Source organism: Acidovorax sp. Leaf191 (assembly GCF_001424425.1).
Lineage (GTDB): Bacteria > Pseudomonadota > Gammaproteobacteria > Burkholderiales > Burkholderiaceae_C > Acidovorax.
Window position 1 is genome coordinate 452,516 of sequence record NZ_LMPT01000018.1, and the last position, 85,947, is coordinate 538,462.

79 protein-coding genes and 1 tRNA gene (1 of these 80 running past the window's edge) are annotated in these 85,947 nt (G+C 66.7%); 50 read left to right on the forward strand and 30 right to left on the reverse strand.

Annotated features, from left to right (window positions below; genetic code table 11):
- From ASG27_RS13705 to ASG27_RS13720, 4 genes are all read left to right on the forward strand, one after another.
- Positions 1-280, forward strand: the 3' portion of a protein-coding gene (locus ASG27_RS13705) for a hypothetical protein (protein WP_056418061.1). The gene continues 113 nt to the left of window position 1, outside the view; only the last 280 of its 393 coding nucleotides appear in the window; its start codon lies beyond the left edge, outside the window; it ends in the stop codon at positions 278-280.
- A gap of 217 nt (positions 281-497) precedes the next feature.
- Positions 498-815, forward strand: a complete 318-nt coding sequence (locus ASG27_RS13710) for a BON domain-containing protein (RefSeq protein WP_056161625.1) — start codon at positions 498-500, stop codon at positions 813-815.
- A gap of 173 nt (positions 816-988) precedes the next feature.
- Entirely contained in the window at positions 989-2,122 is a 1,134-nt protein-coding gene (locus tag ASG27_RS13715; protein WP_056418062.1) for a zinc-binding metallopeptidase family protein, read from the forward strand.
- 75 nt (positions 2,123-2,197) lie between these two features.
- A complete protein-coding gene (locus ASG27_RS13720; RefSeq protein WP_056418064.1) occupies positions 2,198-2,944 on the forward strand; it encodes an alpha/beta fold hydrolase in 747 nt (248 codons plus the stop codon).
- A 65-nt stretch (positions 2,945-3,009) separates the two neighbouring features.
- Here ASG27_RS13720 and panC read toward each other — a convergent pair whose 3' ends face one another.
- On the reverse strand, positions 3,010-3,864 hold the full coding sequence (gene panC / locus ASG27_RS13725) for a pantoate--beta-alanine ligase (RefSeq protein ID WP_056418065.1): 855 nt from the start codon (positions 3,862-3,864) through the stop codon (positions 3,010-3,012).
- Positions 3,865-3,979: 115 nt separating this feature from the next.
- Positions 3,980-4,861, reverse strand: coding sequence for a 3-methyl-2-oxobutanoate hydroxymethyltransferase (gene panB, locus ASG27_RS13730; protein WP_056418070.1), 882 nt, complete (start codon positions 4,859-4,861; stop codon positions 3,980-3,982).
- A gap of 200 nt (positions 4,862-5,061) precedes the next feature.
- On the opposite strand from panB, the gene ASG27_RS13735 reads away from it, so the two are divergent.
- The 5 genes from ASG27_RS13735 to ASG27_RS13755 all read left to right on the forward strand — a co-directional run bounded on the left by ASG27_RS13735 (position 5,062) and on the right by ASG27_RS13755 (position 11,817).
- Positions 5,062-6,120, forward strand: a complete 1,059-nt coding sequence (locus tag ASG27_RS13735; protein ID WP_056418073.1) for a hypothetical protein — start codon at positions 5,062-5,064, stop codon at positions 6,118-6,120.
- Positions 6,121-6,126: 6 nt separating this feature from the next.
- Positions 6,127-7,521 (forward strand): ankyrin repeat domain-containing protein, encoded by a 1,395-nt coding sequence (locus ASG27_RS13740; protein WP_156388142.1) that lies wholly within the window; start codon positions 6,127-6,129, stop codon positions 7,519-7,521.
- A gap of 222 nt (positions 7,522-7,743) precedes the next feature.
- A complete protein-coding gene (gene nadC, locus ASG27_RS13745; protein ID WP_056418374.1) occupies positions 7,744-8,622 on the forward strand; it encodes a carboxylating nicotinate-nucleotide diphosphorylase in 879 nt (292 codons plus the stop codon).
- 126 nt (positions 8,623-8,748) lie between these two features.
- Positions 8,749-9,873 (forward strand): quinolinate synthase NadA, encoded by a 1,125-nt coding sequence (nadA, locus tag ASG27_RS13750; protein ID WP_056418079.1) that lies wholly within the window; start codon positions 8,749-8,751, stop codon positions 9,871-9,873.
- Positions 9,874-9,945: 72 nt separating this feature from the next.
- Positions 9,946-11,817, forward strand: a complete 1,872-nt coding sequence (locus tag ASG27_RS13755; RefSeq protein WP_056418081.1) for a chorismate-binding protein — start codon at positions 9,946-9,948, stop codon at positions 11,815-11,817.
- 46 nt (positions 11,818-11,863) lie between these two features.
- On the opposite strand, the gene ASG27_RS13760 is transcribed toward ASG27_RS13755, so the two are convergent.
- On the reverse strand, positions 11,864-12,223 hold the full coding sequence (locus tag ASG27_RS13760) for a 5-carboxymethyl-2-hydroxymuconate Delta-isomerase (RefSeq protein ID WP_056418377.1): 360 nt from the start codon (positions 12,221-12,223) through the stop codon (positions 11,864-11,866).
- 380 nt (positions 12,224-12,603) lie between these two features.
- Here ASG27_RS13760 and ASG27_RS13765 point away from each other — a divergent pair, with 380 nt between their 5' ends.
- Positions 12,604-13,362: a carbonic anhydrase gene (locus ASG27_RS13765; RefSeq protein WP_056418084.1), complete on the forward strand. Its 759-nt coding sequence runs from the start codon at positions 12,604-12,606 to the stop codon at positions 13,360-13,362.
- Positions 13,363-13,405: 43 nt separating this feature from the next.
- Here ASG27_RS13765 and bioF read toward each other — a convergent pair whose 3' ends face one another.
- The 9 genes from bioF to ASG27_RS13810 form a co-directional block, all read right to left on the reverse strand.
- Positions 13,406-14,638: an 8-amino-7-oxononanoate synthase gene (bioF, locus tag ASG27_RS13770; RefSeq protein ID WP_056418086.1), complete on the reverse strand. Its 1,233-nt coding sequence runs from the start codon at positions 14,636-14,638 to the stop codon at positions 13,406-13,408.
- Entirely contained in the window at positions 14,629-15,300 is a 672-nt protein-coding gene (bioD, locus tag ASG27_RS13775) for a dethiobiotin synthase (RefSeq protein WP_056161642.1), read from the reverse strand. The genes bioF and bioD overlap by 10 nt, the downstream gene beginning before the upstream one ends.
- A complete protein-coding gene (gene bioA, locus ASG27_RS13780; protein WP_056418089.1) occupies positions 15,301-16,638 on the reverse strand; it encodes an adenosylmethionine--8-amino-7-oxononanoate transaminase in 1,338 nt (445 codons plus the stop codon).
- A gap of 120 nt (positions 16,639-16,758) precedes the next feature.
- Complete coding sequence (panD, locus tag ASG27_RS13785) at positions 16,759-17,139, reverse strand: aspartate 1-decarboxylase (protein WP_056161647.1); 381 nt, start codon at positions 17,137-17,139, stop codon at positions 16,759-16,761.
- 51 nt (positions 17,140-17,190) lie between these two features.
- Complete coding sequence (locus tag ASG27_RS13790) at positions 17,191-17,565, reverse strand: 6-carboxytetrahydropterin synthase (protein ID WP_056418092.1); 375 nt, start codon at positions 17,563-17,565, stop codon at positions 17,191-17,193.
- Positions 17,566-17,587: 22 nt separating this feature from the next.
- The gene (gene queE, locus ASG27_RS13795) at positions 17,588-18,223 is read right to left on the reverse strand and encodes a 7-carboxy-7-deazaguanine synthase (RefSeq protein ID WP_056418095.1); all 636 of its coding nucleotides are present in this window, start codon (positions 18,221-18,223) and stop codon (positions 17,588-17,590) included.
- A complete protein-coding gene (nadB, locus tag ASG27_RS13800) occupies positions 18,220-19,830 on the reverse strand; it encodes an L-aspartate oxidase (RefSeq protein ID WP_056418099.1) in 1,611 nt (536 codons plus the stop codon). The genes queE and nadB overlap by 4 nt, the downstream gene beginning before the upstream one ends.
- Before the next feature lie 137 nt (positions 19,831-19,967).
- Positions 19,968-20,810, reverse strand: a complete 843-nt coding sequence (locus ASG27_RS13805) for a segregation and condensation protein A (RefSeq protein WP_056418102.1) — start codon at positions 20,808-20,810, stop codon at positions 19,968-19,970.
- An 86-nt stretch (positions 20,811-20,896) separates the two neighbouring features.
- Positions 20,897-21,103, reverse strand: coding sequence for a DUF3460 family protein (locus tag ASG27_RS13810; RefSeq protein WP_056418107.1), 207 nt, complete (start codon positions 21,101-21,103; stop codon positions 20,897-20,899).
- A gap of 92 nt (positions 21,104-21,195) precedes the next feature.
- Between ASG27_RS13810 and ASG27_RS13815 the strand changes: the two genes are divergently transcribed.
- Both ASG27_RS13815 and ASG27_RS13820 read left to right on the forward strand, forming a co-directional pair.
- On the forward strand, positions 21,196-21,708 hold the full coding sequence (locus ASG27_RS13815) for a hypothetical protein (protein ID WP_056418110.1): 513 nt from the start codon (positions 21,196-21,198) through the stop codon (positions 21,706-21,708).
- A gap of 112 nt (positions 21,709-21,820) precedes the next feature.
- On the forward strand, positions 21,821-22,486 hold the full coding sequence (locus tag ASG27_RS13820) for a YitT family protein (RefSeq protein WP_056418113.1): 666 nt from the start codon (positions 21,821-21,823) through the stop codon (positions 22,484-22,486).
- A 48-nt stretch (positions 22,487-22,534) separates the two neighbouring features.
- On the opposite strand, the gene ASG27_RS26780 is transcribed toward ASG27_RS13820, so the two are convergent.
- Together ASG27_RS26780 and metG are read right to left on the reverse strand one after the other, a co-directional pair.
- Positions 22,535-22,960 (reverse strand): hypothetical protein, encoded by a 426-nt coding sequence (locus tag ASG27_RS26780; RefSeq protein WP_156370756.1) that lies wholly within the window; start codon positions 22,958-22,960, stop codon positions 22,535-22,537.
- 104 nt (positions 22,961-23,064) lie between these two features.
- Entirely contained in the window at positions 23,065-25,158 is a 2,094-nt protein-coding gene (metG, locus tag ASG27_RS13830) for a methionine--tRNA ligase (RefSeq protein ID WP_056418119.1), read from the reverse strand.
- 121 nt (positions 25,159-25,279) lie between these two features.
- Here metG and ASG27_RS13835 point away from each other — a divergent pair, with 121 nt between their 5' ends.
- The gene (locus ASG27_RS13835) at positions 25,280-26,449 is read left to right on the forward strand and encodes an SMP-30/gluconolactonase/LRE family protein (RefSeq protein WP_056418122.1); all 1,170 of its coding nucleotides are present in this window, start codon (positions 25,280-25,282) and stop codon (positions 26,447-26,449) included.
- Between the two features lie 139 nt (positions 26,450-26,588).
- On the opposite strand, the gene ASG27_RS13840 is transcribed toward ASG27_RS13835, so the two are convergent.
- Positions 26,589-27,860, reverse strand: coding sequence for a patatin-like phospholipase family protein (locus tag ASG27_RS13840; protein WP_056418124.1), 1,272 nt, complete (start codon positions 27,858-27,860; stop codon positions 26,589-26,591).
- Between the two features lie 164 nt (positions 27,861-28,024).
- On the reverse strand, positions 28,025-28,591 hold the full coding sequence (locus ASG27_RS13845; protein ID WP_056418380.1) for a restriction endonuclease: 567 nt from the start codon (positions 28,589-28,591) through the stop codon (positions 28,025-28,027).
- Between the two features lie 137 nt (positions 28,592-28,728).
- On the opposite strand from ASG27_RS13845, the gene apbC reads away from it, so the two are divergent.
- The 26 genes from apbC (at position 28,729) to ASG27_RS13975 (ending at position 58,821) form a co-directional block, all read left to right on the forward strand.
- A complete protein-coding gene (gene apbC / locus ASG27_RS13850; protein WP_056418128.1) occupies positions 28,729-29,820 on the forward strand; it encodes an iron-sulfur cluster carrier protein ApbC in 1,092 nt (363 codons plus the stop codon).
- 86 nt (positions 29,821-29,906) lie between these two features.
- Positions 29,907-30,965: a PDDEXK nuclease domain-containing protein gene (locus ASG27_RS13855; protein ID WP_056418131.1), complete on the forward strand. Its 1,059-nt coding sequence runs from the start codon at positions 29,907-29,909 to the stop codon at positions 30,963-30,965.
- 76 nt (positions 30,966-31,041) lie between these two features.
- Positions 31,042-31,992: a LysR family transcriptional regulator gene (locus ASG27_RS13860; RefSeq protein WP_056418134.1), complete on the forward strand. Its 951-nt coding sequence runs from the start codon at positions 31,042-31,044 to the stop codon at positions 31,990-31,992.
- Positions 31,993-32,298: 306 nt separating this feature from the next.
- Positions 32,299-33,975, forward strand: coding sequence for an OFA family MFS transporter (locus ASG27_RS13865; RefSeq protein WP_056418137.1), 1,677 nt, complete (start codon positions 32,299-32,301; stop codon positions 33,973-33,975).
- 142 nt (positions 33,976-34,117) lie between these two features.
- Positions 34,118-36,454 carry an FdhF/YdeP family oxidoreductase gene (locus tag ASG27_RS13870; RefSeq protein ID WP_056418382.1) on the forward strand — a complete coding sequence of 779 codons (2,337 nt, stop codon included), beginning with the start codon at positions 34,118-34,120 and terminating at the stop codon, positions 36,452-36,454.
- Between the two features lie 16 nt (positions 36,455-36,470).
- Positions 36,471-36,767: a hypothetical protein gene (locus ASG27_RS13875; protein WP_056418140.1), complete on the forward strand. Its 297-nt coding sequence runs from the start codon at positions 36,471-36,473 to the stop codon at positions 36,765-36,767.
- An 11-nt stretch (positions 36,768-36,778) separates the two neighbouring features.
- Positions 36,779-37,708: a formate dehydrogenase accessory sulfurtransferase FdhD gene (fdhD, locus tag ASG27_RS13880; RefSeq protein WP_056418142.1), complete on the forward strand. Its 930-nt coding sequence runs from the start codon at positions 36,779-36,781 to the stop codon at positions 37,706-37,708.
- Between the two features lie 51 nt (positions 37,709-37,759).
- The gene (locus tag ASG27_RS13885) at positions 37,760-38,308 is read left to right on the forward strand and encodes a DUF3305 domain-containing protein (RefSeq protein WP_056418146.1); all 549 of its coding nucleotides are present in this window, start codon (positions 37,760-37,762) and stop codon (positions 38,306-38,308) included.
- On the forward strand, positions 38,301-39,005 hold the full coding sequence (locus tag ASG27_RS13890) for a DUF3306 domain-containing protein (RefSeq protein ID WP_056418386.1): 705 nt from the start codon (positions 38,301-38,303) through the stop codon (positions 39,003-39,005). Before ASG27_RS13885 ends, ASG27_RS13890 begins: the two co-directional genes overlap by 8 nt.
- A complete protein-coding gene (locus ASG27_RS13895) occupies positions 38,965-41,040 on the forward strand; it encodes a 4Fe-4S binding protein (protein ID WP_056418149.1) in 2,076 nt (691 codons plus the stop codon). The genes ASG27_RS13890 and ASG27_RS13895 overlap by 41 nt, the downstream gene beginning before the upstream one ends.
- Before the next feature lie 14 nt (positions 41,041-41,054).
- Positions 41,055-41,669, forward strand: coding sequence for a TorD/DmsD family molecular chaperone (locus ASG27_RS13900; RefSeq protein WP_056418152.1), 615 nt, complete (start codon positions 41,055-41,057; stop codon positions 41,667-41,669).
- Positions 41,670-41,817: 148 nt separating this feature from the next.
- Complete coding sequence (locus ASG27_RS13905) at positions 41,818-42,030, forward strand: formate dehydrogenase (RefSeq protein ID WP_056418155.1); 213 nt, start codon at positions 41,818-41,820, stop codon at positions 42,028-42,030.
- Positions 42,031-42,042: 12 nt separating this feature from the next.
- The gene (locus tag ASG27_RS13910) at positions 42,043-45,009 is read left to right on the forward strand and encodes a formate dehydrogenase subunit alpha (protein WP_056418158.1); all 2,967 of its coding nucleotides are present in this window, start codon (positions 42,043-42,045) and stop codon (positions 45,007-45,009) included.
- 25 nt (positions 45,010-45,034) lie between these two features.
- Positions 45,035-45,652, forward strand: a complete 618-nt coding sequence (gene fdh3B, locus ASG27_RS13915) for a formate dehydrogenase FDH3 subunit beta (protein WP_056161698.1) — start codon at positions 45,035-45,037, stop codon at positions 45,650-45,652.
- Positions 45,649-45,894, forward strand: coding sequence for a hypothetical protein (locus tag ASG27_RS13920; protein WP_056418161.1), 246 nt, complete (start codon positions 45,649-45,651; stop codon positions 45,892-45,894). Before fdh3B ends, ASG27_RS13920 begins: the two co-directional genes overlap by 4 nt.
- Before the next feature lie 8 nt (positions 45,895-45,902).
- Positions 45,903-47,096, forward strand: a complete 1,194-nt coding sequence (locus ASG27_RS13925) for a formate dehydrogenase subunit gamma (RefSeq protein ID WP_056418165.1) — start codon at positions 45,903-45,905, stop codon at positions 47,094-47,096.
- 20 nt (positions 47,097-47,116) lie between these two features.
- Positions 47,117-47,509, forward strand: a complete 393-nt coding sequence (locus ASG27_RS13930) for a hypothetical protein (RefSeq protein WP_156370758.1) — start codon at positions 47,117-47,119, stop codon at positions 47,507-47,509.
- Positions 47,510-47,678: 169 nt separating this feature from the next.
- Positions 47,679-48,635, forward strand: a complete 957-nt coding sequence (locus ASG27_RS13935; RefSeq protein WP_056418167.1) for a formate dehydrogenase accessory sulfurtransferase FdhD — start codon at positions 47,679-47,681, stop codon at positions 48,633-48,635.
- A gap of 126 nt (positions 48,636-48,761) precedes the next feature.
- Positions 48,762-50,366, forward strand: a complete 1,605-nt coding sequence (locus ASG27_RS13940; protein ID WP_056418170.1) for a C13 family peptidase — start codon at positions 48,762-48,764, stop codon at positions 50,364-50,366.
- Between the two features lie 96 nt (positions 50,367-50,462).
- Entirely contained in the window at positions 50,463-52,982 is a 2,520-nt protein-coding gene (locus ASG27_RS13945; RefSeq protein ID WP_056418172.1) for an ABC transporter permease, read from the forward strand.
- Positions 52,983-53,091: 109 nt separating this feature from the next.
- The gene (locus ASG27_RS13950) at positions 53,092-53,553 is read left to right on the forward strand and encodes a group II truncated hemoglobin (RefSeq protein WP_235504048.1); all 462 of its coding nucleotides are present in this window, start codon (positions 53,092-53,094) and stop codon (positions 53,551-53,553) included.
- Between the two features lie 337 nt (positions 53,554-53,890).
- Complete coding sequence (locus ASG27_RS13955; protein WP_056418174.1) at positions 53,891-54,487, forward strand: LemA family protein; 597 nt, start codon at positions 53,891-53,893, stop codon at positions 54,485-54,487.
- A gap of 166 nt (positions 54,488-54,653) precedes the next feature.
- Positions 54,654-55,745 (forward strand): M48 family metalloprotease, encoded by a 1,092-nt coding sequence (locus ASG27_RS13960; RefSeq protein ID WP_056418177.1) that lies wholly within the window; start codon positions 54,654-54,656, stop codon positions 55,743-55,745.
- 176 nt (positions 55,746-55,921) lie between these two features.
- Entirely contained in the window at positions 55,922-56,410 is a 489-nt protein-coding gene (locus tag ASG27_RS13965; protein ID WP_056418180.1) for a RidA family protein, read from the forward strand.
- Positions 56,411-56,423: 13 nt separating this feature from the next.
- Positions 56,424-56,651, forward strand: a complete 228-nt coding sequence (locus ASG27_RS13970) for a DUF7661 family protein (RefSeq protein ID WP_056418182.1) — start codon at positions 56,424-56,426, stop codon at positions 56,649-56,651.
- Positions 56,652-56,745: 94 nt separating this feature from the next.
- Positions 56,746-58,821, forward strand: coding sequence for a bifunctional 2',3'-cyclic-nucleotide 2'-phosphodiesterase/3'-nucleotidase (locus ASG27_RS13975; protein ID WP_056418395.1), 2,076 nt, complete (start codon positions 56,746-56,748; stop codon positions 58,819-58,821).
- Between the two features lie 165 nt (positions 58,822-58,986).
- Here the strand turns inward: ASG27_RS13975 and ASG27_RS13980 are convergent, their stop codons facing one another.
- The gene (locus ASG27_RS13980) at positions 58,987-59,634 is read right to left on the reverse strand and encodes a PepSY domain-containing protein (protein WP_056418186.1); all 648 of its coding nucleotides are present in this window, start codon (positions 59,632-59,634) and stop codon (positions 58,987-58,989) included.
- Between the two features lie 123 nt (positions 59,635-59,757).
- Between ASG27_RS13980 and ASG27_RS13985 the strand changes: the two genes are divergently transcribed.
- Genes ASG27_RS13985 through ASG27_RS13995 form a run of 3 tightly spaced genes read left to right on the forward strand, consistent with a single transcriptional unit; the run spans position 59,758 to position 62,704 of the window.
- A complete protein-coding gene (locus ASG27_RS13985; RefSeq protein WP_056418188.1) occupies positions 59,758-60,492 on the forward strand; it encodes a PepSY domain-containing protein in 735 nt (244 codons plus the stop codon).
- The gene (locus ASG27_RS13990) at positions 60,492-61,166 is read left to right on the forward strand and encodes a response regulator transcription factor (RefSeq protein ID WP_056161715.1); all 675 of its coding nucleotides are present in this window, start codon (positions 60,492-60,494) and stop codon (positions 61,164-61,166) included. Before ASG27_RS13985 ends, ASG27_RS13990 begins: the two co-directional genes overlap by 1 nt.
- Positions 61,166-62,704 (forward strand): sensor histidine kinase, encoded by a 1,539-nt coding sequence (locus ASG27_RS13995; protein ID WP_235504049.1) that lies wholly within the window; start codon positions 61,166-61,168, stop codon positions 62,702-62,704. Before ASG27_RS13990 ends, ASG27_RS13995 begins: the two co-directional genes overlap by 1 nt.
- Before the next feature lie 52 nt (positions 62,705-62,756).
- On the opposite strand, the gene ASG27_RS14000 is transcribed toward ASG27_RS13995, so the two are convergent.
- Together ASG27_RS14000 and radC are read right to left on the reverse strand one after the other, a co-directional pair.
- Positions 62,757-63,401, reverse strand: a complete 645-nt coding sequence (locus ASG27_RS14000) for a Smr/MutS family protein (RefSeq protein ID WP_056418401.1) — start codon at positions 63,399-63,401, stop codon at positions 62,757-62,759.
- 338 nt (positions 63,402-63,739) lie between these two features.
- Positions 63,740-64,453 (reverse strand): RadC family protein, encoded by a 714-nt coding sequence (gene radC, locus ASG27_RS14005; RefSeq protein ID WP_056418191.1) that lies wholly within the window; start codon positions 64,451-64,453, stop codon positions 63,740-63,742.
- Positions 64,454-64,542: 89 nt separating this feature from the next.
- On the opposite strand from radC, the gene ASG27_RS14010 reads away from it, so the two are divergent.
- Positions 64,543-65,007: an FKBP-type peptidyl-prolyl cis-trans isomerase gene (locus ASG27_RS14010; RefSeq protein ID WP_056418195.1), complete on the forward strand. Its 465-nt coding sequence runs from the start codon at positions 64,543-64,545 to the stop codon at positions 65,005-65,007.
- Complete coding sequence (gene ispH, locus ASG27_RS14015) at positions 65,007-66,002, forward strand: 4-hydroxy-3-methylbut-2-enyl diphosphate reductase (protein WP_056161721.1); 996 nt, start codon at positions 65,007-65,009, stop codon at positions 66,000-66,002. Before ASG27_RS14010 ends, ispH begins: the two co-directional genes overlap by 1 nt.
- Positions 66,003-66,285: 283 nt before the next feature.
- Here ispH and ASG27_RS14020 read toward each other — a convergent pair whose 3' ends face one another.
- Positions 66,286-66,981 carry a CBS domain-containing protein gene (locus tag ASG27_RS14020; protein WP_056418197.1) on the reverse strand — a complete coding sequence of 232 codons (696 nt, stop codon included), beginning with the start codon at positions 66,979-66,981 and terminating at the stop codon, positions 66,286-66,288.
- 207 nt (positions 66,982-67,188) lie between these two features.
- Between ASG27_RS14020 and ASG27_RS14025 the strand changes: the two genes are divergently transcribed.
- Both ASG27_RS14025 and serS read left to right on the forward strand, forming a co-directional pair.
- A complete protein-coding gene (locus ASG27_RS14025; protein WP_056418200.1) occupies positions 67,189-68,133 on the forward strand; it encodes a threonine/serine dehydratase in 945 nt (314 codons plus the stop codon).
- Between the two features lie 147 nt (positions 68,134-68,280).
- Positions 68,281-69,603, forward strand: a complete 1,323-nt coding sequence (serS, locus tag ASG27_RS14030; protein WP_056161727.1) for a serine--tRNA ligase — start codon at positions 68,281-68,283, stop codon at positions 69,601-69,603.
- A 198-nt stretch (positions 69,604-69,801) separates the two neighbouring features.
- Here the strand turns inward: serS and azu are convergent, their stop codons facing one another.
- Positions 69,802-70,251: an azurin gene (azu, locus tag ASG27_RS14035; RefSeq protein ID WP_056418203.1), complete on the reverse strand. Its 450-nt coding sequence runs from the start codon at positions 70,249-70,251 to the stop codon at positions 69,802-69,804.
- Between the two features lie 257 nt (positions 70,252-70,508).
- On the opposite strand from azu, the gene ASG27_RS14040 reads away from it, so the two are divergent.
- Positions 70,509-70,598: transfer RNA gene (locus tag ASG27_RS14040), tRNA-Ser, on the forward strand.
- Positions 70,599-70,674: 76 nt separating this feature from the next.
- On the opposite strand, the gene ASG27_RS26785 is transcribed toward ASG27_RS14040, so the two are convergent.
- Positions 70,675-71,103, reverse strand: a complete 429-nt coding sequence (locus tag ASG27_RS26785) for a hypothetical protein (RefSeq protein ID WP_156370760.1) — start codon at positions 71,101-71,103, stop codon at positions 70,675-70,677.
- A gap of 30 nt (positions 71,104-71,133) precedes the next feature.
- Entirely contained in the window at positions 71,134-71,733 is a 600-nt protein-coding gene (locus ASG27_RS14050) for a tetratricopeptide repeat protein (protein ID WP_056418208.1), read from the reverse strand.
- A gap of 377 nt (positions 71,734-72,110) precedes the next feature.
- Between ASG27_RS14050 and ASG27_RS14055 the strand changes: the two genes are divergently transcribed.
- Positions 72,111-72,560, forward strand: coding sequence for an integrase core domain-containing protein (locus ASG27_RS14055; RefSeq protein ID WP_082485991.1), 450 nt, complete (start codon positions 72,111-72,113; stop codon positions 72,558-72,560).
- Positions 72,561-72,609: 49 nt separating this feature from the next.
- Here the strand turns inward: ASG27_RS14055 and ASG27_RS26790 are convergent, their stop codons facing one another.
- From ASG27_RS26790 to ASG27_RS14075, 7 genes are all read right to left on the reverse strand, one after another.
- Positions 72,610-73,095: a hypothetical protein gene (locus tag ASG27_RS26790; RefSeq protein ID WP_156370762.1), complete on the reverse strand. Its 486-nt coding sequence runs from the start codon at positions 73,093-73,095 to the stop codon at positions 72,610-72,612.
- Between the two features lie 193 nt (positions 73,096-73,288).
- Complete coding sequence (locus ASG27_RS27600) at positions 73,289-73,600, reverse strand: hypothetical protein (protein ID WP_156370764.1); 312 nt, start codon at positions 73,598-73,600, stop codon at positions 73,289-73,291.
- 21 nt (positions 73,601-73,621) lie between these two features.
- Complete coding sequence (locus ASG27_RS14060; protein WP_056418214.1) at positions 73,622-74,089, reverse strand: hypothetical protein; 468 nt, start codon at positions 74,087-74,089, stop codon at positions 73,622-73,624.
- Positions 74,090-74,105: 16 nt separating this feature from the next.
- Complete coding sequence (locus ASG27_RS14065) at positions 74,106-74,594, reverse strand: hypothetical protein (RefSeq protein ID WP_056418218.1); 489 nt, start codon at positions 74,592-74,594, stop codon at positions 74,106-74,108.
- A 398-nt stretch (positions 74,595-74,992) separates the two neighbouring features.
- Complete coding sequence (locus tag ASG27_RS14070; RefSeq protein ID WP_056418222.1) at positions 74,993-75,964, reverse strand: IS481 family transposase; 972 nt, start codon at positions 75,962-75,964, stop codon at positions 74,993-74,995.
- A 128-nt stretch (positions 75,965-76,092) separates the two neighbouring features.
- Positions 76,093-76,488 carry a hypothetical protein gene (locus ASG27_RS26805; protein ID WP_156370562.1) on the reverse strand — a complete coding sequence of 132 codons (396 nt, stop codon included), beginning with the start codon at positions 76,486-76,488 and terminating at the stop codon, positions 76,093-76,095.
- A gap of 14 nt (positions 76,489-76,502) precedes the next feature.
- Entirely contained in the window at positions 76,503-83,333 is a 6,831-nt protein-coding gene (locus tag ASG27_RS14075) for an RHS repeat protein (protein ID WP_082493203.1), read from the reverse strand.
- A 221-nt stretch (positions 83,334-83,554) separates the two neighbouring features.
- Between ASG27_RS14075 and istA the strand changes: the two genes are divergently transcribed.
- Both istA and istB read left to right on the forward strand, forming a co-directional pair.
- Positions 83,555-85,081: an IS21 family transposase gene (gene istA / locus ASG27_RS14080; RefSeq protein WP_056418229.1), complete on the forward strand. Its 1,527-nt coding sequence runs from the start codon at positions 83,555-83,557 to the stop codon at positions 85,079-85,081.
- Entirely contained in the window at positions 85,071-85,874 is an 804-nt protein-coding gene (istB, locus tag ASG27_RS14085) for an IS21-like element ISThsp10 family helper ATPase IstB (RefSeq protein WP_056418232.1), read from the forward strand. The genes istA and istB overlap by 11 nt, the downstream gene beginning before the upstream one ends.
- The last annotated feature ends 73 nt before the right edge of the window (positions 85,875-85,947 follow it).

Sequence of the window (85,947 nt, forward strand, 5' to 3'; positions counted from 1 at the left end):
GTCGCTTGAAAAAGCCGAAGAAGGGGTGCGTAGCCTGCGCGAGCAGACCGACCCCGTCATCGACGACCTGGCAGCCCGTGCCCAGGAGCTGGCCAGCCGCGGTATCGACTACTGCGCAGAAACCAGTGCCCGTGCCCGCCGCCAGATGCAGCAAGCTGCTGAGGCCACCACGCGCTACGTGGCCGAAGAGCCCGCCAAGTCGCTGGTGATTGCCGCCGCATCGGGCGCCGCTTTGGCCACCCTGCTGCTGTGGGCCTCGCGCCGCCGCCCAGCGTACTAACTCAAAATCAAATCGTGCGAGTTGCTCCACGCAGCCTGACCCGCAGGTCCTCTGGCTCACCAAGACGCTGAAGGACACGCAACCCAGGTGACAGGGCAACCCCCAGACACTTCATCGATCCCCCACAGTCCGCTGGCCGCGGAGGGTGCAACAGGCCGGCAGACTGAGATAACTCCAGCACCCGCGTTCCCAACCATTTTTCAACAAGGACAACATCATGAAATACGCACGTGCCCTCGCTTTCGCCGCAGTAGCTGGCATCACCATCGTCACGGCCACGGGCTGCTCGGTGGCTCGCGACCAGCAAACTATGGGTTCCTACGTTGATGATGCAGGCATCACCACGGCTGTGAAGGCCAAGATGGCTGAAGACAAGAGCGTGTCCGCTACCTCCATCAGCGTGGAAACGCTGAACGGTACGGTGCAGTTGTCGGGCTTTGCCAAGTCGCAAACCGAAAAGAACCAGGCTGAAGCCATTGCCCGCAACACCAAGCATGTGCGCGAAGTGCGCAACAGCATCGTTGTCCGTCCCTGAGCGGAACGCTTGACCCCAGGGTGACGGCCATTCAGGCCGTCGCCCGCCGGGACGAGAACTGAGCAGGCTCCAGGGTCCCCTGGAGCCTGCTCTTTTTCATTGACATACGTTGTTTTCCTCTTTGACACGCACACCGTGTGCCGAAGAGCGCACCAGGGTTTAAGCTCACCACCATGCGCGTATTCAATTGCGACCATTGCGGTCACCTGGTTTTCTTCGATAGCGTGCAGTGCCTGAACTGCGGGAGCACGCTGGCGTTTCTGCCCGACCAGATGACATTGGCTGCGCTGACGCCCGCTCCGCAGGACGGTGATGGGCTGTGGCGGCGCAGAAGCCAGGAGGGCAGCACGCAGCACACCGGGCGCCTGTACCGCATGTGCCGCAACCATACCGAATACCAGGCGTGCAATTTCGCCATCCCGGCCAATGACTTTGCCGACCTGTGCGCGTCGTGCCGGCAAACCCGGTTTCTGCCCGACCTGTCGGCTTACGCCAACATGCGGCGCTGGAAGCAGATCGAAGGCGCCAAGCGCCAGCTGTTCTACACGCTGGCGCGGCTGGGGCTGGAGCCCGTGCCGGGCCGGGCAGGGCCGGTGTTCGAGTTCCTGGCAGACATGCCGGGCGGGCCGCCCATCCTCACCGGGCACCTGGGCGGCATCATCACACTCAACATCGCAGAGGCCGACGATGATGAGCGGGCGCGCCGGCGCATCGCGCTGGGCGAGCCGTACCGCACGCTGATCGGGCACCTGCGCCACGAATCCGGCCACTTCTACTGGGACCAGCTGGTGCGCGACGGCGGCCTGCTGGAGTCGTTCCGTGACCTTTTCGGCGACGAGCGCCAGGATTACTCCGCCGCGCTCGATGCCCACTACGCCAAGCAGGGCGAGTTGGGCGACTGGGCCACGCGCCACGTCAGCGCCTACGCGGCCTCGCACCCGTGGGAAGACTGGGCCGAAACCTGGGCGCACTACCTGCACATGATCGACCTGCTGGAGACCGCCGCCAGTTACTCGGCCGGCGTCACCGTGCCCGACCCGCGCGGCAGTGTGCGCCACCATGTCACCGACCCGTTTGCGATGCCGCGCCCCGGGTTCCAGGACATGGTGCGCCAGTGGGTGCCGCTCACGCTCATGCTCAACAGCCTGAGCCGCAGCCTGGGCCAGCACGACGCCTATCCGTTTGCGCTGTCGGCGGGCGCCATGCGCAAGCTGCGGTTCGTGCACGACCTGGTGCGGGCGCAGACCCAGGCGGGCGGCCGGCCGGATGCAGGCGTGCCAGACCCCGGCGTGCCCACAGCCCTCTGAGATCGCCCCCGGCCGGCGGACGGCCTCCCGCGCCGCGGCCAGCAGCCCGGCGCGATCCTTGCGACACTGGCGGACATGACGACATCTTCATCCCACGCCACCGCGCTCCCCCGATTGGTCTTCATCCCGGGCCTCGCGGCCGATGCCGCCATGTGGCAGGCCCAACTGGCCGCCATGCCTGCCGACCTGCACCCGGTGGTGACCACCGCCCATGCCCAGCCTTCAGCGCTGCGCATCGAGGACATGGCTGCGCAGGTGCTGGCGTTCCATGGCGGCCCCTTGCTGCTGTGCGGCGCCTCGATGGGCGGCATGGTGGCGATGGAAGCCGCGCGCCAGGCGCCCGGGCGCGTGGCTGGCCTGGCCTTGCTGGGCACTTCGGCCCGGCCTGAAGCCCCCGAGATGCGCGCCCTGCGCGAGGCCGCGATGGAGCTGTTTGCGCAGGGCCGGGTGCGCGAGGTGATCGAGCCCAATGTCGCGTTCGCCTTCCACCCCGCCAGCGCCGCCAAGCCCCACCTGGTGCAGGCCTACCTCGATTTCGTCCTGCGCGCCGGCGCCGAGCAGCTGGTGCGACAAAACCGCGCCGTCATCCACCGGCCCGACGCCCGGCTGCACCTGCCCCGCATCGCCTGCCCCACGCTGGTGGTGTGCGGCGATGCGGACCAGCTCACGCCGCCCGAATGCTCGGCCGAGATCGCAGCGCTGATCCCGGGCGCTGACTACCAGGTGCTGGCCGAGTGTGGTCACATGCTGACCATGGAGCAGCCCGACGCCGTCAACCGCGCGCTGCTGGGGTGGCTGGCGCGGGGCGGGTGGGCTCGGTAGACATTGAATCAAAACAGCCTCTGCCGCTCATCTGGCAAGCGCTAGCTGCTATCAATAGCAGAGCATCAGAACTCCAGGTTGTCGATGAGCCGCGTGGTGCCCAGGCGCGCCGCACCCAGCGCCACCAGCGTGCCCGGCGCGTCCTCGGCCGTGGGTGCCAGCAGATCCACCCGGCGGCGCACCGTCAGGTAGTCGGGCTGCCAGCCGCGTGCGCGCAGGGCGTCCAGGGCCTGCTGCTCCCACGCTGCGGCGTGCTGCGGGTCAGGGGCCGGAGCGCCGCGCCAGCGCTGTGCCAGTTGCTGCAGCGCCTGCGACAGAGCCACGGCTTCCTGGCGCTCCTGCAGTCCCAGGTAGCCATTGCGCGAGCTCAGGGCCAGCCCGTCGGCGGCGCGGAAGGTCTCGCCCGCCACGACCTCGATGGGCAGCGCGAACTGCCGCACCATGTGGCGGATGACCATGAGCTGCTGGTAGTCCTTCTTGCCGAACACGGCCGTGCCGCCCGTGGCGCCCAGCACGCAGGCAAACAGCTTCATCACCACCGTGCTCACGCCCACGAAGAAGCCGGGTCGAAAGTGCCCCTCCAGCATGTCGGCCAGCAGTGGGTCGGGATGCACCTTGAAGGTCTGGGGCTCGGGGTACAGGTCGGCCTCGCGCGGTGCAAACAGCACATCGCAGCCGGCGGCCTGCAGTTGCGCGCAGTCGGCCTCCCAGGTGCGCGGGTAGCTGTCGAAATCCTCGTGCGGCAAGAATTGCAGGCGGTTCACGAAGATGCTGGCCACCGTCATGTCGCCCAGGGGCTTGGCCTGGTGCACCAGGGCGATGTGCCCGTCGTGCAGATTGCCCATGGTGGGCACGAAGGCGGGGCGACGGTACGGGGCCAGGGCCTGGCGCAGGTCGGCAACGGAGCGGGCGATGAGCATGGTGAAGAGGCCGTGCGGCGATGAAGAAAAAAGGCAGGGATTGGCGAACGCGCTTGCGTGCGTGGGCAACGGGGGCAATCGGCAATCGGCGCTGGGTATGGATCGACGCCTGGCGCTACCACGCGTGCAGTGCGTTGTCCGGAAACCGCCCCTGCTTGACGGCCTGCACGTACGCCTCCATGGCGCCGCGCACGCTGCCTGCGTCCTGCATGAAGTCGTGCACGAACCGGGGCATCTTTCCCAGGTTCATGCCCAGCATGTCGTGCAGCACCAGCACCTGGCCCGCGGTGCCGTTGCCCGCACCGATGCCGATGGTGTGGCAGTGCGGCAGCTCCGCCGTGATGTCGGCCGCCAGCGCGGCGGGCACCATCTCCAGCACCAGCATGGCCGCACCGGCGTCCTCCAGTTCGTGCGCTTCCTGGCGCAGCGTGCGCGCCGCACCGTCCGTCCTGCCCTGCACGCGGTAGCCGCCCAGGGCGTGCACGGTCTGCGGCGTCAGGCCCAGGTGTGCGCACACGGGGATGCCGCGCTGCACCAGAAACTCCACCGTGGGTGCGGTCCAGCCACCGCCTTCCAGCTTGACCATGTGCGCGCCGGCCTGCATCAGCGCGCAGGCGCTGCGCAGGGCTTGCTCGCGGCTTTCGGCGTAGGTGCCGTAGGGCAGGTCGGCAATCAGCCAGGCCGTGGCCTGCACGCGGTGCAGCCCCCGCGCCACGCTGGCCGTGTGGTAGGCCATGGTGTCCAGCGCCACGCCCACGGTGCTGGGCAGCCCCTGGCAGACCATGCCCAGCGAGTCGCCCACCAGGATGCACTCCACGCCCGCCGCATCGGCCACGGCGGCGAACGTGGCGTCGTAGGCCGTCAGCATCGTGATCTTCTCGCCAGCGTCCCGCATCTGCGCCAGTCGCGGCAGGCTTACGGGCCTGCGCTGAGGCAGGGGCGACGCAGGCGGCAGGGTGCCGTAGGGCGTGGCAGACGCGGTGCTGGTGGCAGTCATGGGGCTCGCAGTGGCAAAAATTGCCGCGAGTCTATGCGATACCCCTGTCCCTACCGCCCTCGGAGGGCGCCCGCAGGACGTTGTAGCGGACCGCAGTGCACTGAAAGGCAACACCGGACAATTTGTCCAGTGCACCACGCCATCCACTGGCTATCATCCACCGCCATTGGCCGCTGCGTGGGGGTCCTGTGAAGAAAGACATGGAGGGGTCGATGGACTACTGGGATGGATTCGATACCAGCCACTGGAAAACCAGTGACAAGGCCTGGATGGCAGAGCGCAAGCAGCAGTGGCTGGAGGTCGAGAAGCTGCTGTACGTGCTGGACAAGAACAAGAAGGCCCGGAGCATCATCAAGCAATACTTCTTGAAGGGCCAGCTCCCCGAGTGGAAGAAGCTCCATGACTGGAGCCAAAGCTCCACCACGCGCCACCTGGACCTGCTGCTCTTTCTGTACCTGCACCCTAGCCGTGACGATGCGGTGTTGCGACCCCTGCGCGACCAGTTCATGAACAACCCCCATGCCCGTTGGAACGACCGGTTGATCGGGTTCAACGGGTTGTGGCAGATCGGTCTGAGCGAGCCTGCGTCGGGCAGCCTGCGGATGTTTCGCATGGCCGATCTGGAAAAAGAACTGCCCGCAGTGGCCGCCAGCCTGCCGCCTGCGCCCGAGCCCTTTGCGGACTGCCGACGGATCGAAGTGCATACCGAGGGCCAGACCGAACGCCTCTTCAATCTGATGTGGCCCGACGTCAAGCTGCAGACCGTGCGCCTTCCGGTGACGATCAACACCTACTACAGTCGCGCACCCCGGTACACCCTGGACTACGAAGATTTTCCAATGATGCAGCACGGCTTCACGCTGGATACGCTGTGGACCATGAGTCAATGGCTGGTGCGGCCTGAACCCCTGAACCGCGGCAGCAGCGACATGATCTTCCAGTACGAACGGCCGATGGACCTGTGGTACCACCACTGCGCGCAATCGGACGTGCCGCAGAACGCGGCGTGGCGCGAGCTGGTCATGCTGGCGGTGTACCGCATCTTTCACTTCGACGTGGACCAGGAAGGCCCTGACAGCCCGCGCACCCGCTTCGTGCACAGGGCGCGGGCTTTGCTCACGCAGCGCGAGTTTTCCGCTTCGTTCCAAGCCCTGATCGCCGCAGCCCGCAGCGGCGAGGTCGTGGTGAGCGATGCATGGGGCCAAGAAGCCAAGGTTCTGGCACCGGCCCTCTACACCAACACACGCTGCACCGGCTGAGGCCAGGTGCCCATTTCAAACCCAACCAACCAACCAAGACGAGAGTGTGGACCCATGGAAACCAGCGTATTTGTCAGTGAACCTGGAGCTTTCCGGATCCGTGTGGCCGACCATGCCGCCGCATTGAAGAACCTGCAGCGCGGGTGCCCCAAACACATGGTGATCGCGGACTACCTGCAGAACCCCGAAGAGTTCGCCAGCACGCACTACCTTGCCCGGGCGTTTGAGCTGCTGGGCACGCAATGCGATGTGGATGGTGGCGATCTGGTGCTGGTGCCTTTCGCAAGCAGCGAGAGCGTGGACCTCTCGGCCTACTACTGGGACTTCATTGAAACGTTGGCGCACGAGGAGAACCCGGGTTCCCTGTCCGAGGGGGGCAAGCTGGCGATGATCGAAGCCGGTGAGGATGTGGACGACGAGCAGGACGCCCGCCACCACGCCAGCGAAGCGGCCGATGACTTCATCAGCGCGATGGGAGATCGCAAGATCACCTTGGCTGAACTCGATGCCGTGATCGCCAGCGAAGGCAGCGTGGACTTTTGCAACTACAACGGCGACACGCCGTTGCTCGCGGCGAGTACGAGTTACCGCTGGGCCATTTCGGCGCGTGCAGATGCGCAGATGGACGGCGACACCGACACCGACACCGATAGCGACGACGAAGAAGACCCGGAAGAAACAGCCTGTGCGGCGCGGGAGTGGGAAAGGAACGTGCACAACCTGCACACCGTGCTGCAACGCCGCCCCGACATGGCCCTGCGCAACAGGGATGGCTCGGACGCCCTGGGCCTGGCGGCAGAGTCCGGCAGCGTGGAGTTCGTTGATCTGCTCATGGCACACGGCGCAACAGTCAACGCGGGCGCACTGCAGGGCGCAGTCCGCAGCTTTTCGCTGGACATGGTGCGCAAGCTCGCCCAGCACCACGCGCACCTGGCGGGGCCTGATCTGCTGCTCGTCGCTTGCTCTGCCCATAGCATCATGCCCGGCAAGCTGGAGATGGTGCGTTATCTGGTGGAGGAACTGGGCTGCGACGTGAATGCCCGCGGGACAAAGGTCGCCTGCGCGTTCAAGGGGCCGGTGGGCCGCCTTGGCACGGCCTTGATGGCGGCAGCGCTGGCGGACGATTTGGCGGTGATCCAGTACCTGCTGTCCGCCGGGGCCGACCTGCACGCGGTGGACGCGTATGGCAACACAGCGCTGCATTACTGCAGCGGCCAAACGTGGGTGAACGAGCCGGGCGGGGGGACGCTCTGGTTCGCGCTGGATGACAACCCGAAGGTCATCGACCTGCTGCGCCGGCACGGAGCGGACGACAGTGCCATCAATGTGGCAGGTAGAACGCCCGCCGATCTGTTGGCCAGCCGCCGGTCGCACGACATGTCTGACGACGGCGCGGATTGACGCCCGTGCCCGCAGCGCGGTCGGTTATCTGGGTCGGCACAGGCTTGCGGCTGCCGGTGCGAGGCGTCGCACGCCGGCCGGTCACTGGCTGTCCGCCACGGGCACTGCCGCGCATCCCGTACCACAAAGGCTGCTGCGCGACCCCTTGCGGACGATGAACACCTTGTCCGGCGCCCGTCAAAATTTCGGCGCGTCTGTGCGATGCCGCTATGCTTGCCCACCATGAAAAATCGAGACGATGAAACCGACGCGGCCGTGGCCGCGCTGGCACAGCAGGATGTGGCCCGCGCCCTGGCCGAAGACGTGGGCACCGGCGACCTCACGGCCGGGCTCATCGACCCCAGCCGCCGCGCCCGTGCCCGCATCCTGGCGCGTGAGCCCGCCGTGATCTGCGGGGCCCCCTGGGCCGAGGCCGCGCTGCGCGCGCTGGACCCCGGCGTGCAGCTCACCTGGCGCGTGCAGGAAGGCCAGCGCTGCGTGGCCGACCAGATCGTGCTGGAGATCGAAGGCCAGGCCCGCGCGCTGCTCAGCGCCGAGCGCACCGCGCTCAACTTCCTGCAACTGCTCTCGGCCGTGGCCACCAAGACGCGGCATTACGTGGACGTGGTGGCCGGCACCCGCGCGCAGATCGTCGACACCCGCAAGACCCTGCCGGGCCTGCGCCTGGCGCAGAAGTACGCCGTGCGCGTGGGCGGCGGCACCAACCACCGCATCGGCCTGCACGACGCGGTGCTGATCAAGGAAAACCACATCGCCGCGGCCGGCGGCGTGACGGCCGTGCTGCGGGCTGCGCAGGCGGTGGCGGGCCAGGCCCGATTCATCGAGATCGAGGTGGAAACGCTGGACCAGCTGGCCGAGGCCCTGCAGGCCGGCGCGAAGATGGTCCTGCTCGACAACATGCCCCTGCCCACGCTGCAGGAGGCCGTGCGCATCAACGCCGCGCACCCTGGCGGCGGTGCCATCCTCGAGATCTCGGGCGGCGTCACGCTCGAAGGGCTGCGCGCGCTGGCCGACACCGGCGTGGACCGCATTTCCATCGGCACGCTGACCAAGGACGTGCAGGCCACCGACTTTTCGATGCGCCTGCAGGACCTGGCCTGAGCCCCTGGCCGCACCCGCCCTGCGCTGGCAACCCTGCGCTGCGCAGGGTTGCCAGCGCAGGGCGGGCCGGGCCGATATGCTTACCCCTCCACGAAACCAGCCCCAGCCGCTGGTAGCAAGTACCCCATGACCACCATTGCCATCAAGGACGTCGAGTACGAGCAGCCCGCCCCGGGCGCGGACGGCGACGTCTGTTCCACCAAGCACGCCTGGGCGCGCGTGCCGCCCGAGCCCGCGCCGGCCGAGCGCGCGGCGCTCAAGGACCGCATCCGCCGCCTGCTGAAGGAAAAGAACGCGGTCATGGTGTCGCACTATTACGTGCACCCCGACCTGCAGGACCTGGCCGAAGAAACCGGCGGCCTCGTGAGCGACTCGCTGGAGATGGCGCGCTTTGGCCGCGACCACGCGGCGCAGACGCTGGTGGTGAGCGGCGTGCGCTTCATGGGCGAGACGGCCAAGATCCTGAGCCCCGAAAAAACCATCCTGATGCCTGATCTGGACGCGACCTGCTCGCTGGACCTGGGCTGCCCGATCGACGAGTTCAGCGCCTTCTGCGACGCGCACCCCGACCGCACCGTGGTGGTCTACGCCAATACCAGCGCCGCGGTGAAGGCACGCGCCGACTGGCTTGTCACCTCCAGCTGCGCCCTCGACATCGTGGGCGCCCTGAAGGCCGCGGGGCAAAAGATCCTGTGGGCACCCGACCGGCATCTTGGGGCCTACATCCAGCGCGAGACCGGCGCCGACATGGTGTTCTGGAACGGCGCCTGCATCGTGCACGACGAGTTCAAGGCCTTCGAGCTGGAAGCCCTCAAAAAGGAACACCCCCGCGCCAAGGTGCTGGTGCACCCCGAGAGCCCCGCCGACGTGGTGGCGCTGGCCGACGCCGTGGGCTCCACCAGCGCCATCCTCAAGGCTGCGCGGGATCTGGATGCCACCGAGTTCATCGTGGCCACCGACAACGGCATGATGCACAAGCTGCGCACCCTCAACCCCGGCAAGACCTTCTACGAAGCCCCCACGGCCGGCAACAGCGCCACCTGCAAGAGCTGCGCGCACTGCCCCTGGATGGCGATGAACGGCCTGGCCGACGTGGCCCGCGTGCTGGAGACCGGCGCCAACGCCATCACGGTGGACCCGGCCCTCATCCCGCGCGCCCGCCAGCCCATCGATCGCATGCTGGCTTTCACTGCGGCGCTCAAGAACGGGCAGCCCACCCCAGCGCTGGTGCCGCACCTGGGCGCTGCCTGAGGGCGTGGTGGCAATGATGCGCTATTTATTTGATAGCTGCTTGCGCTCATCCATCAAGCGGTAGGGGCGGTTTTGACTGGTATTTCGCGCATCGACTTCACCCAGCCGCAGGATGCCGACAGGCCGCGCCTGCGCCACGCGTTCGGTGTGCCGCGCGAGGTGCTGGTGGCGCGCGACCTGGCCGGTGTGCGCGGTGTGCTCGACGCCGTGCATGCGGCGGCCGCGGCAGGGCGTTGGTGCGTGGGGTATGTGCGCTACGAGGCTGCTGCCGCGTTCGATGCTGCGCTGCAGACCCATGCGGCCGATGGCCCGCTGGCGTGGTTTGCGGTGCACGACGCACCCCTGCCGTGGCCCGCCGACGCGGCGGGTGCAGCCCCCCAAGACCCTGCCGAAGTGGCCTGGACCGGCGCCCCGGGCCGCGCCGCCTTCGATGACGCCATGGCGCGCATCCAGCATGCCATCGGCGCGGGCGAGCTGTACCAGGTCAACCACACGGCGCCGCTGACGGGTACGCTGCAGGGCAGCCCCGCCGGGCTGTTTGCAGCGCTGCTGCGGGCGCAGCCTGGCGGCTACGCCGCGCACATCGACGCGGGCGGCGAGCAGGTGCTGTCGGTGTCGCCCGAACTCTTCTTCGACTGGCAGGACGCGCCCGAGGGCGGCAGCATCCTGGCGCGCCCCATGAAGGGCACCGCCCCGCGCGGCGCCACGCCTGAGCAGGATGCGGCCCGTGCCGACCACCTGCGCACGGCGCCCAAGGAGCGTGCCGAGAACGTGATGATCGTGGACCTGCTGCGCAACGACCTTTCGCGCATCGCGCTGCCGCACAGCGTGCAGGTGCCCGCACTGTTCGCCACCCAGTCCTTGCCCACCGTGTGGCAGATGACGTCCGACGTGGTGGCGCGCACGCGGCCCGGCACCACGCTCACCGACGTGTTCGCGGCGCTGTTCCCGTGTGGCTCCGTCACCGGCGCGCCCAAGGTGCGGGCCATGCAGATGATCCATGCGCTCGAAGGCCAGCCCCGGGGCGTGTACTGCGGCGCCGTGGGCGTGGTGCGGCCCGCGGGGCGAATGAGAAAGGCGGGGCCGGGCGGCGCCACCCACGCCGTGTCCGCCACCTTCAATGTGCCGATCCGCACCGTGGTGCTCCACGGGGGGCGCGGACCGGAAGATGGGTGGAGCGCCACCTGCGGCATCGGCAGCGGCATCACCTCGGGCGCCGAAGCTGCCGCAGAATGGCAGGAGTGGCGCCACAAGCGCGCATTCGTGGAGCGCGCGAGCATGCCTTTCGAGATCCTGGAAACACTGGCCCTGAACGACGGCAAGTTCCGCCATGCCGACCTGCACGTGGCGCGCATGGGCCAGGCGGCGGTGCACTTCGGCTATCCGTGGAACGCCCATGCCGTGCGGCAAGAGCTGCAGATCGCGGCGCTGCAGAACTTCAACGGCGCCTGGCGCGTGCGGCTGCTGCTGGCCGCCGACGGCAGTGCGCGCGCCGAAGCCTTTGCCCTGCAGCCCACCGCGGAGCCCGTGCGCCTGCAGTTGGCCGCCACCGCCTTCGAAGCGGCCCACGGCGAGTTCGTGCGGCACAAGACCACCCGCCGCGCGCACTACGCGGCGTATGCGCCCACCACGCCGGGCGTGTTCGACACCGTGCTGTGGAACGACGCGGGCGAGATCACCGAGAGCACCTTCGGCAACATCGCCGTGCTGCTGGACGGCCAGTGGGTCACCCCGCCCCTGGCCTGCGGCCTGCTGCCTGGCGTGGGGCGGGCCGTGGCGCTGCGCGAAGGGCAGGTGGCCGAAGCCGTGGTGCACCTGGCCGACTTGCCGCGCGTGCAGGGCTGGGCCTTCATCAACAGCCTGCGCGGCTGGCTGCAGGCGCAGATGGACGCGCCCGGCGTACTGCCGCAGGTGGCCGGACCCGCGGACCGCGAAGCCCGCTGAACGCGGGGCCCGCTGCTGCCGCTGGCATGCGGCGGCTATCGGAGGGTCAGAGCCGTTCCTTGGCGTAGGAGCCGCGGTCCATGTCCACCACCTCCACGCTCAATTGCACCAGCACGCCGGCAGGCCGGGGCGAGAGCTCGCGCAGCACCGCGGCCACGCGGCCGGAGAGGTCCTTCTTGGCCTCGGGCGAGCGGCCAGCCAGCAGGCGCAGTTGTGCATGCACAAAGGCGCGGTTGGCTGGTGCAGTGCCGATCTCGAAACTGTCGGCCACCACGAAGCGGGTCTTCAGGTCGGCTTCGTCCTGGATTTCGGGGTGGGCGCACAGCTGGGCGTTCAGGGCCTTGAGCGCCTCGGCTTCGGGGAAGTGCGGCAGGTTGCTGGTGTATTCGACGACGAGATGGGGCATGGTGAAGGGTCCGTTCAGGGGCATGTGCCGCATCGGCAGGCACACAGGGCACAAAGGTTGCGCACCCGGCGCCAGTTTAAGGGGCTGGATGGTGCCGGCGGGGCGGCGTGCCCTCGTGGGGGTGTGGCCCAAGCGCAGCCAGCGCGCCACAAACCACAGATTTCTTATCGCTTCCTTAAGCTCGCCCAGTTCGGGCGCTGTCGTGGCCCGGTACCGACGGTGGCGGCCATTCGTATCATTTGTGTTGCAACTCAGCAGGCAGGTGCGCAGAATATGGCGCGTTCGGCCGCAGAGCAGGCCCTGGCCGGGCGTCGTGTGTTCGGCAAGGGATTGAACGCGCGCAGATCGATGATTGCCTGTTCACCATCCCCCTCCATGCCATGACCCACCCTGCATTCGTCCGACACATCGCCCTGGCCGCCATCGCACTGTGCACCGCTGCCGCTGCCAACGCACAAGGCGCCAACCCGCACTGGGAATACAAAGGCAAACACGGCGCCACCCACTGGGGCGAGCTGGAAGCAGGCTTCGAAGCCTGCGCGCGCGGCGCGGCGCAAAGCCCGGTGAACATCCGCAAGACGGTGAAGGAAGCGCTGCCCGCGCTCGACTTTCAGTACACGCCCGCCGCCCCCACGCTGCTCAACAACGGCCACACGGTGCAGGTCAACATGCCCGCCGGCAGCAAGCTGGTGGTGGACGGCAAGCCGATGGAGCTGCTGCAGTTCCACTTCCACACGCCCAGCGAAGAAGCCATTGGCGGCAAACGCGCGGCCATGGTGGCGCACTTCGTGCACAAGGCCGAAGACGGCACGCTGGGCGTGGTGGCCGTGCTGATCCAGCCCGGCAAGGCCAATGCCGCCTGGGCCCCGATCTTTGCCCACCTGCCCCGTGCGGGCGAGCAGGTCACGGTGAACGGACTCTCCCTCGACGCCAGCAGCCTGCTGCCTGCCAGCAAGGGCTACTACAGCTTTGCCGGGTCGCTGACCACGCCGCCATGCTCCGAAGGCGTGCAGTGGATGGTGCTCAAGGAGCCCGTCAAGCTCAGCCCGCAGCAGATCAATGCGTTCCGCCACATGTACAGCGCCAACGCACGGCCGCTGCAGCCCATCAACAGCCGGGTGATCAAGGAAAGCATCTGAGGACTGCCGAAGGACCGGGGACCCACCCCGATCCTTCGAGCGGCTAGCCCAGACGCTCTGCCGCATGCTGGCGCAACGCGGCCAGCAGGTCTTTCACATCGGCCTCGGTGTGCGCGGCAGACAGTGCGATGCGCAGCCGTGCCGTACCCGCCGGCACCGTGGGTGGCCGAATGGCCGGCACCCACAGGCCCTGCGCGCGCAGGCTGTCCATGGCGGCCAGCGCGGCTTCGTTGCTGCCCACCACCAGTGCCTGCACAGGCGTGTGCGACGGCAGCAGGTGCCAGGCCATTGGTGCGGGCAGCGCCGCCAGGCCACCGCGCAACTGGGTGATGCGGGCCTGCAGGTGCGCGCGGCGGTCGTCGGCCGCGGCGATCAGCACCAGGCTTTCGCGCAGCGCGCTGGCCAGCAGCGCCGGGGCCGCGGTGGCAAAGATGTAGGTGCGCGTTTTCTGCAGCAGCCATTCGATGAGTGCGGCATCACCCGCCACGAAGGCGCCGGCCACGCCCGCGGCCTTGCCCAGCGTGGCCATGTAGAGCACGCGGCGCGCGGCATTCGCACCCGTCAAACCCGCCTGCGCCAGGCTGCCGCGCCCCTGGGGCCCCAGCACGCCGAAGCCGTGCGCGTCGTCCAGCAGCAGCAAGGCGTCGTAGCGCTCGCACAGCGCCAGCAGGGCAGGGATGTCGATCAGGTCGCCGTCCATGCTGAACACCGCATCGCTGATCACCAGCTTGCGCCGGGCGGGGCTGGCGGCCAGGGCGGCCTCCAGCGCGGGCAGGTCGGCGTGCGGGTACCGGTGGATGGTGGCGCGCGACAGGCGGGCGCCGTCGATCAGGCAGGCGTGGTTGAGCGCATCGGAGAACACCGCATCGCCATCGCCCACCAGCGCCGGGATGATGCCCGCGTTGGTGGCGTAGCCCGCGTAGAAGTACAGCGCACGGGGCAGTTGCACGAAGGCGGCCAGGTCGTGCTCCAGCGCGGCGTTGGCGGCGCTGTGGCCGCTGACCAGGGGCGAACCGCCCGAGCCCACGCCGAAGGTGTGCGTGGCCTCGCGCGCGGCCTGCGCCAGCGCGGGATGGCTGGCCAGGCCCAGGTAGTCGTTGCTGCAGAACGCCAGCATGGGCTGGCCGTCCACCAGCAGGCGTGCGCCGCCTGCCGGCTCCACCACGCGGCGGCGGCGCAGCAGGTGTGCGCGCTCGATGTCGGCCAGGCGGCCCGGGATCTCATCGAGCCACGATGTTGCGGTCGAGCCCGCAGCGGACGTGCCGGTCACAGCCATGCCGGCGGCAGCTCCAGCTGCATGCTGCGTGCCTCGGGCAGGTCCTGGTAGGGCACCTCGGCCAGCAGCGGGGCGCCCAGGCGGGCGCGCAGGAAGGCAATGTTGTCGCCGGCCGCTTCCATGCCGGGGTCCATGCGGTTGGCCACCCAGCCGATGAGCGTGAGGCCGCGCGCGCGGATGGCCTCGGCCGTCAGCAGCGCGTGGTTCAGGCAGCCCAGGCGCAGGCCCACCACCAGCACCACGGGCAGTGCCAGGGCCTGGGCCAGGTCGGCGCCGGTGAGCGTGTCGGACAGCGGCACCAGAAAGCCGCCTGCGCCTTCCACCACCACGGCGTCCGCCTGCGCCGCCAGCGCCTGGTAGCTGCGCACGATGGCCGCGATGTCGATCTCCACGCCGGCCCGCGCCGCCGCGATGTGGGGCGAGAGCGGGTCGGGCAGCAGCACGGGGTTGTCCAGCTCGGGCGCCACGGCCAGGGTGGAGGCCGAGCGCAGTGCGATGGCATCCTCGCTGGCCCAGTCCTCGCCCCAGGGCACCAGGCCCGCGGCCACGGGCTTCATGCCCACCACGTGGCGGTGGTGCGGCGCCAGCGCGTGCAGCAGGCCGGCGGACACCAGCGTCTTGCCGACGCCGGTGTCGGTGCCGGTCACAAAACATCCAATCATTTAAATTTCCTCTTGCAGGGTGGCGTCGAGCGCGTCGAGCGCGCCGCGGGCCAGGCATTGCACGGCCTCGTTGTCGAGCAGATAGGGCGGCATGGCGTACAGGGTCTTGCCGATGGGACGCAGCACCAGCCCGCGCGCCATGGCGTGCTGGTGGTAGCGGCGGGCAAAGTCGGGCAGAGAAGTGTCCACGTCCCACGCCCAGATCATCCCCTGGCGCCGCGCATGGTGCACGCGTGGGTGGTGGGTGATGGGTGCGCATGCCGCGTCGATGCGCAGGGCCAGCGCGGCATTGGCATTCAAGGCATCGAGCTCATCGAACAGTTCCAGCGTGGCCAGCGCCGCGCGGCAGGCCAGCGGGTTGCCGGTGTACGAGTGCGAATGCAAAAAGCCGCGCGCCACGTCGTCGTCGTAGAACGCGGCGTACACCGCATCGGTGGTCAGCACGGCCGACAGCGGCAGCGTGCCGCCGGTGAGGCCCTTGGACAGGCAGATGAAGTCCGGCCTAATGCCCGCCTGCTGGTGCGCGAACATCGTGCCCGTGCGGCCAAAGCCCACGGCGATTTCGTCCACCAACAGGTGCACCTCATAGCGGTCGCACAGCTCGCGCGCCCGGCGCAGGTAGTCGGGGCTGTGCATCGCCATGCCGGCGGCGCACTGCACCAGCGGCTCGACGATGAAGGCCGCGGTGGTTGCGTGGTGTTCTGCCAGCCAGCCTTCCAGGCCCGCTGCGGCGCGCTGCGCCACATCGTCAGCGGTCTCGCCAGCGGCGGCGCCGCGCGCATCGGGGCTGGGCACGGTGTCGGCCAGGCGCACCAGCGGCGCGTACGCCTCGCGGAAGATCGCGATGTCCGTCACGGCCAGCGCGCCCACGGTTTCGCCGTGGTAGCCGCCGGCCAGGCCCACGAAACGGCTCTTGGCGGGGCGGCCGGTGTTGCGCCAGTAGTGCGCGCTCATCTTCAGCGCGATCTCGGTGGCGGCTGCGCCGTCGCTGCCGTAGAACGCGTGGCCCAGGCCGGTGAGCGCAGCCAGGCGCTCGGACAGCTCCACCACTGGCTCGTGTGTGAAGCCTGCCAGCATCACGTGGTCGAGCTTGCCCAGTTGGTCCACCAGCGCGGCCTTTATGTGCGGGTGGCTGTGGCCGAACAGGTTGACCCACCAGGAGCTGATGCCGTCCAGGTACCGCTGGCCGTCGGTGCCGTACAGCCAGGGGCCCTGCGCGCGGGCGATGGCCACGGGCGGCTGGGCCTCGTGCCGCTTCATCTGCGTGCAGGGGTGCCAGACGCTGGCAAGGCTGCGCGCGGCCAGGGTGTCGGGTGGAGGTTGTGGGGTCGCACTCATGCGGATTTGCGCCGGTTCATTGCCTTCACAGCCGTTCGGGCTGAGCTTGTCGAAGCCTCGCGCGGCGCTTGGACAGGCTCAGCGTGAACGGGGTCGGGTAAGTTTGCAGACAAAGTGAAATCACAGCGCCTGGGTGGGCACCGCGTGGCGCAGTTCCGTCTGGCGGTTGTTCTCGTCCACGAACACCAGCTGTGGCTGGTGCGTGGCCACCTGGTCCTCATGCACCTGGGCGAAGGCCGCGATGATGATCAGGTCGCCCACCGACGCGCGGCGTGCGGCCGAGCCGTTGACCGAAATCATTCCGCTGCCGCGCTGGCCCTTGATGGCATAGGTGATGAAGCGCTCGCCGTTGTTGATGTTCCAGAGGTGCACCTGCTCGTTCTCGGCGATGTCGGCCGCATCGAGCAGGTCTTCGTCGATGGCGCAGGAGCCCTCGTAGTGCAGCTCGCACTGGGTCACGGCCACGCGGTGGATCTTGGATTTGAGCAGGGTGCGGAACATCGGGCGTCCTGGGTTGGCGTCTGAAAATTGTGGCGGTGCGGGCGGTCTGCGTCAGGCCACGGGCAGGTCCAGCGTGCAGCTGTCGCCCAGCGCGTCGCGCCAGACGCGCACCCGGCTCACGCGTGGCTGCAGGTCGGCGGGCAGGGCCGCTGCGATGAACACGCACAGGTTCTCCAGCGTGGGGGTGCCCAGGCCGGGCACGTCGTCCAGCAGGTGGTGGTCCAGCTGCTCGCGCACCACGGCCAGGCCCTGGCGCAGCAGGCCCAGGTCCAGCACCATGCCGGTGGCGGGGTCGCGCGGGCCGCTCAGCGAAACCTCGGCATGGTAGGTGTGGCCGTGCACGCGGCGGCTGCCTTCGGCCTCGATCTCGCGGCGCAGGGTGTGGGCGGCGTCGAAGAAAAAGCGCTGGGAAATGGTGAACAACATAGGACTGACGGAGAGATTCGGTTCACCGGATGCCGGTGAGCTTGTGGGTTTGCAGGCTCAGGCGCCACGCGGGGTTGGCCATGCAGGCGTCGATGCAGGCGGCAATGTTCTGGCGCTGCAGCAGGCCATCCATGGGCTGCAAGAAGCGATGGCTGAACTGGGTGTCACGCTCCAGCGCCTGCAGGTCGAACCCGGGCTGGGGCCACACGAGCTTGAGCTCCTGCCCGCTGCGCTGCACGAAGGGCGCGCCCGCCTTGGGGCTGATGCACAGCCAGTCGATGCCGTCCGGCGCCTTCACCGTGCCGTTGCTCTCCACGGCAATGCGGAACTGCTGCGCATGCAGCGCGTCGATGAGGGCGGCGTCCACCTGCAGCAGGGGCTCGCCGCCGGTCAGCACCACCAGGCGGTGGCCCGCGCCCGCAGGCCACTGCGCGGCGATGGTCTCGGCCAGCCGCTCGGCGGTGTCGAACTTGCCGCCCAGCGTGCCGTCGGTGCCCACGAAGTCGGTGTCGCAGAACTGGCAGACGGCCTGCGCGCGGTCCTGCTCGCGGCCGGTCCAGAGGTTGCAGCCCGCAAAGCGGCAGAACACGGCCGGCGTGCCCGCCTGGCCGCCTTCGCCCTGCAGGGTGTAGAAGATTTCCTTGACGCTGTAGGTCATGGCCGCAGGCTCGGTTTTTCGGCGGTGCGTTTGACCACGGGGGGAACGAGAATGGTGGGCGCAGCGGGAGCGGCCAGCTCGGGGTAGTCGCGGCTGAAGTGCAGGCCCCGGCTTTCGCGGCGCATCTGCGCGCTCTGCACGATGAGGTCGGCCACCTGCACCAGGTTGCGCAGCTCCAGCAGGTCGCGCGTGACGTGGAAGTTCGCGTAGAACTCGTTGATCTCGCCCTGCAGCGTGGCGATGCGGTGCGCGGCGCGCTCCAGGCGCTTGTTGGTGCGCACGATGCCCACGTAGTCCCACATGAAGCGGCGCAGCTCGTCCCAGTTGTGCGAGATGACCACGCACTCGTCGGCGTCGGTCACGCGGCTGTCGTCCCAGGCGGGCAGGGCGGGCAGGTCTGCCGCGGGCGCTGCGGCAATGGCCTGGGCAGCGGCGCGCGCGAACACCATGCATTCGAGCAGCGAGTTGCTGGCCAGCCGGTTGGCGCCGTGCAGGCCGGTGCAGGCCACCTCGCCCACCGCAAAGAGGCCCGGCAGGTCGGTGCGGCCCGCCAGGTCGGTCAGCACGCCGCCGCAGGTGAAGTGCGCGGTGGGCACCACGGGAATGGGCTCCTTGGTGATGTCGATGCCCAGCGCCGCGCAGTGCGCGAGGATGTTCGGAAAGTGCTCCTGCAAAAACGCCGGGCTCTGGTGCGAGATATCGAGGTGCACGCAGTCCAGGCCGTGTTTCTTCATCTCGAAGTCGATGGCGCGGGCCACCACGTCGCGCGGGGCCAGCTCGGCGCGCGGGTCGTGGTCGGGCATGAAGCGGGTGCCATCGGGGAGTTTGAGCTGGCCGCCCTCGCCGCGCACGGCCTCGCTGATGAGGAAGGACTTTTCGTGCGGGTGGTACAGCCCCGTGGGGTGGAACTGGATGAACTCCATGTTGGCCACGCGGCAGCCCGCGCGCCACGCGGCGGCAATGCCGTCGCCCGTGGCGGTGTCGGGGTTGGTGGTGTACAGGTACACCTTGCCCGCGCCGCCCGTGGCCAGGATGGTCTGCGGCGCGCGGAAGGTCACGACGGAGTCGGTGGCGTCGTCCAGCGCATACAGGCCCAGGCACCGGTGGCTGGGCAATCCCAGCTTGTGTGTGGTGATCAGGTCCACCAGCGTGTGGTGCTCGAACACGGTGATACCGGGCGTGGCGCGCACCACGTCCATCAGCGTGCGCTGCACGGCCGCGCCGGTGGCGTCGGTCACGTGGGCGATGCGCCGGGCGCTGTGGCCGCCTTCGCGGGTCAGGTGCAGCTGGTCGCCTTCGAGCGTGAAGGGCACGCCCAGCTCGCGCAGCCAGGCGATCGATGCGGGCGCGTTCTCCACCACGAAGCGCGTGGTGGCCAGGTCGCACAGGCCAGCGCCTGCGACCAGCGTGTCCTCGATGTGCGCCGCAAAGCTGTCGTCATCGGCCAGCACGGCGGCAATGCCGCCCTGCGCCCAGCCGCTGGAGCCATCCTGCAGCGCGCGCTTGGTGATCACCGCCACGCGGTGCGTGGGGGCGAGGTGCAGCGCGGCCGAAAGGCCGGCCAGGCCGCTGCCTACGATGAGGACGTCGAAGTCGTGGGATGCCATATGGGGTCCGTAGTTGCCGTTGGAACCGGCGCTGCTTCAGGCCAGTGCCACCGTGGAACTGGCTTCGCCAGGCCGCCGGTGGCGTCCCCCTCCCGCGCAGCGAGAAAGGGGGAAGCGGCGCAGCCGCTCAGGGGGTGTCATGCCGGTACATAAGCCAGGCGCACGTAGATCGGCGCGAAGGCTTCGGCCTGCGTGATCTCGATCAGCGTCTCCTTGGCCAGCTCCAGCAGCGCGATGAAGGTCACGACCAGCACGGTGCTGCCGTTCTCGGGCTCGAAGAGTTCTTCGAACTCGACGAACCGGCGGCCCTGCAGGGTCTTGAGCACCATGCTCATGTACTCGCGCACCGACAGCTCCTCGCGCGTGATCTTGTGGTGCTGCACGAGCTTGGCGCGCTTCAAGATGTCGCGCCACGCGTCCTGCAGCTCCACCACGTGCACGTCCGGAAAGCGCGGCTGCAGGCTTTGTTCGATGTAGACCTGCGCCTTCAGGAAGTCGCGGCCGTACTGCGGCAGCTGCCCCAGGCGGGCGGCGGCCATTTTCATCTGCTCGTACTCGAGCAGGCGGCGCACCAGCTCGGCGCGCGGGTCCTCGGGCTCCTCGCTGCCTTCCTGCTTCTTGGGCGGCAGCAGCATGCGCGACTTGATCTCGATCAGCATCGCCGCCATCAGCAGGTATTCGGCCGCCAGCTCCAGGTTGCGGCTGCGGATCTCGTCCACATACGCCAGGTACTGCTTGGTGACCCCCACCATGGGGATGTCGAGGATGTTGAAGTTCTGCTTTCTGATCAGGTACAGCAACAGGTCCAGCGGGCCTTCGAAGGCCTCGAGGAAGACCTCCAGCGCGTCGGGCGGGATGTACAGGTCGGTGGGCAGCGCGAACAGCGGCTCGCCGTACAGGCGCGCGAGCGCTACCTGGTCGACCACGTCGGGCATGCTGCCCACGCCGCCTGCGGCATCGGCTTCGCGCGATGGGGTCATGGATTGCTATTGAAAATATAGCTGCCAGCGCTTGTGCACAAAGCGGTGGAGGCTATCTGGAGGCCCGATGGGAGCGCCAATGCGGGTCAGTCCGCGTTGGTCTGGTACACGTAGGGCTTCTGGGCGACCTGGCCGTCACGGTATTCCACCCAGATCTTGCGGTCTACCTGCTTGTCCCACAGGAGGGCGCGGCCCGCCTGTTGCTGCTGGTCCAGCGCCGGATGGCTGGTCTTGAGCTGGTTGATGAACTGGGTAGCGTCGGACTGGTAGTCGGGGCGGCGGAAAATGGACATGGACTGTTAACCTCTTTCAGTGGGCGTGTTCTGCACTGCCGTGAGCACGCAGGAGTGCATCGCAAGCCCGCTGATTTTACCGGGACCGACTTATGCCTTTGATATATCGCGCGGCCACGCTGGCCATCGCCGCTTTTTCGCTGCTGGCGCTCACCGCCTGCGACCCCCAGCGCATCAGTGAACTGAAGGAGGGCGTGTCGACCGAAGCCGACGTGCGCGACCGCTTCGGCGCCCCCGACAACGTGTGGGACGAGCCCGGCGGCGCCCGCACCTTCGAGTACAACCGCCAGCCCGCGGGCCAGGTCAACTACATGATCACCCTGGGCCCCGATGGCCGCATGACGGCCCTGCGCCAGGTGCTCACGCCCGAGAACTTCGCCCGCGTGCAACCCGGCCAGCGCATGGACGAAGTCCGCCGCCTGCTGGGCAAGCCCGCCAAGGTCACGCCCTACGCGCTGAAAAATGAAACCCACGTCGATTGGCGCTACCTGGAGGGCTCCAACCAGGCCAAGGTGTTCACGGTGGTGCACGGGCCCGACCACGTCGTGCTGCGCACGCAGACGGGCCCCGACCTGGACGCCCCCGAGTTCAAGGGCGGCAAGTAAGTGAGCGGCGCGGCTGTCATGGCGGGGCCACGGCTGGCATGGATGATGCTGGCTGGGTGCTGTCGCTGCCAATGCTGCCGCTGCGACCACAGCCCACCCCTTTGAAGCCCCCATGAACGACGCTCCCCCGCCACCCCACACCGCGCCCGAGGCCGCAGCGCGCGCCGTACCGCAGCCGCTGCCCTCCCTGCGCCACGGCGCCTTCGAAGACGCCCAGGCCCTGTTCGCCGGCACGCTGTTCGTGGCCATGGCGCTCATGCTGTTCAACCAGGCGGGGCTGCTGGTGGGCGGCACGGCGGGGGCGGCGTTCTTGCTGCACTACGTCACCGGCATCTCGTTCGGCAAGCTGTTCTTCGCGGTCAACCTGCCGTTCTACTGGTTTGCCTGGACCCGCATGGGGCGCGAGTTCACCCTCAAGACCTTTGTCTGCGTGGCCCTGCTGTCGCTGCTGACCGAACTGTTCCCGCATGTGATGCGCGTGGACTACCTGAACCCCCTGTTCGCATCGCTGCTGGGCGGGCTGCTGCTGGGCACGGGCTGCCTGTTCCTCGCACGCCACCGCTCCAGCCTGGGCGGCGCCACCGTGGTGTCGCTGTACCTGCAAAGCCGCTACGGCATGCGCGCCGGCAAGGTGCAGATGATGATCGACGGGACGGTGGTGCTGCTGGCGCTGTTCGTGGTGCCCGCAGACCGGGTGGCGTACTCGGTGCTGGCAGTGCTCGTGATGAGCGGGTTCTTGTGGATCAGCCACCGGCCGGGGCGGTACGCGGGGAGTTGATCGCGGCCGTGTTTGGCGACGCCACGGCGCTTGCCGCAGGCCTTGGCGCTAGCGGGTCTTGGTCATCGGGCACGACAGTACTTGCCTGTCGGGCAGCGGGGAGTTGCTCCAGTCCGGCAGCTCTTTTTTCTGGAACCCTTCCAAGGACTGGTAGCCCGTCACATTCCAGCCGTAGTCGCTGGTACGCGCCGCTTCTATCACCGGGTAGCGGCATTGGCTGCTGCGTTTCTTCAGCCGAAAAACGATTCGTTCCATGGAGCCATGGGCGCTTCTTTCCAGAACTTCGTAATGCGCTGGCGTGCAGGTGCTGAAACTTGAACGCCATTCGAGGGTTTTCGTCCGCACACGCAGTTCGCCTGAGCATGCTCGGCCCGTGCCTTCGAAGTCTCCGGTAAAGGCCTTCTCAGACGCTCCTGTTGAGTCAGAAAAAATTCCGAGGACTGCGGAGAAACCGAGAACAACGAGGGTGCGCATGGAGCGGCTTCGGCTCTGCATCTTGGTGCTGCGTTCAGCCGCCGAGCGCAAGCGCGGGGCGGCGTCGCATCAGATCCGATCGGAGGTCATCGAGCGAATACCGCTCACCGCACCCGCATGCCCGGCGCAGCACCCGGCCAGGGGTTGAGCACGTAGATACCCGGATTCGCCTTCTCATCCCCATGGCTGGCAGCCAGCACCATGCCTTCGGAGATGCCGAACTTCATCTTGCGCGGTGCCAGGTTGGCCACCATCACCGTGTGCTTGCCTACCAGGTCTTCGGGCTTGTAGGCGCTGGCGATGCCGCTGAAGACGTTGCGGGTCTTGCCTTCGCCCACGTCCAGCGTCAGGCGCAGCAGCTTGGTGGAGCCCTCCACCGGCTCGCAGTTCACGATCAGCGCGATGCGCAGGTCGATCTTGGTGAAGTCGTCGATGCCGATGGTGGGGGCCGGTTCCTCGCCGCCGGGGGCTGCTACGGTTTCAGTAGCGGCTGGCGCTGGTGTGGCGGGCGCTGGGGGCTCGAACAGGGCTTCCAGCTGCTCGGGCACGACGCGTTGCATCAGGTGCTGGTACTGGCCGATGGTGTGGCCGGCGCCCAGCAGCTGCCCGGCGTCGGCAAACTGCAGCGCCTGCACGTTCAGGAAGGCCTCCACCTGGGCGGCCACGGCGGGCAGCATGGGTTTGAGGTAGATGGTGAGCAGGCGGAAGGCTTCGATGCAGGTGGTGCACACGTCCTGCAGGCGTGCGTCCATGCCGTCCTGCTTGGCCAGCTCCCAGGGCTTGTTGGCGTCGACGTAGCTGTTCACCCGGTCGCACAGCAGCATGATGTCGCGTGCGGCACGGGCGCTGTCGCGGTTTTCGTAGGCGGCCACGATGCCGGCCCGGGCGTCGCGCAGCTGCGCCAGCAGGGCTTGTCCGTCGTCGCTCACGGGGCCCAGCTGGCCGCCAAAGCGCTTGAAGATGAAGCCGGCCGCGCGGCTGGCGATGTTCACGTACTTGCCGATCAGGTCGGAGTTGACGCGGGCCATGAAGTCTTCGGGGTTGAAGTCGATGTCTTCGTTCTTGCCGTTGAGCTTGGCGCCCAGGTAGTAGCGCAGCCACTCGGGGTTCATCTTGAGTGCCAGGTACTTGAGCGGGTCCAGGCCCGTGCCGCGGCTCTTGCTCATCTTCTCGCCGTCGTTCACGGTCATGAAGCCGTGCACGCAGATTTTGGTGGGCGTCTTGCGGCCGCTGAACTTCAGCATGGCCGGCCAGAACAGCGTGTGGAAGGTGATGATGTCCTTGCCGATGAAGTGGTACTGCTCGACGGCCGGGTCGGCCATGTAGGCGTCGAAGTCCTCGCCGCGCCGCTCCAGCAGCTCCTTCAGTGAGGCCAGGTAGCCCACGGGCGCGTCCAGCCACACGTAGAAGTACTTGCCCGGCGCATCCGGGATCTCGATGCCGAAGTAGGGCGCATCGCGCGAGATGTCCCAGTCGTCCAGGCCCTCGCTGGTGCTGCCGTCGGGGTTGGTGCGCACGCCGAACCATTCCTTGATCTTGGCGGCCACCTCGGGCTGCACATGCACGCCGTCCTGCGTCCAGGTGGTCAGGAACTCCACCGCGCGCGGGTCGGACAGCTTGAAGAAGAAATGCTCCGACGTCTTGAGCACCGGCTTGGCGCCCGACAGGGCCGAGAAGGGGTTGATCAGGTCGGTGGGCGCATAAACGGAACTGCACACCTCGCAGTTGTCGCCATACTGGTCCTTGGCGTGGCAGCGCGGGCATTCGCCCTTGATGAAGCGGTCCGGCAGGAACATGTTCTTCTCGGGGTCGAAGAACTGCTCGATGGTGCGGGTCTCGATGAACCCGGCCTTCTTGAGGTCCAGGTAGATCTGCTTCGATAGCGCGTGGTTGGCGGGGCTGTCGGTGTTGCTCCAGTTGTCGAAGGCGATGTGAAAGCCGTCGAGGTACTGCTTGCGGCCGGCGGCGATGTCGGCCACGAACTGCTGGGGCGTCTTGCCGGCCTTTTCGGCCGCGATCATGATGGGCGCGCCGTGGGCGTCGTCCGCGCCCACGAAGTTGACCGCGTTGCCCTGCATCCGCTGCGCACGCACCCAGGTGTCGGCCTGGATGTATTCCATGATGTGGCCGATGTGGAAGTTGCCGTTGGCATACGGCAGGGCGGTGGTAACGAAGAGTTTGCGTGCGGATGACGTCATGAAAAGCGGCTTTCTCAGGCGGAACCGGTGATTTTAGGCGCTCGCAGACCCTTCGCTCCGCGGCGGGGCCGGCCCGGCGCTGGATCACAATGCGCGGCATCGACAACCACAGGACAAATCGATGGCGAAGAGGACCTTGGCAAAGACTCTGGGGTGGGGTGTGGGCGGCATCTTGCTGGCGGGTGCGGCCTACCTGGCGTGGTGGCCCGTGCCCATCCGGCCGGTGGCGTGGACGGCCCCGGCCGCGCCGGGCTACCAGGGCGTGCACGCGCCCAACCAGCGCCTGGCGGGGCTGCAGATGATCGACCTGAAAGGCGAAGTCGGCCCCGAGCACATCGCGCTGGGCAAGGACGGCAAGCTCTACACCACGGTACTGAGCGGCAACATCCTGCGCATGAACCCCGACGGATCGGGCCAGGAGGTGTTTGCCAACACCGGCGGGCGGGTGCTGGGTTTTGACTTCGACGCAGCGGGAAACCTGATTGCGGCCGACGCGGTCAAGGGGCTGTTGTCGATCGCGCCCGACGGCAAGGTCACCGTGCTGGCCGACAAGGTCGGCAACGACCCCATCCGCTACGCCGACGGCGTGGTGGTGGCCCGAAGCGGCAAGATGTACCTGAGCGACGCCTCCACCCGCTTTGCGCCCAAGGACTGGGGCGGCACCTTCGAGGCCAGCGTGCTCGACATTCTGGAGCAGGCCAGCACCGGCCGCGTGCTCGAATACGACCCCGCCACCCGCGCCACGCGCGTGGTGGCGCGCGGCATCAGCTTTGCCAACGGCGTGGCGCTCAGCCAGGATGGGCAAAGCCTGTTCGTCAACGAGACCGGCAAGTACCGGGTGTGGAAGATCGCAGTGGACGCGAACGACCTGGACATCAGCGAGGCCGATGCCAAGGTGAAGGCCCCCGCCGGCAGCCAGCCGGCGCCCCAGGCCCGCGTGCTGCTGGACAACCTGCCCGGCTACCCCGACAACCTCATGCGCGGCATGGACGGCCGCATCTGGCTGGGCTTTGCCAAGCCGCGCGGCGCCGCCATCGACAACATGGCCGGCAAGCCCTGGCTGCGCAGCCTGACGCTGCGACTGCCGCGCGCGCTGTGGCCCATCCCCAAGCCCTACGGCCATGTGATCGCGTTCACCGACGACGGCAAGGTGGTGGCCGACCTGCAGGACCCGACGGGCGCCTACCCCGAGACCACGGCCATCACCGAGACGGCCGACCGGCTGTATGTGCAAAGCCTGCACGCGCATGGCCTGGGCTGGTTGCCCAAGGACGTGCTGCAGCCGAAGTAGCGTGCGGCCGCGCCTCGTGCGGGCTCTCGCTCGATCATGCAACACCCCCAACCTTTCGGGCTGAGCCAGTCGAAGCCTTACGCAGCACTTCGACAAGCCCGGCGTGAACGGTGTTGCTTTTCTTGAGGGCAGTGGGGTGTCAGGCGTGGTGCTTGGTCTGCACTTCGGCGCCGGTGTCCGTCCAGCCGAAGAACCGGCACACCTCGGCGCGCATCGCCAGCGTGTCGGCGCGGCCCAGGGCCATCAGCTCCTGCGTGTAGCCGGACTCGAACAGCAGGTAGCTGGCCAGCGCCGCGCCGCGCACATCCGCCATGTTGGACGTGACACCCAGCGCCGCCAGCATGGTGCGCACCGGGCCGGGCAGCTCGCCCACATGGCGCGCGGCCACGGCGTCCAGCCGCTGCGACGGCGCGATGACCAAGAGCTCGATGGGGCGCAGCGCGCTTTTGTTGCGCACGTCTTCGGGGATGAGCGACAGCGTCTGGTTCACGCGCTGCACGCGCTCCACGTCCACCGCCAGGGCATCGAGAAAGATGTTGGACAGCGCATGCCCCGCGATCTGCGCAAGCGAGGGGTAGTTGGCCGTGGGGTTGGCGGCGGTGTCGCCCTTGGGCTCGTGCATGCGGCCCGCGCCGATCACGAGGATGCGCTCGGCCCCCAGGTGGATGGCCGGGGCGATGGGGGCCGACTGCCGCATGGAGCCGTCGCCGAAGAACTCGGTGTGGTCGCCGATGGTGATGCCCTTGGCCGGAAAGATGAACGGAATGGCCGAGGACGCGAGCAGGTGCTCGTGCGTGATGCGGTCGCGCGCCGCCTTGCGCTGCGAGCGCACCCAGGGCTGCACCGGCGCGTTGGATTCGAAGAAGGTCACGTGCTCGCCCGAGCTGTAGCTCGATGCCGTCACCGCCAGCGCCGTGAGGTGGCCCTTGCGGATGAGCCGGGGCAGGCGCACCAGCGGCACCATCTTGACCAGCAGTTTTTCCAGCGGCGAGTTGTCGAGCAGCGACCGGGGCCGCATGCGCCGCCAGCGCGCCAGGGCCCAGCCCATGGACAGCAGCGTGAGCCAGCGCGCCCCGCTGCGCATCACCGACAGCGAATCGGCCCCATACACCTGGCTGGCGTGGAACTGCCTCCACACCCTCGCAATGCGGCGCACCGCGCGGTCGAAGTGGTCCGCCCCGCAGGCCAGCGCGGCGGCATTGATGGCACCGGCCGAGGTGCCGGTGATGATCGGAAACGGGTTGGGCTCGTCGCCAGCGCCGCAGGCGTTGCGGATGTCGGCAATGGCTTCGAGCACGCCCACCTGGTAGGCCGCGCGGGCGCCGCCGCCGGTCAAGAGCAGGCCCGTGGGGCGGACGGGCGGGGTGTGCGCGGCGGCGCCGGGCGCGGTGTGAGGGCGGGTCGATGGCATCTGCGATGGGGCGAGGGTGTGCCCCGAGTGTGGGGTGCTCTACCGCTGGCCCCATCTGGGAAAACCCGCATGGCGGGCCGTGTGCGGTGCGGCGGTTGGCCGGCGGGTTACGGTTGTTGCTGTGCCTGCCTGCTTGCCTGCCTGCCTGAGAAGTCGGCTGCAGGTCAGCGCTGGCTCAGCAGCAGCACCGCCACGGCATCGCCCTGCAGCACGGCAATGCCGTGGTCGCGCGCAAACAGGCGTGCGTTGTCGCTCAACTGCCCGTGCGTGGCCACGTAGATGCCGCCCGACGACCCCCGGGCCTGAATCGCGGCGTGCAGCTCGCGCAGCGGCTCCACGCCGTGGGTGGCGGCCTTCCAGCGGCGGGCGCTGACCAGCGTCGTGCGCCCGTCCTGGGTCAGGCACAGGTCGGCCGCGCTGGTGGCGGGCAGGCGCTCGACCGCGTAGCCCGCGCGCGTCCAGGCGGCGGCCAGCGTGTCGGCAAAGCTGCGCCAGGGCATGCTGGCCACGGCGTCCAGCATCTCGGCCACCCGGGCGGGGTTGGGGGCGCGCAACTGCTTCCAGGCCGCGATGCAGCCCACCACCAGGATGGGAAAGCCAGCCAGCGCACCGACCACGAAGTATTCCTTGGGCAGCAGCGCGCCCGTCGCCATCACGATGAGGCCGACCACCAGGAAGCTGACCCACCAGGGTGAGCGCAGCAGCATGGCAAACAGGGACTTTTCGGCCATCTTGAATTTCACGGGGAAACCTTCTCTTCTTCTCGGTGGGTTCGGATGCGCCAGGGACGCGACAGGCGCGCATTGTCCTTCAGCCGAAGGGGCACCGTCCTTCGGAATAGACTAGCGGACCCACAGGAGTTAATTGAATGGCAGTCACCGAACAGGGCCTCTTGGCCGCTCTTTCTAGCGTTCTGGACCCCCACACGGGCAAGGATTTCGTCAGCTCCCGCGCCGTGCGCAACGTGCAGATCACCGGTGGCGACATCGCGTTCGACGTGGAACTGGGCTACCCCGCCAAGAGCCTGGTGCCCGAGCTGCGCCGCAGCCTGGTGGCCGCCGCCAAGGGCGTGGCGGGCGTGGACAACGTCTCGGTCAACATCACCACCAAGGTCATCGCCCATGCCGTGCAGCGCGGCGTGCAACTGCTGCCCCAGGTCAAGAACATCATCGCGGTGGCGTCGGGCAAGGGCGGCGTGGGCAAGAGCACCACCGCCGCCAACCTGGCCCTGGCCCTGGCCGCCGAGGGCGCCAGCGTGGGCGTGCTGGACGCCGACATCTACGGCCCCAGCCAGCCCATGATGCTGGGCATCAACCGCCGCCCCGAAAGCGACGATGGCAAGACCATGGAGCCGCTGGAGAACTACGGCGTGCAGGTCATGTCCATCGGCTTCCTGGTGGACCAGGACGAAGCCATGATCTGGCGCGGCCCCATGGCCACGCAGGCGCTGGAGCAGCTCTTGCGCCAGACCAACTGGAAGGACCTCGATTACCTCATCATCGACATGCCGCCGGGCACCGGCGACATCCAGCTCACGCTGTCCCAGCGCGTACCCATGACCGGCGCGGTGATCGTCACCACCCCGCAGGACATCGCCCTGCTGGACGCCAAGAAGGGCATCAAGATGTTCGAGAAGGTGGGCGTGCCCATCCTGGGCATCGTCGAGAACATGGCCGCCCACGTGTGCAGCAACTGCGGCCATGTGGAGCACATTTTCGGCGCCGACGGCGGCAAGAAGATGGCGGCCGACTACCACATGGACTACCTGGGTGCGCTGCCCCTGGACATGAGCATCCGCCTGCAGGCCGACAGCGGCAAGCCCACGGTGGTGGCCGACCCCGATGGCGAGATCGCCCAGATCTACAAGAAGGTGGCGCGCGACGTGGCGGTGAAGATCGCGCAGCAGGCCAAGGACTTCTCGAACAAGTTTCCGACGATTTCGATCAGCAAGAACACCTGAGGTCGGGTTTGCTATTGAATGGATAGCTGTTGGCGCTTGATGGACAAGCGGTAGCGCACCAAAAGGCTGCGCAGAGGACTAACCCCATGAGCGAAAAGCCCGTCGGCCTGATCGACCCGCCCGCAGGCTACGCCGATTGGCTGGCCGAGTTGAAGGGGCGCATCCACGGCTCCCAGCAGCGCGCCACGCTCGCTGTGAACCGTGAGTTGGTCCTGCTGTACGGGCAGATCGGCCGGGACATCCTGCAGCGCCAGGCGGCGCAGGGTTGGGGCTCGAAGGTGATCGATCGGCTGGCGCAGGACTTGCGCGCAGCCTTTCCTGAGATGAAGGGCTTTTCTCGGGCTAACCTCATGTACATGCGCGCGTTTGCGCAGGCGTGGCCTGATGCGGCAATTGTCCAACAGGCTGTTGGACAATTGCCTTGGGGCCACAACCTGGTGCTTCTGTCGCAGTTGAAAGATCCCGCGCAACGGCTGGCCTATGCACAAAGTGCCATTGCGCATGGATGGTCGCGCAATATCCTGAACATCCATATCGAAACACGTCGCCTGGAACGCAGCGGCCAGGCGGTGACGAATTTCGAGGGCTGCTTGCCCAACCCGCAGTCGGACTTGGCCCGAGAATCTCTGAAAGACCCCTACCGTTTTGACTTCCTGGGCTTGTCCGACGAGGCTCAAGAGCGCGAAATCGAAGGTGCCCTGGTCAAGCATGTGACTGAATTCCTGCTGGAACTCGGCGCAGGGTTTGCCTTCGTGGGCAGGCAGGTGCTGCTGGATGTGGGTGGCGACGAGTTTTTCATCGACCTGTTGTTCTATCACCTCAAACTGCGCTGCTATGTGGTGATCGAATTGAAGGCGGGCAAATTCAAACCCGAGCATCTCGGCCAATTGGGCTTCTACCTCACGGCAGTGGACCGCCAGGTCAAGGGCGAGTACGACAACCCCACGATTGGACTGCTGCTGTGCAAAACCAAGAACAAGGTGGTGGCTGAGTACGCTCTCGGAGACAAGTCGCAACCGATGGGCATTGCCGAGTACAAGTTGCTGGAGTCCCTGCCCGCAGAATTGCAGACCAGCCTTCCCAGCATCGAGCAGATCGAGCGTGAACTGGCGGACAGCCCGATGCCCGATGCCGGAGATACTTGATTGCTCCTGAAATGTGAGCTTCTAGCGCTTTCTACATAAGCGCTACAGCCAAAAAAATGCCTGCAAACCACCGCCCATGAACCTGCTCGCCTCCCTGCGCTACCTGGTTGCCCTGCACGAGCACCGGCACTTCGGCCGGGCGGCGCAGGCCTGCCACATCACGCAACCGGCGCTGTCGAACGCGCTGCGCTCGCTGGAGGAGGAGTTCGGGGTCGTCATCGTGCAGCGCGCGCGCACCTATGTGGGCCTGACCCACGAGGGCGAGGCCGTGCTGGCCACGGCGCAGCGCATGCTGCGCGACAACGAGGTGCTGCGCCAGGAACTGCGCAGCACGGAGGCCGAGCCGCAGGGCCGCCTGCGCATGGCGTCCACGCCCACGGCGGTGCCCATCCTCTCGCGCTTTGCGGCCATGCTGCAGGCGCGGCACCCGGGCATACTGCCCGTGGTGTTGTCGATGAGTTCGCAGGAGCTCGAACAGCGGCTCGAAGACCTGTCGCTGGACCTGGCCGTGGGCTACAGCGAGCGCATGCAGGCCAAGCGCGTGAACCTGCGCTCGTGGCCGCAGTGCAACGAACACTACTACCTGCTGCGCCGTGCCCGCACGCCCGGCCCGGACCGCCTGTGCATCGGCGCGCCCATGCGCTGGAAGGACGCGGCGCGGCTGCCGCTGTGCCTGCTCACCCCCGACATGCACAACCGCTTCATCATCGACGAGGCGTTCCGCGAGGCGGGCGAACCCGTGCCGCCCGCCATCGAGACCAACTCGGTGCTGACGCTGGTGCTGTCCGTGCTGTCGGGCGAGGTCTGCAGCGTGCTGCCGGGCGCCATGGTGGCCGCCGCGCGCAGCGAACGCGGCCTGGAGGCCCTGCCCCTGGTCGCGCCCGATGTGCGCACGCCCATCGACTTCATGACCCAGCGCGGGCCCCGCGTTTCCCGGGCCCTCGAAGCCGCGCTCGAGCTGCTGGACCAGCCTGCCTGGCGGGACCATGTGGCGCTGCACTGCGGAGAGCTGAGGGACTCCCCCTGAGTCGCCTTCGGCGCCTTCCCCCAAGGGGGACGCACCCCGTGGCCTGGCAAAGCCAGTTCCACGGGTGCACTGGCTTGGCAGCGCGCCAGTTTCGTCGGCTTTAGCGTGACTGACTTTGGCTGATTGCAAGCCATCTGCAATCAATTTCCATTCGCGTCATTCAATTGTTGAATCGCAGCATGTGCCTATTCAATTTGACGCCATGGCGCTCCTGTCCGGACACTCCGCCCCGCGCAATTGACTTGCGTCAAGAAAAACTGGTGCACGCCCTGCAGCGCCTGCACGACATCACAGGAGAGAGAACCTATGAACGCATCCACAGCGGGCTCGGCCGCCTTGCCCGGGGCCCACGCGTCTCCCGGCTTCCTGGACAAGGAGCGCATCATCGCCGCGCCCGGCTTCAACCGGTGGCTGGTGCCGCCGGCAGCGCTTGCGATCCACCTGTGCATCGGCATGGCCTATGGCTTCTCGGTATTCTGGCTGCCGCTGTCCAAGGCCCTCTCCACGGCCGGCACGGGCGCGGCCTGCGCCAAGGACATGAGCTTCTTCGCCGAGCTGTTCGCATCGGGCTGCGACTGGCGCGTGGCCACGCTGGGGTGGATGTACACCCTGTTCTTCGTCTTCCTGGGCTGCTCTGCCGCCATCTGGGGCGGATGGCTGGAACGTGCCGGCCCGCGCAAGGCCGGCGTGGTCTCGGCCGTGTGCTGGTGCGGCGGCATGCTGCTGTCGGCGCTGGGCATTCACCTGCACCAGTTCTGGCTCATGATCCTGGGCTCGGGCGTGATCGGGGGTATCGGGCTGGGGCTTGGCTACATCTCCCCCGTGTCCACCCTGATCAAGTGGTTCCCTGACCGGCGCGGCATGGCCACCGGCATGGCCATCATGGGCTTTGGCGGCGGCGCGATGATCGGCTCGCCCCTGGCCGTGGACCTGATGAAGCACTTCTCGAGCCCCACCGACGTGGGCGTGATGCAGACCTTCGTGGTCATGGCGCTGGTGTACTTCGTGTTCATGATGGCCGGTGCCCTGGGCTACCGCGTGCCGCCCACGGGCTGGAAGCCCGCCGGCTGGACCCCGCCACCCCCCTCGGCCAACGCCATGATCACCCAGCGCCACGTGCACGTGAAGCGCGTCTGGGGCATCCCGCAGTTCTGGCTCATCTGGGTCGTGCTGTGCATGAACGTGAGCGCCGGCATCGGCGTGATCGGCATGGCCTCGCCCATGCTGCAGGAAGTCTTCGGCGGCGGCCTGATCGGTGTGCAGCAGAAGTTCGGCGAACTCGACAAGGCCCAGCTGGCCGCCATCGCGGCCGTGGCCGGCGGCTTCACCGCCTTGCTGTCGCTGTTCAACATCGGCGGCCGCTTCTTCTGGGCCAGCCTGTCCGACAAGTTCGGCCGCAAGATGACCTACGTGATCTTCTTCGTGCTCGGCGGCCTGATGTACGCGAGCATCCCCAGCTCTGCGGGCGCGGGCAGCAAGCTCCTGTTCGTGGGCGCCTTCTGCGTGATCCTGTCGATGTACGGCGGCGGCTTCGCCACGGTGCCGGCGTACCTGGCCGACCTGTTCGGCACGCAGTTCGTGGGCGCCATCCACGGTCGCCTGCTCACCGCCTGGGCCACGGCCGGCATCCTCGGCCCCGTGGTGGTCAACTACATGCGCGAATACCAACTGGGCCTGGGCCTGCCGCGCGAACAGGTGTACAACCAGACCATGTACATCCTCGTGGGCATGCTGGTGATCGGCCTCATCGCCAACCTGATGGTGCGTCCGCTGGCCGACAAGTGGTTCATGAGCGACGAGGAACTGGCGCACGAGAAGAAGCTGGCCCACGAAAAGAGCGTGGCGGCCGAAGTGGGCGGCGGCCCCGGCAGCGGCGGCACGACCAGTCCTGCGCTGGTGGCCTTCGCGTGGCTGGCAGTGGGTGTGCCGCTCGTCTGGGGCATCTACAAGACGCTGGTGAGCGCTGCCAAGTTCTTCCAGTGACGAAGGCGCAGGCCGCCGCCATGGCGCCTTCGCTGATGCACGGGGCCGCAGCCGCCCTGTGCGCGCCCCTTGCGGGGCAGGGGCCGGGAACGCCGCGGGCGTGGCACAGTCCAAGCCGTGGCGCACCGTCCAGGAGACCATGATGAAGCAAGAAAAAATCGAGTTCTACAAAGGCCCCGCCGGCGGATGGGGCGCGCTCAACAGCGTCAAGAACGCGCTGCTGCGCCAGGACATTCCCTTGAAGGGCGCCAAGACGCTGCTCTCGGCCAACCAGCCCGACGGCTTCGACTGCCCGGGCTGCGCCTGGCCCGACCGCAACCATGCGTCCACCTTCGAGTTCTGCGAGAACGGCGTCAAGGCCGTCGCGGCCGAGGCCACCGCCCGCCGCGCCGGACCCGGCCTGTTCGCCCAGTACACCGTGGCCGAGCTGGCCGAGCAGAGCGATTTCTGGCTCGAAGACCAGGGCCGGCTCACGCAGCCCATGGCCTACCACGCGCCCAGCGACCAGTACCGCCCCATCGCGTGGGACGATGCCTTCGCGCTGATCGCGCGCCACCTGAACGCGCTGCCCGACCCCAACCAGGCCATCTTCTATACCTCGGGCCGGGCCAGCAACGAGGCCGCCTTCCTGTACCAGCTGTTCGTGCGCCAGTTCGGCACCAACAACTTTCCCGACTGCTCGAACATGTGCCACGAGCCCAGCGGCAGCGGCATGCGCCCGCAGATCGGCGTGGGCAAGGGCACGGTGACCCTGCACGACTTCGAGTGCGCCGACGCGATCTTCATCTTCGGCCAGAACCCCGGCACCAACCACCCGCGCATGCTCGGCGAGCTGCGCGAGGCGCACAAGCGCGGCGCGCGCATCGTGAGCTTCAACCCCCTGCGCGAGCGCGGGCTGGAGCGCTTTGCCGACCCTCAGGACAAGCTGGAGATGGCCACGATGGGCTCCACGCCCATCAGCACCCACTACTTCCAGCTGCGCGTGGGCGGCGACCTGCCGGCGGTCAAGGGCATGATGAAGCATGTGCTGGAGCAGGAGGACGCACGCGGCGGCGTGCTCGACCACGCCTTCATCGCCGAGCACACCACCGGCTTTGCAGCCATGGCGGACGACCTGCGCACCGAATCCTGGGAACTGCTGGAGCAGGAGTCGGGCCTGACCGAGGCGCAGATGCGCTCCGCGGCCGACATCTACATCGGCGCCAAGAGCGTGATCGCCTGCTGGGGCATGGGCATCACGCAGCACAAGTACGCGGTGGCCACCATCCAGGCCATCGTCAGCCTGCTCATGATGCGCGGCAACATCGGCCGCGAGGGCGCGGGCCCGTGCCCGGTGCGCGGCCACAGCAACGTGCAGGGCGACCGCACCATGGGCATCTGGGAAAAGCCCCCGGCCGCCTTGCTCGACAAGCTGCGCGACGTGTTCGGCTTCGAGCCGCCACGCGAAAACGGCGTGGACACGGTGGAGGCCATCCGCCACATGCTGGACGGCAAGGGCAAGGTGTTCTTCGCCCTGGGCGGCAACTTCGCATCCGCCACGCCGGACACCTACGAGACCTGGAAGGCCCTGCAGCGCTGCGACCTCACGGTGCACGTGACCACCAAGCTCAACCGCAGCCACATCGTGCATGGCAAGGAGGCGCTGATCCTGCCCTGCCTGGGCCGCACCGAGATCGACATGCAGGCCACCGGCCCGCAGGGCGTGACGGTGGAAGACTCGATGAGCATGGTGCACATCTCGGTGGGCATCAACCCGCCCGCGTCCGAGCACCTGCTGTCAGAGCCGGCCATCGTCGCGCGGCTTGCCGCCGCCACGCTGGGCGCGCGCAGCAACGTGCCCTGGCTGTGGCTGGTGGAGGACTATGCACGCATCCGCGACCAGATCGAGAAGGTGTTCCCCGACTTCAAGGACTTCAACCAGCGCGTGGCCGTGCCCGGCGGGTTCCGCCTGCGCAACACGGCCAGCGAGCGCGTGTGGGCCACGGCCTCGGGCAAGGCCAGCTTCCATGCCCATGCCGTGCCGCGCGATACGCCCACGCACATCGCGCGCGAACGCTACAAGGATGCGGTGGTCTTCACGCTGCTGACCACGCGCTCGCACGACCAGTACAACACCACCATCTACGGCATGGACGACCGCTACCGCGGCGTCTACGGCCAGCGCCGCGTGGTGTTCATCAACGACAAGGACATCCGCGCGCTGGGCATGCAGGACGGCGACTGGGTCGACATCCAGACCGTGTGGAGCGACGGGCAGGAGCGCCGGGCCGACCGCTTCAAGCTGGTGGCCTACGACATCCCGCGCGGCAACCTCGCGGCCTACTACCCCGAGACCAACCCCCTGGTCCCGCTGTCCGCAGTGGCGGACGCGGCGGGCACGCCCACCTCCAAGTCCATCCCCGTGCTGCTGGTGCCGCACAAGCCCGCCGGTGGTGCCGTGGCGGTGGACGAGGCCGGTGCGCAGGCCGTTGCCCCATGAGCGCGCCGGCCCTGCCATGACGGCCGCACACGATACCCTGGCAGCCTCCATCCTGCGGGCGCTGCAGGAGGATTCGCACGGCGGTGCCGACGCACCCTCGGGCATGTCGCTGCCCCGCCTGGGCAAGCGCCTGGGCCAGGGCGCGAGCGTGCTGCTGCGCGAGCTGAGCCTCATGAGCGATGCGCCCGTGGGCGGGCAGCGCGGCCCCGGGTGGGTGCGCGTGGACCGGGTCGGCGAGCGCTGGGTGGCCTTCCTGACCGACGAGGGCCGGGCCGTGGCCCGTGAGCTGGCGGCGGCTGGAGATGCGCCATGAACGGACAGGCGATGCAGGGGCTTGCGGTGCACGGCGAGAACAACGAAGAGGACGCCGACGAGGAGGCCCTGGCCCGGGGCCTGCATGCCCTGGCCTCGCGCCCGGTGCGGGTGTATGGCGAGGCGGGTGCGCCCGGCGAAGGCACGCTGCGTCTGGACACGCTGGCCGAGGAGATTCCGGTGGCGCTGGTGTTCAACGGCGTATCGCACGCGGTCATGATGGCCACGCCCGAGCAGCTCGACGACTTCGCACTGGGCTTTGCGCTCAGCGAAGGCATCCTCGACCACGCGCACGACGGCCGCAGCACCGCGCTGCGCCTGGCCGACCAGAGCGCCGCGCACCTGCCGGCGGGCGTGCCAGGGGTCGAGGTGCACATGGAGATATCTGCGCGCAGTTTCGAGCGCCTCAAGCAGCGGCGCCGCAGCATGGCAGGGCGCACGGGCTGCGGCGTCTGCGGCGTGGAAAGCTTTGCCGCCCTGGACCTGGAGCCCGCGCGGCTGCCCGCCCGCGACTGGGTGGAGCGCGTGGATCTGCACACGGTACTCACGGCCTTTGCCGGGTTGAAGGCGCAGCAGCCGCACAACGCGCATTCAGGCTCGCTGCATGCTGCCGGCTGGGCCACGCTGGACGGGCAGCTGGCCCGTGTCTGCGAAGACGTGGGCCGGCACAATGCGCTGGACAAGCTCATCGGCTGGATGGCGCGCAGCGGGCGGCTTGCGGAGCCGGGCTTCGTGGTGCTCAGCAGCCGGGGCAGCCACGAACTGGTGCGCAAGTGCGCGCGCGTGGGACTGGCGGCGCTGGCCACCATCTCGGCCCCCACCGCGACCGGCGTGCAGGTGGCCGAGCTGGCCGGGCTGCGCCTGTGGGGGCTGTGCCGCGCGCCGCGCGCGGTGCTGTATGCACCGGGAGCGCAGGCCGCGCACGCCTCCCCCGGGGGCTGAAACGCAGGGGCATTGCTCGCCGTGTCTGCGGGCTGGCAGTACAGTCGGGCCATGTCTTTGCGCCTCACCCTCGAAGTCGCCGTCATCATGCGCCGTGAGCGCCTGGACAACCGCTGGCAGCCCTGGCGCTGGACGCTGGACGACGTGGTGCCCGGCGAAGCGGCCTTTGGCGATGTGCCGCGCCTGCTGCGCGAGGATGCCGGCGAAACCCGCTGGCTGTTCCCGGGCTTTGCCGTCGAACTTTTCAAGGACGACGGCGAGGGCTACCACCTGAACCTTACCAGCCCGGCACCGTGCTGGTTCGTGCTGTGGCGCATGGACGAAAGCGGCGCCGAGGAAGGCCGGCTGGCACGCCCGGTGGCGGTGAGCCTGAGCTACCACGACGCCGGCCGCTGGCTCGATGCGCAGGAGGCGGTCGAGCAGGTGCCCGCACCGCCCGCCGTGCTGCAGGCGCTGCAGGCCTTCGTGGACGAGCACTACGTGCCCGAGCCCAAGCGCCGACGCAGGCCCGACAGCTTCCAGCCGCTGACCGACCGCTTCGGCAACCCTGCCTCCGTGTCCACCGACAAGCGCCGGGGCGGTGGGGGTCACGGTGGCTGACGGCTTCCTCACGCGCTGGTCGCGCCGCAAGCAGGATGTGGCGGCGGGCAAGCCCGTGGAGGAGCCCGCACCGCAGGCGCCGCCGCCGGCTGCGGCGCAGGCCGAGCCTGGCGCGAAGGCACCGGCTGGCGTACCCCAGGCACCGACCGAACCAGCGACCCCGCAGCAGCCCCCCGCGCCCACGCTGGCCGATGCGCAGGCGCTCACGCCCGAGTCCGACTTCAAGCCCTTCGTGCAGCGCGCGGTCTCGCCCGAGGTGCGCAACCTGGCGATGAAGAAGCTGTTTGCCGACCCGCACTTCAACGTGATGGACGGCCTCGACATCTACGTCGGCGACTACACGCAGCCCGACCCCTTGCCCGAGGGCATGCTGCGCCAGATGGCCAGCGCCCATGCCATGGGCTTCTTCGACCATGAAACACAGGCCGCGGACGGGGAGGGCGTGGCGGCAAAGCCCCCGGGTCCCGCTCAGCATCGGGATGATGCGGAGGCGCAAGAGGCTGCGGGCGTGGCACAGTCGGGGGTATGCACCGCTGTTCCTAGCGAGTCCTCCAGCGAGCCCGGCGCGCCCGCGCTGTCCCCCACCGGGGCAGCCGACGCGCCAGCCAGCCAACCCGACCATGACCACGACGCTCATCTGCGACTGCAACCAGACGATGCCCCTCGACGCGAAAGCGTTGGGCGCGGCACTGCATGACGACCAGGGCCTGACCCTTCACTCCACGCTGTGCCGGCGCGAAGCCGGGGCATTCCAGCAGGCCATCAAGACCGGCCAGGACGTGGTGGTGGCCTGCACGCAAGAGCAGCGCCTGTTCGCCGAACTGGGCCAGCAGACCGAGGGCGCCATCTCGCCCATCCGCTTCGTCAACATCCGCGAGACCGGCGGCTGGAGCCGCGATGCCGGCCGCGCCACCCCCAAGATTGCGGCGCTGCTGGCGGCGGCGCAGTTGCCCGAGCCCGCACCGGTGCCCACGGTCACCTTCAAGAGCACCGGTCGCCTCTTGATCATCGGGCCGCTGGATGCGGCCGAGCGTGCGGCGGCCATGGTGTCCGACGTGCTGGATGTCACGGTGTTCACCCAGGGCCCAGGCACCGCAGGTGGCGCGCAGGCCCGGCGTTTTCCGGTACTGGGCGGGCGCATCACGGGTCTCACGGGCTGGCTGGGCGCGTTCGATCTGCAATGGGCGGCCGACAACCCCATCGACCTGGACCTGTGCACCCGCTGCAATGCCTGCGTGGCCGCATGCCCCGAAGATGCCATCGGCCTCGACTACCAAGTCGACCTGACCGCCTGCCAGTCGCACCGCGCCTGCGTGAAGGTCTGCCAGGTGGCGGGCGCCATCGACTTCAGCCGCGAGGCGGCCCCGCACACCGAGCGCTTCGACATGGTGCTCGACCTGCGCGCCGCCACGGCCACGCCCACCTTTGTGCAGCACGCGCCGCCGCAGGGGTACTTTCGCTGGGACGGCCGCGACATCGCCACGCTGCTGCGCCTGCGCGAGTTGGTGGGTGAGTTCGAGAAGCCCAAGTTCTTTGCCTACAAACAAAAGCTGTGCGCCCACAGCCGCAATGAAACCGTGGGCTGCAATGCCTGCGTGGACATCTGCTCGGCCGAGGCCATTGCCAGCGACAAGAGCCGCCAGCAAATCAAGGTGAACCCCCATCTGTGCGTGGGCTGCGGTGCCTGCACCACGGTGTGCCCCACGGGCGCGCTGACCTATGCCTACCCCAGCGCCACGGACCAGGGCCTGAAGCTCAAGACGCTGCTGTCCACCTATGCCGCAGCCGGTGGCAAGGACGCCGTGCTGCTGCTGCACAGCCAGGAGCGCGGGCAGGCGCTGGTGGAGGAATTGGGCCGCGCGGCGCAACTCAAGGTGGCGCACGGCGTGCCGGCGCGGGTGATTCCCGTGGCGGTGTGGCACACGGCCAGCCTGGGCGTGGACCTGTGGCTGAGCGCCGTGGCTTACGGCGCATCGCAGGTGGCGGTGCTGGTGACCGATGAAGAGGCCCCGCAGTACCTGGAAGGCCTGCAGGCGCAGATGGACGTGGCGCAGGCCATCCTGCGCGGGCTGGGCTACACGGGCAGCCACCTGCAACTGGTGCGGGCCACGCACCCCACGGCGCTCGATGCCGCGCTGCAGGCGCTGGGGCAGACCCGCCAGGCCACGCCCGCCGTGCCCGCACGGTTTGCGGTGGCGCAGGAAAAGCGCAGCACGCTGGAAATGGCGCTGGACCATCTCATCGAATACGCGCCAGCCCCGGCCGCGGTGCGGCCCGACGCCATTGCGTTGCCGGCCGCGGGCTCGCCGCTGGGCAGCATCAACGTGGACAAGGACCGCTGCACGCTGTGCCTGAGCTGCGTGAGCGCTTGCCCCGCCAGCGCCCTGCAGGACAACCCGCAGATGCCGCAACTGCGCTTCATCGAGAAGAACTGCGTGCAGTGCGGCCTGTGCGCCACCACCTGCCCCGAAGACGCGATCACGCTGCAGCCGCGCCTTCTGCTCACGCCCGAGCGTGCGCAGCTGCGCGTGCTCAACGAGGCCAAGCCCTGGGCCTGTGTGCGCTGCAGCAAGCCGTTTGGCACGGTCAAGGCCATCGAGGCCATGCTGGGCAAGCTCTCGGGCCACCCCATGTTCCAGGGCGAGGCGCTGGAGCGCCTGAAGATGTGCAGCGACTGCCGCGTGATCGACCTGTATTCCTCCCAAAGCGAAGCGAAAGTGACGGACCTGTGAGCGCCCAACCTTCAATGACCCCTGCCGGCAGCTCAGCGCTGGACGAAGAAACCGCGCGCGCCGAGCTGTATGGCCTGCTGTCGCAGCTGTACTACGCGGCGCCCGGCCCAGAGCTGCTGTCGGCATTGCGCGTGGCGGTGACCGAGGCACCGGCCGCGGGTGGTTTTTTGCAAGAGCCCTGGCAGCAACTGGTGGGCGCGGCGCGTGCGCTGGACGATGCGGCCATTGCGCTGGAGTTCGACCGCCTGTTCGGCGGTGTGGGCAAGCCCGAGGTCTACCTGTACGCATCGCACTACGTGAGCGGCTTCTTGAACGAGAAGCCCCTGGCCCGCCTGCGCACCGACCTGGCCCGCCTGGGCCTGGCGCGTGACGAGGCGGCCATGCCCGAGACCGAAGACCACATCGCCTACCTGTGCGAGGTCATGCGCTACCTGATCGCCGGCGACGACGTCGCGGTGTGCAACCTGGCGTCGCAGCGCGACTTTTTTGCCACGCACCTGCAGCCCTGGGTGGGGGCGCTGTGCGATGCGCTGGCGGCGCATCCGCAAGCACGGTTCTATGCTGCAACAGCACATTTCACCCGCGCCTTCGTCAGCGTGGAGGCGCAGGGCTTCGACATGCTCGATTGAACCGGCGCCGCCGCTGACACCATCTGCGCGGGGCGCTATAAAAGATGAGTAAGTTGGTGGGTGGTATTCACCGCGATTGCGGTGTTGCACCTGGTGACATAGACTGTATGAACAGCATTTCATAGCTGCAGCCATTCTGGAGACAAGCATGCAGAACAGCCAAACCCCACCTTCGCGCCGCAGCTTCTTTGCCGGCGCCGCCACCGTCGGCGCCGCAGCGGCTGCCGTGGCGGCCCTTCCGCAGCTGGCGACGTCTCCCGAAGCGGCCGTGTCCGAGCCCCCCCGCGTGGCGCCGGAGAAGGGCGGCGGGTACCACCTGTCCGCCCATGTGAAGCAGTACTACAAGACCACCCAACTCTGACCGGGGCGCCCCATGTTGCTCACCAAGAAGTCGCCGCACGCCGCGCCGGGCGCCGCGCCTGCCTCTCCTTTTGTTCACAGCCTGCGCCGCGGTTTGTCGCAGGCCCTGCCCACCATGGACCGGCGCTCGTTCCTGCGTCGCTCGGGCCTGGGTGTCGGCGTCGGCATTGCCGCGTCGCAGCTCACGCTGGTCAAGAAGTCCCACGCCGCCGAAGGCGCCAAGGTGGGCCTGGGCGACAGCAAGATCGAAGTGCGCCGCACCGTGTGCACCCACTGCTCGGTGGGCTGTGCGGTCGATGCCGTGGTCGAGAACGGCGTGTGGGTGCGCCAGGAGCCGGTGTTCGACTCGCCCATCAACCTGGGCGCGCACTGTGCCAAGGGTGCGGCGCTGCGCGAGCACGGCCACGGCGAGTACCGCCTGCGCTACCCCATGAAGCTCGTGAACGGCAAGTACGAGCGCATCAGCTGGGACACGGCGCTCAACGAGATCACCGCCAAGATGCAGGAGCTGCGCAAGGCCAGCGGCCCTGACAGCGTGTACTTCGTCGGCTCGTCCAAGCACAACAACGAGCAGGCGTACCTGCTGCGCAAGTTCGTGAGCTTCTGGGGCACCAACAACTGCGACCACCAGGCGCGCATCTGCCACTCCACCACGGTGGCCGGCGTGGCCAACACCTGGGGTTATGGGGCCATGACCAATTCGTACAACGACATGCAAAACAGCAAGGTCGCGATGTACATCGGCTCCAACGCGGCAGAGGCCCACCCGGTGAGCATGCTGCACATGCTGCACGCCAAGGAAACCGGCTGCAAGATGATCGTGGTGGACCCGCGCTTCACCCGCACGGCGGCCAAGGCCGACGAATACGTGCGCATCCGCTCCGGCACCGACATTCCCTTCCTCTTCGGCCTGCTGTACCACATCTTCAAGAACGGCTGGGAAGACAAGCAGTACATCAACGACCGCGTCTACGGCATGGACAAGGTGCGCGAGGAGATCCTCGCCAAGTGGACGCCCGACAAGGTGGAAGAGGCCTGCGGCGTGAAGGAGGCGCAGGTCTTCAAGGTGGCGAGCATGCTCAACGCCCACCGCCCCGGCACCGTGGTGTGGTGCATGGGCCAGACGCAGCACACTATCGGCAACGCCATCGTGCGGGCATCGTGCATCCTGCAGCTGGCGCTGGGCAACGTGGGCAAGACGGGCGGCGGCACCAACATCTTCCGCGGCCATGACAACGTGCAGGGCGCCACCGACGTGGGCCCCAACCCCGATTCGCTGCCCGGCTACTACGGCCTGGCCGAAGGCTCCTGGAAGCACTTCGCGGCCGTGTGGGGCGTGGACTACGAGTGGATCAAGGCCAAGTACGCATCGCCCGCGATGATGACCAAGAGCGGCATCACCGTGTCGCGCTGGATCGACGGCGTGCTGGAGAAGAACGAGCTCATCGACCAGGACTCCAACCTGCGCGGCGTGTTCTTCTGGGGCCATGCGCCCAACTCGCAGACGCGCGGTCTGGAAATGAAGCGCGCGATGGACAAGCTGGATTTGCTGGTGGTGGTGGACCCGTACCCCTCGGCCACCGCCGCCATGGCCGCCATGCCCGGCAAGGCCGAAGATTTGAACCCGAACCGCGCGGTGTACCTGCTGCCCGCGGCCACGCAGTTCGAGACCAGCGGCTCGTGCACCGCGTCCAACCGGTCGCTGCAGTGGCGCGAGAAGGTCATCGAGCCCCTGTGGGAGAGCCGCTCGGACCACATGATCATGCACCAGTTCGCCGAGAAGCTGGGCTTTGCCGCCGAGCTGTCCAAGAACTACAAGATGCAGAAGGTCAAGGGCATGGACGAGCCCGTGCCCGAGGACATCCTGCGCGAGATCAACAAGAGCGTGTGGACCATCGGCTACACCGGCCAGAGCCCCGAGCGGCTGAAGGCCCACATGAAGAACATGCACCTGTTCGACGTGAAGACCCTCAAGGCCAAGGGCGGCAAGGACAAGGACACGGGCTACGACTTCACCGGCGACTACTTCGGCCTGCCCTGGCCCTGCTACGGCACACCCGAGCTCAAGCACCCTGGCTCGTCCAACCTGTACGACACCTCCAAGCACGTGATGGACGGCGGCGGCAACTTCCGCGCCAACTTCGGCGTGGAAAAGGACGGCGTGAACCTGCTGGCCGAGGACGGATCGTTCTCGCTGGGCAGCGAGATCACCACCGGCTACCCCGAGTTCGACCACGTGCTGCTCAAGAAGCTCGGCTGGTGGGACGACCTGTCGGACGCCGAAAAGGCCAAGGCCGAAGGCAAGAACTGGAAGACCGATCCCACCGGCGCGATCATCCGCGTGGCCATGAAGCACGGCTGCCACCCGTTCGGCAACGCCAAGGCGCGTGCCGTGGTGTGGAACTTCCCGGATGCGATACCGCAGCACCGCGAGCCGCTGTACGGCACCAAGCCCGAGCTGATGGCCAAGTACCCCACGCACGACGACAAGAAGGCCTTCTGGCGCATGCCCACGCTGTACAAGAGCGTGCAGGACAAGAACATCGCCGACAAGGTGCACGAGAAGTTCCCGCTCATTCTGAGCTCGGGCCGCCTGGTCGAGTACGAAGGCGGCGGCGAGGAAACCCGCTCCAACCCCTGGCTGGCCGAGCTGCAGCAGGAGTCGTTCGTCGAGATCAACCCGAAGACGGCGGCCGACCGCGGCATCCGCAACGGCGAGCGCGTGTGGCTGAGCTCGCCCACCGGCGCACGCCTGAACGTGCAGGCGCTGGTCACCGAGCGCGTGGCACCCGACACGGTGTGGATGCCGTTCCACTTCTCGGGGCGCTGGCAAGGCACGGACATGCTGGCGTACTACCCCAAGGGCGCAGCGCCCATCGTGCGCGGCGAAGCGGTGAACACCGCCACCACCTATGGCTACGACAGCGTGACCATGATGCAAGAAACCAAGACCACGATCTGCAACGTGGAACGCGCCTGATCGCGCCGCGCAAGGAGACCTACCCATGGCACGAATGAAATTCATCTGCGACTCAGAGCGCTGCATCGAATGCAACGGCTGCGTCACGGCCTGCAAGAACGAGCACGAGGTGCCGTGGGGCGTGAACCGCCGCCGCGTGGTCACGCTCAATGACGGCGTGCCCGGCGAGAAATCCATCTCGGTGGCCTGCATGCACTGCAGCGATGCGCCCTGCATGGCCGTGTGCCCCGTCAACTGCTTCTACCGCACGGACGAAGGCGTGGTGCTGCATGACAAGGACGTGTGCATCGGCTGCGGCTACTGCAGCTATGCCTGCCCCTTTGGCGCACCGCAGTTCCCGTCCACCGGCACCTTCGGCGTGCGCGGCAAGATGGACAAGTGCACCTTCTGCGCAGGTGGCCCTGAAGAGCATGGCAGCCAGGCCGAGTTCGACAAGTACGGCCGCAACCGCCTGGCCGAGGGCAAGCTGCCCGCCTGCGCCGAAATGTGCTCCACCAAGGCCCTGCTGGCTGGCGATGGCGACGTGGTGGCGGACATCTTCCGCAACCGCGTGGTGCAGCGCGGCAAGGGCGCCGAAGTGTGGGGCTGGGGCACGGCCTACGGCTCGCAGCAGGCCGGCCAGCCGGCAGGGGGCAAGTCATGACCACGATGCACCGCACCTTGCTGGTCGCCTCCGCAGCCCTGGCCCTGGCGGCCCTGACCGCGTGCGGCGAGAAGCCGCAGACCGGCGCGGGCATCCGCAGCGATGCCACACCCTACGCCGGCACCGGCAGCGCCTTCACGCAGCCGGGCTGGACGGCCGGTGACAAGGCGAGCTGGGAGGCGCAACTGAAGACGCGCCAGCAGTACGGCCAGAACGAGTACACGCGCATCACCGCGAAGTGAGGCCGGCCATGCAACACATCCTGTGGTCATTGGCGTTGGTGGTCGGGGTGGCCTGCGGCCCAGCACTGGCGCAGGCCCCGGTCGCTGGCGATGCAGCCTCTGCGCCTGCCACCGCGGCCCCGGCCGCGGGCGGCATCCAGAGCCAGAACATCTTCGAGGTCAAGCCGGACGCGAGCGCCGACCCCAAATACCTGGAGCAGACCAACGGCGAACGCGCCAAGGTGCAGCCCGGCAACAACGCGCCCATGTGGCGCCAGGTGGGGCAGGGCGTAACGGGCACCAGCAGCCTGCCCAAGAGCCAGGCGCCCGAGGCCGGCAACCTGATCCAGCCCTTCGTGCAGTACCCCGGCTCGCGCGTGACCAACGCCGGCGAGGCCTGGCGGCAGGTGCGCAACCAGTGGATCATCCCGTACGGCGGCTCGCTGCTGCTCATCGTGGCCGGTGCGATTGCGCTGTTCTACTGGGGCAAGGGCGCGATCAAGCTGCACGGCGCCGAGACCGGCCGCAAGATCGAGCGCTTCACCCCGTTCGAGCGTTCGGCCCACTGGGCCAACGCGATTGCCTTCGTCGCCCTGGCGGTGTCGGGCATCGTGATGGCGTTCGGCAAGTTCTTCCTGCTGCCCATCATGGGGGCCACGCTGTTTGGCTGGCTGGCGTATGCACTCAAGAACATCCACAACTTCGCCGGCCCGCTGTTCGCGGTGTCGCTGGTCATCGTGTTCTTCACGTTCCTCAAGGACAACCTGCCGCGCCGCGAGGACATCACCTGGATCGCCAAGGGCGGCGGCATGCTCTCGGGGCAAGAGGTGCCTTCGCACCGCTTCAACGCGGGCGAGAAGATCGTGTTCTGGGCCGGCGTGCTGGGCCTGGGCGTGATCGTGGTGGCCTCGGGCCTGGTGCTGGACAAGCTGATCCCCGGGCTCATCTACGAGCGTGGCACCATGCAGATCGCGCACATGGTGCATGCCGTGGCCACGGTGGTGATGATGATGATGTTCATGGGCCACATCTACATGGGCACCATCGGCATGCAGGGCGCCTACAAGGCCATGAAGACCGGCTATGTGGACGACACCTGGGCCAGGGAGCACCACGAGCTCTGGTATGACGACATCGAGGCCGGCAAGATCCCGCGCCAGCGCAGCGCCGTGGACGGACCTGTCGAGGCGGCCGCCGCCGCAGGCAAGCCCGTCCAGGCATGACATGTGAGGCACACCCCACCATGAAGACTCCACACCCCCTCCGTACCCTGGCGCTGGCTTTGTGTGCCGCTGGTGCGTGCAGCCTGGCCGTGGCCAAGCTGCCCCCACCGTCGCCCGAGGCCGCCGCCAAGGCTGCAGAAGCCGCTGCCAAGGCCGCCTGGGCCGGCAAGGTCGACAACTACAAGCTGTGCCTGTCGCAGGACAAGGTGGCGGCCCACTACCGCAAGACCACGCCGGAAGCCAAGCCTGCGGTGGCCACCGGCGCCTCGTGCGCTGACCCCGGCCCGTTCGCCTACACGCCGCCAGAGGCCAAGCCCCTGGAGGCCGCAGGTGCGCATTCGCCACCGGGCACGGCCAGCAGCCCGCCCAACACGGCCACGCCCGCCGCCGCGGCATCGGCACCCAAGCCCTGACCGCCACCGGCCGGGTGCGCGGGGTGCGTGCCACTTCTGCGATGGGCCGCACAGAGACCGGCACTCCTCCAAATCTCTCGGCGCACCTCCTCTTCGCCCTTGGCCCCGCCCGGCGCAGGGCCAGGCTGAGCAGACGTCTGCATCCAGCACGCCTGCGTATAGTCCCTCCATGACCTCCCGCACCGCAACGGATTCCACCGCCCAGCCCTTGCCGCGCCTGACGCAGGCCACGGCCCCGCTCACCCACAGTGTCGATGTGGTCAACGAACTGGGCGAGCGCGAGCAGGTCTCCATCCCCGCGGAGCGCCCGCTCACCGTGTATGTGGACAGGCGCGAGCTGGTCACGCTGATGACCCTGGGCGCGCAGCCCGAGCTGCTGGTGCTCGGTTACCTGCGCAACCAGCGCCTGGTCGAGTCGGTGTTCGACATCGAGTCCATCACCGTCGACTGGGACGTGCACGCCGCCGCCGTGCGCACCCGCCACGGCATCGAGCGCATCGAAGAGCGCACGGCCAGCAAGGTGGTGACCACCGGCTGCGGGCAGGGCAGCGTGTTCGGTGGCTTGATGGACGAGGTGGACCGCATCGTGCTGCCCGAGGCGCGCCTCACCCAAGCCCAGCTGTACGGCATCGTCAACGCGATCCGCCTGAAGGAGACCACGTACAAGTCTGCCGGTTCGGTCCACGGCTGCGCGCTGTTCCGGGGTGAGGAACTGCTCACTTTCGTGGAAGACGTGGGGCGCCACAACGCCATCGACACGATTGCGGGCTGGATGTGGATGAACGCGCAGCCGCCAAGGCCGACGGATGCAGCCACGGGGGGAGGAGGGCCCGCGCCCGAGCCCATGTCGGGCGCCGACAAGGTCTTCTACACCACCGGGCGTCTTACCAGCGAGATGGTCATCAAGTCGGCCCAGATGGGTGTGCCCATCGTGGTGTCGCGCAGCGGCATGACGCAAATGGGCCATGCGGTGGCGCAGCAGCTGGGCCTGTGCGCCATCGGGCGGGCGACCAACCGGCGTTTTGTCTGCTACAGCGGGGCGGACAGGCTGGTGCTGCAGCCGGAGCTGGCGCAGGCGCCCGCGGTGCTGCCTGCGGCAGGGGCTGCGCCGCAGGCATTGCGATAGCGGTTGGATGCCGGGCCACAGTTACGGCCACGGCGGCACCGGTAACCCCCCAAGAGCACGCAGCGGCCACCGTCGAGGGGCCGCCCGCCGTGCAGGCACGTCATGCGCAGATGGCATGATGCGCGCATGAAAGACCGTCACATCCATGGCACCTGGGACAACACCCTGCCCAGCCAATGGGGCCCTGTGCCCGGAGAGATCGAAGTGCCGTTGAGCGGAACGCCCACCGCGCCGGGGGCGCTTGTTGGCAACACAAATGGCGGGCCTGCGGGCGCTGCCCGACTGTCGCTCTGGGACTGGGTCCGCGAAGGCTTGCGCGCCGGATTTTTCCTGGCGCCCCGTACCGGCGCGGCGGCGCCCACGCCCTGGCAGCTGGTGGTGCTGGCGCTCGCCAGTGGCGCGCTGCTGGCGGCCGTCGCGCGCCTGGAGATCGTGGGCCCCGCGCAGTTCAACCTGCGCGGCTGGCTGATTCCGTACTGGACGACGCTGGCGCTGCTGTGGTTTGCGTGGTGGGCCATGGCCCCGGCGCTGCGGCAACAGGCCGCGGCACCAGGGGCCGCCAGCCCCGAGCCTTCGGGCGGCCTGGCGGCGTGGTTCGCACTCTCCACCTGGGCGCCCATGGTTCCCACGCTGCTCACGTACGGGCTGTTGGGCTGGGCGGCGCAAAGGCCGCAGACCTGGCAGGGGCAGATCGCCGGATGGGTGATGTGGGCGCTGTACATCCCGCTGTTCGTGTGGCTGCTGGCGGCGGTGGTCGTGGTCAGTGCGCGTTTCATCCGCTCGCGCCTGCGCACGGCGGTCTTTGCCGCCGGGTTGGTGGGCCTGGCGGCCCTGGCCACGTGGCAGTTTCCCGACCGGCCCTGGGAGCTGGACACCGAAGCCGTTGCCGCAGCCCAGGAGGCTGCCCCGGAGCCGGCACGCCTGCACCTGTCGCAAACGGTCTTCGAAGCCCAGCAGGCACTGTGGCCGCAGCAGGTACAGGCGCTGGCGCCCGAGCGCCCCGGCGTGGTGGATGTCTACGGCCTGGTGTTCGCCCCCTATGCCAGCGAGGAAGTTTTCCGCCGAGAAAGCACCATGGTCAGCACGCTGCTGAAGGAGCGCTTCGACGCCGACGGCCGCGTGCTGCACCTGCTCAACCATGCGGAAACCGCAGGCACCCACCTGTGGGCCACGCCGCAGAACCTGCAGCGCGCCATCGAGGCGCTGGCGGACCGCATGGACCGCGACAACGACGTGCTCATGGTCTACATGACATCCCACGGCGCGCGCAACCACGAACTGGCCGCGTCGCACTGGCCGCTGGAGGTGCCGCCCGTCACGCCCGAGATGCTGCGCGCCGCGCTGGACGACGCCGGCATCCGCCACCGCGTGATCGCCGTGTCGGCCTGCTTTTCGGGCGGCTGGATCGACCCGCTGGCCACCGACGGCACGCTCATCATGACCGCGGCCGATGCCACGCACACCTCGTACGGCTGCGGCAGGCTGTCCGAGCTCACGTTCTTCGGCCGCGCGGTGTTCAACGAGCAGCTGCGCCAGACCCATTCGTTCACCGACGCGTTCGCCAAGGCCGTGCCGCTGATCCAGCAGCGCGAGGTCGAGGCCGGCAAGGCCGACGGCTTCTCCAACCCGCAGATCCGGGTGGGTGCGCAGATCGAACCTGTGCTCAAGGCGCTGGAGCAGCGGCTGGGCGCGGGCGAAGGCAGCGAGGCCACCGCCACGGTGCGGCCCTGACCGCGAGGGGCGGGCCCGCTGCCCGCGCAGCGCCCGGCACCGCCCCAAACACCCCACGGGCTGACGGCCCGTTCGCTTTGCGCTAAGGTCCGCGCCATGAACCTGTCTTTTCTGCGCCTGGGCTGGCGCACCCTGGCCCGTGACCTGCGTGCGGGCGAGCTGCGCCTGTTGATCGTTGCCGTCACCCTGGCGGTGGCTGCACTCACTTCGGTGGGCTTCTTTGCCGACCGATTGCAGGGCGGCCTGCAGCGCGATGCCCTGCAGCTGCTGGGCGGCGACGCGGTGGTAGCCAGCGACAACCCCACCCCCCAGGCCTTTGTGGACCAGGCCAAGGCGCTGGGCCTCCAGTCGGTCACCACGCTCGGCTTTCCCACCATGGGCCGCGCCAGCGACGCCCAGGGCGGCGCCAGCAAGCTTGTGGCCTTGAAGAGCGTGCAGCCCGGCTACCCCCTGCGCGGCAGCCTGCGGGTGGCCGACGCGCCCGGCGCCATCGACCAGCCCACGCGGGACATCCCGGCCAAGGGCGAGGTGTGGGTCGATGCTCCTTTGCTCGAATCGCTGAACCTGGCCATGGGCGACTTCCTGCTGCTGGGTGATGCGCAGTTGCGCATCGCCCGCATCATCGTCATCGAGCCGGACCGGGGCGCGGGCTTCATGAGCTTTGCGCCGCGCGTGATGGTCAACGAAGCCGACCTGGCCGCTACCGGCCTGGTGCAGCCCGCCAGCCGCCTGACCTACCGGTTTGCCGTCACCGGCCCGGCGCCTGCGGTCAAGGCCTTCAACGAATGGTCTGCCGCAGAGCTCAAAAAGCCCGAGGTGCACGGCGTGCGTGTGGAGTCGCTGGAGAGCGGCCGCCCCGAAATGCGCCAGACGCTGGACCGCGCCCAGAAATTTCTGAGCCTGGTGGCCCTGCTGGCCGCACTGCTGTCGGCCGTGGCCGTGGCCCTGGCCGCGCGCGGCTTCGCGGCAGAGCATCTGGACGCATCGGCCATGCTGCGCGTGCTGGGGCAAAGCCAGCGTACCATCGCGGGCGCCTACACCACCGAGTTCGCGCTGGTGGGCCTCTTTGCCAGCGCCCTGGGCGTGCTGCTTGGGTATGCCGTGCACCACGCCTTTGTGCTGCTGCTGGCGGGGCTGGTGGAATCCGCCTTGCCCGCACCCAGCCTGTGGCCCGTGGCCTTCGGCCTGGGCATGGGGCTCACGCTGCTGTTCGCGTTCGGCCTGCCGCCGGTGCTGCAGCTGGCCCAGGTGCCACCGCTGCGGGTGATCCGGCGCGACGTGGGCGGGCTCAAGCCGGCATCCATGGCGGTGCTGGGCATCGGCATCGCGGGCTTTGCGGCGCTGCTGCTGACGGTGAGCAGCGACATCAAGCTGGGCCTGATCGCCGTGGGCGGCTTTGCGGGCGCGGTGCTCCTGTTCGCAGGCCTGGCCTGGGTGGCGGTCAAGCTGCTGCGCAGGAGCGTGAACGAGGCCACCGCCCCGCGCTGGCTGGTGCTGGCCACGCGGCAGATATCGGCACGCCCGGCCTACGCCGTGGTGCAGGTCAGCAGCCTGGCAGTGGGCCTGCTGGCCCTGGTGTTGCTGGTGCTGCTGCGCACCGACCTGGTGGACAGCTGGCGCAAGGCCACGCCGCCGGATGCGCCCAACCGCTTCGTGATCAACGTCATGCCCGACCAGGCCGACGCTTTTCAGCAGGCGCTCAAGGACAACAACGTCGCCAAGTACGACTGGTACCCCATGATCCGCGGGCGGCTGGTGGCGGTGAACGGCAAGGCCGTGGGCCCGGCCGACTACACCGACGACCGCGCCAAGCGCCTGGTGGACCGCGAGTTCAACCTCTCCAATGCCGCCGAGGCACCGGCCCACAACCAGATCGTGGCCGGCCGGTGGACCGCGGGCGAGGAGGGCGCGATCAGCGTCGAAGAAGGCATTGCCGAGACCCTGGGCCTGAAGATGGGCGACCGCCTGCAGTTCGACATGGGCGGCGTGCTGAACGAAGCCCGCATCACCAGCCTGCGCAAGGTGGACTGGGGCTCAATGCGCGCCAACTTCTTCGTGATGTACCCGGTGGCGAGCGTGAAGGACGTGCCCGTCACGTACCTTGCCGCCTACCGCGCGCCCGAGGTGCACGGCTTCGACAACGCGCTGGTGCGCCAATTCCCCAACATCACCAATGTGGACATGGCCGCCACCATCAACCAGGTGCAGCGCGTGCTGGACCAGGTGATCCGCGCGGTGGAGTTCTTGTTCGCCTTCACGCTGGCCGCTGGCCTGGTGGTGCTGTTCGCGGCCGTCACCGCCACGCGCGAAGAGCGTGCGCGCGAATACGCCATCATGCGCGCCGTGGGGGCGCGCGCCAGCCTGCTGCGGCAGGTGCAGCGCGCCGAGCTGGTGGGCGTGGGCCTGCTCGCGGGCTTTTTGGCCAGCACCGTGGCCGTGGGCGTGGGCTGGGCGCTGGCGCGCTTCGTGTTCGACTTCGCCTGGACCGCGTCGCCCTGGGTGCCGCTGGCGGGCGCCGTGGCGGGCGCCGTGCTGGCCTTGGCCGCTGGCTGGTGGGGCCTGCGCGAGGTGCTGCTGCGGCCGGTGGTGGACACGCTGCGCCGCGCGGCGGAGTGAGCGGCTGGCGTGTGCCCTCTGTGGGGTACCACCAGTGCTGCATCAGCCGGTTGCTATATATTCGATAGCTGCTGCCGCTTGATGGTCAAGCGGTAGCGCCATTTTTGACATGAATTCAGACGTTTCCAAAGACCCCGACGCAGACCCCGACGCAGACACCGAACCCGGCCAGGAGGCTGCGGCGGCGGCTGTCACACCCTTCGAATGGATCGGCGGCGAAGCGCGCGTGCTGGCGCTCACCGAGCGCTTTTACGACCTGATGGACCTGGAGCCCGCGTATGCCGAGTTGCGTGCGGCCCACGGCAGCGACCTGATGCAGGCGCGGCAAAAGCTCTTCTGGTTCTTGTGCGGCTGGCTGGGCGGCCCCGACCACTACCAAAGCCGCTTCGGCCACCCGCGCCTGCGCATGCGGCACATGCCGTTTTCCATCGGTATCAAGGAGCGCGACCAGTGGGTCGCCTGCATGGACCAGGCCATGGGCGAGACGGGCGTGCCCGATGCTTTGCGCGCCCGCTTGAAGGAAAGCTTCATGGGCACGGCGGACTGGATGCGGAATAAGGGCACCCCCTGAGCGGCTGCGCCGCTTCCCTCTGAAGGGGGACGCACCCGGTGGCCCGGCAAAGCCGGTTCCACGGGTGCACTGGCGGGGCTGCTGTCGGTGGAGGGTGCGGGGTGTGAACCCAGAGCGGCTGGGCCGCTGCCCTCGCAGCCTGTGGATGGGCCCGGTGTGCGCTCATAGTATCGATTGCTCTGCTTTTGATAGCTGCTAGCGCTTATTGGTGAGGCGCTGCAGGCTGTTTTGGTGCTTAAATCCCTACCCGCTGAAATGTATGGCCCCCTTGGGAGAGGAGCGCCACTAAGATGCGCCCAGCATCCATTCATTCAATTCACAACAAGGAGGGTGGGACATGTCAGCTACTGCTTGGATCGTTCTGGGCCTGGTCGCCGTGCTGGCGGTGTGGGCCGTCACTGTCTACAACCGGCTGGTGCAGCTGCGCAACCGCATCGCCAACGCGTTTGGCCAGATCGACGTGCAGCTCAAGCGCCGCCACGACCTGGTGCCCAACCTGGTCGAAGTCGCCAAGGGCTACCTCAGCCACGAGGCCGCCACGCTCGAAGCCGTCATCCAGGCGCGCGGTCAGGCCCAGGGCGCTGCCGCCGCTGTACGGGCAGAGCCTGGCAGCGCCAACGCCATGGGCGCGCTGGCCGCCGCCGAGGGCGTGCTGGGCAGCAGCCTGGGCCGCCTGATGGTGGTGGCCGAGGCGTATCCCGAACTCAAGGCCGACGCCACCATGCAGTCGCTGTCCGAAGAGCTGACCAGCACCGAAAACCGCCTGGGCTTTGCGCGCCAGGCGTACAACGACCAGGCGCTGGAATTCAACGACGCGGCAGCGCAGTTTCCTGACCTGGTCGTGGCGCGCCTGCTGGGCTTTCCCACCGTGCCGATGCTCGAATCCACACGCAGCGAAGAAGAGCGCACCGCGCCGCAGGTGCGGTTCTCGTAAGCCATATCGATGGGCCTCTGGGCCTCTGGGCCTCTGGGCCGCTGGCGGCGCTGTTCCCTCCGCGGGACGCACGTGGCGGCACGGCCCGTACGCATCCACGCATGCGCCGGCAAGGCTGCGGCCAGTTCTGCCCGCAGTGGATATCTCACCAACTGGAGAGGGTGCCATGAAGTTCTGGGACCATCAGGACAGCGCGCGCAGCGAGACGCGGCGCCTGCTGCTGGGCTTTGCACTCGCTGTGGCCGTGCTGGTCGTCGCGGTGCACGCGGCCCTGGCGCTGGCCTGGGTATTGATGGCTGCGGTGCTGCCGGGGCGGTTGCCGTTTCCGCAGGGCTTTCTGGCGGCCAACGTGGGCGTGTCGCTGATGCTGGTGCTGGGCGGCTGGTGGGTGGAAACCTCGAACCTGCGCGCGGGCGGCGTCAAGCTGGCCCGGCGGGTAGGCGCGCGCGAGCTGAGGCCGTCGCTCTCGCATGCCGAGCAGCGGCTTTCCAACATCGTGGACGAGCTGTGCATCGCGGCCCACATGCCCCGGCCCGAGATCATGGTGATGCCGCGCACCGACGCGATCAATGCCTTTGCCGCCGGCTGGGACGAGAGCGATGCCGTGATCGCCGTGACGCAGGGCGCGCTCGACTACCTGAACCGCGAGGAGATGCAGGGCATGGTCGCCCACGAGCTCTCGCACCTGCACGAAGGCGACACCCGTCTGAAGATGCAGCTGGCGGGCATGGTGTTCGGGCTGGAGCTGGTCTACAACTTCGGCGACACGCTGCGCGAGCGCCGGGGCCTGTCGTGGTGGTTCGGCTCGGCCATCATGCTGGCCGGCCTTGCAGGCTGGTTGACCGGACGCATGCTCAAGGCCGCAGTGTCGCGCCAGCGCGAGTACCTGGCCGACGCCCGCGCCGTGCAATGGACGCGCAGCCGCGACGGCCTGGGCGGCGTGCTGCGCAAGGTCATGGCCCAGCGCCGCGACCTGCCGCGCGGCTATGAAGAGCACAGCCACAAGGGACTGAACCACCCCTCGGTACAGCACATGCTCCTGGTGGACCTGGGCGGCGGTGGCCGCATGGAGCGCTGGCTCGACTCGCACCCCACGCTCGATGAGCGCGTGCAGCGCCTCTATGGCCGCAAAATGCAGCCGATCAAGGTCATGCCGGTGGCCGCAGGGCCGGAGCCAGCCTGGCGCCCCGAGAATGCCGGGCAGCCCGCCGGCGTGACGCTGGCGTCGCTGGTGGACCCGTTCGCGCGGTATCTTTGAACCCCTCCCCCCCGTGTTTCGTCTTCCGCGCCTTCCCGCCCCAGGGGGACGCATCCGGTGGTCTGGCCGAGCCAGTTCCGCGGGTGCACTGGCGTGGGCCGAGCCAATGGCTGCCTGCGCGCTCCATGCCGCGCTCAATGGCATAGTGGTGGCCCTCTTAAATGCCGAGATTTCTTATGTCCCGTGACACGCGTTTCCAGGAACAGGCCCAGGCCCTGGGCTACAGCTTCGATGGCGAGATCAAGATCGGTGGCAACTACGTGCCGCTGGTGCGCGACGGTCACCACATCTACCTGAGCGGCCAGATCCCGCGCGTGGGCGACACCGTGGTGGTCACGGGCGCGGCCGGTGCCGGTGCGTCGCTGGCCGATGCGCAGAAGGCCGCCAAGGTGTGCGTGATGCGATCGCTGGCACTGCTGCAGCGTGCACTCGGCTCACTCGATGCAGTGCAGGCCATCCTGCGGATCACCGTGTACGTGCAGTCGGCGCCTACGTTCACGCAGCAAAGCGAGGTGGCCGATGGGGCGTCGGACCTTTTGTTCGCCGTGCTGGGAGACGCGGGCGCCCACACGCGCACGTCGGTGGGCGTGCTGCAGTTGCCCAAGAACGCGACGGTCGAGGTGGATCTGATCGCCACGACCGCAGATCCGCACGCATCCGTCTGAAGGAGCGCTTCCTATGGCAGCGCCGACGCACCCCCGTTTCAACGTCTTCGGCCGCATCGTCGAGGTGCGGCGCGAGGGCGCGCTGTGGCAGGCCTACCGCGTGGGGTCCGATGGCAAGCGGACTCCCTCGGGTTTCGTGATTCCCGACTTCGTGCAAGAGCACGAGCTGGCGCAGTTCCTAGAGGACCTGTTCCACGAAAGCGCTTCGCCGCACAACGGCGACGTGCACCGCATCGCCTGATGGGGGCGGGCAGGCGTGTGCTTTTGCACCACGTCACACCGCTGTCAAACCCCGGCCAGACACTCGGACCCTTGTTCCAACAAGGGCCTTGTTCATGTCTGAACGCACTCGCAGCCGACTTCTTTCGCTTTCGTCGTTTCATGGCTCACGCCGCACCGCCACGCTGAGCGTGCTGGCGCTGGCCGCGTCGCTGTCCGCCTGCGGCGGCGGTGATGGCGGCAGCGTCAACAACAACGCTGGTGCCACCGCCACGCTGGCCGTGCTGGAGACCACCGACCTGCACTTCAACGTGCGCAGCTACGACTACTTCAAGCTGGCCGAAGACAAGAGCTACGGCTTCGAGCGCACCGCCACGCTGGTGCGCGCGGCGCGCAAGGAGTTTGCCAACACCCTGCTGGTGGACAACGGCGACACCATCCAGGGCACGGCGCTGGCCGACTACGAAGCCACCATCAACCCCATCCCTTGCACGCAGCAGCTGTCCATGTACAAGGCCATGGGCGCGTTAGGCTTTGACGCCGGCACGCTGGGCAACCACGAGTTCAACTACGGCCTGCCGTTCCTGAACCAGGTGCTGGGCGGCGGGCTGGAGGTGGACGGCGTGGACGCCGCCAAGAAATGCGCGGGCGCGGGCTTTCCGATGGTGCTGGCCAACGTGACCAGCAACAAGACCCAGAAGCCGCTGGTGCAGCCCTACACCGTGCTCGAGCGCACGCTGGTGGCCAAGGGCGCGGACGGCAAGGAGGTGAAGCTGCCCATCAAGGTGGGCGTGATCGGCTTCACCACGCCGGGCATCATGAACTGGGACAAGCGCTATCTCGAAGGCAAGGTCAGCACGCAAGGCGCGGTCGAGGCTGCGACGAAGTACGTGCCCGAGCTGCGCGCCAAGGGCGCCGACATCGTGATCGCGCTGCTGCACGGCGGCATGGACAGCGCGGCGTATTCGCCCACCATGGAGAACCCGGGCCTGTACCTCTCCAAGGTGGCCGGCATCGACGCGATGGTGATGGGCCACCAGCACGGCGTGTTCCCCGACACCGCGGCCACGCCCGGCTTCACCATGGCCGGTGTCGACCACAAGGCCGGCACCGTGAACGGCGTGCCCGCCGTGATGGCCAGCTCGTGGGGCAAGGCCCTGGGCGTGGTGCAGCTCGCGCTGCAGTGGGACGGCGCCAAGTGGGTCGTCAACAAGACGGCCAGCAAGTCCGAGTTGCGCAACATCCAGAACAAGAACGCCGCCGGCGCCACGGTGACCGTGGATGCGGACGCCAGCGTGGCCCCGCTCGTCGAGACGCAGCACCAGGCCGCCATCCAGTACGTGAAGACGCCGATCGGCCAGACCGACTTCCGCATGAGCACGCTGTTCGCCGACGTGGGCGACCCCGGCGCGATCCAGATCGTGAACCAGGCGCAGCAGGCCTATGTGGCCGCCTACATCAAGGCCAGCCTGCCGCAGTATGCGCAGCTGCCGGTGCTGTCGGTGAGCGCGCCGTTCAAGAGCGGCTTCCAGGGTGGAGCCGACTACACCGACGTCGCCGTGGGCCCGCTGGCCATCAACAACGCGGCCGACCTGTACCTATACCCCAACACGGTGTATGCGGTGAAGGTCAACGGCGGAGACATCAAGAACTGGCTGGAAGCCGCTGCCAAGCGCTTCAACCAGATCGACCCTGCCAAGACCGGCGAGCAACAGCTCATCAGCACCTTCCCGGGCTACAACTTCGACATGTTCACCACCGCCGACGTGCAGTACCAGATCGACGTGACCCAGCCCGTGGGCAGCCGCATCAAGAACCTGACCTACCTGGGCAAGCCCATCGACGTGGCGCAGGAGTTCGTGATCGCCACCAACAACTACCGCGCCACCAGCGGCAAGAGCTTCATCGACAAGCTCGACGGCTCGGGCACCATCTGGGCATCGCCCGATGCCAATCGCGACGTGGTCATCGACTACATCCGCAAGAACCCCGCGGTGACGCGCAGTGCCAACGGTGCGGCCAAGAGCTGGCGCTTTGCCAAGGCCACCGTGGCGGGACCGGTGGTGTTCAGCTCGGGCGCCAATGCGCTGGCCGTGGCGCAGGCCGCGGGCCTGGCCAACGTGTCGCTGCTGGCGGCGGACGACGGCTCGGGCAAGGGCACGTCGAAGTACGCGGTCGATCTGTCCAAGTAGGCAGTAGGCATGTAGCGCGGGCGACGGGCACGTTCGGCGTGCCTGCCCCGACCCGCTACAACAGTCACTCCAACACCTGGCCCGGCTGCGTTGGCATGCCGGGCCAGGTGTTATTTTTTGCATGCGCTGGTTGCCGCACCTGCCTCCACCGCAGGCGCGGGCCGCTCAATCGTCCAGCTGTTCGCGCAACACGGCTCCGGTCACGGCGTCCACCCGCAGCTCCACCGCCAGGTTGGCCGTGTTGGTGGCCTCGGCCTCCCAGTAGCCGTCTTCATACTCGACACCGCGCACGCGGGTGTAGCCCGCCTGCTGCAGGGCCGCCACGATCTGGTCGGCGCTGAGCACGGGCTGGCCGTTCACGGTGCCGCCGCTGCGGCCCACCTGGCTCAATACCTCCAGCGTCACCGGGTGCAGCACGAACTCGACCTTCTCGCGGTTGGTCACGGACTGGCGGGCCTTGGCCTGCCAGAAGCCGTCGTCCAGCTCCACGTCGTACACGAAGCTGTAGCCGGCGGCGCGCACCTGCCGCGCCACCCGCTCCACGCTGGGCAGGGCGGTGCCGACATCGGCCTTGCGCACGGCGGTGAAGCTGCCGTTGGCATCGTTGACCAGCACGGTGGCACGCACCCCGTCGTTGGAGACGGCCTCGGCGGTCCAGTAGCCGTATTGCTTTTGCAGGTCGTGCGGCGCCACGTAGTGGTTCTTGGCCATCACGTTGACGGCCTCCTGGGCGCCCATGGCCCAGGCCATGGAGGGCAGGGCGGAGGCCGCGGCGGCGGCTGCGAAGGCCAGGGTCAGAACGGTCTTTTTCATGGTGCTTCCTTTCGGTGTGGCAGTGGTTGTGAAGAACTGGGAGGCAGTGTGCGCAACCGTTCCTAAACCCACCGTGAAGCGTCCGTTCATGGACCGTTTAATGGCCTCCGCAATAATCGCGCGATGACAAATATCAGCTTGCGAACCATCGTGCAGGCCGCCGCTTTTGCCGCGGTAGCGCTGGCCTGTGCGCAGGCCCCCGCCGCCGAGCAGGATGTGGCGCGGCGGGGCGTGCAGAGCGGGCAGCTCAAGCCGCTCAACAGCATCATTGCGGACATGAGCCGCCAGTACGGCGGGCGCGTCATCGACGTGGAGACCAAGCACGGCCGCAAGGGCGAGCTGCGCTACGAGATCAAGATCATCGACGCCCGCGGCACCAAGCACGAGGTGCTGGTGGATGCGGCCACGGGCACCGTCGTCGCGCAGGAGAGCGACTGGCCCACGCAGCCTGTGGGCCTCGCGCAAATGGCGCGCTACATCCAGCAGCTGGAGCAGCGCTACGGCTCGCGCGTGGTGAACGCCGAGTTCGAGCGCGACGCGCAGGGCAAGGCGGTGTACGAGGTCAAGCTCTCGGACCGGCCCGCCGGGGAGATGAAGCTGCTGGTGGACGTGAACACGGGCGAGGTGCTGACCCCGCCGCAAACGGCGGGAACGCCCGCGGCACCCAAGTCCATGGCCGTGATGCTCGAATCCTTGCGGCCGCGCTTTTCGGGCCTGGTGCTGGAGGTGGAGCTGGAGACGGACCACCGCCGACGCCCCTACTACAGCGTGGAGCTGCAGCAACCCAACGGCTTCAAGCTGGAGCTCGAAGTGGACGCCGTGAGCCTGGAAGTCACGCGGCAGAAGGTGGACGACTGATGCGCATCCTGGTGGTGGAAGACGATGTGGCGCTGGCGCAGCAACTGCGCGTGGCGCTGGAGGCAGCGGGTTTCGCGGTGGATGTGGAACACGACGGCGAGGCCGCGTCCTTTGCCGGCAGTGCCGAAGCCTACAGCGCCGCCGTGCTGGACCTGGGCCTGCCGCTCAAGGACGGGCTGAGCGTGCTGCGCGACTGGCGCGACGCGGGCCGCAGCTGGCCGGTGCTGGTGCTCACGGCCCGCAACCGCTGGAGCGACAAGGTCGCGGGCTTCAATGCCGGGGCCGACGACTACCTGACCAAGCCCTTCCTCATGGACGAGGTGGTGCTGCGCCTGCGGGCCATGCTGCGCCGCACGGCCGGGTCGGCCGCCGCCGTGCTGACGGCCGGCCCGCTGGAGTACGACGTGGTGCAGGGCCGCTTTTCGCTGCAGGGCCAGAGCCTGCAGCTCACCGCGCAGGAGCACAAGATCCTGGCGTACTTCATGCACCACCCGGGCAAGCTGCTCACGCGCACCGACATCAGCGAGCATGTGTATGCGCGCGACCTCGACCCGGACTCCAACACGCTGGACGTGCTGATCGGCCGCATCCGCCGCAAGTTGAACGGTGCGCCGCAGCTTGTGACCGAGCGCGGCCAGGGCTTTCGCCTGGTGGCGTGCGACGTGGCGGGCTGATGCGCATCGAACCCTCCGCGCCATCTTCAAGGCGTGCGCAGCCCGCACCGCCTGCGCCGGCCAGGGCCCATGGCGCCGCCGCGTGGGCCCTGGCGCTGGCCCAGTGGCCCATGGCCACGCGCATCGCGCTGCTGGCGCTGGTGCCCATGCTGCTGCTGGTGGGCGCCGGGGGGCTGTGGCTGCGCGTGCAGATGCACCAGAGCCTGCTGGCCAGCTTCGAGCAGGTGCTGCGCGACAAGGCGCAGCGCGTGGGCGCACGGCTGCATCTGGGCCCCCAGGGCGGCTTGCGGGAGTCCACCGGCGGTGCCGATGAGTTCAGCGCCATCTACGCCGGTTGGTACTGGCGCGCCCAGGCGGGCAGCGATGTGCTGCGGTCGCGTTCGCTGTGGGACATGGACAGCCTGCCGGCCGAGCCTGCGCCCACCACCGGCTCTGCCACGCTGCACCGGGCCACGGGGCCGTTGCAGGAACCCCTGCTGTCGCTGGCCCAGCCGGTCAGCCTGGGCCAGCCCCCGGTGCAGGTCACGCTGACGGTCTACGGCCCGGCCGCGCAGTTGCACAGCAGCATGCGGCAGATCGACCGCACGCTGGTGGTGGCCGGGCTGGTGCTGATGCTGCTCACCGGCGGTTTGGCGTGGCTGCAGGTGCGGGTGGGGCTGGCCCCGCTGCGCCGGCTGGAGGCCATGCTGGCCGCCCTGCGCGCGCCGCAGGGCGCGGGGCCCGATGTGGCGCGGCACCTGGCCGCCCCCACGGGGCGCGACCTGCAGCCCCTGCAAAACGAGCTGGCAGGCCTGCTGGCGCACAACGCGCACGTGGTGGCCCGCGCGCGGGCCCATGCGGTGGACCTGAACCATGCGCTCAAGAAGCCCCTGGCCTTGCTGAGCGCGCAGGCCAGTGCGCAGCCGCAGGTGTCCAGCGGCGAGGTGCGGCATCAGGTCGAGGCCATGGCCCAGCTGGTGGACCGCTACCAGGCCCGCACCCTGAGCGACGCACTGCACGCCCACCCCGGAAGCACCGGCCAGGCCGTGGACGTGCGCGACTGCGTGGCCCAGCTGCTGCGCATGATGGAGCGCCTGCACGCCGCACAGGAGCTGGACTGGGTGCTGGCAGAAGCCACCCACGGCCCGCTGCACTGGCGTGGAGAACGCGCCGACCTGGAAGAGGTGCTGGGCAACGTGCTGGACAACGCGGGCAAGTGGGCTGCGTCGCGGGTGCGGCTGACCGTGTCGGTATCGGCATCGATGGCGGCCTCTGCGCCCTTGTCGGCGCAGGGCGGAGCCGCGCACACCTGCCTGTGCCTGGACATCGAGGACGATGGCCCGGGCATGACACCGGAGCAACTGCAGGCCGCGGGCGAGCGCGGTGTGCGCTTTGACGAGTCCGTGCAGGGCAGCGGGCTGGGCCTGGCGATTGCCAGCCAGATCGTGCAGGCCTATGGCGGGCATTTGCAACTGCGCAAGAGCGATGCGCTCAAGGGCTTGGGTGTGCGGCTGGAGATGCAGGGGCTGGTGACTGTGGGGCGCGGCAAGCCGGGATAAGGCGGTGACGGTGCAGCCACACGCCAGTTTTCGGCGCCCGGTGCACCACCCCTTACCGCCTGCGTGAATGTACGGGTTGCAGCAGCACCACCAGCGCGCCTGCGCCCCCGTCGATCGGCCGGGCCTGCACAAAGGCCAGGACCTCGCTTTTTTGCACCAGCCAGCGCTGCACGCGGCTCTTGAGCACCGGGCTCTTGCCCGGCGAGCCCAGGCCCTTGCCGTGCACCACGCGCACGCAGCGCAGGCCCGTCTTGTGGGCGTGGCGGATGAAATCGCCCAGGGCCTCCCGCGCTTCGTCCACGCGCAGGCCGTGCAGGTCCAGCTGGCGCTGAATGCTCCAGTGGCCGGAGCGCAGGCGCTGCGTCACTTCCACCCCCACGCCGGGGCGCCGAAAGCTCAGCTGGTCGTCGGTGTCGAGCAGGGTGCTCACGTCGAAGTCGTCGCTGATGGATTCGAGCAGCACACGTTCTTCGTCCAGCCAGTGCTGCACCGGCAACGGCGGTGGCTGGTGGCGGCGCAGCCGTGCGAGGTTGGGGTTGCGCAGCGGCGTCACCGCGCCCACGCTGCGGCTGAAGAGGTGGCGCTCGGCTTCTTGCCGCGCGGCCGCCTCGCGCCGGGCTTTTTCCTCGGCGTCTGCGCGCTCCTGGGCCTCGCGCAGGCGGCGGGCCACGCTGGCCAGGTCCTGCAGCTGCGTGATGCGCTCGCTGGCCCTGCGCGGGGCAGGTGGTGCGCGGCGGCGGGGCGCGGCAGGGGGGTGGGCCGGGGGCGCCGATTCGCTGGCGGCGGTGCCGTGGGGCCGGGGCGGCTGCAGCGGGCGCTGGGCCGCCTTGGCGGCAGCGCGCTGGCCTGCCAGTGCGGCACGCCGGGTGGCGCGGGTCGTGGGCGTGGGGACTGAGGCAGGCCGTTCAGTGGGACCGATGTCGGCAGTGGGCTCGGGCGCACCGCTGGCTGCGCGCCCGGCCCGCGCCAGTGCAGCCTGCAGTGCCGTGAAGGGCGCAGGCATGGGTACGGGAGCGGGTGGCGGAGCGCCAGCTTTCACAGCAGCCCTTTCTCCGCCATCGACAGGGCCTGCCCGGGCGCCACGATGACGTGGTCGAGCACCCGCACGTCCACCAGGGCCAGCGTGGTTTTCAGGGTCTGGGTCAGCACCTCGTCGGCGCGGCTGGGCTGCACGCTGCCGCTGGGGTGGTTGTGGGCCAGCACCACGGCGGCGGCGTGGTGGTGCAGGGCGCGCAGCACCACTTCGCGCGGGTACACGCTGGCCTGTGTGAGCGTGCCGCGAAACAGCTCGTCCATGGCCAGGAGGCGGTTTTGCGCGTCGAGGAACAGCACGGCAAACACCTCATGGCCCTTGGCGGCCAAATGCAGCTGCAGGTAGTGCTTGACGGCATCGGGCGAGTCGAAGACCTCGCGCTCGCGCAGCTGCTGCGCCAGGGCCCGGCGGGCGAGTTCGAGCACGGCCACCAGCTCGGCACGCTTGGCGGGGCCCAGGCCCTTGATGCGTTCGAGGTCGGCAGGGCTGGTGTGCAGCAGTCCTGCAATTCCGCCAAAGCCCCCGGCGACCTTGCCGGTTTTGGGGTCGATGCAGGGCGGGTCCAGCAGCTCCTGCGCCATCTGCAGCACGCCCTTGCCCACGATGCCCGTGCGCAGCAGGATGGCCAGCAGTTCGGCATCGGCCAGTGCGGCGGGGCCGCGGGCCAGCAGTTTTTCGCGGGGCTGCGCGTCGGGAGGGAGGTCTTTGAGGGACATGGCGCAGGGTTATCGACACCCGTCAGGAATCAACGGGCGTAGGGCTTTGCCCGGTTTTCTACAATACGGGCCAGTTTATCGGGACTTTCATGACCTCTATCGATGCTTCCCTTCCCACGGTGCAGCCGGGCTCCTTCCTCACGCTGCACTACCGCCTGGCCGGCCCGGCGGGGGATGTGATCAACACGTTTGCCGACAAGCCTGCCACGCTGTCCCTGGGCGCGGGCGAGTTGTCCCCCGCCATGGAGCAGCGCCTGCTGGGCCTGCCCGAGGGCACCCGCGCCACGTTCGAGCTGGCCGCCGGCGAGGCCTTTGGCGAGCGCAACACCGAAATGCAGCAGTGGGTGGCCAAGAAGCTGCTCAACCAGCTGGGCGACCCCGACGAGCGCTACAGCGTGGGCGATGTGGTGCAGTTCCCCACGCCCGACGGGCAAAGCAGCTACGCGGGCGCGGTGCTGCAGGTGCGGGAGGACGGCGCGGTGCTGTTCGACTTCAACCACCCGCTGGCCGGGCAGCCCGTCACGTTCGAAGTGCAAGTGATCGGGATCCTGTGATGTCCGCCCCGCAAGAAATCCTGCTGGCCGAGCCGCGCGGCTTTTGCGCCGGCGTGGACCGCGCCATCGAGATCGTGGAGCGTGCGCTGCAGAAGTTCGGCGCGCCCATCTACGTGCGCCACGAGATCGTGCACAACACGTACGTGGTCAACGACCTCAAGGCCAAGGGCGCGATCTTCATCGAAGAGCTGTCCGACGTGCCGCCCGGCTCCACGCTGGTGTTCAGCGCCCACGGCGTGAGCCGCGCGGTGCAGCTGGAGGCCGAGGCGCGTGGCTTTTCCATCTTCGACGCCACCTGCCCGCTGGTGACCAAGGTGCACGTCGAAGTCGCCAAGCTCGCCAAGGAGGGCTACGAGTTCATCATGATCGGCCACAAGGGCCACCCCGAGGTGGAGGGCACCATGGGCCAGCTCGACCACGGCATCCACTTGGTGGAAGACGTGGAGGATGTGGCCCACGTGCAGCCGCTGCAGACGGCCAAGCTCGCGGTGGTGACGCAGACGACCCTGTCGGTGGACGACGCGGCCGAGATCACCGCCGCCGTGCGCGCGCGCTTTCCGCAGGTGCGCGAGCCCAAGCAGCAGGACATCTGCTACGCCACGCAGAACCGGCAGGACGCCGTCAAGATCTTGTCGCCGCAGGTGGACCTGGTCATCGTGGTGGGCAGCCCCACCAGCTCCAACAGCAACCGCCTGCGCGAGCTGGCCGACCGGCTGGGCACGCGGGCCTACATGGTCGACAGCGCCGACGAGCTGCGCACCGAGTGGTTCGAGGGCGTGACGCGCGTCGGGCTGACCGCCGGCGCATCGGCGCCCGAGATTCTGGTGCGCGACGTGATCGACCGCGTCAAGGCGCTGGGTGCGGTGTCGGTGCGGACCATGGACGGTATCGAGGAGACGATCAAGTTCCCGCTGCCCAAGGGCTTGCGCATTGACGCGGCCACGGGGCTGGAGATCAGCCAGCGCACGCCGGAGACGGGGCCTGCGGGGCATTGATTGACTGCTTGCAGTGCCATGCGAACCAAGACGAGGGCCTGAGGGCCCTTTTCTTTGGGTGCTACCTATTTGATAGCTGCTTGCGCTTATTCAGCAAGCGGTAGAGGCATTTTTAGTCTGAATTCTGGGCTGCTTTGCCTTGGCGGGGGCACGGCAGGCGTGCTTCACCGGCGCAAGGGCAGGATTGTCGCCACGGCAGAGTGCTACAAATTAGATAGCTCCCAGCGCTTTGCCATCAAGCGGTAGCGGCCATTTTTGCTTGATTTTCAGCCTCTTTTAGGCATCACAGCGCCACGGCCGGTCCGCTCCACAGGTCCAGCGGCGGGTCTGCCGCCACCGCGCGCAGGATGTCGGTGCGCGAGATGAAGCCCGACAGCACACCCGCCTCGTCCGTCACCGGCAGGCCGGGCAGGCCCGTGTCCAGCAGCACGGCCGCCACGCGGCGCAGTTCCGTGTCGGCGGCCACGGTGGGAACTGGGCTCACCATCACGTCCGACACGGGGCGGCGGGCGAGGTCGATGGCCTGCTTCACGGCGCCCGGTTCGGGCAACAGGTCGAGTGGCGCCATGTCGGCGCGCACCAGCAGGCCGATCACGCGGCCCAGCGCGTCCACCACCGGGGCCTGGGCCACCTTGTGCTCGGCCAGGGTCTGCCAGGCGTCGTTGACGCGCTGGCCGGGTTGCACGCTCAGGGCGCCGGTGGTCATCACATCGCTCACCTTGCTCAGCGGCTGGCGGGCCTGCTGCGGGCCTTGCTCCGTCTGGGCATAGGCGCTGACCGCGTCCTGCAGGCGCAGGTTCTGGGGCGGCGTGGGCGTGGGGTGCAGGGGGGCCGGGGGCTCGAAGGGTTCGGTGGGCACGTCCATTTCGCGCGTGCGCAGGGCCTGGGGCCGCTGTACGCGCCGCACTGCCGAGATCTGCGCCAGGTTTTCCGGGCCACCCCGGTACATCTGGCCCGATGGGCCGAATACAAAGAACATGCTGCCTCCTGGTGGCACCGCCCGAGACCCAGCAAGGTCCCGGCGACGGTGCTGGCCATGTTATCGGCACTTGCCATGGCCCACCGCAGGGCCGGCGTGTATCGGTGTGTAGCGCTGCGGGCTGTCTGTACGCTGCCTTGGTGCTGCGGAGGTCGCTGTAGAGCCCCTACACTGCCTGCCTTGCCTTTTGTCCCTGGGAGCCCCCGCATGATCGATCGCGCCGCCATCGCCGACGCCCGCCGCCACATCCAAGACCGCCAGAGCGGCTTTCTGCGCACCACGCCGCTGATGCGCGTGCCCGGCCGGTCCCTCGGGGTGGACTGCGCGGAGGTCTGGCTCAAGCTGGAGCACCTGCAGGTGGGCGGCAGCTTCAAGGCGCGGGGCATGCTGTACCGGCTGCTGGCCAACCCGGTGCCCGACAGCGGCGTGATCATCGCGTCCGGCGGCAACGCCGGCATTGCCGTGGCAGCAGCCGCCCAGGCGCTGGGCGTGCGCTGCGAGGTCTTCGTGCCCGAGGTCTCGCCCGAGGCCAAGCGCGCTCGCCTGCGATCGCTGGGGGCCGAGGTGGTCGTCACCGGCGCTGCCTATTCACAGGCGTACGAAGCCTGCGTGGACCGCCAGAAAGTCACAGGCGCGCTGCAGGCCCACGCCTATGACCAGCCCGAGGTCGTGGCCGGCGCAGGCACCCTGGCCGCAGAGATTGAAGAGCAGGGCGGCCGCCTGCCCGACACCGTGCTGGTCAGCGTGGGAGGCGGCGGCCTCATCGGCGGTGTGGCCGCCTGGGTGGAAAGCCGCGCCCACGTCGTGGCCCTGGAGCCCGAGCGTGCCCCCACGCTGCATGCGGCCCGCGCCGCTGGCGAGCCGGTGGACGTGGACGTCAGCGGTGTGGCCGCGGATTCACTGGGCGCACGCCGCATCGGCACCATCGGCTGGGCTGTCAGCCAGCGCCATGTGCACGATGCCCTGCTGCTGCCCGACGACGCCATCCGTGCAGCCCAGCTGTGGCTGTGGAAGGAATTCAAGCTGGCCGTGGAGCCCGCCGCCGCGCTGGGCCTGGCCGCGCTGCAGACCGGCGTGTACAAGCCCCAGCCGCAGGAGACCGTGGCCCTGATTCTTTGCGGCGCCAATTTCGACCCTACCAGCCTCGGCTAAGTCCGAAAGCAGCGCACGCATCTGGCACTGCCTGCGCGAGCGCACCCGTGGATCTGGCTGTGCCAGGCCACCGGGTGCGTCCCCCTACGGGGGAAGGCGCGAAGCGACTCAGGGGGATTGGATTGCGGGGGGAACTAAAATCTAGTCATGCTAGATATCCTTCTCCTTCGCAAAGACCTCGACACCGCCATCGCGCGGCTGGAAACCCGCAAAAAGCCCCAGGCCTTCCTGGACGTCTCGGCGTTCCAGGCCCTGGAGTCCGAGCGCAAGACGCTGCAGACCCGCACCGAAGAGCTGCAGGCCCAGCGCACCCAGTTGTCCAAGCAGGTCGGCATGCTGATGAGCCGCGGCGACAAGGATGGAGCCGAAGCCATCAAGGCCCAGGTGGCCGCAGGCAAGGTGGAGCTGGAGCAATCCGCCGCCCGCCTGGAACAAGTGCAGGCCGAACTGCTGGCCATGCTGGTCGCGGTGCCCAACCTGCCGCACGAATCCGTGCCCGTGGGCAGCGACGAAGCTGGCAACGTGGAAGTGCGCCGCTGGGGCACGCCCGGCACGTTTGCCTTCGAGGTGAAAGACCATGTGGACGTCGGCACGCCGCTGGGGCTGGACTTCGACATGGGCGTCAAGCTCTCGGGCTCGCGCTTCACCGTGATGAAGGGCACCATCGCCCGCCTGCACCGCGCGCTCGCCCAGTTCATGCTGGACGTGCAGACCCAGGAGCACGGCTACACCGAGTGCTATGTGCCCTATGCCGTGAATGCCGATTCGCTCAAGGGCACGGGCCAGCTGCCCAAGTTCGAAGGCGATTTGTTCGCGGCCAAGAAGGGCGGCCAGGACGGCGAGCCTGTGCCGGACAATGCAGCGCTGTACCTCATCCCCACCAGCGAAGTGCCGCTGACCAACTTCGTGCGCGACGTGGTGGTGGCCGAATCCGAGCTGCCCATCAAGCTGACTGCCCATACGCCGTGCTTTCGGTCGGAGGCCGGCAGCTATGGCCGCGACACGCGCGGCATGATCCGCCAGCACCAGTTCGACAAGGTCGAGATGGTGCAGATCGCGCACCCCGACAAAAGCTACGAAGCGCTGGAAGACATGACCCGCCACGCCGAGGCCGTGCTGCAAAAGCTGGGCCTGCCGTACCGCGTGATGAGCCTGTGCACCGGCGACATGGGCTTTGGCGCTGCCAAGACCTACGATCTGGAAGTGTGGCTGCCCGCGCAGAACACCTACCGCGAGATCAGCTCGGTGAGCAACTGCGAAGCCTTCCAGGCCCGCCGCCTGCAGGCCCGCTTCAAGAACGCCCAGGGCAAGAACGAACTGGTGCACACCCTCAACGGCTCGGGCCTGGCCGTGGGCCGCACGCTGGTGGCCGTGCTGGAGAACTACCAGAACGCCGACGGCACCGTGACGGTGCCTGAGGTGCTGCGCCCCTACATGGGCGGCGTGGCTGTGCTGTCGCCCGCAGCCTGACGGGACGCTGGGCGGGCTACGGGTTGCTGCCTTCGCGGCGGCGCCCCAGTCCCCGCGGCTGCTGATGGCCGCAGGCCGCAGCACAGGGACCCCTGTGCCGACGCGCCCAGATCTAGGGCTGCCAGCGCTGCAATGCTGGCGCCGCAGGGTCATCAGCGGACAACCAGCAGCCAGCCTTCACCAGTCAGCACGCATCCGTTACTTGGTCACCGCAAAAATACCCTTCATCAGCCCGATGTGGCCGGGGAACGAGCAAAAGAAGTTGTACGCCTCGCCCACCTTGAGCTTGGTGGCGTCGAAGCTGACGGTGTCGCTCTCGCCGCCGCCGATCAGCTTGGTGGCGGCCAGCACGCGGGTGTCACCAGGCTTGACGTAATTTTTGTCCGCGCCCGCAGGAATGCCGTCGGTGGCAACGGACTGCATGTCGGCGGCTTTGGCCAGCACCCAGTTGTGCCCCATCGAGGCCTTGGGCAGCTTGCCCGTGTGCACCAGCTTCACGGTGACCTTCTTGCAGCTGGCCGGCACGCTCAGGCTGTCCTTGCTGAACTTCATGGCGTCCGTGCTTTCGATCTCGAGATCGCAAGGGCCTGCCATGGCAGAGCCTGCGGCGAACAAAGAGGCGGCAACGACGATGTGTGCGAATCGCATGGTGAAAGTGTCCTTGAAAAGTTTCGAAGAGAGGGTGGCGAGCGAGCCGAAGATCCTTGGCGCGCAAAGGCTGCTGGCTGCACAGGATCGTGCCACCGGGTGCAGGGCGGCCCCATGACCTGCATCAAGATGTGGGTGGATGCACCGCATTGGGATGCGAGGCGATGGCACCGTGAGCGCCTCGAGCGGTTGCCAGGAACCGTGGCAGCTGGCGGAACCCTTCAAAACTGCTGCTATAATCACATGCTTCGACACATGGAGAGGTGGCAGAGTGGTCGAATGTACCTGACTCGAAATCAGGCGTAGTGGCAACACTACCGTGGGTTCGAATCCCACCCTCTCCGCCAGCATCAAGGCCCCGCAGCTATCTAAACCATAGCGCGGGGCCTTTTTCTTTTTGGCTGCTGGTAAGACCCTGGCTACCTACGTCGCCTGGCGGAGCAGTATCTCGCCAGCCTGCAGGCTGTTCTGGTTCAACTCCGGATCCGATTCAATCTGCTGAAGCACCTGCTCGATCACCTGGCCGAACTGAATGTCGCTTTGAAACGCTGACCCCAGTTCTCTTTCCAATACCGACTCCAAGAAAATCCTGAAAGCCTTGCGCTTGCGCTCCGGGTCGTCAGCCGCGATCCCTTGCAAGCGCTGTATCCATTTCGGCTCCAGCTCCAGACCCCCGCCCATCGCCCGTCCATCTTTTGGCGTTGCCTTGGCCTGGCGAGCCACATCGTGCCCTCCTTGTCCGCTTGCGGTGGTTTGCGTGGCGGGCGGGTTTTTCGCACCACCGTTTTGCGCTTTGGCTTGCAGCTGAGCGCGGAGCAACGCACTCAGTGCGGACGTGTCAATGCGGGTCATGGCAGCTTGCTTTGCAACCGCTTGGGTGCTTTAGTGCAGCGATTGCTGCGTGCGGTAGTTCGAGAGCAGGACGTGGGCGGCGTCGCCTTCTTCCGCGTTCTCTGCCACCTCGGGTGTGGGCGCTGGGGTTTTGTCGGCTGAGGAGTCGATCAACTGATCGATTTCCGCGATCACGCGCCGGATGTCCGCAGACATGGGGGGGTTGTCGGTGTTCAGTGCAATACCCGCTTCGAAGTGCGCGCGTGCGGTCTCAAAGTCATCCTGCGCCAGGGCCGCGAATCCTTTGATCCACTGGCACAGCGCGGTGTCCGGGTCCCCCTCCACCAGCGGCTGCCAGGTCAGGAATGCCGCAGAAACACGCCCCGACGAAAACTGAAGCAACCCTAGCTGGTACCGTGCCACCAGCATTCCAGGGGCCAGAAGCACCGCTGTGGAAAAGCCAGCTTCTGCCTCGTCCATTTTTCCCAATGCTGCGTACTCGGCACCCATCAGGAAATGCGCCCAGGGAGACGTCTCGGGGTCTTGGGCGGCCTGTGCAAACAGGCTCAGCGCCAAGTCGGTATCACCGGTGGAGCTGGCTTCGAGTGCTTGGGCAAGGAGAGGGGGCAAGTTGCTGGGCAGAGATTGCATGGGAGAGCTGGGAGAAAGGCTGGACGTAGCAGGATACGCGATATATAGCGCGGACCTGGGGGAGTTGGACGCTACGGGGTTACGGTATTTCGCCTCTGCGGGATACCGCACAGATGAGAATTTCTCGACGTGCCAGTCCCGCTGATGCGGCAGTAAACGCGACTTGGGCGCGAAGTTGGTGTGTCTGCAGCGGTGTGTGCACAAGGCGTGGCTTTGAGTTTGTGGCGCGTGTCCGCCAAGCTGCGCGACCGCACGTAGGCAGCATAGTATGAATTTGATAGCGGCTAGCGCTTGATAGGCAAGCGGCAGCGGTCGATTCTTGCCACGCCGCACATGCTGCCGCTCAGTGACTTGGAATTCGTTTGGATTCATTGCACATGCGCGCACGTGCCCTGATGCGCTTGAAGGTGCTGACCCTCAAGCGCGCTTGGACCGTGTTGTCAGAGTTCCGCGGAGCGTGTGCCGAGCATGGCTCGCCTGTAGTTGTGCGCACCGACAACGAAGGCATGTTCACCGGCAGGCTGTGGGTCACATTTTTCAAGTTGACAGGCATTCGGCGCCAGCGCATCGATTCGGGCTCGCCCTGGCAAAACGGTTGTATCGAGCGGCTGTTTGGCACCTTGAAGCCCTTACTGCGGCAACTCGCCATTCTTGACGCCGCAGCCTTGCAGGTGCGGCTGCATGAGTTCGCCCGGTTCTACAAACATGTGCGGGTACATCAAAGTTTGGGCGGCCTGACGCCGGCAGAGGTCTGGAATGGGCAGGACCTGAATGCGATGCGGCGCTGCTACGCCAGGGGTGATGGGTGCAGGCGCTGGATGGGCTGATGCAGGGGTACCGGCTGCGACGTTGAACCACCGCGTCAAGGCCATACCCTCACGGGCGGCCAATGGCCGACCTGGACTCGGATGCTGCGCACCAGCGTGCCAAGTACTGATTGCCTGCGATTAGCCCTGCGTCAATCACTCGCCAAAGGGCCTCCGCGTCGTACTCCGGCCGGCCATCGAGTTCACCCGAATCGTTGAAGGCTGTTGACCCACCAAACTCGAACAGCGCCATAACCACAACTGCTGCAAACAGCCAACTTCCTCGCGTTGTTACGTCGCCCATGTGGGTCGCGGCGTCAGCGCCCGTGAGCTCGGTTGGGTATTCGCCGAAGGAGACCCAGCAATGCTCATGAAGGCCGTTGCCACGAAGCGTCACGATTGAATCTGCCAGAGCCTTTGGCGGACTGGTGGGCTCATGCAGTTGCACTTCAGGTGGCGCGAGACCAAACCCTTTGAATGCACGACCGACCGCCTGTTGAACCTCGTCCAGGGATGCGGGTAGTCGATGAACCGGAACGAATACGCTGTTGGACACATTACCTCCCTGGCACAACGAGCGTGCCTTGCGTGATGTTGAGCCAGCCGTCGCCGAACTTGACGTAAACGTTGTTTACCGAGCCTTCATTCAGGATGCGTCCGACAGGCGTGTTAGGAGTCACGAACTTGGCACAGCCGTCGATGCTGACTCCTGTTCGGGTCGCGTCCACAGCGATGTCGCCGACGTAACCCTAAGCGGACATGTTCCTGGCGCCCTTGACGATGTTGCGAAGAACCGCCTGTTCGCCATTGCCCGTCACTATTTTCAACTGGGTCGGCACACCGTCGAGCCATCCATCAATGCCGGGGAAGCTATCCGTCGGCGCCCCGACGAACGTACCGCCACGGAACGAAGCAAGGTCCTGCGCTTGAGCAAACTCGGCATCGCTAAGAGCGTTCCTCGTTACCGTTCTAGGTTGTCGCGAAAGCGTCAGTAGCGGCGGCGTCTCCCCAACAGCCAAGCTGCCAGCACTTCCTGCATTGCCAAATATCGAGGCCCGCATCTGGCGGGCCTCGGTGAGGTCTCAACTCCTCCTGCGCAAGATGGAGCCCTTGTGGTCATCGCGCCTTTCCCATCCTTGACATTCGATTCCTTCGAGTCTCACCGGAAATCGTAGCTCGCGAATCGCCCGCTCTTCAAACTCGATATTCATGACAATCGTCTGAACTTCATTGGCCCAGCGCGCCTTGTCCAACGGTTCCCCAGCAGCTCCGGGCAATGTACAGAGTTTGAGTTCCGCCGAGTCTTCGGCCGTATCAAACGCCCAGACAGGGCCAATCGCGGCACCGCGACTTGAGCCAACCCGCTTGATGCTTGCGCTTTCGAACTGCCGGCAGAGCTCAATGGCGAGCGTTCTGTCCGGCAGCGCAGCAATCTGGTTCTCATGGGCATTGCCATCAAGCACCGCCACAATCTGTGGTTTGCTCGAAAGTAGGCTCAGAGTTTCTGTCATCAAGCCTGGCCGGGTGGTAGGGTCTGTCGGAAACAACATAGTTTGGCCTCCTAAATCAGCGCAAAGTTCCGTACGGGATGGGCTTTCCATCCTGAGTGAAGTAGTACCTGTCAATAAGGTAGCTCTTCTCACCGAGGTAGTCGCGAATCAGCTGAGCACGAGCGGCATCATCGCCAAGCTGCCGGGCCGTTCTAATCTCACCGAGATACTGACTAGGTTCAGAAGCAAGGCGGAAGTCAGGGCTCTCATAGTAGAACCGCTGCCCAGGGAAGCCGAGCGCCTGGTCATCCAAGAAGTGACCGTACTCATGCCTCAGCGCCGACATCGACGCATCGGGGTCGAGGACAAGATTTCCCGGCACACCCCGCGTGGCCGACGGCCCATACGCGAATTGGCCCTCTGTGAAGCGAACGTCAACCCCCTTGTTGGCGAGGTCATCCATGATGGTGCCGTACTGTTCAGGATGACTCAGTCGGGCAGGCCCCATGGTGGCAAGCAGGCGGTCGCCGCCGGAGTTCATCACGACGCGGTCGGCGCCACTCACGGTATTGCCAAATGAAGAAAGTCCGCTCGCGGCGGACCTTCAGAAATTTCGTGGATTATTACGAGCTAATCAATTCAATCTCAGGAACATATTTTTTTAGTTCGGCCGAAGGAACATCCAGTGGCAACACTAAAACCCCTTCAGGAATTCTTGTGCGTGACACGTGAATTCCGTGATGATGGGCCGTGCACCACACAAAAGCGTGCCCCATCTTCGTATCTTGATTTCCAATAAACTGAAAATCCAACCCCACATGCCCGCACTCAGGGCATACGGTACGTTGCCTATCGGAAATAGCGTCCTTGAACGCAAGCGTCCATTCAATAAATGTACTCATTACCTAAACCCATCGCGCCTCCCGCTCTTGTTAAGTTGATAGTAATCCCAGAAGTTGCTCTCTAAGTGTCACATCCCGGACGATCATATGGCCGCTTGTGAAACAGATCCGGGTGTTCCTGGTACCACTCTTTCATGGCCTGCATCGGCGTCTTGCTGCCCAGTGCTGACTGCGGCAGTTGGTGGTTGTACAAGGCCACATAGCGCTGCAAGGTCTGCTCCATGTCCTCACGGCTGTTGAATCGGTGGGTCTTCAGGACGTCCGCGATGCGGCCATTGAACCGCTCCACCATGCCGTTGGTTCTCGGAGTCCTGGGCTTGGTCAGCCGGTGCTCTATGCCCAGCTCCTGGCACAGTTGGTCGAACTCATGGTTGCCGCTGGGTTCGCGCTCCCGGCTGGCAAACAGGCGGTCCGTGAACTCCTTGCCGTTGTCTGTCAACAGCTTGTTGATCCTGATCGGGCAGGCCTTGTGAAGTGCTTTGAGAAAGGCCCTGGCACTGGCCGCTGTCTTGTTGGCCTTGAACTGCACGAACACCCAGCGCGTGGCCCTGTCGATGGCCACGAACAGATAGCGCCTGCTGCTCTCGTCCTGCATCTGGGGTAGGTACTTCACGTCCATGTGCACGTAGCCTGGCTCGTAGCTCTTGAAGGCCTTGTGGACCACCACAGGCTCCTGGGGCTTGAGGGTGTTGAGGTTGCCTGCTCCATGGCGGCGCAGACACCGGTCCAGGCCTGAGCGTGAGACTTGGGCGCAAATGAACTCCCGCGTGACCGCCAACAGGTCATCCAGGGGCAACAGCAAGGTACGCCGAAGGTGCACCACCACGGTTTCTTGCGCAGGCGTGAGCACGGTCTGCAAGTGATGGGCCGTGTGCGAGCGGTCCCCAAAGACCTCGCGCTTCTTCCACTTGTAGACCGTCTGCTCAGTGATCTCAAAGCGCTGGGCCAGGACGCTGGCTGGTTCATTGCTGGCTGCGATCTCGGCGCGCACGGCGGGAGTGGTGCGGGCGTTCTTGTGCAGGGCTATCAACATGGCTTCACTCCCTGGATAGATTGCAAGGACTCTATCAACTCCTTTAAAACAGCTCGGGCCATGAAGAGTGGATAGCGTTTAGAGTCTATGCAATCATCCGGGATGCGACACCTACTTGTCCCAAAAGCTCATGGCGCCGATTTCGTCGCACTAATTCCGTTAGCCGTTAGAGCAGTGGCCAATTCATTGGAATAGTCAAAATATCCTCTTGCGTTCACATCCTTTTCGATAAAAATATCGCTCATAAATCTAGGTAGATTTCCGCTGAATTCCGAAATGGAAAGTCTGGTTTCGGCGGAGAACTCGAGAATGTAGGCGTCACAAGTTTCTCCTTCAGGTATTCCAAGTAATACAAACGTCATGCCAGAATTTTCATCTTTCGCGGTAAGAGCCGGAACTTCTTCGAAGCGCCCAGTATCCTCGCGTTCGAAATTAATTCTTCCTATTATGGTGCCCAGTTTTTTTGCCATATCTTCCAAGGGCAAGGAGCTTGGAATCTCCACTTCCGCCAGTATATTTTTCATCGAAATTTTCTCCGTTATTTGCCGCTCTGCAAGAAGTAATATTGAGAGCCCGATTTTTTCGCTATTTCATCTGTGGTGTATATTCTAAACGTAGGAAGTTCTGCTTTCATCCCACCGAGGGTTGTATTGCTCTGCATGGTATTCCCGAATTTTTGGAAAGTACCTTTCAATGACCCATCTAATTTAGCTATGTCCCTAAAGAAAGTCTTTCTTGAAAATTGATCAGCCAAATCATCGCTAACGACGAAGAAATCGGCGTCGTAGCCTTGCGCGCCGGTGAAGGGCTTACCTTTTTTTGTGGCAACGGTGCCATTAAATGCAACTCGCTCGCCATTCAAGCCCCGTTTCGTATCGTTTTTCAAACCATCAACAAGACTTCCTCTAAACCCAATGCGCGCATTCGGGTCGAGTTTCCATATACTCTGAAGCGACGGCTGCGCCGCATCGCCGATTGTTTGAACGATCTGAGCGCGAGAAGCATCTCCTCGCAGCACTAGGCTGTCCTCAAATGACAGGGACAACCTACTAGCCTCAGTCCGTACCCCCGCGATACTACTTGGCGAACTTGGCACGCCGCCACTCTTGGGCGTCATCATCCCGCTGAAGCCTTGTGCTATTGCCGCGCCTGCAGCTAGCCCCAGCGAGTTACGGTCGGCAGGTAGCCCTGAGACACTTTGTGCACGCAGAATGTCAGAAGCCATCGGCACTTGAACCATGGATGGGTTGCCATCGCTTGAGGTAATTTGCGCATGGCGTGCTTGAACGCTTTGCATGGCTGCAATGTCACCCGCTGATCGCGCTGCACTAAAGTCTTGCCGCAGTTGCCCCAGTTCTTGGGCGCGTTGGAGCTCTAGCGGCGTGGAGTCTGCAGGAGTCAGCGCATTGGCCACGTCGTAAGCCAAGCTGCCTACCGCGCGCATGGTACGGTTTACTACGCCATCGCCGCTCCAATACTCTTCCATTGACGCTCGTGAGAACAGGCTGTAGTCCTGCCCCAAACCCGTCACTGGTCCACTTGCAAGTTGAATTGTCTCAAGTGCGGTACCTTGGATGCTTCTTGTAGCGACCGGGTATGTATTAACGCCGCTGTCCCAGCTGTACCCTCCTTGGCCATTTCGACTCAGCAGGCTTGGACTAGCAATGAGGCTGCCGGAACTGGATGAGGTCGGTGTCATCAGTGGAGCGACAACGCCGCTACCGCTGATCCACCGCTCCTGCACTTGCGCTGAAGTTTGACTGTCGGAGACACCGCCGAGTGCCATCATCGACATCCGCTCCAAGTTCGTCTGGCGGTAAGTGTCATCGTACGGACTGCTGTTAGGGGCTTGCTCCGTCCAGTTGGACAACCTAGCCCCTGCGCCCGCCAAGCTGTAGGGCGATTGTTGGCTGGGCTGCATTGACTCCCCCAAACTTTGGCCGAGGGCATTGCCGAATGCATCCATGGCGACCTGCTGAACGGAGATCCGTCCACCGCGCATCGCTGCCGCGGCCATGCCACCCGCAAATCCCGCGACAGCGCCACGCGCTAGTTGTCCGCCAAAGTTGCCCAGGTTGTTGAATGTGCCGTTCGCATTGAGCAGCGAGCCGACCTCTGCACCTACGCCGGCCCCCACTGCGGATGCAGCCACCTGGGTCCAACTGAAGGACCTCTGCAATCCCGTAACGACGCCAATTCCTTGCGTAACTGCACTGCCTAATGCTGCGCGCACCGCAGCATTGCCGAAATCTCCGAGATTGGTAGGCAGGAAGTCTGCCCCAGCGAGCCCACCCGACACCCCACCGCTAATAGCCGACAACGCCACGTTTTTCCAATTAAAACCCTGTTGGGCTCCAATTGCATTGCCTACCACTTGACTGGCGATGGAGCCCGCAGCACCACCCGCTGCGCCTGAAGCTGCCAGGGCACCATAAGCCCCCTCGCTGATAGCTCCGAGGACTCCGCCGCTAATGTTGGAAATATTGGCGAGCCACCACTGCTGAGTAACAGCGGCCACCGCGACAGCTACCACCATCATGATGATCTTGCCCATTCCTCCGCACTTGTCCCCCTGCGCAGGCATGGGCAGCGTGGGATCCATGCTGCCGGTGATCTTGCTCGGGTCGTACGGCTGGAAGGTCTCTGCGTTGTTCGCGTTCAGCGCCAGCTTGGGCACCGACAGCGTCTGCCCTGCGGTCAGCGGGGCATCGGCCGAGACCGCTAGGGCGTTGGCGTCGGCAATGCGCCACCACAGGCTGGCGTCGCCTAGCACATTGCGGGCTACATCGCGCAGCGTCTCGCCGCCCACCACCGTGTAGGAGACCGGATCGACACTGGCGCCCTTCAGATTGAGCACCTGGGCCTCCATCTGGAAGTCTGTGGAGTGCACGTACTTAAGCACTTCTCCCTGCGGCGAGGAGTTGACGCGGTCATACGCATCGCCATAGCGCCCCAGCACCTCACCGTTGGCCACCAACTGGCGTTGGACGTGGCCTGGGTCCATGGAGTTGCCGATCCAGCCGCCTACGTAACCGCCGGGCTCATTCATGATGCGCCCTGCTACCACTCCATCTGCCTCGTTCGTGCGGCCTGCAGCCTGGTTCACATACAGCGCATTGCCCTGAACGTCATTGACGAAGGCGCGGTTGAAGCGCAGGTCCTTGAAGGTAGGGCTGCCTCCGGTATTGGTCTCCTCCACATTGCTGATGAAGCCATTGGCATCGCGCCAGGTGCGGCTGATGGCAGTGTTGCCACGACCCACGGTGGTCGCTGTCAACTGCAGGTAGCTGCCGTTCAGCGCCGCATGCTGGTACGTCGTAGTGGTGGCTGTGCCATCGCTCACCTGCTGGTAGCCGCGCAGATTGCCCGCGTTGTCGTAGCCCAGGCCGGTGGCCGAGCCCGTGTCGTGGTAGCGGATATCGTCCACATGGGTCTTGGCTTTGGAATCATCGCGGCGCAGCACCGCACGTGTGTCTTGCAGCTTGCCGGTGGCGCTGTACTGGTTGTAGCGGTGCTCCTCGTTCCACAGGCCATCGCGCTTGACGAGTGACATGGTGTAGACCGCACGGCCGGCGCCGTCGTACTGGTAGGTCTGGCGCTCAGCAATGCCGTAGCCGCTGTAGCTCACCATGCGGTGCAGGTCATCGTAGGTGTAGGCATAGCTGCCGTTGACGTTGCTGCCGTTCTCGCCGCCACCCCGGATGAACACATTGTTGTCGGCGGTGCGATTGCCCGAGAGGTCGTAGGCGTACTCGTGCCGCTCCTGCAGATCCCCGAGTTGATCCCCGTTCCAGGCGTACTCGTTGCTGCTCTTCTGCCGATTCATCGCGTCATAGGTGAACCGCGTGACGCTGTTGTTGACCTTCTCGGTGCCGCTGGACTGTGTCTTGACCTTGGTCGACACGCTGCTGCGGTTGCCCGCCAGGTCATAGTCGATGCGCACATCCACGCGACCGTCCAGCACGGCACGCAGGCGGTTCTGCGCGTCGTAGAACAGGCGGTTGTCCTGGTAGACGACGTTCGCATATTCACCATTGGCCAGCTTGGTCTTTTGCGTGACACGCTCGCTTAGGCGGTTGCCTGTCAGGTCGTAGCTGTAAGTCGTTGTCTGGCCCAGGAAGTTGTCTTGAATGCGGGTGAGCTGGCCTGCGCCGTCGTACTGGTAGTCAATACTCTTTTTGAGTTTTGTGCCAGTCCAGTTGATGTCCGTTCCGCTATTGCCCTCGTGCGTGAGCTGGCCAGCCAGGTTGTAGGCGTAGTCATACTGAACGGTGCCGTTGCCATCGCCATGGCCGACCAAACGGCCCAGAGTGTTGTAAGTCCAGGTCTGGCCCAGGCCGTTGGCGTCGGCCTGCTCCACCTTGCGGCCCATGGCGTCGTAGGCGTAGACGAAGCCGTACTTCAGGACGTAGCTGGCCTGCAGGTCATGGCCATCCGGTTTGCCGTCTACCTTTCCGTTTGCGGGCCGCAGACCCGCCTCCTGGCCGGTGTAGACGACGTTACCAGCGCGGTCGTAAACGTAGCGGGTGGATTCGTCGTTGCCGTTGATGACCCGCACGCGGCGGCCGGCCTCGTCGTATTCGACGCGTTCGAGGATGGTCTGTACCTGACTTGTCAGGGTCACGCCGTTGGCAGCGTGTTCTCCTTGAGGGCCATTCTGTACCGTGCCTTCGGTGTTGGTCACGACCTGGCGGGTGATGGCCTGCTGCAGCGCTGTCTCCTTCAGACGCGAGAGCTTGTCGTAGGCGAAGTGGGTGACCACCGTGCGCTGCGCACTGATGACCTCTGCGGACGAAACGCGATCACCAAAAGCGTCGTAGCGGTAGTCGGTGCGCCCGCCGTCGGCGTTGCGCTTTTGCACCAGGTTGCCGGCTGCGTCGTAGACCTTGATGTTGAGGTTGCCGACTCCGTCGCGCACGCCGATCTCGCGGCCCAGTTGGTCGTAGTAGATGCGGGTGGTCGAGGAGCCCTCGGGGAAGTTCTGGGGCAGGGTCTGCTCGATGAGCTGGTTGTTGGCGTTGTAGCGGTAGGTGGTCTTGTAGTGGCCTGACGAATCCAGCACGCGCGGGTCTTCCACCGAGGTGACGTTGCTCCAGCGGTCGTAGGTGCGGCTGCTGATGGCGCGGCTGGTCAGGTTGTAGGGCGTGCCGGCAACAATGCGCGAAGGCGGCGTGTAGGCCGGCGTGTTGTCGATGATGGCGACGGCGCCACTGGGGCCAGCGGCAGGCACGTTGATGGTGATGTCCGTGCGGGCCTTGTAGGCTCGGTGCTGATTGGTGGCGGGGTATTCGATGACCACCGAGATGGTGTAGCTGGCACCGGGCTGCATGGTGCCGAGCGTGATGCCCTGGCTACCGCCAGCGCTGAACTGGCTGCCATGGCTGTCGCCCTGCGTGAACACGAAGGGCGAGCTGCCGAACGATGGCAGCGGCGGCGAGGCTGTGACCGTCACCCTGGCATTGGCCTCGGGCTTTTCCCATTGAAGGACAGGGCTCAACTGACCGTCGATCTGGGCCATGCTGGTCTTGACGCCCGCAATCTTGGCCGTCGCGCTGTGGCTCGCGTTCATCATGTACCCGGCAAGCACTTCCTGGTCGTAGACGGTGGTCAGGTAGTCGCCCTTGCTCATCGGGCCAAATGAGTTGCCGTCGTACACGGCGTACAGCGCCGTGGTGCCAGGGGCTGGCACCTTGGAGATGAAGCCGTCCTGCTGGTATGCGCTTTGGTACCAGACGCCTGGGCTCAGCGAGCTTGGCGCTGAGTTCAAGGGCGTGTAGTTACCAATGTCCGAAGAGTTGGCCGTCAGGCGGTAAATATTTTCGTTGCCGTGTATGTACTGGTACAAGCGGCTATTGTTGTCATTCGACGAAGTCTCGACGTAGCCCATGATCCCGTCGAAGCGCGCATATTCTGGCGTGCTGGGGTTTGCTTGATAGTCGGCAATGAACCGCTCGAACATCGCGATAACCGTAGGGTCTGCCGTGGTGATATGGTGGTCGTTGTTGTACGGCATATAGAAGCGGTACAACGGCTTACGGTCATAACGTGGCTCTGTCCACACATACCCAACGATGCCAAGGTTGGTGACGTTGTTGTTGGCTGAAGTGATGGGTGCCGTGCTGTCCCACGCGCTGAGGCCCTGCGGCACGGAGAGCGCGCCGGTGGCGTGCATCTTTTCCGAGCCGCCCGCCTTCTGGGCGAGCACTATGTACTCGAAGTCTCCCGCCCCCATATTGAGGGCGATGCCTTGCATGCCGATTCCCATGCCGCTGGTGCGACCGTCTCCATAGCTGAAGATGCCGCTGCCCACCGCACGTTCTGTGTAGGCTACGGTGCTTCCCTTGGGTCTGTAGCGCAAGGTCACAGTCCAGTCGGATGGCGGCTTGGGCCATTGCAGCACGCGGTAGAACGTACCGTCAATATTGGCAGTGCCTTGGTTGACGCCTGCCATCACTGGCAATGCTGATGGGTTTTCTGCGCCGATGTTGAACGTGCCGGAGCCAACATCACGCGTCTTCTCTGGGTTGGTGTTGCGGATGCGGTACTCGTAGCTGCCGTTGAGCAGGCCCAGTTGGCTAACGTCGAAGCGGGCGGCAGAGCCGAAGGACCGCTGAATGCCGGTGGGGGCAGTGGTCCAGTTGCCGCTGCCGATGAGCCGGTACTCCAGCGTGGTGCTGCTGATCAAATCTTGCGGATAGGTGACCTCTATGCTCAGACCGCCAGCGGATGCATAGACTGTGGGCGCGCGCGAGTTGGCGGCGCCTTGGGCCGGCGGGTTCAGGCCCAGCAGGGCGTTACGGTCGCTCAGGGCGGTCGTGTAAAGGCCGTCAGTCCTGTCGCCGTTTCGCACCTTGTTGTTGTTCTGCAAGCTGTAAAGCTTGACCATGCCCAACGGTGCGCTGCCGGCAGGGTCGCCCACATAGCCATCAATGCCCTTGTTGACCCAACCTTGGTTGGTCAACGCAGCGAGCTCTGAGCCTCTTGCGTAGATCGAACCATCGAGTCCAGCCTTGGCCAAGCGATACATGGGGACCAAGCCGGGGGCAGGGCCTGCACTCACGTAGCCCGCAATGCCTTCGTCCAGCCACCCGCGCTGCTGGTTGAGCAAGCTGTCCCGTTCACCGGCGTTCGTGCTGAAGTAGTGCGAGTCGGAAAGGCGATTGTAGTACCGGTAGATGGGAATGCGCCCGTCGCCCGACTCGCTCCAGATGTAGCCCGGGCTTGACGTTTCTGACCAGTTGAGCGCTAACGGATCCCCTGGCGGCGCGACGTTATACAGGCTGGACCAAGCACCGAAAAGATCCATTTTTTCGATCTTGATGTGTTGATTTCCACGCAGAAGTGACCCACTGACCCCCAGGATTTCCATCCAAACCTGACCCACGTACTAACCCTAACCTGCTGCTTTGTTGAGCAGCAGGAGACCAGGAGTGATAGACGTGGCAACACTGAGGCGGGTGTGCACACTCAGCTGGATGGNTGTGTTGATTTCCACGCAGAAGTGACCCACTGACCCCCAGGATTTCCATCCAAACCTGACCCACGTACTAACCCTAACCTGCTGCTTTGTTGAGCAGCAGGAGACCAGGAGTGATAGACGTGGCAACACTGAGTGTCATCAGGCGCTGGGCCCTGCGAGAGCAGCTGTCCATCAGGGAGATCGCCCGCCGCACGGGCCTCTCGCGCAACACCATCCGCAAGTACCTACGAGCAGGCGAGGCCGAGCCGCACTACGCCAAGCGGGTCAGTCCTTCCAAGCTCGACCCCTTCGCATCGAAGCTCTCGGGCTGGCTCAAGACGGAGGCCGGCCGATCCCGCAAGCAGCGGCGCACCGTCAAGCAGATGTACGCCGATCTGCAGGCGCTGGGCTATACCGGCTCCTACAACCGCGTAGCGGCCTTTGCCCGTCTCTGGCAAGAGCAACGCCTAGTCGCACAGCAGACCACGGGGCGCGGCACCTTCGTTCCCCTGGCCTTCGGCCCGGGCGAGGCTTTTCAGTTCGACTGGAGCGAGGACTGGGCTGTTCTCGCTGGCGTGCGCACCAAGCTGCAGGTAGCCCACTTCAAGCTCAGCCACAGCCGAGCGTTCTACCTGCGCGCCTATCCCTTGCAGACGCACGAGATGCTGTTCGATGCCCACAACCATGCGTTCGTCGTGCTGGGCGGTGTGCCCCGCCGAGGCATCTACGACAACATGCGCACCGCTGTAGACCGGGTGCGCCGTGGCAAGGAGCGCGACGTCAATGCGCGCTTTGCGGCCATGGTCAGCCACTTCCTGTTCGAGGCCGAGTTCTGCAATCCCGCGTCGGGCTGGGAGAAGGGCCAGGTGGAGAAGAACGTGCGCGATGCCCGCCATCGCCTGTGGCAAGTGGTGCCGCCATTCCCAAGCCTGCCCGATCTCAATGCCTGGCTTGAAGAGCGCTGCGTGGCGCTGTGGCACGAGATCGAGCACGGCAAGCTGCCGGGCACCGTCGCGGATGTCTGGGCTCAAGAGAAGGCAACCTTGATGCCGATACCCCGGCCCTTCGATGGCTTTGTGGAACACACCAAGCGCGTCTCACCCACCTGCCTGGTCCACTTCGAGCGCAATCGCTACAGCGTGCCGGCGCCGTATGCCAATCGGCCGGTGAGCCTGCGGGTCTACGCGGATCGCCTGGTGATTGCCGCCGAAGGCCAGATCGTGTGCGAGCACCAGCGCCTGATCGAGCGTAACCACCATGGTGCCGGGCAAACCGTGTACGACTGGCGCCACTACTTGGCGGTGCTGCAGCGCAAGCCCGGGGCCCTGCGCAATGGAGCTCCCTTCCTGGAGTTGCCGCCGGCCTTCAAGCGCCTGCAGGCCACCTTGCTCAAGCAAACCGGCGGTGACCGGGAGATGGTGGAGGTACTGGCACTGGTGCTGCACCACGATGAACAGGCTGTGCTCGCTGCAGTGGAGTTGGCACTGGAGTCAGGGGCTGCCAGCAAGACGCACATCCTGAACGTGCTGCACCGCCTGCTGGACGGCAAGCCCGCTCCAGCACCGGTCACATCGCCGCAGGCCCTCAAGCTGGAGGTGGAACCTCAAGCCAATGTGCTTCGCTACGACCAATTGAGGGAGGCACGCTATGCGTCATGACCCTGCCATCGCTTCTATCGTAATCATGCTGCGTGAGCTCAAGATGCACGGCATGGCCCAGGCGGTTGCGGAGCTGGCCGAGCAAGGTGCACCGGCCTTTGATGCAGCACAGCCCATCCTGTCCCAGCTGCTGAAGGCCGAGACCGCCGAGCGCGAAGTGCGGTCGGTGGCCTACCAATTGAAGGTGGCCAGGTTCCCGGCGTACCGGGACCTAGCTGGGTTTGACTTCGGCCACAGCGAGGTGAACGAGGCACTGGTACGCCAGCTGCACCGCTGCGAATTCTTGGAGAACGCCAACAACGTGGTGCTGGTGGGTGGACCGGGTACGGGCAAGACCCACATCGCCACAGCCCTCGGGGTGCAAGCCATCGAGCACCATCACCGCAGGGTGCGGTTCTTCTCCACGGTGGAGCTGGTCAATGCACTGGAAGAGGAGAAGGCCCAGGGCAAGCCGGGGCAGATCGCGCACCGCCTGGCCTATGCTGACCTGGTGATCCTGGATGAGCTGGGCTACCTGCCGTTCAGTACGTCAGGAGGAGCTTTGCTGTTCCACCTGCTGTCCAAGCTGTACGAGCGCACGAGCGTCGTGATCACCACCAACCTGAGCTTTAGCGAGTGGGCTGATGTGTTCGGAGATGCCAAGATGACCACGGCGCTGCTGGACCGACTCACGCATCACTGCCATATTCTGGAAACCGGCAACGACAGCTACCGGTTCAAGAACAGCTCCGCACAGCAACCACCACAGACCACCAAGAAGGAGAAGATAGCCAAGAACTTATCCACAACGTGAGCGTGAAGCTCACGAACCAGGGTGGGTCAGATCGAGATGGAAATGGTGGGTTACGGTTGCATGGAAATCAACA

What these genes read in the sequence shown, in the direction of transcription:
- ASG27_RS14010 (WP_056418195.1), top strand. Translation starts at nt 64,543, where the DNA reads ATGACCTCTATCGATGCTTCCCTTCCCACGGTGCAGCCGGGCTCCTTC.
- apbC (WP_056418128.1), top strand. Translation starts at nt 28,729, where the DNA reads ATGGCAGTCACCGAACAGGGCCTCTTGGCCGCTCTTTCTAGCGTTCTG.
- ASG27_RS13870 (WP_056418382.1), top strand. Translation starts at nt 34,118, where the DNA reads ATGAAGCAAGAAAAAATCGAGTTCTACAAAGGCCCCGCCGGCGGATGG.
- ASG27_RS14020 (WP_056418197.1), bottom strand. Translation starts at nt 66,981, where the DNA reads ATGTTCTTTGTATTCGGCCCATCGGGCCAGATGTACCGGGGTGGCCCG.
- ASG27_RS13765 (WP_056418084.1), top strand. Translation starts at nt 12,604, where the DNA reads ATGACCCACCCTGCATTCGTCCGACACATCGCCCTGGCCGCCATCGCA.
- ASG27_RS13945 (WP_056418172.1), top strand. Translation starts at nt 50,463, where the DNA reads ATGAACCTGTCTTTTCTGCGCCTGGGCTGGCGCACCCTGGCCCGTGAC.
- ASG27_RS13885 (WP_056418146.1), top strand. Translation starts at nt 37,760, where the DNA reads ATGTCTTTGCGCCTCACCCTCGAAGTCGCCGTCATCATGCGCCGTGAG.
- ispH (WP_056161721.1), top strand. Translation starts at nt 65,007, where the DNA reads ATGTCCGCCCCGCAAGAAATCCTGCTGGCCGAGCCGCGCGGCTTTTGC.
- ASG27_RS13805 (WP_056418102.1), bottom strand. Translation starts at nt 20,810, where the DNA reads ATGACCCCATCGCGCGAAGCCGATGCCGCAGGCGGCGTGGGCAGCATG.
- ASG27_RS13995 (WP_235504049.1), top strand. Translation starts at nt 61,166, where the DNA reads ATGCGCATCGAACCCTCCGCGCCATCTTCAAGGCGTGCGCAGCCCGCA.
- ASG27_RS14075 (WP_082493203.1), bottom strand. Translation starts at nt 83,333, where the DNA reads ATGGAAATCCTGGGGGTCAGTGGGTCACTTCTGCGTGGAAATCAACAC.
- ASG27_RS13975 (WP_056418395.1), top strand. Translation starts at nt 56,746, where the DNA reads ATGTCTGAACGCACTCGCAGCCGACTTCTTTCGCTTTCGTCGTTTCAT.
- ASG27_RS13860 (WP_056418134.1), top strand. Translation starts at nt 31,042, where the DNA reads ATGAACCTGCTCGCCTCCCTGCGCTACCTGGTTGCCCTGCACGAGCAC.
- ASG27_RS13940 (WP_056418170.1), top strand. Translation starts at nt 48,762, where the DNA reads ATGAAAGACCGTCACATCCATGGCACCTGGGACAACACCCTGCCCAGC.
- ASG27_RS14025 (WP_056418200.1), top strand. Translation starts at nt 67,189, where the DNA reads ATGATCGATCGCGCCGCCATCGCCGACGCCCGCCGCCACATCCAAGAC.
- ASG27_RS13845 (WP_056418380.1), bottom strand. Translation starts at nt 28,591, where the DNA reads ATGGCCGAAAAGTCCCTGTTTGCCATGCTGCTGCGCTCACCCTGGTGG.
- nadA (WP_056418079.1), top strand. Translation starts at nt 8,749, where the DNA reads ATGACCACCATTGCCATCAAGGACGTCGAGTACGAGCAGCCCGCCCCG.
- ASG27_RS13985 (WP_056418188.1), top strand. Translation starts at nt 59,758, where the DNA reads ATGACAAATATCAGCTTGCGAACCATCGTGCAGGCCGCCGCTTTTGCC.
- bioF (WP_056418086.1), bottom strand. Translation starts at nt 14,638, where the DNA reads ATGGCTGTGACCGGCACGTCCGCTGCGGGCTCGACCGCAACATCGTGG.
- ASG27_RS13840 (WP_056418124.1), bottom strand. Translation starts at nt 27,860, where the DNA reads ATGCCATCGACCCGCCCTCACACCGCGCCCGGCGCCGCCGCGCACACC.
- panB (WP_056418070.1), bottom strand. Translation starts at nt 4,861, where the DNA reads ATGACTGCCACCAGCACCGCGTCTGCCACGCCCTACGGCACCCTGCCG.
- fdhD (WP_056418142.1), top strand. Translation starts at nt 36,779, where the DNA reads ATGCAGGGGCTTGCGGTGCACGGCGAGAACAACGAAGAGGACGCCGAC.
- metG (WP_056418119.1), bottom strand. Translation starts at nt 25,158, where the DNA reads ATGACGTCATCCGCACGCAAACTCTTCGTTACCACCGCCCTGCCGTAT.
- ASG27_RS13895 (WP_056418149.1), top strand. Translation starts at nt 38,965, where the DNA reads ATGCCCCTCGACGCGAAAGCGTTGGGCGCGGCACTGCATGACGACCAG.
- ASG27_RS13950 (WP_235504048.1), top strand. Translation starts at nt 53,092, where the DNA reads ATGAATTCAGACGTTTCCAAAGACCCCGACGCAGACCCCGACGCAGAC.
- ASG27_RS13720 (WP_056418064.1), top strand. Translation starts at nt 2,198, where the DNA reads ATGACGACATCTTCATCCCACGCCACCGCGCTCCCCCGATTGGTCTTC.
- ASG27_RS13960 (WP_056418177.1), top strand. Translation starts at nt 54,654, where the DNA reads ATGAAGTTCTGGGACCATCAGGACAGCGCGCGCAGCGAGACGCGGCGC.
- ASG27_RS13980 (WP_056418186.1), bottom strand. Translation starts at nt 59,634, where the DNA reads ATGAAAAAGACCGTTCTGACCCTGGCCTTCGCAGCCGCCGCCGCGGCC.
- ASG27_RS13865 (WP_056418137.1), top strand. Translation starts at nt 32,299, where the DNA reads ATGAACGCATCCACAGCGGGCTCGGCCGCCTTGCCCGGGGCCCACGCG.
- ASG27_RS13735 (WP_056418073.1), top strand. Translation starts at nt 5,062, where the DNA reads ATGGAGGGGTCGATGGACTACTGGGATGGATTCGATACCAGCCACTGG.
- ASG27_RS14060 (WP_056418214.1), bottom strand. Translation starts at nt 74,089, where the DNA reads ATGTTGTTTCCGACAGACCCTACCACCCGGCCAGGCTTGATGACAGAA.
- fdh3B (WP_056161698.1), top strand. Translation starts at nt 45,035, where the DNA reads ATGGCACGAATGAAATTCATCTGCGACTCAGAGCGCTGCATCGAATGC.
- ASG27_RS13955 (WP_056418174.1), top strand. Translation starts at nt 53,891, where the DNA reads ATGTCAGCTACTGCTTGGATCGTTCTGGGCCTGGTCGCCGTGCTGGCG.
- bioD (WP_056161642.1), bottom strand. Translation starts at nt 15,300, where the DNA reads ATGATTGGATGTTTTGTGACCGGCACCGACACCGGCGTCGGCAAGACG.
- ASG27_RS13855 (WP_056418131.1), top strand. Translation starts at nt 29,907, where the DNA reads ATGAGCGAAAAGCCCGTCGGCCTGATCGACCCGCCCGCAGGCTACGCC.
- ASG27_RS13920 (WP_056418161.1), top strand. Translation starts at nt 45,649, where the DNA reads ATGACCACGATGCACCGCACCTTGCTGGTCGCCTCCGCAGCCCTGGCC.
- ASG27_RS26780 (WP_156370756.1), bottom strand. Translation starts at nt 22,960, where the DNA reads ATGCGCACCCTCGTTGTTCTCGGTTTCTCCGCAGTCCTCGGAATTTTT.
- ASG27_RS13910 (WP_056418158.1), top strand. Translation starts at nt 42,043, where the DNA reads ATGTTGCTCACCAAGAAGTCGCCGCACGCCGCGCCGGGCGCCGCGCCT.
- ASG27_RS13925 (WP_056418165.1), top strand. Translation starts at nt 45,903, where the DNA reads ATGCAACACATCCTGTGGTCATTGGCGTTGGTGGTCGGGGTGGCCTGC.
- serS (WP_056161727.1), top strand. Translation starts at nt 68,281, where the DNA reads ATGCTAGATATCCTTCTCCTTCGCAAAGACCTCGACACCGCCATCGCG.
- queE (WP_056418095.1), bottom strand. Translation starts at nt 18,223, where the DNA reads ATGACCTACAGCGTCAAGGAAATCTTCTACACCCTGCAGGGCGAAGGC.
- nadB (WP_056418099.1), bottom strand. Translation starts at nt 19,830, where the DNA reads ATGGCATCCCACGACTTCGACGTCCTCATCGTAGGCAGCGGCCTGGCC.
- ASG27_RS13710 (WP_056161625.1), top strand. Translation starts at nt 498, where the DNA reads ATGAAATACGCACGTGCCCTCGCTTTCGCCGCAGTAGCTGGCATCACC.
- nadC (WP_056418374.1), top strand. Translation starts at nt 7,744, where the DNA reads ATGAAAAATCGAGACGATGAAACCGACGCGGCCGTGGCCGCGCTGGCA.
- ASG27_RS14050 (WP_056418208.1), bottom strand. Translation starts at nt 71,733, where the DNA reads ATGCAATCTCTGCCCAGCAACTTGCCCCCTCTCCTTGCCCAAGCACTC.
- ASG27_RS13715 (WP_056418062.1), top strand. Translation starts at nt 989, where the DNA reads ATGCGCGTATTCAATTGCGACCATTGCGGTCACCTGGTTTTCTTCGAT.
- ASG27_RS13820 (WP_056418113.1), top strand. Translation starts at nt 21,821, where the DNA reads ATGAACGACGCTCCCCCGCCACCCCACACCGCGCCCGAGGCCGCAGCG.
- ASG27_RS13990 (WP_056161715.1), top strand. Translation starts at nt 60,492, where the DNA reads ATGCGCATCCTGGTGGTGGAAGACGATGTGGCGCTGGCGCAGCAACTG.
- ASG27_RS13815 (WP_056418110.1), top strand. Translation starts at nt 21,196, where the DNA reads ATGCCTTTGATATATCGCGCGGCCACGCTGGCCATCGCCGCTTTTTCG.
- ASG27_RS13965 (WP_056418180.1), top strand. Translation starts at nt 55,922, where the DNA reads ATGTCCCGTGACACGCGTTTCCAGGAACAGGCCCAGGCCCTGGGCTAC.
- ASG27_RS13935 (WP_056418167.1), top strand. Translation starts at nt 47,679, where the DNA reads ATGACCTCCCGCACCGCAACGGATTCCACCGCCCAGCCCTTGCCGCGC.
- ASG27_RS13875 (WP_056418140.1), top strand. Translation starts at nt 36,471, where the DNA reads ATGACGGCCGCACACGATACCCTGGCAGCCTCCATCCTGCGGGCGCTG.
- ASG27_RS13905 (WP_056418155.1), top strand. Translation starts at nt 41,818, where the DNA reads ATGCAGAACAGCCAAACCCCACCTTCGCGCCGCAGCTTCTTTGCCGGC.
- ASG27_RS13790 (WP_056418092.1), bottom strand. Translation starts at nt 17,565, where the DNA reads ATGTTGTTCACCATTTCCCAGCGCTTTTTCTTCGACGCCGCCCACACC.
- ASG27_RS13810 (WP_056418107.1), bottom strand. Translation starts at nt 21,103, where the DNA reads ATGTCCATTTTCCGCCGCCCCGACTACCAGTCCGACGCTACCCAGTTC.
- istB (WP_056418232.1), top strand. Translation starts at nt 85,071, where the DNA reads ATGCGTCATGACCCTGCCATCGCTTCTATCGTAATCATGCTGCGTGAG.
- ASG27_RS13900 (WP_056418152.1), top strand. Translation starts at nt 41,055, where the DNA reads ATGACCCCTGCCGGCAGCTCAGCGCTGGACGAAGAAACCGCGCGCGCC.
- ASG27_RS26805 (WP_156370562.1), bottom strand. Translation starts at nt 76,488, where the DNA reads ATGAAAAATATACTGGCGGAAGTGGAGATTCCAAGCTCCTTGCCCTTG.
- radC (WP_056418191.1), bottom strand. Translation starts at nt 64,453, where the DNA reads ATGTCCCTCAAAGACCTCCCTCCCGACGCGCAGCCCCGCGAAAAACTG.
- azu (WP_056418203.1), bottom strand. Translation starts at nt 70,251, where the DNA reads ATGCGATTCGCACACATCGTCGTTGCCGCCTCTTTGTTCGCCGCAGGC.
- panC (WP_056418065.1), bottom strand. Translation starts at nt 3,864, where the DNA reads ATGCTCATCGCCCGCTCCGTTGCCGACCTGCGCCAGGCCCTGGCCCCG.
- ASG27_RS13835 (WP_056418122.1), top strand. Translation starts at nt 25,280, where the DNA reads ATGGCGAAGAGGACCTTGGCAAAGACTCTGGGGTGGGGTGTGGGCGGC.
- ASG27_RS26785 (WP_156370760.1), bottom strand. Translation starts at nt 71,103, where the DNA reads ATGACCCGCATTGACACGTCCGCACTGAGTGCGTTGCTCCGCGCTCAG.
- ASG27_RS13930 (WP_156370758.1), top strand. Translation starts at nt 47,117, where the DNA reads ATGAAGACTCCACACCCCCTCCGTACCCTGGCGCTGGCTTTGTGTGCC.
- ASG27_RS13970 (WP_056418182.1), top strand. Translation starts at nt 56,424, where the DNA reads ATGGCAGCGCCGACGCACCCCCGTTTCAACGTCTTCGGCCGCATCGTC.
- bioA (WP_056418089.1), bottom strand. Translation starts at nt 16,638, where the DNA reads ATGAGTGCGACCCCACAACCTCCACCCGACACCCTGGCCGCGCGCAGC.
- ASG27_RS27600 (WP_156370764.1), bottom strand. Translation starts at nt 73,600, where the DNA reads ATGCGGGCCTCGATATTTGGCAATGCAGGAAGTGCTGGCAGCTTGGCT.
- ASG27_RS14055 (WP_082485991.1), top strand. Translation starts at nt 72,111, where the DNA reads ATGCGCGCACGTGCCCTGATGCGCTTGAAGGTGCTGACCCTCAAGCGC.
- panD (WP_056161647.1), bottom strand. Translation starts at nt 17,139, where the DNA reads ATGTTCCGCACCCTGCTCAAATCCAAGATCCACCGCGTGGCCGTGACC.
- ASG27_RS14070 (WP_056418222.1), bottom strand. Translation starts at nt 75,964, where the DNA reads ATGTTGATAGCCCTGCACAAGAACGCCCGCACCACTCCCGCCGTGCGC.
- ASG27_RS13760 (WP_056418377.1), bottom strand. Translation starts at nt 12,223, where the DNA reads ATGCCCCATCTCGTCGTCGAATACACCAGCAACCTGCCGCACTTCCCC.